This is a genomic window from Caulobacter sp. S45, from assembly GCF_009765965.1.
GTDB lineage: Bacteria > Pseudomonadota > Alphaproteobacteria > Caulobacterales > Caulobacteraceae > CAHJWH01.
In genome coordinates, this window is the sequence record NZ_LMUL01000005.1 from 20,561 (window position 1) to 112,748 (window position 92,188).

The window sequence follows — 92,188 nt, forward strand, 5'->3', positions numbered from 1 at the left end:
ACCAGCCGATGAAGAACTCGGTGCGACCTCCTGTTCTGGCAATCTCCGCGAACAGGGACGAACCCGCTGCGACTGTATCGAGGGCTGCCGCGAGCGCCGCACTCAAGTCCTTCTCAGCGGACGCGCCGTCCATAATTCGGGCCGTCCAAAAGCCGGTCTCATAAGTCCCCGGCAAGGGCGTGTCTTTCGGCGTACGTCGAGGCTGACCAACCTGCCAAACCACACGGGGCGTTATCCCCAGCACGTTCGTGATGGCCTTCAAATCCATTGTCGGGTGTCTGACCCGAAGGCTAACGCTGTATCGATATTCGGCCATGCCGGGACGCAGCCCAACGAGGTTAGCAAGCGGTTTGTCGGGTTACGGCACCTTCGGCATCGTCCGCTCTCCACCTTACCCGGTCCGTTTCTATGTCCGCTCTCCGGCGACCGGGCTGGAGAGGTCCTCCCCGCGGCTCCGCGCCCTTAGCGGTCCTCGGCCTTCCTCCAGGAACACGACATTGCGAGCACCGGCCAAGCTCGATATCCGCAGCGCCCTGATGTCAAAAGCTGGGGGTCAAGCGGACTCGCTTGGAGCCAGCCATTGGATTTTCAACGAGCGCCCAGATGTGGTGATTGCCGCTTTCCGTGAGATTGTCGGGGAAGCTCGTCAGCAGCCGACGGAGGCCTTAGCCAGATAACGAGCGCCTATGGGGGGCGCGAGGTCTGCTTTTCACCTTCCCCGGCCCATTTCTATGTCCGCTCTCCGGCGCGAGGGCTGGAGAAGCCTTCCCCGCGGCTTCGCGCCCAAAGCCGACCTCTCCCTTCTGCCGGAATCCGGACGCCAGAGTCGTCCCCAAACCGCCGCGTGGGCCGCCATCAATGGCAGTTAATGGGGGTTGTCCGGACGAAGTTACCCCCGCCGTGTTTCGGACATTACGCGTCTCCGACTTCGGACGGCGCCCGCTACTGATTTTCGGGCTGAAGGCCCCCCGCCGGTGGGCGACCATTTTTGGTTCTAGAAAGGTCCACTTGGAGGCTGACAACCTGACGTGAGGAAGGAGCGAAACTCCCCATGATTTTTCGCGTTCGGATTCGGCGGAATGGGGAGGGGCTCAGGTGCTGTGTTGGCGTCTCGCTCTCGCGGCTCGACCAATGAAGGCGCCCATTCCTGCCGCCGCCAAGTTAGGTATAACCAGAAGGGAAAAAAGAGCCAAAATGAAGAGCCAGCCCCATTTCACTCTGAAGAGAGATGGGGTGATTTTTGAGAAAACAGATTCGAGGTCGGGGTCGGTCAAGATAACCACGAATGCTGTCAGCACTGCCCGATCAGGACGGTAAACGCCGAGCGCGAGACAGGGGAGCGCAGTGATCAAGGCTCCCGCCAAGAGCACGCCCCCAAACAGGAGCGGAGACTGGAAGAAATCGGGTAGGTGCACGAGAGGCATCAAGGGGTAAGCAAGGTAGGGCGTGACTATGACCGCGAACGCCAGCGCAAACAGATAGACGGCGTCGGCGTGGATATTCCATAGTAGAGCGCTGGTGAAGCATCCGGCGGCCCAACTAAGAGCGGGGCCCTCGGCCTCAAGCGTTTCGAACTCACCTTGCATCGCTTGCAGCCAAGCGGCTCGGTTTGTCGGGGCGACGGTGGCTGCCCGACCCATGAGCCAATGGGCGAACACACGGGAAAGGCTCATCCGAGGGCTCCTTTTGCGAGGACATTGGCTGGCGTCGGTTGCATAGCCGCGCGCAGCGCCGCACGGCCTGCCCCGGTCATTCGATAGGTGTGACGCGGTGGCCGACCCGGTTTTTCCGGCTCCAGCCATCGGCTCTCCAGCAAGCCCCGCTCATCCAACCGCACCAAGATCGGATAAAGGCTGCCCGATTTCAGTCCCGTAGCGGCGGCGATCTCCAGGCCGTAGCGCCATTGATCCGAGGAGGCGGAAAGCGCCTCTAGGACGGCGACGGTTTGAGGAGAGAGACGGCGATGGGCGACCATGAGTCCATTCTATATATGTAGAGTTCCTCTTCAAGCTGAATCTCCTCCTTGTGAAGGCCGATTAGCTACAGCCCGACTTTGGGCGGGTCACTCCCGCAGAGGACAGAGTAGAACCTCGTATCCCCCGCCCCTCGACGGGAGCGCTTCCCCCCGACCCTCAGGCCAGCTGCCGGCCAGACCGCGCCCGTTGCGGACTCTGACCTTCCTCCGGAAACACGACATGCCGAGCGCCGGCTAGGCTCGATTTCCGCCACGTCCTGATGTCCGGAGCTGGAGGCGGAGCGGACCGCCCTCGGCGCGCGCGCAGCCCCAAATAACAGCATAGGCAATCATTCGTGCCTTAAACGCGTTCGGCGTTAGCGTGTGCATGGCCGAAGCGCCATTTACAAGGCGTAACAATAATAACTGTAATGCTCCACCGTCATCGTCCACGGTGAAATCCGAGCTTGAGTTCGCCTCACACTCCATGTAACTGCATATGCAATTAGTGTTGCAGCGCTGGCGTTTGGCTGGCCCTGCGAGGTCGCCCCGCACCGGCAGTGCGAGTTCGGCCGCACACCTCTTTGTGCGGCTCGGATCGGCTCTGGGAACGGCATGGAAGGCAGGTCGGCGCGTCATGTGGATCGTCAAGCTCGCGCTGTCGCGGCCCTACACGTTCATCGTCATGGCGCTGTTGCTGCTGATCCTGGGACCGTTGGCGGCGATGAAAACGCCCACCGACATCTTCCCGAACATCGGCCTGCCCGTGGTCAGCGTGATCTACAACTACAGCGGCCTGCCGCCCCAGGAGATGGCCGACCGCATCACCGGAAGCTTCGAACGGGTCGCGCTGGTGACGGTGAACAACATCGAGCACGTGGAGTCCCAGTCCCTGACCGGGGTCTCGGTGATCAAGTTCTACTTCCAACCGGGCACCAAGATCGACCTTCCGACCGCTCAGCTCACCGCGGTGGCGCAGGCCTGGCAGAAGCAGCTCCCGCCTGGCATCACCCCGCCGCTGATCATCGGCTACAACGCCTCCAGCGTCCCGATCCTGCAACTCGCCTTATCCAGCCGGACCATCCCCGACTCCGGATTGTATGACGCGGCCAACAATTTCGTGCGTACGCAGCTGGCAGGCGTAGCGGGCGCCTCCGTCCCCTTCCCGTACGGCGGCCGTCTGCGCCAGATCCAGATCGACCTGGACCAACGCCTGCTGCAGGAACGCGGCCTGTCGGCCCAGGACGTCGACGACGCCATCAATCGCCAGAACCTGATCATCCCGGCCGGGACCCAGAAGATCGGCGCTTTCGAGTACAATATCCGGTTGAACGGCAGCCCGCTCGACGTGAAAGAGATCAACGACCTGCCAATCAAGGCGGTGAACGGGACGGTGGTCTACATCCATGACGTCGCCCACGTCCGTGACGGCTCGCCGCCCCAGACCAACATCGTGCAGGTGGACGGTCGACACGCCTCGCTGATGACCATCCAGAAGACCGGCGACGCTTCCACCCTGTCCATCATCGACGCGGTGAAGCAGCGCCTGCCCCAGATCCGCGCCGCGTCGCCGCCGGGCCTCGACGTCACCCCGATCGGCGATCAGTCGGTGTTCGTGAAGGCGGCGATCTCGGGGGTGGTCCGCGAGGGCGTGATCTCCGCGGCGCTCACCGGGCTGATGATCCTGCTGTTCCTGGGCAGTTGGCGCAGCACCCTGATCATCACGATCTCCATTCCGCTCTCGATCCTGGTCTCGATCCTGGGGCTCTCGGCGCTGGGGCAGACCATCAACATCATGACGCTCGGCGGCCTGGCGCTGGCGGTCGGCATCCTGGTCGACGACGCGACGGTGGCGATCGAGAACATCAACGCGCACCTGGAGCGGGGCGAGGAGGTCAACGCCGCCATCCTGGCGGGCGCGCACGAGATCGCGGTCCCGGCCCTGGTCGCGACCCTGTCGATCTGCATCGTGTTCGTGCCGATGTTCTTCCTGGGCGGGGTGGCGCAGTTCCTGTTCGTGCCGCTGGCCGAGGCGATCTGCTTCGCCATGCTGGCCTCCTATATTCTGTCGCGGACCCTGGTGCCGACGCTGGCCATGTATTGGTTGAAGGCGCACGCGCCGCATGAGCACGGCCGGATATCCCGCAATCCTCTCGCCCGCTTTCAGGCCGCGTTCGAGCGCGGGTTCGAGCGGTTGCGCCGCGGCTATCGAGGCGTGCTGGAGCGCGCGCTGGGCGCCCAGCGGATATTCATCGCCGCCTTCCTGGCCTTCGCCCTGGGTTCGCTGCTGCTCTTGCCCTTCCTGGGCAGCAACTTCTTCCCCGAGGTCGACAGCGGCCAGATCAAGCTTCACGTCCGCGCCCATCCAGGCTTGCGGGTCGAGGAGACCGCGCGGCTCTGCGACCAGGTCGAGGCCGAGGTCCGCCGACTGATCCCGCGCGGCGAGATCGCCAACGTGGTCGACAACATCGGCCTGCCGGTAAGCGGCATCAACCTGTCCTACAGCAACTCCGCGCCGACCACCGAGGCGGACGCCGACCTGTTCATCACCTTGTCGGAGAAGCATCACCCCACCGCCGGCTATGTGCGCGAACTGCGCCAGTCATTGCCCAAGGCCTTTCCGGGCGTGGAGTTCTCGTTCCTGCCCGCCGACATCGTCACCCAGATCATCAACTTCGGCCTGCCGGCCCCGGTGGACGTGCAGATCCGCGGCTTCAAGCTGGCCGAGGACAACGTGGTCGGCCAGGAACTGCTGAAGAAAATCCGCGCCGTGCCTGGCATCGTCGACGCCCGCATCCAGCAGTCGTTCGACTATCCGGAGTTCAACGTGAAGGTCGACCGCGCGCGGGCTCAGGAACTTGGCCTCAGCCAGCGCGATGTGGCCAACGACCTGCTCTATTCCCTGTCGGGCAGCTTCCAGACCCAGCCCGCCTTCTGGCTCGACACCAAGACCGGCGTCGACTACCCGCTGGTGGCCCAGACCCCGCAAGACCAGCTCGGCACGCTCGATACGCTGCGCAACCTGCCCCTGACCGCCTCGGGCGTGAACAAGCCGCAGATCCTGGGCGGGATCAGCACCATCACCCGCGGTGTCGGTCCATCGGTGGTGTCCCACTACAACGTCGCGCCGACCATCGACATCTACGCGGCCGTGCAGGGCCGCGATCTGGGCGCGGTGTCCAGGGACCTCCAGAAAATCGTCGCCCAGGCCCAACATAAGTTGCCCAAGGGCTCGCAGATGACCGTGCGGGGCCAGGTGCAGACGATGAACACCTCGTTCGCGGCCCTGTTTGCCGGCCTCGCCTTCGCGATCCTGCTCGTCTACTTGTTGATCGTCGTCAACTTCCAGTCCTGGATCGACGCCTTCATCATCATCACCGCCCTGCCGGGCGCCCTGGCCGGCATCGTCTGGATGCTGTTCCTCACCCACACCCCGCTGAGTGTGCCGGCCCTGACCGGGGCGATCATGTGCGTGGGCGTAGCCACGGCCAACAGCATCCTGGTGGTCAGCTTCGCCCGCGACGGCCTGCGCGAAGGCGGGCTCGATCCGATCAAGGCGGCGCTGGAAGCCGGGTTCGGCCGCTTCCGGCCTGTGCTGATGACCGCGCTGGCGATGATCATCGGCATGATCCCCATGGCGCTGGGCCTGGGCGAGGGCGGCGAGCAGAACGCGCCGCTAGGCCGCGCCGTGATCGGCGGCTTGTGCCTCGCCACGGTGGCCACCCTGCTGTTCGTCCCCACCGTCTTCAGCCTGATCCACGGGCGGACCCGCCGTTCGCCCCCGTCCCCATCCCACCCGCACGGACCGCACACGCCGCCCGTGCCCATCCTGGAGGCTCACGCATGAGCGACGTCCACGCCGGCCAAGGCCGCCGCCGGCTCTTGCTCTGGGGCGGCGCAGCCGCGGTTCTCGTCCTGGTCCTGGCCGGAGGCGGGATCTGGTCGCGGCTGCACACCGAACAGGCGCTAGCGGCGGACACCCAGGCCAACACCGCCCCCTTCGTCACCGTCGCCAAGGTCCGCCAGAGCCCCGCGGTCGAGGAGATCGTTTTGCCTGGACAGGTGCGGGCCCGCTACGAGACCCCAATCTACGCCCGCACCAACGGCTACGTGAAGCGTTGGCTGACCGACATCGGGGCCCACGTGAAGGCGGGCCAACTGCTGGCGGAGATCGAGACGCCCGAGATGGATCAACAGCTCCGCCAATCCGAGGCGGACCTGAAGACCGCCCAGGCCAACGACGTGGTCGCCCAGGCCACCGCCAAGCGGGTGCGCGCCCTGCTGCCGACCCAGTCGGTCTCCAAGGAGCAAGACGACCAAGCCTCCAGCGACGCCGCCGCCCGTTCTTCGGCGGTGGTCTCCAACCAGGCCAATGTCGAGCGGCTGAAGCGGCTGGTCGGGTTCGAGCGCGTGGTGGCGCCCTATGATGGAGTGGTCACCGCGCGGTCCACCGACATAGGCAACCTGATCAACTCCGGCAGCGGCCAGGGTACGGAACTGTTCCGCCTCGCCGACGAGAAGACGCTGCGAATCTACGTCCAGGCCCCGCAGACCTACGCCGCCCTGATCCGCGCCGGGGCCGAGGTCTCGCTCCGGTTCCCGGAATATCCGGGCCGCGAGTTCAAGGCCACGCTGGTGCGCACGGCCACGGCCATCGATCCCTCCGACCAGACCCTGCTGGTCGAGCTGGAGGCGGACAACGCCAACGGCGAGCTGTTCCCCGGCGGTTATACCGAGGTCCACTTCAAGCTGCCCGTGGCGCGCCGGGCCAGCGTGATCTCCGCCAACGCCTTGCTGTTCCGCGCCGAGGGTATGCGGGTCGCCACTGTGGGCACGGACGGACGGGCGGTGCTGAAAGCCGTGCAGATCGGTCACGATCTGGGGACCGACGTGGAGATCGTCGATGGGCTCGGGCCTCAGGAGCAGGTGATCCTGAGCCCGCCCGCCTCGATCGAGACCGGCGACCGCGTGCGGATCGCCACCGCGACCCGGCAGGCGCCGCGATGATCGCCCGCCGACGCCTCCATATCCTCCTGACCTGTGCGGGGACCCTGGCGCTAACCGCCTGCAACCTTGCGCCGCCCTATATCCCTCCGACGGTCGACAAGCCCCCCGCCTTCAAGGAGACCGACGGATGGGCGCTCGCCCAGCCGCAGGACACAGCCCCCAGGGGCGCGTGGTGGACGGTGTTCGCCGATCCCGACCTGGACCGGCTGGAGGAACAGACCACCGCAGCCAACCAAGACCTGCAGGCCGCCGTCGCCAACTACGATTCAGCGCGCGCCCAGGCGCGCATCGCCAAGGCGGGGCTGTTCCCGACCCTGGACGCCGACGGCTCGGTCTCGCGGGTCAGGCTGTCGCGCGATGCGGCCAATCCGCTGCCGAACAAGGACTACGCCAATTACGGCCTGGGCCTCGACCTGCAGTATGAGGTCGACGTCTGGGGCCGGGTGCGCAATCAGGCGCGCGCCGGCCGCGCACGAGCCCAGGCCGCCGGCGGCGATCTGGCCGAGGTCGGCCTCAGCCTGCATGAGGAGGTGGCGGTCGACTACTTCACCCTGCGCGGCGACGACGCCCAGCAGCAGGTGCTCGACGATACCGTGAAGGCCTATGACAAGGCCTACGAGTTGACGCGGGCGCGCTTCGACGCGGGGTACGCCGGCGAGCCGGAAGTGGCCGCGGCCGAGGCGCAGTACAAGCTGGCCCAGACCCAGACCGAGGACATCCGGCTGCAGCGCGCCCAGCTGGAACACAGCCTGGCGATCCTGACCGGCCAGCCCCCCGCCAGGTTCAGCCTGGCGCCGCGGACAATCTCCGCGACGCCGCCTGAGGTGGCTGAAGTGCTTCCGGCGGCGCTGCTGCAGCGGCGTCCGGACATCGCGGCGGCCGAGCGACGGGTCGAGGCGGCCAACGCCGATATCGGCGTGGCGCGTGCGGCCTATTATCCGGCGTTTAACCTGAACGCTGTGCTTGGGCTGCAGGCGGCCGAGCCAAGCCGGGTGTTCAGCGCCCCGGCGCAGGCCTGGTCGGTCGGCCCTGAGGGACTGGTCAACCTTTTCGACGGCGGACGCCGCCGGGGCCTGAACCAGCAGGCCAGAGCCGCCTACGCCGCCACCGTCGCCGCCTACCGCCAGACTGTCCTGGACGCCTACGGCCAGGTGGAGGACAGCCTGGCCAGCGTTCGCCAGCTGCGCAAGGAGGCGGATAGCCAGGACGCCGGCGTGGCCGCGGCAGCCCGTTCGACCGGCCAGGCGAACCGGCTGTTCTCGGGTGGGCTCTCGACCTACTACGACGTCGTGACCGCTCAGAACGTCGAGCTGGCCGCCAAACTGACGGCGGTGCGGATCCACGCCCAGCGAATGGTCGCCGCGGTGCAACTGATCCGCGCGCTTGGCGGCGGCTGGGAAGCGGCATCCGCCCCGCCGCCTCCGGCGGGACGGTCCGGGGCCTGATTGCGCGGCCCAACATCGCCAACATATACAAACCTGTCCGGGGTCGCCGGACTCCGAGGGAGGCGTCCCGCAGAAGGGTGAAGCAGATGGTTCGGTCTGACAGGGAAACGGGTGCGGATGCGGCGGGCGGACCCGGGATCGATCCCAGCATCGGCCTTTGCCACTGCGGCGCACTTCGCAAAGCCTCGCGCAAGATCTCGCTGCTCTACGACGCGGCCCTTGCGCCGCACGGGATCAAGGTGACCCAGCGCTCGATCCTGAACCATATCGCCGGCGCGGGCGCGCCGGCCATCAACGAACTGGCCGCAGCCATGGTCATGGACGCCGGCGCCATGACCCGGTCGCTGCGGCCGCTGGAGCGTGAGGGTTGGGTGCAGAGCCTGGCCGACCCGAAGGACCGGCGCTTCCGCCACGTGGTGCTGACCGAGGCGGGCAAGCAGAAGCTGGCCGAAACCGCCGCCGCCTGGGCTCTGGCTCACGACTCGTTCCAGTACGCCTTCGGCGACGACGCCGACGCCGACGCGCTAAAGATGTTGCTGGCGCGGATCATCACTCGGGACTTCTCCGACGCCTTCACTAGCCACGCCCATTCGAGGCGCGCGGCCCGGGCCTGACGGGCTCAAGCGGTGGAGCTTAACCGATGGCTATGAATTTCAGCCTGCGGCGCCGCAAAAGACATGACATTGCGGAAGAGGATGACGGCCACCTCGCCCGCAGAGGCCTCAAACTCCCGCTGAACCGCTTCCCACAAAGACAGGCCCTCTTCGGTTTTGCTCAAGCCGGCAGGAGAGAGATGAAAGGTTACAGCCCTTCCCACCTTTTTCATCGCCCTCCACCAGGTGAGGCGGAATTCGAGACGCCACGGCAGTTTCGCGCCCTGTGTGGACGGCTCTCCGTTGGCAAGGGTTTCGTTGAGCTTCGTGCAGAGATGGTCGGTGCGGCCATGTGTACGGCCTGGTGATGCGGTGCTGAAGACCGCAGGCCATGATGCCATTCTCGCGGATCGAGCCCCAACCATTTGCACGCACTTGATGTGCTGGGCGCAAAAACGGGGTTTCTCAATCCGGCGGTTCTAACCGGCTTTCTGCGTCAGCTCAGTTCGCCCTTTCCAACCTCTTCAGCGCAGCCAGTGTGCGCCTAGCTTTAGGCGGCAAGCGGTTCGCGATAGCGCTCGCCGCTTGTCATTATCGCCCAGATTGTGCGTGCGGTCTTGTTGGCCAGAGCCACGGCAGCGACCTTCGGCCTACGCCGGGTCAGAAGCTGCGTCAGCCAAGGCCGCCGCTCAGCGGAGCGTGCGGCTTGCCTGACGACGGCCATGGCGCCGACCACGAGCATCTGGCGCAGGTAACGATGACCCGCCTTGCTGATCGAGCCGAGGCGCTCTTTCCCGCCGCTGGAGTTCTGGCGAGGAACCAAGCCGATCCACGCGGCGAGGTCGCGCCCGGATCTGAAGATGGCCGGGTCGGCGACCGCCGCCACCAAGGCGCTGGCCAGCACCGGCCCAACGCCGGGGATCCCCATCAACCTGCGCCCGAGTTCGGTGCGCCGCGCGTCGGCGATGACGCGCCGATCGTTCTCAAGGATCTGCTCCTTTACGACGGTGAGCTGGGCCGCCAGCATCTTCAGACAGGTGCGCGCGTCGTTTGGGACACGCCGGTCTTCGGTGCTCTCGATGACGCCGAGGAGCCGCTCCATGCCGAGACGCCCGATGGGGGCGACAATGCCAAACTCGGCCAGATGGGCGCGCATGGCGTTGGTCAGCTGAGTACGCTGCCGGCAGAGGACGAGCCTCACACGATGCAACATCATGGCGCTCTGCTGTTCAGGGGTCTTGATGGCCACAAAACGCATCGTTGGACGGGTGACTGCTTCGCAGATCGCCTCGGCATCCGCCGCGTCGTTCTTCCCGCGTTTGACGTAGGGCTTCACGTACTGTGCGGGCATGAGCTTCACTTGATGGCCAAGCGCCATCAGCTCGCGGGCCCAGTAATGCGATGAGGCGCACGCCTCCATGCCCACCAGACATGCCGGCTGCTTGGCGAAGAACGCCACCAACTGAGATCGTCGGATCTGCCGGCGGACCACCACGCCGCCCGCCGCATCCACTCCGTGCACCTGGAACACCGACTTCGCGAGGTCCAAACCAATCGTGACGACCTGACCCATAGCTCTCTCCTGTTCTGCAGAAGCCTATGCTCCCGCGGGGGTGGAGAGCCGTCCACCGCATCATTTGCGGACTCGAGCCTTCATCCGGGAACACGACATCACGAGCGGCGGACAGGCTCGATTTCTGCTGCGGCGCGACGTCCGGGAGCCGGAGGGTAAGCGGACTTGCCAAGGGGGCCTTTCAACAAATCTATTCGTCGGCGTAAAGCCACGCTTTCTAGCTTAGGATGTCTACGTCAGCGGACTGCCTGCGGTCGCCAGACGGCGAGCCGCCAGCGCCCCCACCAGCAGGATGGCGCCCAGGGCGATGAAGGAGGCGGCGCGGATAGCACCGGATAGATGTGCCATGTCGAACAGAAATACCTTGGCGGCAGTGAACAACAGCACTCCCAGCCCGACCCCAGTCACGGCGCCGATCCGTGTTCGAGCGCCTGCAACCAGCACGGCGAGCCCGTACAGCGCCCAGGCCGCGGAGAATGTCCAGGTCTCCAGGCTCAGCTCGTGCTGAGCCACGCGCATAGCGCCACCGTGGAATGCGAACCGGACTGCCAAGGTCAAGGCCGCGAACAGCTCCACCGCCGACACGGTCCAGGCCGCCGCCGCCAGCGGGCCCGATGTCCGACGCGCGGTTCCGACCGCCAATCCCACGCCGAGCCCATAGCCCAAAGCCAGCAGCAGAGGCGCGCGGAGTCTGCCCTCTACCGGCCCCCACCAAGGACTGGCGAAATAGCAGAGCAGCAGGCCACTTACAGCGAGCAGCCCCCAGGTCAGGGCGTCGATGATGGGATCGCTTGCTCCTTCGACCACAATGTCGAGCCGGCTCCGCAAGGCCTTCAGCCCCACCGCAAAGCCTATAGCCGCCGCGCCGTATGCAGCAATCTCGGCGTAGCTGAACCCGCCGCTCAGGTCCGCGCCATGGAATAGCCGTCGCAGCTCGCTCACCAGCCAGAGCGCCACGAAGAGAGCCCCCGCCCCTACCGAAACCCGCGCGGCCAGCCTCGACACCCGTATCAGCCCTCGCGCGGTCCAGATGAGCAGCAGCCCAGGCGCCAGCAGGCCCGGCAGGAGGTCGTCGGCCATCGGCGGCCCGCCTACGACGCCGCCCTCGCCCCACCAGGGATGCAACATCCCACCTTGCAGGACCAGGCCGTGGAGGAGTCCGACCCCGACCAGGACGGGTCCGCGCCACTGACCAAGCCGACCCGAGCCCCGCCGAGCGGACAGGGCTAGGCCCGAGGCAAGCAGGAGCAGGGTGCGCAGCGAAGCGTCCATGAAAGTGTCGATCGGGCCTGCGGACGCGCCGTGCGGGGCCGTTACGACCCGCAGCGCCAGGAAGCCGCCCAGCAGGGTCGTCAGCACCACCAGGGTCGAGGCCGTCTCGGCCACGTTGGACCCCGTCCTGGCGCGCCTCAGCATCGCCCAGGCTCCGAGTTGGACCAACGCCGCGCCGCCGCCGGTCCCGAGGATCGTCAGAAGGTGTCCGGAGCCGTCCAGCGCTGGACGCGCGATCTGCGGGTTCAGCAGGGCTGCGAAGCTGGCGAGGCCGGCGACGGCGGCCGCTTCGGCCAGGCCCCGCCACCGCAGGCGAGCGGCCAGCGCCGCCAGGGCGAGGCCCAGGCCCGCATAGGCCACCGGCGACCACTCCACGGGCGTGACCGCATGGATCGCGAGCGCTACGGTCTCCGCCGAAGCGCCGACCCAGGCTGCCACTCGCAGGTCGCTCTCCGCGGCCTTCGTCTGGCGAGCGAAGCCGGCCGCGCCGAGAGCGAGGACGAGGCCGACGGCGGCCTCCAGGGCCGCATGGCCTAGCGGCAGGGTGCGGGCGAGGGTCCGGTCGGCCAAGGTCAGGGCGACAGCCACGCTCGCGGCGGAGATCGTGGCGGAGACCAGCCCCCTGACGCCGCGCCCAGCCGCGAAGCCGGAACCCGCAACGGCGGCCAGCATGAGCGCGAACCAGAGGAACAGGCTAGGGGCGATGGTCCCATCGCCGCTGATGGCGACCGCAGCCAGCAGGACCACGCCGGCGGGCGCGACGAGCAGGTAGCGGGGCGGGTATCCGCGCCGCAGAGTGATCGCCGCCGTCCCACAGGCGGCCACCATGGCGAAGGCCGATAAGATGGGGCCATGGGACTCGGCCGCCGTCCACCCTAAAGCCAGCACCCACAGCACGATGGCGAACAGGCTCGTCAAGGCCACGGCTACCGTGGGAAGCCAGGCGACCAGGCCGCTCAACGTCCCGCGACGCTGGCTGAGGATCGCGGCGCTCAGGGCCAACATCGGCGTGGCGCATACCAGCACCCCTGCCCCGTCCACATCCGCCGCGTTCAGCCGCGCCACGATCCAGATCGAGGCGCCCGCCAGCGCCAGCATTCCGGTCCGCCCCCAGGCCCGTAGCGCGGCAACCCCGAGGCCGGTGGCCAGGATCAAGCCGGCGTAGCTGTCGACCACCCCGCCCCAAGCCCCCGCATCGGTGACCACGGGAACGGCATAGGCCGCAGCAACCGCCAGCAGGCCCAGCGCTTCGCCGTGCAGCACGGCCAGGGCCAGCAAGCCCAGAGAGACCGCTATCAGACCCACCGCCGCCGGCGCCGCTGGGATGAAGCCATAGAGGCTGTGCGCCGCCCAGAAGGCGCCATAGAGCGTCGCCGCCCCGGCGGCCGTGACCAGGGCCGAGACCAGGGCGGTATTGTCGCCCTCGCCGCGCGGGCGGCGGCGCAGCATCTCGCCGAGACCTAGCGCCCCCAGGCCCAGGGCGAAAGCCGCGGCGATCCGGAATGCCGGCGTGAAGAAGCCGCGCTCGGCCGCATAGGCCACCAGCAGCACGCCGCCTAGGGCCAGGGCCCCGCCGCCCAACCAGGCCAATCCGTTCTCGGTTAGCCAGTTCGTGGCCGAGCGGATGAGCTCCACGGGAGTCTGGGTTGCTATGTCGGGCGCCGGAAGCGGTCTCGCGGGGCTCGCGGCTGGCTGCTTTTCGGCTGGAGTTGTGGGGGATTGTTCCGGGCCCGCCAGGTGAGACCAGGCGAAATCAGGGATTCTGTCAGGTTGCCGCAGGAGCCCAGGTTCAGGCTCCGGGGCCGGCGTGGGTTCAGGCCGATGCTCCGACGGGACAGTCGCAGCCGTTCGACGTGCTTCAGCGGATTCCACAAGCTGAGCGACCTGACGGCTAAGCCCATCGATCCGCCGATGCTGCCAGAACACCGATAGGCCAAGCCCCAGAACGACAAGCCAGAGCATCGCCGCCGTCTCCCATCATGCCCGCCGGCTCGCCTCTCGGCCAGCATATTGAACATTGTTCAGTTTTCCGCTGCAGGTCAATGGCAAAACTGAGCACTGATCATTAACTGTTCGGCAAGCGGACCGGCGGAACTTTACGCATAGGCAATCGATGTCGGCGTCTAAATGCGCTCATAACGGACTCTAGCTTTCGGCCGGCAAGGCGACATTCGAAGCCGCGCGGAACGCGGTCTGGTCCACTGGTTCGGAACTGCACGTCATGCGCCAAACCGCGCGCGATAGGCCTGCGGGCCGACACCCTGTACGCGCAGGAAGCTGCGCCGCATCGTTTCTTCTGTGCCGAAGCCGCAGCGGTCGGCGATGCGCTTGTACGGCAGGCCGGTTTCCGTGAGGAGCTGGCGCGCCGCCTCCACCCTGAGCCGCTCGACAGCACGCCCTGGCGTCAGCCCCGTCGCTGCGCGATAGCGCCGCGCGAAGGTACGTTCGCTCATGCCCGCCTCCGACGCCAGCCGGGACAGCGTCAGCGGCGCGTCGAGGTGACCGGCGATCCAGGCGTGCAGGGGGGCGAAGCGGTCGTCGGCGGACTGTAGCGCCAGCGTCTCGCTGAACTGCGCCTGACCGCCAGGCCGTTTGAGGAACACCACCAAGTGGCGCGCCACGGCCAAGGCCAGAGTGCGGCCATGGTCTTCCTCCACCAGCGCTAACGCCAGGTCTATGCCGGCGGTCACACCCGCCGAGGTCCAGACTCCATCGTCCTGAACGAAGATCGGGTCGGGGTCGACGCGGGCGCGTGGATAGCACCGCTGCAGCTCGAGGCAGTACTCCCAATGCGTCACTGCCCGACGCTCGTCCAGCAGCCCCGCCGCACCAAGAAGGAAGGCGCCGGTGCAGACGGAGGCCACTCGCCGCGCGCGCCCCGCCCGCCTTCGCAGCCAGTCGACCAGCGCCGGATCCTCGGCCGCCCGCCGCACCCCCTGGCCGCCGGCGATCACCAGGGTGTCGACAGGCGTTTCGTACGGCGGCAGGGTTGCGGCCGAAAAGACCAGGCCGGCTGTGGCTCCCACCTGCGTCTCCGGCGCAATCACCTGGGCGTCGTATAGGAAAGGTCCTCCCTGTTCCGCCGACCGTTCATTGGCCGAACTGAAGACCTGCAGCGGTCCGGCGACGTCCAGGAGCTGGACAAAAGGAAAGGCCAGCACCTCCACCCTGCGCGGGGCATCTGGCGGGATCGGTGGGGTATTTGGCGACATCGCCATCCCTAGGCGTGCGACACCGGTTCTGTCGAGGGCGGATGCAACCTTCGTCGTCATGAGGAAACAGGCCGATGACCAGCAAGACCTTCGAGAACAAGCCGGCCCCGCAGTGGCTGTTGGATATGTGGAGGGAGATCGACGACAAGACGTTCGGCGCCGGCTTCGACTGCTTCGCCGAGGACGCCATCTGCAATCTCGGTGTCGCGGACTGGCATGGACGCGAAGCGATCAGAGCAAACCTGAAGGCATTCATCGATACGGGCTTCACCGCCCTGCACGAGGTGAGGGAGTATTGGGACGGCGGTGAGCTGAAGGTGTTCCGTGGGACGGTGACCATGACGCCGGACAATGGCGGCCCCATCGTGCGTCCGACCATGACGCACTTCTTCTACATGGACGAACGCGACCCTACCAAGGTCAAGCGCTGGTGCGGCGCGGTCGGCCCCGTGGCGTTCGGCTGAGGGCGCGCCATGACGTCGGAGCCACCTACCCTGAAGATCGGTTCGCTTCTCTACGAGGGCGTTGACCAGATTGATCTCACAGGACCCTTTGAGGTCCTGTCTCGTCTGCCCGACGCGTCACTGACGATCTACGGGGTGGAGCGCGGCACAGTGCGGGACGTAAACGGCCTGCGACTTGCGCCGGACGCGGTGCTGGAGGACGCCCCGCAACTCGACGTGCTGCACGTCCCGGGCGGCTCTGGGCAAGAGGCGCTGATGGGCGACGCCCGGGTGCTCGGCTGGCTACGACGGCAGGCGGAGGGCGCGCGCTGCATCTTTTCCGTCTGCACCGGGGCGCTGCTCCTCGGTGCGGCGGGGCTCCTCGAAGGGCGGCGCGCTACCACATACTGGGCGGTTCACCATCTCCTGCCGCTCTATGGAGCGGAGGCGGTGGACGCGCGCGTGGTAGCAGATGGCCGCTTCCTCTTCGCCGCGGGCGTCACGGCTGGGATCGACGGGGCGCTCCGCCTGGCCGCCGATCTCCGCGGCGTCGAGGCGGCCCAGCGCATCCAGCTGGAGATCGCCTATGCGCCTGAACCGCCCTTCCTGAGCGGTCGACCGGATCAGGCGCCGCCAGCGGTGCTCGAGAAGGTGAAGGCGTCCATCGCGGAGCGTACCGCCCGGCGAGCTGCGGCCGCTGAGCAGTACGCCGCTGCCAGGCCTCGTTGAAAGCGAAGCTCCCTTCTGGCGTTTCGGGTCCCCTGCGCCCATAGCCGCCATGCGCCTTCTGCCCGATTCCGGACATCTGAATCGCCGCGAGGCCTCGGCTTGAGCCGATCTCAATGGCAGATGTTGGGGGTAGTCCGGACCAGAATACCCCTTCCCTGCCTCGAACATTGCCGGAGGCGGCTTTCGGGTTGAGTCCAAAAGGCAAACGGCGACAACGGCTCAGAACGTGGGCTTGACGACCATGAGCCAGATTATTCCAACAACCGCAGCGAAGGCGGGAAACCCACTCACGAACCAAAGCTGCCACAGGCGGTGATAGTCGGCCCTAAGCGGTTCGCCCGCCCGAACCGCCTCGCGCGCCAAGTCTCGCATCCGCAGCTGCAGCCACACCACCGGTAGCCAGAACACCCCTGTCACCACGTAGAGCGCCAGGCTGAGGGCGATCCAGCCATGCAGGATCGGATAGCCTGCCATCATGGCGAGCAGGCCGCCTGTGATGGGCTGAAGGACCACGGCGGTGGCGGTGAACAGCGTGTCGGCGACCACGACCACGCCGGCTGTATGGGCGATGAGGCGCGGATCACCCGTGCGGTGCGCCATCAGCATGAAGAAGGCGATCCCGGCGCCCGTTCCGAACAGGACCGTCGCCCCGATCACATGCAAGACCTTGAGGATCAGGTAGGCCATCACCGCTCATCCATGATCGCGAGCACCAAGCAGACCAGGACCATGGCCGGCACGATCTTGAGAAAGGGGCCGAGTGGATCGGCCCATAGGTCTGGCCGCCATATCGTCGCGCCAAGCAGGTATGCCCCACAGACCAGCAACATCGCCCTCAGGGCGGTCGGCGCGAACCTACGGACGCAGACGGCTAGGCCAAGCAGGACGTCCACCAACCCACCGCCAACCACGCACGCCAACGCCGCGACATGGGGCAGTCCCGCGTTGACGAGCAGGTCGCTCGCGGCGTCGCGGCGTAGCAAACCGATCAGGCCAGACGCCGTCCAAAACAACACCAGGGCGCCCAACGCCAAAGGTTTGCAGAAATACATCCGGGCGAACCAGCGCTCCTGCACACCGGACGGCGCCTGCGCCAGGATCTCGTGCAGCGAACTCAGGCGCACACCGGGAAGATCGTGCGAAGTCGGGCCGCCGACGACACCCTGTCCGAGCTGTTCGACCGCGGTGGATCGCATCGGGCTGCGCCAGCCGAGCCAAGCCAGGCCGTCAGCCGCCTTGCCCGTCAGCCTAGCTAGCCCGACCGGAACGGCCACCACGGGCGCCGACTTCAATCCCAGCCATAGCCGCAACGCGACCAACAACTCCCCCAGCTGATGGACGCCCGGCGCGACCAGGTCGATCGTGACCCGGCAGGCGGTCTCCGGCGAAATCGCACAGACCACGGCCCGCCCGATGTCCCGGGCTGACACCACTTGGATCGCCGCGTTGGCGCGGATGGCTGGGATCGCAAAGGGAAACGCGGCGAGGCCTCGAAGCAGGGCGCTTCCTCCGAACGCCGCCGGCGCCAGAACCAGGCCGGGACGCAGGATGATCCAGTCCAGGCCCTCGTCCTTCAGGGCCTGCTCGCCCAGCGCCTTTGTGCGGGCGAACGCCTGTGCGGGTGCTGTCAGTCCAACGCGAACTTGTCTCCGCTTGGACGTAGCTCTCCCAAACCCGAGCTAGCTCTATCCCATGACTGCCCGCCACTCAGCCAAGGCGGCTGAGCGTCGGTCTTTGTAGGTCTGTCGGCTGACGAGGTGGCGCTCCTGATTGAAGTGGTTGTGGAAGGATGCATGGACCGAGGCGAACTGTTGGAGTGTCTTCATCCTCCTGAACCTGAGCATCGCCCGTTCTCGTCGTCGGAACGGCTGGTGGGAATTCTCCGCCCTGTTGTTGGCCCAACGGCCTACCTCCTGACGATCTTCAATGCTCAGCTCTTTCATAGCTGCTCGATAGGACCGTAAGCCGTCGGTGGTGATGGTCTTGGCGCAGCCGTGCCGCTTCATCAGCTTGCGCATGAACTTCAGCGCTGCGGCCTTGTCCCGATCCTTGGTGGCGAAGGATTCGAGCACTTCGCGCTCGTGATCCACCGCCCGCCAGAGGTAGTGCATCTCGCCGTTGATCTTCACGTAGACCTCGTCGAGGTGCCACTTCCAGTGGGTATGCTGGCGCATGGCTTCCACCCGTCGCTTGCGGATCTCGGAGGCGAACATCGGGCCAAAGCGGTCCACCCACTTGCGAACCGTCTCGTAGCAGATGTCGATTCCTCGCTCGTGCAGGAGATCTTCGACGTTTCTCAGCGAAAGCGGGTAGCGCACGTACATCAGCACCACCAACCGGATCACTTCCGGCGAGCTGTCGAACCAGCGAAACGGGTTGGGCGGGGGCTTAAGCTTGGCCATAGGTCTTTGCCTTAACCCCCTCCCCTGCCAGCCGTCAATTTGCGCTGACAAAGCCCTTGGCCATGGGCTTGGCCCTATCGCCCTTCCCCGCAGGTCGTCACTTTCTGCTGACAAAGCCCATCAAGACTCGCAACAGCGGGTGATGAGGAGACCCGACCTCAGGGCTTCGCGCGCCCATCGCCGCTAACCGCCACTTCGAGCGAGTCGTATCCTCGCAGATGGTAGATCAAAGCGGAAACCAGCCAGCTGGCGATGAAAAGCCCGATGATGCCGAAGCCGATGGTCCCAGCATCTCGGGTCAGGGCGCCGATGCTTTCCCACACCCGGCCTTTCAGCTCGAGCTTATCGACCGCCAGGCCGAGCACCTCCATCCCCCCGACCGCGACGGCGATGACGACCGACAGGAAGGTCATCGTCATGTTGTAATAGAGTTTCCGGATCGGCTTGATGAACGCCCAGCCGTAAGCGCCCAGCATGAGAATGCTGTCGGTGGTATCGACCAGAGACATGCCGGCGGTGAATAGGGCGGGATAGATCAGGATCGACCACATCGACGTGCCCTGAGACGCCTGGGTCGCCGAGATGCCGAGAAGCCCGATCTCGGTGGCGGTGTCGAAGCCCAAGCCGAACAGGAACCCCAGCGGGTACATGTGCCAGCTTCGTCGGATCAGGCCGAACAGCGGCCGCAGCAGTCTCACCAGCAAACCGCCGCCGGCCAGGGCCTCGTCCAGGGTCTCTTCCCGGTAGGGCCGGCCCTCCTTTACGCGCCAGAACGTCCGGCAAATCGTCGCGAGGATCACCAGGTTCATTGCGGCGACGGCCAGCAGGAACGAGGCCGACACGATCGTTCCAAAGGTGGCGCCGATCCGATGCAGGGCGTCGAGTTGCCTGTGCAGCAGAGAGCCCGCGAACGCCAAGGCCACGCAGGCCAGGACCACCACTGTGGAGTGGCCCAGCGAGAAGAACAGGCCAACGCCGGTTGGCCGCTGGCCCTCCTGCATGAGCTTGCGGGTCACGTTGTCGATGGCGGCGATATGATCGGCGTCCACGGCATGACGCAGGCCCAGGCTATAGGCGAGCAGAGCCGTCCCCAACATCAGCGGCTGATGCGGAAAGGCCATCGCCGCCCAGGTCCACGCGCCGAGGTTCAGGCCGATCAAGCCGATATAGATGGCGGCGATCCGTGGGGCGATGGGCCCGCTCATCTCTTATTCCAATCCGCAGACCGTCCGGCCGAGCACTCGTGGCGATAAACATCGCCTCGCCCGGCGGCGACATGACCTAGGTCAAGGCGGAGCCGAATCCGTCGTGGTCAATGCGCTGCGATGACGGAGCCGCTCAACCTCTCGCCCATGCCGGCGGACACGACAGATCGCGCGGGACCGCCATGACGCACATGTCGGTGCTTGCCTGGTGCGGCGTGATCCTCGTCCTTTGCGGGGAAAGTCTCGCGCTCGCCTCCGCCCGCGATTTCAAAAGAATGCTGTTCTTCTCGACCGCGGCCGAAGCCGGCTACGTCCTGATGGGTTGGGGCGTGCCCACGCCGCTTGGGCACACCGGCGCGGTCATGCACCTGATGTATCAGATCGTGATGCGGGCGCTGGTGTTCGTGACCGCATGGCGGCTGATGCGACGCGCCGGCTCCTCGCGGACGGACGACATGGTCGGGAGCTTCGCGGCCGCCCCGCTCACCTCCCTCATGTTCGGGTTCGCCATGTTCTCGGTCATGGGCCTTTCGCCGTTCAAAGGCTCGTTCTCGAAATTCGTCGTCCTCTATGCGGGCATCGAAAACGGAAGCTGGATCATCACGGCGGCCGGCACGGTCGGCAGCATCCTGGCGGCGGTCTACTTCCTGCGTTCGGTGCAGATGGTTTGCTTCCAGCAGCCGCGTCCCGACGAGCTGCCCCGCCTCACAGCGCAGCCGTTGCGCCTGGGCGTCGATGGCGTGGCGATGCTGTTGCTGGGCGCAGTGACCGTGCTGATGAGCCTCGATCCCAAGCCATTTCTGGATGCCTCCGCCCACCTCGTCCACGTCTCCGACACGGCCCGCTTCCCCGAGTTCGAAGCCCCCTGGAGCCTGCAAATCCTGCTGCCCAGCGTCGGCGCCTTCGCAGTCTTCGCTGCGGGTCGGATATCGGCGCGCCTGCGTGAAGTCGCCGCCGCCATCCTAGCGACCGCAACGTTCGCGCTGGTGGCGGCCACCCTGCATTCCGGCGACCTGGGCGATCTATTCGCCCTGCTCTTCGCGGGCGTGGGTCTGGCCGTGACCGTCTACTCGCTGAGCTACATGCGCCAAGGGCGTTCGCTCGGCCGCTACTACTTCTTTCTCTTCCAGATGATCGGCGCCCTGATCGGCGTCGCCACCTCGCGCCACCTCGGCAACTTCTATCTGTTCTGGGAGCTGATGACCTGGGCCTCCTACATCCTGGTCATCCACGACCAGAGCGAGGCCACGCTCAAGGCCGGCGCGCAATACTTCCTGATCTGCACCTCGGGCGCCTATGTCATGCACTTCGGCATCCTGATGCTGCATGCGCGACTTGGCAGCTTCGAAATCGGCGCCATAGCGGCAGGTGTCGGCCACCTTCCGCTGCCGGTCCTGATGCTGATCACGGCGACGTTCATGGTCGCCTTCCTCGCCAAGGCCGGCCTATTCCCCTTCTACACCTGGGTGCCCGAGGCGGAGCGCGTCGCGCCCTCGGGCATATCGGCGCCGATGTCGGCCATCTTGGCCGCCGCCGGCCTGCTGGGGATGATGAAGATCCTCTTCGCCGTCTTGGGTGCGCCGGCACTGGCGACGGTCGGTACGATCGGCGGCCTGAACGCACCGGGCGCGACGCTCGTGTTGCTGGGCGGCGTCACCCTGCTGATCGGCGAGATCGGGGCTTACCGGCAGACCGACATCAAGCGCATGCTCGCCTATTCGACCCTGGCCCAGATGGGCGAGGTGGCGATGGTGCTGGGCGTCGGCAGCACCTTGGCGCTGACCGGGGCGCTGATGCACACGGTCAACCACGCCCTGATGAAGTCGCTGCTGTTCTTCTGCGTCGGCGCATTCGCCTTGCGTACGGGCGCCCAGTCGCTGAAGGACCTGCGCGGGATCGGAAAGGCGATGCCCCGGACCGCCCTGGCCATGGCCATCGGCATCCTCGCCATCATGGCGGTTCCGCCGTTCGGCGGGTTCGTCAGCAAGTTCCTGATGATCTACGCCTGCGTTCAGGCCGGGCAGATCCCGGTGGCCGCGCTGATGCTCGTCGGCGGCGTGATCGCGGCCATGTACTACGCGCGCATCCTGCGCGTCGTGTTCTTCGAGCCCTATCGCGGGCCGCTGGTGGCCGAGGCGCCGCTCTCGATGCAGTTGGTGATGGGCGTGCTGGCCGTCCTGATCATCCTCAACGGCTTGTATCCAACCCTGCTGCTCCGCCTACTCGTTCCCGTCGTCGCGTCGCTGGCCGGACACAGCGCGCTCGCGCCCCTCGCCCTGCCGCCGGTGGTGATGCACTGGTCGATCGCCGCGCTGATCGCCGCCCTGGGATCGCTGGTGGTTTTCCGGCTCGGCCGAAAATCGGCGGCATGTGCGGGCGGCCTTGCGGTCCTGACCATGGCCCTGGCGCTGGGCGGCGTCCTGTTCGAAGCGGGGCGCTACGATCTCCTGTCGTTCTGGTTCGCCATCCTGATCGCCGGCGTCGCCGTGCTGAACCTCGCCTACTCCGTCGGCTATATGGCGCGCGGGCATTCGCCGAACCGATACTTCTTCCTATTCACGATGATGGTCGGCGGCCTGCTGGGCCTCGTCGCCAGCAAGGACCTGTTCAGCTTCTTCGCCTTCTGGGAGCTGATGAGCAGCTGGACACTGTATCTCGTCACCATCCACGAGGAGACGGAAGAGGCGCTCAACGAGGGCTACAAGTACTTCATCTTCAACTTCGTCGGCGCGAGTTTCCTCTTCCTAGGCGTGACCACGCTGGCGGCCCAGACCCACACCTTCCGCATCCCCGAGCTCGCACATGCGGCGAGCTCCGTCCCCGCGCTTGGTCTTTGGGGTTCGCTGGCGTTGATCCTGACCGGATTGCTCATGAAGGCGGCCCAGCTTCCGCTGCGAATCGACTATCAAATGCACCCTGTCCCCGCGCCCACGCCCGTCAGCGGCTACATCTCCGCGGTGCTGCTGAAGGCCGGCCCCTGGGGCGTGCTGAAACTGTTTGTCGCGGTGGGGGCCGCGGCCACCTTCGCCCGCGCTGCGCACGGCTCGCCCTGGACCCCGGAGCTCATGCACGTGGTGGCGCTGGTGGCGACGGCCACCCTGCTCTACGCCGGCGCGAAGGCCATGGTGGAGACGGGCATCAAGCGAGTGCTGATCTACAGCACCGTCAGCCAGCTGGGTTATGTCCTGCTGGGCCTCTCGCTCGGGACGCCGCTCGGGATCGCCGGCGGGCTGATGCATGCGGTTAACCACATGCTGCTCAAGAACACCCTGTTCCTGGTGGCGGGCTGCCTGATTTGCCAGGCGCCGGTCACGACCCTGGATGAGCTGGGCGGCCTGGGACGCCGCATGCCGGTGACTTTCGCCATCTTCTTCTTCGCCGGTCTTTCGGTGTCGGGGATACCGCCGCTGAACGGCTTTTCCTCCAAGTGGATGATCTATCAGGCGGCCTTCCAGAGCGGCCATTACCTGCTGGGCCTGGCTGCGATGCTGTCCAGTCTGTTCACCCTGGCGGCCATACTGAAGTTCGCCCACAGCGCCTTCATGGGACCGCCGTCGGCAGCGGCGCTGCTCATGACCGAACCGCCCCTGGTGATGCGCGTTCCCATGCTCATCCTGGTAGCCGCGAGCGTGGCCATCAGCGCCTTCCCCGGCCTGCTGCTGACGCCGATTTCCCACGTGCAGACTAGCCTCGGCCTACCGGCCGTGCCGGCCACCTGGCTGGGCGGCCTGCCAGGTCCGCTGCCGTGGCATCCGCTGGCCCTGGTGCTGGCCCTGGTCGCATCGGGCGGCCTGGGCTGGGCCTACCGGCACGCGTCCAACAGGCAGCGCGCGACAGGTCCGATCTACACCGGCGGCGCCGTCGCCATCGCCTCCGGCCGGATGGAGGTTCCCGCCTCATCGCTCTACGAGACGCCGGCGCGCCTGATCCGTCTGGCCCTGGGCGGCCCCACGCGCCCAGCGGAAGGCGGCCCGAAGTGATCGGCGAGTTTTTCCGAATCCTGTTCGCCGTCCTCGTCTTCCCGGGCGGCCTGTTCGCCATCGCGCTCGGGCTGTTGCTCAAGGGCGTGGAGCGGCGGTTGGTGGCCAGACTGCAGCGGCGGATCGGGGCGCCGCTGCTGCAGCCCTTCTACGATCTCGTAAAGCTGATGGGGAAGATCACCTTCGTCCCGGACCTGGCGGACACGAACGTCTTCCTCATGACGCCCCTGATCGGGGTCGCCAGCATGAGCCTCGCCATGGCCATGCTGCCCATCGCAGGGGTGTACGCGCCATCGCCCATGCTCGGCGATCTGCTAGTCCTGTTCTACGTGATCTCGCTGCCGGCATTGTCGCTGATGCTGGCGGGGTCGGCGTCCGGCTCGCCCTTCGGCGCCATCGGCTTCTCACGCGAGATGGCGCTGATGCTGGCCTATGAGGGGCCGATCCTGCTGGTCATCGTCAGCGTCGCCTTGCACGTGGGCGCCGCCTCGGGCCGCGGCCCGATGTTCAGCCTCGCCGAAATCGTCCAGTACCAGATCCGACACGGCCCCCTGATCCTTGACTGGCGGATGGTTCCCGCCGCCCTGGCCTACGCCGCCTTCATCCCGGCCAACCTCGGCATGCCGCCCTTCGACATCGCGGAGGCCGAGACCGAACTGCTGGAAGGGCCGTTGCTCGAATATACCGGCGCCTCGCTCGGGTTGCTCAAGCTCGCATCGGCGATCAAGACCGTGGCCATAGCGGGGCTGGGCGTCGCCCTCTTCTTTCCCAATGGGCCCGGCGGCGTCCTCGGCGTTGTGGCGTTTGCAGCCAAATGCCTGGTGATCGTGGGCTGCCTGTCGGTCCTGAAGGCCGCGGTGGGGCGCATGCGCATCGACCAGGCCGTGGTCTTCTATCTGAGGTGGCCCGTCCTCTTCGGTGTGCTCTCGCTCGCCATGGTGGCGATCCATGTTTAGCACAAGGGCACGGGCATGAACTTCATTTCCAAGGCTGCCAAGAAATCCCCGTGGATTTACCGGATCAACGCGGGGTCCTGTAACGGCTGCGACGTCGAGCTGGCCACCACCGCCTGTATTCCCCGTTACGACATCGAACGCCTGGGCTGCCAATACTGTGGCAGCCCCAGGCATGCCGACATCATTCTGATCACCGGGCCGATAACGGTCGGGGTGAAGGACAAGCTCCTGCGCGTGTATGAGCAGGTGCCGGACCCCAAGGTCACCGTTGCCGTTGGCATCTGCCCCATCTCCGGTGGCGTCTTCCGGGAGAGCTACGCCATCGCCGGCCCGCTCGATCAGTTCGTCCCCGTCGACGTCAACATCGCCGGCTGTCCGCCCCGCCCGCAAGCCATCATCGAGGGCCTGGCGATGGCGATCGACATCTGGGCGTCGCGGGCCTAGCCGTGAACTTCCTCCAGGTCCTGATCGACAATCTGCGCAAGGGGCCGGCGACCGAGCCCTTCCCGTTCGGCGACGCGTCCACGCCGGCCGCCTACCGCGGCCGCGTCGCGATCGACCAGGACGCCTGCGTCGGGTGCAGGATGTGCGAGCACGTCTGCGCCGGCGGCGCGATCCGCTTTGCGGAAGACAACGAGGCCCTGCACCTGGTGATCTGGCACAACACCTGCGTTTCGTGCGGACTGTGCGCTGTGTATTGCCCGACCAAGGCCATCACCCTGACCAACAACTGGCATGTCTCCCATCGGCAGGAAGACAAGTACAAACAGGTGGATCACGTGACGATCCCTTATTCGGCCTGCACGTCATGCGGGGTTGTCTTCCTCAAAGCCCAGGATCCACTGATGCAGCTGGCGTACAAGACCGTGGGCGCAAACGAGACGCGCCTGCGTGACCTTTGCCCCGATTGTCGGCGCGTCGAGAGTAGCCGAGGCGCACGGCCATGAGCGATGCGCCCTCCAGTTCGACCGAGCTGACGCCTGTGCTCAAAGGCATACGAGGCGAATTGACCTTCACGACCACCTCGCGGGGTCCGATGACCGCCTGGGTGACGCTCGTCGACAAGGCCGATCTAAGCGTCGCTGCGCGAGCGTTGAAGATGGTCGGCGCCCGGCTGAGCGTCATCACCGCCTTCGTGCGCGACGCTTCGGGCGCCAACCCGCTGGCCTATCTCTTCGACGTGGACGGCGCCAACGTGACCCTCAGGGTTCGGGTCGCGCCTGGGGATGCCGTCGAAACCCTCGTGCCGATGTTCCGGAACGCAGACTGGCTCGAGCGCGAGTTGATGGAGCTGTTCGACATCCAGGTCTCGGGCCGGGCCAACAGCCCTCGCCTGTTTTTGGACGAGAGCGTCGACGCCCATGTCATGGATCGGCTGGTCCCGCTCTCGGTACTGGCCAACGCCGCCAGCACGGAAGTGCTGTTCCAGCGTATCGCCGAGACTGGAGAGGGCTGATGACGCGCACCTTCGACATCCCCATAGGACCGCTCCACGTCGCGCTCGAAGAGCCGATGTATTTCAAGGTGGGCGTCGAGGGAGAAACCATCACGGCGCTGGATCTGTACGCCGGCCACGTGCACCGCGGCATCGAATATCTAACGGCCAAGCGGAACATCTACCAGAACATGGTGCTGCTGGAGCACGTCTGTTCGCTCTGCTCCAACAGCCACCCCGAAACCTTTGCCATGACGCTGGAGGCCATCGCCGGGATCGAAGTGCCGCCCCGCGCCCACTACCTCCGCATGATCGCCGACGAGATCAAGCGCACCGCCTCGCACATGTTCAACGTGGCCATACTGGCCCACATCATCGGCTTCGACTCTCTGTTCATGCATGTGATGCAGGCGCGCGAGATCATGCAGGACGTCAAGGAGACGATCTTCGGCAACCGCATGGATATCGCCGCCAACATCATCGGCGGCGTCCGCTACGACCTCGACGCGACGTCCATCGCCTTCCTGCTGAACCAGCTCGATCAATTGGAACCCGTGCTGCGCGACGAGATCATCCCGATCTACGCGACGAACCGAAGCGTCCTGTCCCGGACCAAGGGGATCGGTCACATCAGTCGGGCGGACTGCGTCGACTACGGCCTGATGGGGCCGACCGCGCGGGGATCGGGCTTGGCCTACGACGTGCGCCAGGTCGCACCCTATTCCGCCTATGGCGAGATCGAGTTCGAAGCCCAGAGCCTGCCCGACGGGGATGTCTGGTCGCGCGCCATGGTCCGCTTGAAGGAAGCGCTGAGCTCCATCGCCATTCTGCGCGAGTGCGTGCGGCGGCTGCCGCCGGGTCCGATCTCAGCGGGACCCCTGCCCCGGATTCCCGCCGGGGAGGCCATCGCCAAGACCGAAGCGCCCCGCGGCGAGCTCGTCTACTACGTCACCACCGACGGAACCGACGTGCCCGCCCGGGTGCGCTGCCGTGTGCCCAGCTACATGAACTGGGAGGCGCTCAAGGTGATGATGAAGGGCGGCCACGTGTCCGACATCCCGCTGATCGTCAATAGTATCGATCCCTGCGTCTCCTGCACCGAACGTTGATCGAGATCAAAGCCGCGTCCTGGAGGACCCGTTATCTAACCCTCAGTCGGGACGCACATATCGTGTGAGGCGCCCCTGTAGGAAGTTAGGAGCGGTCGCCATGCATGAAGTCGCGATCGCCTGCGCCCTGTTCGACACCGTAAGCGCCCAGGCGGCGCGGTTTCCGCGCGAGCGGGTGGTCGGCGTGACCCTCAGCATCGGCGGACTCCAGGCCCTGGAGCCGCACGCGATCCGCACCTGCTTCGCCCTGCTGGCGGAAGGCACCAACGTGGCGGGAGCGGAACTGGTCGTCGAACGTCAGGCAGTGAGGGTGTTTTGCCGATCGTGCGATGGCGAACATACCGCCGACACCCGCTTCCACTGCCGCGCCTGCGGAGGCGACCAGGTTCGATTGCTCCCATCCCGCGGCATGACCGTGGACAGGATCGTGATGCGGGAAGAAGCGACCACCATGGAGAAGGCGGCATGATCACCGAAACCACGCCCGTCCGAGAGAACCTGATCATCTATGCGGAGCCGGACCTCTGCATGGGCTGCCACTCCTGCGAACTGGCCTGCGCAGTCGCCCACGCCGATGGCCACGACCTGCTGAGCGCGATCTCCGCGCACCTGCCGCTGCAGCCCCGCAACCACGTCGTCAGCGTCGACGGCGCCACCATGCCGCTCCAGTGCCGCCAGTGCGAGGACGCGCCCTGCACCTCGGTATGCCCGACCGGCGCCTGCCGCCAAACGGACGGCCAAGTCGAGATCATCGAGCAGCACTGCATCGGCTGTAAGCTCTGCGCCATGGTGTGCCCCTTCGGCGCCATCACCGTGCGCTCGGAAGTCCCGGCGGAAGGCGCCGTCCTGACCAATCACGGGGTCGCCACCAAGTGCGACCTCTGCATCGACTGGCGGGCTGAAACGGGATCGACGGAGACCGCCTGCGTCCAGTCCTGTCCCACCAAGGCCATCAAGCTCGTCGACCTCGATGTCTATCGCACCGCGCTCCGCGAGGCGCGCGCGCGCGAACTCGTCGAAGCCACCCGCCACATCCGTCTTTAATCGCCACTCTGGAGATTCCAATGGCTTGCGCTACCTGCTCCAACGGCTCTGCGGACGCCTGCGCGACCCATATGCTGGACGTGGCCGAAGCCGACCACATCGAGACGGCCTTCAGCCGTTACGCCAAGCAGCAGCCCCAATGCGGCTTCGGCACCGCCGGCCTGTGTTGCCGCATCTGCCTGCAGGGACCCTGTCGGATCGACCCGTTTGGAAACGGCCCGCAATACGGGGTCTGTGGCGCGGACCGCGACACCATCGTCGCCCGCCACCTGGTGCGCATGATGGCGGCGGGGACCGCGGCCCACTCCGAGCATGGACGTCACATCGCCCTGGCGCTGCTGCATGTCGGCGACCACAAGCTGGTCGACTACGATGTGCATGACGACGAAAAGCTCCATGTCGTGGCGACGCGTATGGGCGTCGAGACCGAAGGGCGCGAGCAGTCGGCCATCGTCCATGACCTCGCTGAGCTTACGTTGGACGATTATCAGAACCAGGACTACGACAAGCCCTGCCACTGGCTGAGTGCGTCCCTGCCCCCCCCACGGCTAAAGAAGCTCAACGACCTGGGCCTGCTTCCGCACAATATCGACGCCACCATATCGCAGTCCATGTCGCGCACCCACATGGGCTGCGACGCGGATCCGGGCAATCTGATCCTGGGCGGCCTGCGTGTGGCCCTGGCGGACCTCAACGGCGAGATGCTCGCCACCGAACTTTCGGATGTGCTGTTCGGCACCCCCATGCCGGTCGCGAGCACGGCAAACCTCGGCGTTCTCAAGCGCAACGCGGTCAATGTCGCGGTGAACGGCCACAACCCGCTGCTCAGCGAGATCATCTGCAACGTGGCCGCCGACCTCCACGACGAGGCTGTCGCCGCCGGCGCCCCGGACGGCATCAATATCGTCGGCGTCTGCTGCACCGGCAACGAGTTGATGATGCGCCACGGCGTGCCGCTGGCGACCAACTACCTGTCCCAGGAGCTGCCGATCCTGACCGGGGCGCTGGAGGCGATGGTGGTGGACGTGCAATGCGTCATGCCTTCGCTGCCCCGGGTCGCGGCCTGCTTCCACACCAAGATCATCACCACCGACAAGCAGAACAAGATCACCGGCGCGACCCATATCGAGTTCGATGAATACCGGGCCAGCGAGATCGCGCACGAAATCTTGCGGGTCGCCATCTCCAACTTCAAGCGGCGCGACCAGAAGCGCATCGACATCCCCAACATCAAGCAGGAAGCTCTGGTCGGGTTCAGCACCGAGGGCATCATCTCGGCCCTGGCGAAGGTCAACCCGCAGGACCCGCTGCAGGCGCTGGTCGACAACATCGCCAACGGAAATATCCAGGGCATCGTCCTGTTCGCCGGCTGCAACAACGCCAAGATCAAGCAGGACGAAAACTATCTGGTCATGGCCAAATCGCTCGCCAAGCGCAACGTCCTGGTCATCGCCACCGGGTGCGCGTCGGGCGCCTTCGCCAAGGGCGGCATGATGACCAGCGCCGCGACGGCGCAGTATGCAGGCGAGGGCCTGGCCGGGGTGCTAACCGCCATCGGCGAGGCCGCCGGCCTGGGCGGGGCGCTCCCGCCGGTCCTGCACATGGGCGCCTGTGTCGACAACAGCCGCGGCGTGGCGCTCGCCACCGCGCTGGCGAACAAGCTGAAGGTCGACATCTCCGATCTTCCCCTCGTCGCCAGCGCGCCCGAAGCGATGTCGGAGAAGGCGATGGCCATCGGCACTTGGTCGGTAGCGCTGGGGATCCCGACCCATCTCGGCACCGTTCCGCCGGTGGTCGGCTCCGACACCGTGACCGATCTGATCACCAACGCGGCGAAGGCCCAGCTCGGCGGCTACTTCATCGTCGACACCGATCCCAAACGCGCCGCCGACAAGCTTTTCGCGGTCATTCAGGAGCGCCGCGCCGGGCTCGGGCTCTCGACCGTCGCACTGGCGCCCAAGCCGGCCACCTTCCAGTTGGCCCAACCGCGCACCGCTTCCGCATTGTTGGCGTCATGAAGATCGCAGTGACCGGCAAGGGCGGGGTCGGCAAATCCACCATCGTGGGTATGCTGGCGCGCGCCCTCAGCGAGCAAAGCTGGAAGGTGCTCGCCATCGACGCCGATCCGGACGCCAACCTGGCCTCGGCGATCGGCGTCCCCCCAGAGTTGCTCGCGGAGTTGCGGCCGATCTCGGCGATGAAGGATCTCGCCTTGGAGCGCACCGGGGCGACCCCGGGCTCCGGCGCCTTCTTCATCCTGAACCCCAGGGTCGACGACATCCCCGATCGCTTCTCGGTCGAACACGCGGGGGTGAAGCTCCTGGCGATGGGAACGATCGAGCATGCCGGCGGCGGATGCGTCTGTCCGGAGCACGCGCTCGTGCGGACCCTGCTGCGCCATATCCTGACCCGTCGCGACGAGAGCGTCCTGATCGACATGGAAGCCGGCATCGAGCATTTCGGGCGGGGGACCATCGAGTCGGTGGATCTGCTGATCATCGTCGTGGAGCCCGGAACCCGGAGCTTCCAGACCGGCCAACAGATCGAACGGCTCGCGCGCGAACTCGGCATCAAGCAGATCTGCTACGTCGCCAACAAGGTGGCGTCGGCCGAAGATCAAGCCTTCATCCTGGAGCACGCCGCCGGGCGCGATCTTCTGCTGTCGATGCCGTTCGACCGGGAAGTCCAGATCGCCGATCAGGCAGGCGTATCGTGTTACGACCAGAGCAAAGACTTTCGCGAGCGGGCCCACGCATTCGCCCAAGAAGTGACCCGCAGGGTCGTACACTAGAGTGGAGACGACTATGTGCATGGGAAAGGTCATCGTCATGGGATCGGGGACCGATCCGCGGGAAATCTCCGACGTCATCGACATCACGACGGATGGATCGACCGTGAAGATACTGACGCTGTTTGGCGAGGAGCACCGATTTTCGGACGTTGCGATCGACCACGTGGCGATGAACGCTGGCGTAGTCATCTCCCTGATCCCGGCGGCGCCCCAATGAGCCCCGCCGAAACCGACGAACGCGGGCGGCAAAGGTTCGCCGTGATGCTCGCCCATCTCATCGAGCACACAGAGAGCCATACCGCCGAACTGGCCTATGGGAGCGGCGCGCTGGCCACCGACGCCGTTGCGACCCGCCTGCTGGATACCGCCCTTGCCGACCTCGCCGTCGCTCACCAGTCACTCGGGCGCCTGTTGGAGCTGCTCAGCGGGGATCGGGGCGGGGCTGAGCCGCATATGCACGCGCATACGCACGCCCATTCCCACGCAACCTAGAGTTCGACGCACGGCGGGGCCGCGTTTGGCGACCCGCGGTTTGCAAGGTGGATGAACGACGATGTGTCTGGCCGTTCCAGCCGAGGTGATCGAACTGCTTGCCGGGGACATGGCGCGGGTCAGCGTCGGCGGCGTCGTCCAGGTCGCGAGCATGATTCTACTCGAAGATGTGCAGGTCGGCGACTACGTGCTTCTGCATGTCGGCTTCGCGCTGAGCCGTATCGATATCGCGGCGGCGCGGGCCACCATGGGCCTGCTCAGCGAACTCGGGATGGTGCGCCAAGGCGTGACCCCATGAGGTTCATGCACGAGTTTCGCGACGGCGAACTTGGCCGCGGGATCTGCACCACGATCGCCGAAGCCTGCCGCCCCGGCCGCAACTACGTCTTCATGGAAGTCTGCGGCGGCCACACCCATACCATTGCTCGCTATGGGCTGGAGGCGCTTCTGCCCGCCCAGGTCCGCCTGGTCCACGGGCCGGGCTGCCCGGTCTGCGTCCTGCCGACCGGGCGGATCGACGGCGCCATCGCGCTCGCCCGCGACCAAGGCGTGATCCTGTGCACCTACGGCGACATGATGCGGGTGCCCGGCTCCCATCGCACCTCTCTGATCCAGGCCAAGGCTGCTGGCGCCGACGTGCGCATGGTGCTGTCGACGCTCCGTGCGCTGGAGATCGCCAAGGAAAACCCGGATCGACAGGTGGTCTTCCTGGGCATCGGCTTCGAGACCACCAGCCCCGCCACCGCCATCGCGCTCAAGATGGCCAGGCGCGAGGCGTTGGCGAATTTCAGCGTCCTGTGCGACCACGTCCTGACCCCTCCGGCGATCCAGGCGGTGCTCGGTGAGGGCGGCGAGGCGCTGCAGGGGCTGATCGCGCCGGGCCACGTCTCGGCGGTGATCGGGACGCGGCCCTACCAGGCGTTCGCCGACCGCGGCCAGGCGGTCTACGTCGCTGGCTTCGAGCCGCTCGACATCCTGCAGGCCGTGCTGATGCTGATCCGGCAGGTGAACGAGGGCCGCCCTCGGGTCGAGAACGGCTACGCGCGGGCCTTGACGGAGGATGGCAACCTGCGGGCGCAAGCCGCCATCGCCGAGACGATGCCCGACCTGCGCTCATTCGAATGGCGCGGTCTGGGCGTGCTCCCGCAAAGCGCGCTGCAGATCGGCGAGGCGTTCGCCGACTTCGACGCCGAACGTCGCTTCGCTCTGACTTACGCCCCCGCCCCCGACGCCAAATCCTGCGCCTGCGCCGATGTGATCCGAGGCCGTCGGCGACCCGAAGAGTGCAAACTGTTCGGTAGCGTCTGCACGCCGGACGACCCGATCGGCTCCTGCATGGTGTCCAACGAGGGCGCATGCGCCGCGCACTGGCGCTATGGCCGCCATCGTCCGCAGCGTGGCGGCGAAGCTAGCGCCGCCCCCGCAGCGGCTTAGGCTTGGTCCCTTCTCCTGCGCTGAGCCTCGCGATTGATCTGGGTCAAGTCGGCTGATCGCGTTCGCGCCTACCCTGGCGCGGCTTCACCCTTGCGGCGTGTGGCTTTCCGACAGACGCCGCCCGATGAAGTTGGAGGACGGCGGATGTGCACGGTCTGTGGATGCGACGGGGCGACGATCGAGGTGGCGATCGCGGGACGCGCTCACGCCCATCCAACCCACGACGCCCCTCCTCACCACCATGACGCCGAGACCGGCGACATCGATTTCGGCGCGGGCGTCGCGGGCGTCCAAGTGCCCGGCATGAGCCAGGACCGGATCATCCGGCTCGAACGCGACCTTCTCTCCAGCAACAACACCTATGCCGCGATCAACCGGATGCGGCTGCACGCGGCGGGTGTCTTCGCGCTCAACCTCGTCGCCAGTCCGGGTTCGGGCAAGACCACCCTGCTGGTGCGCGCCATCGCCGACCTCAGGTCTCGGTTTCGAATCTCGGTGATCGAAGGCGACCAGCAGACCTCCAATGACGCCGACCGCATCCGCGCCACCGGCGCCCCCGCCATTCAGATCAATACCGGCAAGGGATGTCATCTGGACGCGCACATGGTCGGCCATGCGCTAGATAAGCTTTCGCTACCGACCGGCGCCCTGCTCTTCATCGAGAACGTCGGCAATCTTGTCTGTCCCGCCGCCTTCGATCTGGGCGAGGCGCACAAGGTCGTGGTGCTTTCGGTGACCGAGGGCGAGGACAAGCCGATCAAATATCCCGACATGTTCGCCAACGCCGACGTCATGCTGCTCAACAAGGCCGATCTACTGCCGTATCTGGATTTCGACGTCACCGCTTGCCTGAAATTCGCCCGGCGTGTGAACCCAAGGATCGAGATCTTCGTGGTCTCTGCGCGCACGGGAGAGGGCTTGGCTCCCTTCTACGACTGGATCGAAACCCACGCCCGGCCCCGAGCGGCGGCGGAATAGACCGCCGTGGCCGCCGCTCTCTCCATCGCCGCCGAGGCGCTCAGCGAGCGGCGCCGCCTGCGTGTGCGAGGCGCCGTCCAGGGCGTAGGCTTTCGTCCGTTCGTTCACCGACTGGCCTTGCGCTATGAACTCTCGGGGTTCGTATTGAACGACAGCGACGGCGTGTTGATCGAGGTCGAAGGCGTGCGGCTCGACGCCTTTATCGGCGCGCTCGAGCAGGAGCCCCCGCCCCTCGCCCGCATCGACAGCCTGGAGATCGCCACCGTCCCGTCCACGTGGCGCGGCGGTTTCGAGATCCGCGAGAGCATCGGTGGCCGCACACAGACACGGATTGTCCCGGACGCCGGCGTCTGCTCGGTCTGCCTGGAGGATCTGTTCGATCCTAGCAGCCGCTTTCATCTCTATCCCTTAGTCACCTGCACCGATTGCGGCCCGCGCTTCACCATCGTCCGCGCGCTTCCCTATGATCGGGCGCGAACCGCCATGGCGACCTTCCCGCCCTGCGAAGCGTGCGCCTGCGACTACGCCGATACGACCGGGCGGCGCTTCCATGCCGAGACCATCGCCTGCCCGGCCTGCGGGCCGAGCCTCAGCCACCCGATCGAAACGATCGCCGAAGCTTTGGCCAAGGGCCGCATCGTGGCGCTGAAGGGAATCGGGGGATTCCACCTGATGTGCGATGCGCGCAACGAGACCGCCGTGGCGGAGCTGCGACGGCGCAAGCGGCGCGACGCCAAGCCGTTTGCGGTCATGGTCGCCAACCCAGCCTCAGTCGACCAGATCGCCGTCCCCAGCGCCGCCGAGCACGCGCTCATGGCGCTCAGCGCAAGGCCCGTCGTGCTGCTGCGCCGCCGGGAGGGTCTCGCGCCCTCTGTCGCTCCCCGGCTGGACCGGCTCGGCGTAATGCTTCCCTACGCGCCCGTGCACCATCTGGTCTTCCACGCGATGGCGCGAGGCAGCGTCGAGCCGCTCTCGCATTCGGCGGCGCAGCCGACCGTCCTGGTCGCCACCAGCGCCAATCTCGGCGGCGAGCCCCTGATCATCGACGACGAGGACGCCAGGCGACAGCTTGCCGGCGTCGCCGATCTGACCGTCACCCATGACCGCCAGATCGTGGTCCGGACCGACGACTCCGTCATGGCGGTGATCGCCGGCGCGCCGGCCTACCTGCGGCGCGCCAGGGGCTTCGTCCCCGAACCCATCGAGCTGAAGGGGGACGGACCGCCCGCCCTCGGCGCCGGCGGATTGCTCAAGGCGACGGTCACGGTCGTGCGTGGCCGCGAGGCCTTTGTCTCCCAGCACATCGGCGATCTCCGAAACGCCGCAACGATCAGTTTTTACGAGGAGACCGCGCGACGCCTGCTCGAAACCCTCGACGTCCGGCCCGAAGCGATCGGCTGCGACCTGCATCCGGACTTCCCATCCACCCGCTTCGCCGCGCGACTGGCGCAAGGCCATGGCGCTCGGCTGGTCCAGGTTCAGCACCACGTCGCCCATATAGCCGCCGTGGCCGCCGAGCACCGGCTGACCGGCCCGGTCCTGGGCGTCGCGCTCGACGGTCATGGCCTGGGGGCGGATGGCGGCGCGTGGGGCGGCGAGCTCGTGCAGCTCGACGGCGCGGATTGGGTCCGGCTCGGCCATCTGGCGCCGCTCCCGCTGCCCGGCGGCGACCGCGCCGCGCGGGAGCCTTGGCGCATGGGTGTCGCGGCCCTGACCGCGCTCGGCCGAGCGGACGAGGCGGCGCGTTGGTTCGCCGACATCCCTCTAGCGGTGGATGTCGCGCACCTGTGTTTGACGCCCGCAGGCGTGTCGACAACCACCAGCATGGGCCGCCTGTTCGACGCTGCCGCAGCCCTGCTGGGCGTTTGCCCCTATCAGAGTTATGAGGCCCAGGCGGCGATGGAGCTCCAGGCCTTGGTGCGCACGCCGCGCGTCCTGCCGGACGGCTATCGGCTCGCGGCGGGCGTCTTGGATTTCCGGCCCTTGCTAGCGACCCTCCCGGAGCTTCGCAGCGACCCGGTTCTCGGCGCCGAACTGTTTCACGGCGTCGTGGTCCAAGGCCTCACCGCATGGATCGCCGAGGCCGCTTCACGCCGACATCTAAAGCAAGTAGCGCTGGGAGGCGGCTGTCTAATGAACGCGGTATTGGCCGAAGGGCTTTCGGCGGCGCTGCGTGACCGGGGTCTCGAGCCCTGGCTGCCGCGGGCGGCGCCGGCGAACGACGGAGGCCTCTCGCTCGGTCAAGCGGCGCTAGCCCGCATCCACGCCGGCCATGCCGTCGCCTCATGAACCGGGCGGGCTATGCACGCCGGTTGGACCTTCAGCATGGGCGGGTGGACATGTCGCACGGCTCGGGCGGACGGGCCATGGCGCAGCTAATTTCGGAAGTCTTCCACCCGGCCTTCGCCAATGAATGGCTGAGCCGGGGAAACGACCAGGCGGCCTTCGACGCCCCCGTGGGGCGAATGGTGATGTCGACCGACGCCTATGTCGTCTCGCCCCTGTTCTTTCCAGGCGGTGATATCGGCTCCCTCGCTGTCCACGGCACCATCAACGACGTGTCCATGGCCGGCGCGCGGCCACTCTATCTGTCGGCGAGCTTTATCCTCGAAGAAGGGTTTGCGCTGGCCGATCTCAAGCGCATCGCCGACAGCATGGGCGCCGCAGCCCGCGACGCTGGCGTACCGATCATCACCGGCGACACCAAGGTGGTGGAGCGGGGCAAGGCCGATGGCGTCTTCATCTCCACCACGGGGGTGGGCGTCGTGCAGGGAGGCCTGGACCTCTCGGCGGACAAGGCCCGGCCGGACGACCAGGTGCTCGTATCGGGTTTTATCGGCGACCATGGGGTCGCGATCATGTCCAAGCGCCAGAACACCGCCTTCGACACTGATCTGGTCTCCGACTCCGCCGCCCTGCATGGCCTGGTCGCCGACATGGTAGCGGCGGCAGGCCTGGGGCTTCGCGTGATGCGCGATCCCACCCGCGGCGGCGTCGCCGCGGTCTTAAACGAACTGGCCCAGCAGTCAGGCGTGGGCTTCCTCATCGAGGAGTCGGCCCTGCCAATACGACCACAGGTCGTCGCCGCCTGCGAGCTTCTCGGGCTCGATCCCCTCTGCGTCGCCAACGAGGGCAAGCTGATCGCCGTCGTCGCCCCGGAGTTCGCCCAATCGTTGATCGAGGCCATGCACGCCCATCCACTGGGCCGGGACGCGACGATCATCGGCAAGGTCGTGGAGGACGACCATCACTTCGTGCAGATGACCACCAGCTTCGGCGGGGACCGGATCATCGATTGGCTATCGGGCGAACAACTACCCCGCATCTGCTGAGAGACGGCGACCGCGCAACTCCATCGATGCGGGATTGGTCACGAGGCCGGAGGATGATGTTGTGCGCCTTTTCAGCCAACGGCGACCTCGTCGCCCCGCTGGAGGAGACCGATCCGGAGAAGCGCGCTGCTCCGAAAGCGGGTCTGTGAATAAGCGCACCGATGTATGCTTTCGAAATTTCGACGAACGCCGCCCTGTAAACCACCACGAAAAGCGCTCAGTTGGTCAGTCTGACAGCATGCCGCGCGATTTCCTCCTCCTCGTTCGCACGGAGCGCGCAGGCGTTGATGAAGGGGGTCGGATCGCCAACCACGAGGTGGGCACCGGCTTCCCTCACGCCTAACCAGGCGAGACCGCTACAGATATCCGTCCGGATCTGAGCGTCGTTTTGGCCGATGCCTCCTGTAAAGACCAGAAGGTCCAGCCCCTCAAGCGCGGCGCTCATGGCGGCGATCTGTTTGCGAACAGAATAGACGTACATGTCTATCGCCAGTCGTGCAGCGTCCCCGGTCGTGTCCCGGAGCGATCTGAGATCGCCGGAAGAACCCGACACGGCCTTCATCCCGCTTTCGCGATTGACCAAAGCTTCCAAACCGTCGGCGTCCAGACCGTGCTCGCGGAGTAGATAGATCAGGAGTCCTGGATCAAGATCGCCGGTCCGTGTCGCCATCATGACGCCGCCGGTCGGCGTCAGCCCCATGCTGGTGTCGATGGATTGGCCCGCCCTTACGGCGGTTATGCTCGACCCACCTCCAAGATGGGCGATGACAATGCGCCGAGGCGCGTCGCCGCCGAGCTGGCGCAAAATCGATTCGCAGGACAGCCCATGGAAGCCGTAGCGCTCGATTCCCACCTGCAGAAGGGATTCGGCCATCGGAAAGCGGCGAGCCACCTCGGGCAGGTTCCGGTGGAAAGCCGTGTCGAGACAGGCGACGTGGGGGCGCTCGCTAAACCTCTCCCTTGCTGCAGCAAGAACGGAAAGCGCGGCAGGTGCGTGAAGCGGCGCAAAGACCCGCGCCGCCTCCAGCGCCCGCAGGACACGAGCATCGACGACACAGTGCCCTCGCACATCTGGCCCGCCATGCACGATACGGTGCCCGATGACGCTTGGAACCGAGGCGCCGCGCTCATCCAATAGATCGAACAGCCGGGCTGCGGCCGCTTGGTGATCCGGAACGGAGCCGACCTCGGAGACGATCTCGTCCTGCTTGTCGCGCGCGGAAAATCGGCTTTGCGGCGTTCCGATCGCCTCCGCCTCGCCCTCGATTTGGACTTCGAAGACGTCGCCGGATCGGTTGAACAGCGTGAACTTAAACGAAGAAGATCCGCAGTTCAGACTGAGAACCACCTGATTTTCGGTCGAAGCCATGCGACTAGGTCGCCGACCATCGCCAGTCACGAACCTCGGGCATGTCGTCGCCATGTTCGCTCACATACAGTTTGTGACGCTGCATGGTCGTCCAATAGCGCTCCTGAGCGGCCTGCACCTGGTCGCTGAAGCGCGGCACGTATGAGATCGCGTCGAGCGCCAGTTGATAGCGGTCGAGATTGTTCTGCACGACCATATCGAAGGGCGTCGTCGTGGTTCCCTCCTCCCGATATCCGCGAACATGGAAATTGTCATGGTTGCGCCGATTATAGGTGAGCTGGTGGATAATGCCGGGATAACCATGGAAGGCGAAGATCACCGGACGGTCCACCGTAAACAGCGCATCGAAATCGGGATCGCCGAGGCCATGTGGATGCACGGTCTGGGGCTGCAGGCTCATCAGGTCGACGACATTGACCACGCGGACCTTGAGGTCCGGAGCGTAGTCTCGCAGCAACGTCACCGCCGCCAGGGTCTCCGTCGTGGGCACATCCCCACAGCAGGCCAACACCACGTCCGGATCATCGGCCCCCGAGCCGGCCCAATCCCAGGCGCCCGCGCCGTCAGCGCAATGGCGGGCGGCCGCCTCCACGTCGAGCCACTGCCATTGACTGGCTTTGCCGGCGACGATCAGGTTGATGTAGTTGCGGCTGCGCAGGCAGTGATCGGCGACCGACAGCAGGCAGTTGGCATCCGGCGGTAGATAGATCCGCACCACATCGGCCTTCTTCTTGGCCAGATGGTCGATGAAGCCTGGATCCTGGTGGGAAAACCCGTTGTGATCCTGCTGCCAAACGTGGGAGGTGAGCAGGTAGTTGAGCGAGGCGATCGGCTTGCGCCACTCGATCTGCCGCGTGCTCTTCAGCCATTTTGCGTGCTGGTTGACCATCGAATCCACGATGTGGATGAAGGCCTCGTAGCAGGAAAACAGGCCGTGGCGGCCGGTAAGGAGATAGCCCTCGAGCCAACCCTGGCAAAGGTGTTCGCTCAGCACCTCCATCACCCGCCCGTCGGCGGCGAGATTGACGTCGACGTCCTCCACTTCCGCCAGCCAGGTCTTGCCCGTCGCCTCGAACACGGCGTCGAGGCGGTTCGACGCCGTTTCGTCGGGGCCAAAGAGCCTGAAGTTCTTGGCTTGCGCATTTTGCCGGATCACGTCTCTCAGGAATCCGCCCAGCACCCGGGTCGCCTCGGCCGACACCGAGCCGGGCCCGTCCATCGCGACGCCGTAGTCGCGGAAGTGCGGCATCAGCAGCGGCGCCAGCAGCTCCCCGCCGTTGGCGTGGGGGTTGGCGCTCATCCGCCGGTGCCCCGTCGGCGCGATCGCCGCGAACGCGTCGCGAAACTTCCCCTGCTCATCGAACAGCTCGCGGGGGCGATAGCTCAGCATCCAATCCTGCAGTTGGGTCACGTGCTGCGGATTGTCGAAGCCGGTCAGGGGCACCTGGTGCGCCCGCCAAGTCCCTTCGACCGGTAGCCCGTCGACGACCTTGGGACCGGTCCAGCCCTTAGGCGTCTTGAGAACGATCATCGGCCAGCGCGGCAGCTCGACCGGCGCATCCTGCGGCGCTTTGCGTGCAGACGCCTGGATGGCGCGAATATCCCCAAGCACGGTGTCCAACGCTGCGGCGAGCATCTGGTGGACGACCGGCGGATCGTCGCCTTCGACGAAGTGCGGCTCATAGCCATATCCACGCAGCAGGCTGGTCAGGTCAGCTTGCGGGATTCTGGCCAGGACGGTGGGGTTGGCGATCTTGAAGCCGTTCAGGTGCAGGATCGGCAACACCGCCCCATCGCGACGCGGATTGAGAAATTTGTTGGAGTGCCAACTGGCCGCGAGCGGCCCCGTTTCCGCCTCGCCGTCGCCGATCACGCAGGCGACGATGAGATCGGGGTTGTCGAACGCCGCACCGTAGGCGTGAACCAGGGAATACCCCAGCTCACCGCCCTCATGGATCGAGCCGGGCGTCTCCGGCGCGACATGGCTTGGGATGCCGTAGGGCCAGGAAAACTGCCGAAACAGTCGCTGCAGGCCGTTTCGGCCTTGTTCGACGTTCGGGTAGCGCTCGGTGTAGGAGCCTTCGAGATAGCTTTGCGCAACCGGGCCCGGGCCGCCATGCCCAGGTCCCATGACATAGATCATGTCGAGATCGTGCTGGACGATCAAACGATTCAGATGGACGTAGATGAAGTTGAGACCCGTCGTCGTGCCCCAGTGGCCAAGAAGCCGCGGCTTGATGTGCTTTCGCTGCAGCGGCTCCTCGAGCAGGGGATTGTCCTGCAGATATATCTGCCCGACAGAAAGATAGTTGGACGCTCGCCAATAGGCGTCCATCAGTCCGAGCATCTCAGTGGATAAGGGACCGGTCATAACGGGAGCACCTGGGGGATGAACGCCTAACGCACAGCTCGTCCGTTCGATCACGGCGATCGGCGATTGCGCAGCGGCCAGAAAACGGCGTCGACAAGAAGCTATCCGGTGAACAGCGTCCGCCTGCCTGATGAATGGACGATAAAGGTCTTGGCCCGGTGCGCGCGACCCTCGTCATGCGGCCGCACGGGAAACGCCGGCGTCTACAAAGTCGAGCACGACACGGCCTTCGATTTCGCCGCGGCGCATGCGATCGAACACGTCGTTGATGTTGTCGAGCACATCGGTCTTCACCGTCGCCCGCACCTTGCCGGCGGCGGCGAAATCCAGAGCTTCCTGCAGATCGAGGCGCGTTCCCACGATCGAACCCCGCACTGTGACGCCGTTGAGCACAGTATCGAAGATCGACAGCGGGAAGTCGCCCGGCGGCAGACCGTTCAGGGAGACCGTGCCGCCGCGGCGCACCATCCCCATCGCCTGTTGAAAGGCCTTGGGCGAGACGGCGGTGACCAGGACGCCCTGCGCCCCGCCGATCTCCTTCTTGATGAAGGCGGCCGGGTCGGCGTCGCGTGCATTCACGGTGAGGTCCGCGCCCAGCGTTCGGGCGAGCGTGAGTTTGGCGTCGTCGATATCCACGGCGACGACATTTAGGCCCATCGCCTTGGCGTACTGCACGGCCATGTGTCCAAGACCGCCGATCCCGGAGATGGCCACCCAATCGCCAGGCTTGGTGTCGGTGACCTTCAGGCCCTTGTAGACCGTCACGCCTGCGCAGAGCACCGGAGAGATCTCCACGAATCCGATCTTGTCCGGCAGGAGCCCGACGTAGTTGGGATCGGCGAGGACATATTCGGCGAAGCTCCCGTTGACCGAATAGCCCGTGTTCTGCTGCGCCTCGCACAGCGTCTCCCAGCCGCCCAGGCAGTGCACGCAGTAGCCGCAAGCGGTGTAAAGCCAGGGCACGCCGACACGGTCGCCCTCCTTCACGTGCGTTACGCCGCCGCCGACCGCGACCACATGGCCGACGCCCTCGTGGCCGGGAATGAAGGGTGGCTTCGGTTTGACGGGCCAGTCGCCCTCCGCGGCATGGAGGTCGGTGTGGCACACACCCGTCGCGGCGACCTTGACCAGAATCTGGCCGAGCCCCGGTTTGGGAACCGTCACTTCCTCGATGACGAGCGGCTGGCCGAACGCACGAACGACGGCCGCCTTCATGGTCTTCTGCATCTGGGTTTCCTGTGGTCCGTGATCCGGGAATGACAGCGCGTCGACAGCGCTCAGAACGGCGCGTCGATATCGACGACGTCGATGAGCTTGTGGTTGACGAACTCCTTGATGCCGAGGCCGAGCAACTCGCGGCCATAGCCGGACCGGCGGACACCGCCGAACGGGAGGTCGGCCTTCACCATGGTGGGGTGGTTCACAAACACCATGCCGGTGGAGATCTTCTTGGCCACCTCGGCGCCGTGCTTGGCGTCGCCGGTGAACACCGAGCCGCCAAGGCCGAAGGGCGAGTCATTGGCGATGCGGACGGCGTCGTCCTCGTCCTTGGCCCGGAAAAGCATCGAGACGGGCCCGAAGAACTCCCAATGGCGCGCCGGATTGTCCTCTCCGACCTCGGTCAGGATCGTCGGCTGCACGAAGGCGCCCTGGTTCGGCACGCTCGGCCCGACCTCGGTGGCCGTCGCGCCATGCTCGACCGCCTTATGGATCATCGTCTTCAGCGCGTCGGCCGCGCCTTGGGAGGACAGGGGAGCAAGCGTCGTTTCCGCTGCGAAAGGATCGCCTGCGCGCAGTGCGGCGACACCCTTGATGTATCGCTCGAGGAACGCGTCGTAGACCGCGTCGACGATGATCATCCGCTTGGACGAGACGCAGACCTGTCCGCCGTTCCAGTGGCGACCGAACACCGCCCACCGGGTCGTCTTCTCCATGTCGGCGTCGGCCAGCACCACGAACGCGTCGGCGCCGCCCAGTTCCATGGTCGACTTCTTGAGCGCCTTGCCGGCCTGCGCCGCGACCACGGCGCCGGCCGCCTCGGAGCCCGTGAGCGCGACGCCCTGGACACGCGGATCGTTGATGATCAGTTCGACCTGGTCGTGGGCGGCGTAGAGGTTGATGAAGGCGCCGTCCGGCAACCCGGCCTCGCGCATCAACGCCTCGAACGCCGCAGCGCTCTGGGGCACGTTCGCGGCATGCTTGAGCAGCATCGTGTTGCCGGCGGAGAGCTGAGGCGCGATGATGCGGGCGATCTGATAGTAGGGGAAATTCCACGGTTCGATCGCGAGCAACACGCCGAGCGGCTCGCAGATCAAAGTCGCCTCCCCTTCGGCCGGATCTGCGACAGGAAGCTTTTCAGGCGCCAGCAGAGCCTCGGCGTTGCGGGCGTAATATTCGAAGATCGCCGCCGACAACTCGACCTCGGCCTTCGCCTCCGAAAACAGCTTGCCCATCTCCAGGGTAAGCAGTTTGGCGTAGGCGTCGATCTCCCTGCGTAGAATATTGGCGGCGGTCTGCATGATCTGCGTGCGCGCAGCGAAGGGGGTTTCGCGCCAGGACAGAAAGGCGTCATGCGCCTTCTCGATCGCCTGCCGGACCTCAGCGTCCGTGGCGCTCGGGAAGGTCTTCAGCAGCTCGCCCGTATAGGGATTGATGGTGGCGAATGTCATTGTCATCTTTCCTCATGAAGGCGTGGACGTCCGCGCACGGACGGCGCCCGACTGCCAGCAGCCTTTCGAAGGAGGCGCCTGCCGGCTTCCGACTCGACAAGGGATGGCGCAGGGAGCGCTCACCTCGGCGAACAGCCGGTCATGCGTCAATTTATGCCGCCGATCGCTCAAATGAATTGATGCAGATCAATCTGAGAAAAAGTCGCGATCAGCTTGACCTATGTCAAAGCTCACCTTGTACTATCTCGCTATGTCTGGCGCTTCTAGCGGAGGCAAAACAATGGACGTGCGGCTTTCTGAGGATCTATGGGCTACCAGCATGCTCCCCGAAGGCGTCCTGGTGCGATGGCGCCGTGGCGAAGGCGCCTTCGTCGCCAGCGGCGCTCCCTTGGCGGAGGTTCGTATCGAGGGGGGCCTGCACGAGATCATCTCCCCCTGCTGGGGCCGTCTCGACGCGCTAGCCCGGGAAAACGCCGTGGTGGAACCGGGGATGGTTATCGCGCGCGTCACGCCCGATCGTCCGGTCGCAACATGAGTTCTCTCGCGCCATTCCCGTCTTGGGCGCAGCGAAAACCTTGTGAACTTCCCTAATCGCAAAAGCCCCGCCGCGCCCGGCGGTCCAGATGAGTGGCGCGCGGGTCGGCGCGGCTCAGGCGGCTTCTGCGCTGGTTTCCAGATCGGCGCGGCGTAGAAACCGCACGCCGCCGTGCTCGAGAAGCTGGATTACCTGCTGGCGCTTGAGGCTGGAGATGACCCGGCTCACGGTTTCCGTGGTCAGGCCCAGGAAATCGCCCATATCCGCCCGTGTCATCGGCAGGAAGGCGAGGTCGGGCGCCCCGCCGACCTTCGCCTCACGGTCGGCGATGTAGAGGAGAAAGCTTGAGACGCGCTCCACAGCAGTCTTTCGACCGAGCAACGTCAGATGTTCGCGCGCGCTCATCAGCTCATCCGAAGCGCGGGAGAGCAGCTCTTCCTCCAGCCGAGGCGTCTCGAGCAGCAGTCTGCGGAACGGGACACGAGGAAAGCGGCAACTTTGAACACTAGTGAGCGCCTGAACGCCGAACTGATAATCGACACCGCCCGTCAAACCCAGGAAATCCCCCTTGAAAAGGAAACCGAGCACCTGACGCCGCCCATCGCCGAGCAGCTTGAACAGCATGACCATGCCTTCGGTAATGTTGAAAACGTGGTCGAATGTATCCCCCTCCCGGATGAGCAGATCGCCTGGGGCATAGGTCTTCACCGTGGCGCAATCGGCCAGCTGGCGCAGTTCCGGGTGCGGCAGCACGCTGCAGATGCTGGTGGTGCGCGCACCGCACTGGTTGCACATTTCGAGACAGGACACCGCCTCACGTTCAAGCGTAGCAACGTGCATGGCCTCGGCTCTCCTGAGGATTGACATCCTACGCTCGCCAGCGCTCCCGCACAGCCGCCTGGATATTGATATGCGCACACATATGCGTGGCTGAGGGCAAAATCCTTGATCTGGATCAAATCGCCTCCGTCAGCACGCTGAGCCGCTGCCGAATGGACCGCCGGATTTGATACAGGTCAACGCGCCTCGATCCGCTTCCCGCCTATTCTCCCAATCTGGCCCCGTCCTTGGGATTGGCGCCCGGAGGAGATGAAGATGGACGATAAGATCCTGCGTCGGCACGTCATCGACGAGCTGGACTTCGAACCTAGCGTCGACGCCGCCAACATCGGTGTAGCGGTCGACCAAGGCGTGGTGAGCTTGACCGGCCATGTGCCGAACTACGTCCAGAAGTCGCTGGCCGAGCAGGCCGTCATGCGCGTCAAAGGCGTGCGCGGTATCGCCGAGGCGCTGGAAGTGGGCGGCGACGGGACCACTCCCCATAGCGATGACGACATCGCCAGACGCGCCTTGACCCTGATCGATCTGAACGTGCTGATTCCGGCGGGCAAGATCCAGATCAAGGTCGAGCAAGGCTGGCTGACCCTCACCGGGGCGGTGGAGTGGGACTATCAGCGCACCGCCGCGAACAATGATCTGCGAAAGATGCGCGGGGTCATGGGCATTCGTAACAATATCACGGTCGCGCCCTACGCCAGTGCTGCAGACGTCGAGCGTCGTATCAAGGCTGCGCTCGAGCGCAGCGCTGAGATCGAGTCGAAAGGCGTCCGTGTCACGGTTCAGGACGGCCGGGTGAAGCTGGAAGGCCGCGTGAATAGCTGGGCCGACCGCGACACGCTGGAGCGCGCGGCCTGGTCGGCGCCCGGCGTCTGCATGGTCGAAGACGACGTGCAAATCGGCCGCTTAGCCTAGGCGCCGGCCTCTGGCCATCACCGTCACCCCATGGACTCGCTCATGTCGTTCAAGACCCTGCTCATTCACGTTCGATCCGACCTTGCGTCCGACGACGCCCTGCGCACCGCTGTGGCCTTCGCGCAGAGCCAAAATGCAAACCTGATCGGCCTGGGGGCGCGGGCGCGCATCCTCGTCGAAGACCCCGGCCTCGCCTACCTCGATGGGGCGACCCTTCAGGCGATCGTCGACCAGGAAGTCAGGGATGGAGCCGAAACCCATAAGCGCTTCTCAACCCTGACCCAGGCCTTGGGCGAGCGCGCCCACTGGCGGGCGAGGCGCGACTTTCCCACGACCGCCTTGATCGAGGAGGCCGCAGGCGCGGACATCATCTTGGCGGGTCTGGAGCGCGAGCCCTCCGACGTCGGGATCGACGTCCCCACGATCGTCTGTGAATCAGGACTTCCGGTCCTGGCCCTGCCGCCGGGCGGTGATGTGGTTCGTCTTCGATCGATCGTGGTCGCCTGGCGCAACACCCGCGAAGCCAGACGCGCCCTGTCCTGCGCCTTGCCGTTGCTGAAGCAGGCCGAGCAGGTCCATCTGCTTCAGATCGCACCGGTGAAGGACGCCGACGAGGCGTGGGGGAGCCTGAACGCCGCTGTCGCCGGCCTCGCGCGCCACGGCGTCAAAGCGTCGGCCGAGACCCGACCTTGCGCCGATGGCGCGGCCGAGGCTCTGATGGACGAGGGCCAGGCGCGTGCGGCCGATCTTCTGGTCCTGGGCGCCTATGGCCACTCCCGCGCGCGGGAGTGGGTGCTGGGCGGCGTCACCAAAGCGCTGCTCGCCGGCTCCTCCATTCCCCTGTTCCTGGCGCACTAAGCCCAGGCGCGGCGACGGACCAATCGGGGCCTCGCCGCTAAACAGGTCTGTCACGCCTCGCCGGGTTGATCAGCGGTTCAATTCGTTGCAGCTAGTAGTCCCTCCGGGGCCGGGCTCAAGAGAACGGTTGTGGCTTAATCCCGCCCCGCGAATGGCGTGTCGAGGGTGTGCTGTCCATCGCGCCAGCATCGCGCACGGCGCTCGAAAACGACCACAGCGAGGCTAAATTCTACACCTTATGCTTACGCCTTGAGATAGCTCAAAGCGTAATTATCCACCCTCTCTTATGCCTCTCATCAACGCCAATGTTGGCGGTAAATAGGGGCGCTAGCTATGCAGAGAAAATACGTCAATACATCTACCGTGTTCGCGCTCAGCGCAGGAGTTTTCCTTTTCGTCGGAAGCGCGGTGGCGCAGGATTACACCCCCCAAGGGCGCGGAAGCTTCATCATCGACCTTCGGGCCAGCGACGTCTCACCCGATACGTCTAGCCGCATCGTCACCGCATCCGGCGTCGACAGCGGCCTGCACGTGCACGTCGGCGATAGTGTCATGCCGACCCTCGGCTTCACCTATTTCTTGACCAATCAACTCGCCGTGGAAGCGATCCTCGGTACGACAGAGCATACCATCTCCGCTCAGGGAGCCGGGACGGACGTGAAAGTGCGCAGCACCTGGGTGCTGCCGCCGGTGTGTCCTTGCAATACCACCCGTGGCCCAAGGCTCGCCTTAGTCCCTACGTCGGCGCAGGCGTGAACGCCATGATCTACTATGGCGGTGACAACGCCAATGGCTTCAAGGTCCGCCTCAAGGACAATGTCGGCGAGGCGGTGCAGGGCGGCGCGGATCTGGCCTTGAAAGGGCCTTGGGCGCTGAATGTCGACGTGAAGAAGGTGTTCGTGGAGACCGACGCGGTAATCAACGACGGAGCGCTCCACTCCAATGTACATCTGGATCCCTGGGTGGTCTCCATGGGAGTGGGTCGCAGGTTCTGACCGATATCGGCGCGGTTCCCCAAGAGCCGCGCCCTCGCCGTCATACGGACCTACGCCGCGTGGCGCAGAGCGACGTCTTCATCCAGCTTCAATTCGCGGGCGCATAAACTCAGCGCAGCAGTGCGATGACTGACCAGGATCAGACCCTGGCGGGTGCGCTGCAGCCGGCGTTCCAGCCGCGCGATCACCAGGGCTTCGGTCGCGGCGTCAAGCCCTTCGGTGGGCTCGTCCAGCAGCAGCCATGCAGCAGGCCGGAGCAGTGCTCGCGCCAACGCCAGTCGCCGCCTCTCGCCTCCGGAAAGCCGCTCTCCCCCCTCCCCGATCGGGGTGTCGAGTCCCATCGGCAGCGCCCGCACGCGCACGTCCAGGCCCGCATCGAACAGGACCGCCCACAACGCCTCGTCCTCGGCCTGGGGATCGGCGAGCCAAAGGTTGTCCCGCACGCTGCCCGACAGCAGCATCGCCTCCTGTGGCGCGTAGGCGAAGACGCCACGGGCCGCGGCGGGTGCAAGCTCGGTCACGTCCACGCCGCTGATGCGCAGCTGTCCAGGCGCAATCTCACGCAGCTTGAGGAATTGCTCGATCAGGGTGGTCTTGCCGCAGCCGGAACGCCCCGTGATCGCCAATCGCTCCCCGAGCGCGAGCATCAGCGGTGGCGAACCGGAAAGGTTCATAGCAAGGGCGGCGCACGCCGGCGCCGCCAAGGACGGCGCGTCCGGTGCGGCCGTCGCGGAGTTCAGCACGGGGTCCAGCCGGCGCGCCGCCTCCTCCACCGCACCATCCTGCAGAAATCCACGGACCAGGCCAGATGCGCCGTCCACGGTCGCCGCCGCCGCCAACGCGGCGAGCGCGGCGAGCGGCAACGGTGCACCTTGTGCGAAGAGCAGCACAGCCACGGCGCAGATCGCGGTCATGATCGCGGACCAGCAAGCTTGCCACCCCTCGGCACGATGGGCCGCCAGCCGTGCGATGGCCAAGGCCTCCCCCTCGGCCGTGACCCGCGCCTCGGCCCAGTCCTGCAATCCGTAAGCGACGATCTCAGGCGCGGCGGCCAGCATGACAGCGCAGGCGTCCTTCAGACGACCCGCCGCCTGTTGCAGCGCCCCGCCTGAATAGCCCGCCGTCCGACGGGCCAGCGCCCAGGCTCCAAGCACGGTCAGCACGAACACCACTGCCGTGGCCACAGCGCAGCGCCAGCCTGCCAGGCCGGTCAACAGCACGCCCGCGGCCAGCGCAGCTGCGGCTCCCCAACGGCCAGAGATGCGCACGAACAGGGTCTCCACCGCGTTGACGTCCTGCACTAGCCGGGCGCAGGCCTCGCCCGTGGATAGGGCCAGCGCTTCGACCGGCGGCGCGGCGGCGAGGGCTGCAAACAGAGCCGGACGGATGCGGGCCAGGGCGCCGAGCGCCGCGCGATGGCCCTCCAGCCGCTCGCCGTAGCGGCAGGCGGTACGCACGATCGCAAACAGCCGGATCGCCGCGCTCGGCAACATGTAGTTGAAGGCCAGCGCCGTCCCGCTCGCACCGGCCAGGGCGGCGCCGGTGATGAACCAGCCCGACAGGCCGAGCAGCGCACTCGACGCCGCGCAGACGCCCACTGCCGCCGCGCAGGCGATCAGGAGCGAACCGCGCTGCCGGTGACGCTCGGTGGCGATCAGCTGGGCGAGGCTCACGGCAGGATCCTCAGGCGACCAGGCGGACGATGCGGTCGGCCAGGGCGGCGACCGCTTCGGAATGGGTGGCGATCAGGGTGGTGCGGCCCCTCGCAGCCCCAGCGATCACCGGTAGAAGTTCGGCCTCGGACACCGCGTCGAGATTGGCGGTGGGCTCGTCCAGCAGCAGCACCGGCGCATCTCGCAACATGGCCCGCGCCAGGGCCAGCCGCCGTCGCTCGCCGCCTGAGAGCCCGCCGCCCCGCTCGTCCAGCTGGCGCGACAGCCCACCCGCGATTGTCGTCAGCCCGGCCAGCTCGGCCGCGCGCGCCACCTGCTCAGCCGGCGCGTCGCGGCGCCCCAGCGCGATATTCTGCGCCAAAGTACCAGGAGTCACCACCGGCGCCTGTCCGGCCCAGGCGGCCGAGATCGCGCCATGGAGGACCGCGCCGTTGACCGTCACCTGTCCCGTCGCCGCCTCAGCCAAGCCCAGCAACAGGTTGAGCGCGGTGCTCTTGCCCGATCCCGTCGGTCCCATCAAGGCCACCATCTCTCCAGGGCGCAGCGCCAGATCGAAGCCGTCGAGCGCCGGCCGGTCATCGCCCGGATAGACCACACCCACATTCTCGAACCGGATTTCAGGTGCGACGGTCCCGCTCGCCGCCGCGTCGATGCTCCGGCGCGGCGCGGTGTCGGCGGCCATCAGTCCGTCCACGGCGGCTTCGGCGGCTTGGCGATCATGGTAGACGGCGGCCAGCCGCCGCATCGGCAGATAGGCTTCAGGCGCCAGCGCCAGCACGAAGACGGCGCGGCCAAGGTCGAGCTTTTCAGGCGCGGGAAACGGCAGCAGCCCCAGCAGGCTGAAGCCGCAATAGACCGCCACCAGCGCCACCGACAGGGCGGCGAAGAATTCCAGCGCCGCCGATGAAACGAAGGCGATACGCAACACCCGCAGGGTCCGCTCGGCGAAGCTTTCCGCGGCTTGACCGAGCACCTCCACGCTCCGCTGCTCCGCGCCGAACGCGAGCACCACGGGCAGCGCCCGAACACGATCGGCGAACAAGCCGGACAGCCGGCTCAAGGCGTCGAACTGGCGACGCGACTCCGCGCCCGCTGCGCCGCCCGCCAGCGCCATGATCAGGACGAACGGCGCAAAGGTGGCGAGCATGATCGCCGCCGAGACAGGACTGGCGAAAGCCATGGCGAGCGCAATGATTATCGGGGCCAGGCTTCCCGCCACACGCGCGGGAAGGAAGCGGGCGTAGTAGCCGTCGAGCGCCTCCACGCCCTCCACCACCAGCGTCATCGCTTCGCCAATGGGCGGCCTTGAACCCGGCCGTGCGTCCAGCGCGGCGCTCAGCACCCTAGCGCGAACCGTCGCCTTCACCTTCGCCGCGGCCCGGCCAGCGGTCCCGGCCGCGGCGCGCGACAGCATCCCCCGCACCACCCCTGCCAAGACGGCGAGCGTGGCGCCGGGCAAGGCGGCGGAGATCCCGTGAGGCAGCGAGGTGAGGGAGAGCGCTAGGCCGGCTGCAAAGGCCACCGCGGCCGTTGCATCGAGCAAGGTCAGCGCTGAGGCCGTACGCCCTTCGCGCGCCGCGAGTCGCCCGGTCGCACGCAACCATGCGCCCTTGCAACGGAGGGGTTCGGCATCGAGATTGGAGCCACGCATGACGCTTCATGCCCGTGCGAGGCCAAACTGGCGTTGATCCAGATCAACGCTCCCATAGCAGCCGACGCGTACTCCGAACACCGAAGCGCGGCCTCCGCAGCGCCCAGGAGCCTGCCGATGGACCTCGGAGTCGTCGATCTTTCCCGTCTGCAGTTCGCCCTGACGGCGCTTTACCACTTCCTGTTCGTGCCGCTGACCCTGGGCATGTCCATGATGCTGTTCATCATGGAAGGCGTCTATGTGATGAGCGGGCGCGAGATCTGGAAAACGATTACTAAGTTCTGGGCCACCATCTTCGGCATCAACTTCGTCCTGGGGGTCGCCACCGGCCTGACCATGGAATTCCAGTTCGGCACCAACTGGTCCTATTTCTCGCACTATGTCGGCGACATCTTCGGCGCGCCGCTGGCGATCGAGGGGCTGATGGCCTTCTTCCTGGAAGCGACCTTCGTCGGCCTGATGTTCTTCGGCTGGGAAAAGCTGTCCAAAGGCAAGCACCTGCTCGTCACCTTCCTGGTAGCGCTGGGGACCAACCTGTCGGCGCTGTGGATCCTGATCGCCAACGGCTGGATGCAACATCCTGTCGGCGCTGCGTTCAATCCTCAGACCATGCGCATGGAAGTCACCAACTTCGAGGCGGTGATCTTCAATCCGGTCGCCCAGGCCAAGTTCGTGCACACGGTCAGCGCCGGCTATCTGATCGCGTCGGCCTTCGTCTTCGGCATCTCCTCGATCTACATGCTGCGCCGCAAGTGGATGCCCGTCGCGCGTCGGTCCATGACCGTGGCCGCCGCCTTCGGCCTACTGGCGGCGCTCTCGACCGTCGTGCTTGGCGACGAGTCCGGCTACACGCTCACCGACAACCAGAAAATGAAGCTGGCGGCGATCGAGGCGGCCTGGACGCCAGAGCCGGCTCCGGCCAGCCTCACCCTGTTCGGCCTACCCGACGTGAAAAACCGCACCACCCACCTGGCGGTGCGCGTCCCCTGGGTGCTGGGGGTGATCGCCACGCGCAGCTTCGATAAACCGGTCGCCAGCATCTACCAACTCGTCGCCGTGGCCCAGACCCGGATCACGTCAGGCGTTCAAGCCTATGACGCCGTCGAACATCTCAAGCGCAATCCCGACGACCCGGCCGCGCGCGCCGTGTTCGCCGAACACGGCCGCGACCTCGGTTATGGGCTGCTGCTCAAGAAATATGTCGCCGACCCGCGCCGGGCCGACGCCGCCCTGATCGAGAAGACCGCCTGGGACACAGTGCCAAACGTCCCGCTGATGTTCTGGAGCTTCCGGATCATGGCCTTCACTGGGTTCTTCTTCATCTTCCTGTTCGGCGCAGCCTTCCTACTCACCTCGCTGCGGCGACACGACACCCGTTGGCTGCAATGGCTGGGCGTGATCGCTATCCCGCTGCCGTGGATCGCCATCGAACTTGGGTGGATCCTGGCCGAGATCGGCCGCCAACCCTGGGCCATCGACGGCGTCCTGCCCACCGCGCTCGGAGCCTCAAGCCTGACGCGGCCGGAGCTGTGGACCACCATCGTCGGCTTCACGGCGATCTATGGCGCCCTGGCGGTGGTCGAGGTGGGGCTGATCATCCGCACGGTGAAGAAGGGACCCTACACAGCGGATCCCGAGCCCGATCGTCCGCCGCTGTACCCTAATCCGGACGCCGGCCCGCGGCGTGGCTTCGCCACCCCTTCCGCCCTTCCAGCCGAGTGACGGGAGATCCTCATGCACATACCTCTCGACTATGAAATCCTACGCGTGATCTGGTGGGGTCTGCTGGGCGTGCTGCTGATCGGATTCACCCTTACCGACGGCTTCGATCTGGGCGTCGCCACCCTGCTACCCTTCGTGGCGCGCACGGACGACGAGCGCCGCATGGTGATCAACACCATCGGCGCCACCTGGGAAGGCAACCAGGCCTGGTTCATCCTCGGCGGCGGGGCGATCTTCGCCGCGTGGCCCTTCGTCTATGCGATCGCCTTCTCCAGCTTCTACCTCGCCATGTTCCTCATCCTCGCGGCGCTGATTCTGCGGCCGGTCGGCTTCAAGTACCGCTCCAAGCGTGAATCGAAAGGCTGGCGCACGACCTGGGACTGGGCGTTGTTCGTCGGCGGCTTCGTACCGGCGCTGGTGTTCGGAGTCGCGGTGGGCAATGTGCTGCAAGGCATCCCCTTCAGGCTCGACGACGACCTGCGCAGCTTCTACCTCGGCTCATTCCTGGGCCTGTTCACCCCGTTCACCCTGCTTTGCGGCCTGCTGTCGGTCGCGATGGTGGTGCTGCACGGCGCCGCCTGGCTGGCGATCAAGGCGGAAAAAGGCGTGGTGCGCGAGCGCGCCTGCCGCATCGGGACGCTCGCCGGCGGCGCGGGCATCGCACTCTTCGCCGCGGGCTGGGCGTTCGTCCGTTTCGGGGGTCTGGGCTACAAGATCGTCGGGGCCGTAATGCCCTTCGCTCCGTCCAACCCGTTGCACACGCTGGTGGCCAAGACGCCCGGCGCCTGGCTGGACAACTTCATCGCCCATCCCTGGATGTTGATCGCGCCGGTGCTCGGCTTTGCCGGCGCAGCCGCCGCCGTACTCGGTATCCGCGCGCGCAGAGAGTTCGCGGCGATAGCCGGGTCCTCGGCCTCCGCGCTGGGCATCATCGCCACGGTGGGATTGTCGATGTTCCCCATCATCCTGCCGAGCTCACTCGATGAGCACTCCAGTCTGACGGTCTGGAACGCCTCATCCAGCCACATGACCCTGTTCATCATGCTGATCGCCACGATCCTGCTGCTGCCGGTCGTGCTCGGCTACACCTTCTGGGTGTTCAAGGTCCTGTGGGGTCGCGTAGACACCCGCACGATCTTGGCCAGCCACGACTACTACTGAGCAAGGAGATCCGATCATGTGGTATTTCACCTGGGTTCTCGGTCTTGGCCTTGCGCTGGCCTTCGCCATCCTCAATGGGCTGTGGCACGAAATGCGTCTGCCGCGGGACGATGGGGCGGAAGACGCCCCCCTCTCCCCGGTCCGGCCTGCGACCGAAATCTGATGGGACGATTGCAGCGAAGCGGCGCAACGTCGAATGTCTTGAACATGCAGGGTTGAGACTAGAGTCGCTGGAGAGCTAATGACCGACGCCTCGCCGGCAGCCGCGCCCAACCCACCGGATGCAGTCAAGCAACCCGTGCGTCCACCCCTGCTCTCGGTGCTGGGGCCCGGGCTCATCACCGGCGCCTCCGACGACGACCCCAGCGGCATCGCCACCTATTCCCAGACCGGCGCGCAGTTCGGCTACGACCTCGGCTGGACCCTACTGTTCAGCTGGCCGCTGATGTGCGCGATCCAGGAAATCAGCGCCCGGATCGGACGCGTCACCGGTCGGGGCGTCGCCGGCAATCTGTTGAAGCACTACCCGCGCTGGGTACTCTACAGCATCGTCTCCCTGCTGCTGCTCGCCAACACCATCAACCTCGGGGCCGATCTCGGCGCCATGGCGGCCGCGCTGAAGCTGGTCATCGGCGGGCCGGAGCTGCTCTATGTCGGCCTGTTCGCCTTGGTCTCGGTGCTGCTCGAGGTGTTCGTCCGCTATGCGCGCTATGTCTCGATCCTGAAGTGGCTGACGGTGGTGCTGTTCGCCTATGTCGGGGTCGCCTTCGTGGTGCACATGCCGTGGCTGGACGTCGCGCATCATCTGCTGATCCCCAAGCTTTCATTCAAGGCCGATTACCTGACCGTGGTGGTGGCGATCCTGGGCACCACCATCAGCCCCTACCTGTTCTTCTGGCAGGCGGAAGAGGAGGTAGAGGAGGTCAAGGAGCGAGACGGCGCCAAACCGCTGGAGCGCGCACCGGACCAGGCGCCGGCAGAGTTCGCGCGCATCCGCTGGGACACCTATCTCGGCATGGGTCTGTCAAACTTGGTCGCCCTGTTCATCGTGCTAACCACCGCAGCGACCCTGCACACCCACGGCGTCACCAACATCCAGACCTCGTCCCAGGCCGCCGAGGCCCTGCGGCCGATCGCGGGTCCAGCGGTGTTCCTGATCTTCGCCTTGGGTATCATTGGCACCGGCCTGCTGGCCGTGCCCGTGCTCGCCAGTTCGGCCGCCTATGCCGTGGGGGAAAGTTTCGGGTGGCATGTAGGGCTGACCCGAAAGCTCGGTCGCGCACCGCGATTCTACGGGGTGGTGGCGCTGGCCACCCTGATCGGCGCGATCATGAACTTCACCCCGCTGGACCCGATCAAGGCCCTGTTCTGGAGCGCTGTGGTCAATGGCGTGGTGGCCGTTCCGGTGATGGTGATGATGATGCTCCTGGCCCGTCGACATGACGTCATGGGCCGCTTCACGCTGCCCCCGCTCCTACGCGGGATCGGCTGGCTGGCGACCGCAGTGATGGCGGCGGCGGCGATCGGGATGTTCGCGACCATGGGCCACGGTTGAAGACGCGGTCGCCATTGCGTCGTTCGAAGACTAGCGTGAGCGCCCTCAGAGGATCCCGCAACCAGTGACTCCGAGCCGCCTTCTCGCCGACCGTCCGATCATTTCGAGATCGCCATCGGGCGCCGCCCCATGCTGATCAGCCAGGGCGACGCACGCAGCGTCGATGCGGACCGGCGGCTCGCCTGCACGCTGGCGGCGGTCGCCGGCGCGCTCAACGCGGCGGCGTTTCAGGCGGTCGGGTTCTTTTCCGCCAACATGACCGGAAACGTATCGGCCTTATCGGCCCATTTGGCCGTCAACGACCTGCTGACGGCCGCCTTCTACCTGTCGATCGTGGCCGCCTTCATCGGCGGCGCCCTGGTCTCGACGCTGCTGATCAACCTCGGCAGACGCCGCCGCGTCCACGCCATCTATGCGTTCAGCATCCTGGTCGAAGCGGTCCTGCTGGCTCTACTCGGCTGCGCGGACCTGTGGTTGTCCGCCAGTTTGCGCGGCCCGGTGCTGATCGTCGGGCTCAGCTTTCTGATGGGCCTGCAGAATGCGACGGTGACCCGGATCTCCGACGCGCGCGTCCGCACCACCCACGTGTCCGGGATGGTCACCGACATTGGTATCGAACTCGGCATGCTGGTCGACATCGCCCGGGGACGCGAGCGCGCGGACGCGCCGTATCACACGAGGCTTCGCCTGCATGGCCAGACCGTCTTGGCGTTCTTGGCCGGCGGCGTCGTCGGTGTATTCGTCTATCGCATGGTAGGCGGCTTTCTGCTCATCGGCGCCGCAGGGCTCCTGCTCGCCCTCGCCTCGACAGCGATCCTCCGCGTCCACAGAACGCCGAACGCCGCAGCGTCTCCATCCCCACACGGGGCTGACTGACCCCACCACCGTGAGTCGGGCCGCCAGCTCGTCAGAATTCAACATCCTCGACATTTTTACTTCAATCTGAGCATCATCTATGATGTTTTTTATGTCACATATGATGTATTGACGGCCTTCATTCAGGCTTTATACGATCTGACGGTCATGAGGCCGCCACACCCGTTTCGGCGCGCGTGACGGAGCAGCTTGGCTTTTTGAGTGGAACCGCGGTGATGAAGGTGCTGGCCCACCGCAGTGAGAACGGCCGAAGCGTTCGCGTCGTCGAGTACAGGTTCGACGGGTCACGGCTCTATTTCGAAGGCCCCTCCCTCTACACGCACGTCGACGCGAACGGGACCAATCAGCTCGACTACATCGCCGCGATGGGACAGGCGATGGCCGGCAAGCCGAGCGTCCTGCTACTCGGCACCGCGGGCGGCGCTCTGGCGACCCAACTCAGCCGCGCGGGCGCATCGGTCACAGCCGTCGACGATTGTTCGGCTGGGTGCTGTCAGTCCAACGCTAACTCGTCTCCGCTTGGACGTAGCTCCCCCAAACCCGAACTAGCTCTACCCAACGACCTGCCGCCACTCAGCCAGGGCGGCTGAGCGTCGGTCTTTGTAGGTTGTGCGGCTGACGAGGTGGCGCTCCTGGCTAAAATGATTGTGCACGGTCCCGTGCACAGAGGCGAAGGTCTGGAGTGTTTTCATCCTCCGAAACCTCAACATGGCCCGTTCTCGTCGTCGGAAGGGCTGATGGGAGTTCTCAGCCCGGTTGTTGATCCAACGGCCAACCTCCTGACGTTCGGTCCCGCCGATCTCCTTGAGTGCGGCGCCGTAGGACCGGAGCCCGTCAGTGGCGATCGCTCTCGGTTTGCCGTGACGCTTCATGGCCTTTTTGATGAATTTCAGCGCGGCCGCCTTGTCCCGCTCCTTGGTGACAAAGGATTCCAGCACCTCGCCCTCGTGGTCGACGGCTCGCCAGAGGTAGCGCATCTCGCCATTGATCTTCACGTAGACCTCGTCGAGGTGCCAGCGCCAATGGGTGTGCTGGCGCATCGCCTCCACCCGCCTCTTACGAATCTCCGAGGCGAACATCGGACCGAAGCGGGTCCACCACAGCCGCACCGTCTCGTGGCAAATGTCGATGCCCCGCTCGTGCAGGAGATCCTCCACGTTCCTCAGCGACAGAGGGTATTTGACGTAGAGCATCACCACCAGACGGATCACCTCTGGCGATGAGTCAAACCAGCGAAACGGATTGGGTGGTGGCTTCCGGCGGGGCATGCCCTTCCCTACCCTCGACCGCGCTCATCGCAAGGTACATTTCACCTGACAGAGCCCCTTTCGGCGGGGCATGCCCCTTCCCTACCTCCGGCCGCGATCACCGCAAGGTACATTTCACCTGACAGAGCCCCGGGGACGACTGAATGACAACTCGGGTACGGACCTGGCTTAATTGTGCGAACCAACGGAGCGGTTATGTTGATCGCTCGGGCGCAAACGAGCCGAATCCATCTCCAATATATCAATATATCTTAGCGTATGCTCATCATCCGCATCTGTTATCATGCGAGCAATCGTAGCTGCCGACTCTGACGTCGCGAAGTCCTCCGAGAAGATTAGCGGCAAGATCATGGCTTGATACATTCTGGAAGAGAATGCTATAGATAGCGCGCCAAGGATGTATACCTGCTCTTGAGCGCTCACTCGACCGTCGCGACTGAGAAGAAAATCCCGAGCCTTAACTCCATGGCCGATGGCCAAGGCTAGATACAAGTAGTTTCTAACCCCCATCGCTCCTTCCCGTTCGATCCATATGATCATTGAGCGACAATCGAGCGAAGGGTGTTTAACGCAGCTTTGGGCGGCTATCTCGCGAACATCCTCGTCACTATTTTCACTTAAACGAAGCACTACTCGCGCTCGTTCAGCGACTGGCACATGCTCAGCTTGAACGACACGGAGGTCTGCGACAGAGGCATCACTTATCATTTCAAGTCACCGAGCATACAGCTTGCTTTGGGTCGGTCCTGCACAAAATTTCTATGTCAACGGTCGGCGGCAAAATGAAAAGGGGCTCCATTCTAAATTTTCCAAGACCGCGAAGCTTATTAATGTTGCGCGCACCGGCAATTTTTAGCTGTTTGATAATACGCTTTACAAGCTGAGTGTCACCAGCCTTCTTCGCCGCATCCAGCATTTCTTGAAGCTCCTCCACATCGCGAGGAAGCCCGCTATCCCACTCATTTCCGATTAAGATGATGCCCGGCGGGGGCTGTATTCGCTTCGCCGTCACCGTAATGCCTGGCACCTGCGTTGACCGAGATGTGCCATCCAATGCTTGCTGCTGTTGTGCATTTTGAACGTTTTGCAGATTTGATAGATTATTAGCGTCAATTTGGTTAAGTATGTCGTTGGGGCTCGTTACAGTTACCCCCGGAAGCTCGGTGGGGGTGGGCGTGCCGCCTCCCTCAACAGCCGGCTGCGTATCGTCGCCGCTGCTTCCATCCAGGCCCATCGGATCGGCCATGTTGACCGGGTCCCCGTGGACGTAATTGTACCAGTTCATCCCGTCGCCGTAGCCGATGGGGTCGGTCTGCATGAACCGGCCGAGGGTGGGCGAGTAGGATCGGGCCATGTTGTCGTACAGCCCGGCCTCGGGTATCCACGGCCGTCCCGCGAACCCGAACCGTCCGAGGTTCGACGGCCCCGGCATGCCATAATCGTCGTAGGTGTTGATCGCCAACGCCGTCCCCGTGCTGCTCCCCACCGCGATCACCGAGCCGATCTGGTCTTTGAGTAGCCAGCGCCGGTCCGACGTGCCCGCCCCCTCATACCATACCAGCGGCGTCCCATCCGGCCCAGGCACGTAGCGGCGGAGCAGGTTGTTGTTCCCGTCGCGCTCCTCGGCGATGGCGGCGCCATTATAGGTGAACCGCGTGGTGGCGCTGCCTGAGGTCTGCACCAGCCGACTCAGCCCGTCATAGGTCAGGCTCGCGGTGTTGACGGTGGTCAGCTTGTTGTCCACCGAATACCCGTAGCCGTTTAGCCCATCGGAAGTAAGGTTTCCCTTGCCGTCGTAGCCGAACGTGTAGGGCGACGCGGACGTGATGCGGTTCAATCCATCGATGCCGTAACCCTGCGCCCCGTTCGTGTAATCGCCAAATTCATAGATGTCGTTGGTGAGACTGCGCACGTTAATCTGGCCGGCGGCGTTGTAGCTGAGGTTGCCCGACACGTTCTGGCCCGCGTCGCCGCTGAAGCTATGCCCCCAGGCGGCTAAACGGGACAGGCCGTCGTATGCGAAGCCGTCGACCAGCAGGCCTGAGCCGTAGCTGGCTTGAGTTGGCCGACCGAGGCTATCGTAGCTGTAGGTGGCCAAGACGCCGGGTCCAGAGGTCGCGCCCTGCTCGGCGATCTGCGTGACATGGCCCACCGCATCGAGCTGATAGTTGACCGCGAAACCGTCTTCCCAGACCAAGCGGTTCAGCTGGCCGGTCGCTGCGTATCCCAAGTACACCGCGCCGTTGAAATTGTTGGATTCCTCAGCCTTCCGCCCCAGGGCGTCGTAGATCATGGTCGACCCAAATCCGTTGGCGATAGCCGTGGTTATTCTGCCCTTGTTGTCATAGGTGTAGGTGTGCACGCCATCGTTCAATAGGTTGCCTAGATTGTCGTAACTAAAGGTTCGGCTAGCGCCGTCGCGCGTTCTGAGCCCTGTCAGATTTCCATCGGCGTCGTAGGCATAGCTGGCATAGTCGTTGGGGTTCCCCGACCCTGGCGAGTTGGGCGATGGATAGATAGTTGTGATCAACCGGTCGAAACCATCGCGGCTATAGGTCGTCGCGTTGCCGGCGCCATCCTGAACGATAAAGGGCTGTCCATTCTTAGTATATGACACCACCTGCATATCGTCACGCTGACTGGGCGTGCCGACGCCGGAGGTCACCGCTGTCACCTCGTCAGCGGCGTCGTAGGTGTACTGGGTGATGCGGTCCGGGCCGTCGCCACCGGCCTGTCCCGCGGCGCAGGCGCCCGCCACGGTGAAGAAGGCGAGCGCATTCATGCGGACGGCCTTGCAGGTGAGCCGATTGGCGGCGTCATAGGCGTATTGGTGTTCGTTTTGTGCGCCCGCGCCCGTCTGCTGGTCGTAGTCGACCACTTTGCGGCCCGCGCCGTCATAGCCGTTGGTATGTTCGATCTGCGAGCTGAAGTTCGCCCAGTCGGCGTCGGATGAACTGTTGACCGTGCCCGCCTCGACCATGGTCACCCGACCGTCGGCGTTATAGGTGAACCGCGTGGCGGCCGGCGTTAGCGGGCCGCTTCCATCCGGATCGGGCGTGACCATCCCGAGAAGCTCACGATCCGCGTCGTAGCGAAGGCTGGTGACGGCTCCTAGAGCGTCGACCTTGCTGGTGACGTTGCCGAAGACGTCGTAGCCGAAGCTTTGGGTGGTGCTGACCGAGTTGTCCCCGGCGGCCGTGGTGACAGCGATGGGCGCGAGGTTCTGATTGGGATCGTAGGTGATGGCGACCCGCGTCTCATCGGCGGTTCCGACACATGAGGCCGTCGCGTTGCAGCTGGAGACGCCGGTCAGTAGATAGATGGGCGACCCGGCCTGGAATGTGCCGACGATGTTGTAGTAGTTGGCCGACATCGGCGTGTAGCTGTAACGGGTCTGGGGCCGCACGCCGTTGGCGCCCGCCGGCTTGGTCACGGTGAGCGCTACGCCGGTGGTGTTGTCGTAGGTGTAGTCGGTCTCGTTCCCGTTGGCGTCCTTGGTCCATTCCGGCTTGTTGCACCAGACCGTATAGGTGCAGCCGGCGTCATAGCCCGCCGTGGTGACGATGTCGGCCAGGGGGGAGCCGGGGTAGGGAAAACGGTCGGTCTGGGTGATGTTGCCCCGGCCGTCGTAGGTGTAGCGGACCCCGTTTCCCTCGGGATAGGTGATGGTGGTCACGCGACCGAAGCCGTCATAGGCGTAGCTGGTGGTGCGGTTCAGTCCGTCGGCGCTGGAGGTGATGACGCCCAGGGTCTTGTCCGACACGATGGTGTTGGTGTGCCCGAGGGGATCGGTCACCGTCGTCGTGCGCGTCGAGCCGCTATCGGAATAGCCATAGGTCCAAGTCCCGGCGGCGGTGGCGTACGAGGTCACCTTGAGGGGCGCCACGGACGTGTCGTAGGTCACGGTATAGCTGTTGCCCGAGGGTGATGTCGTCGTGCGGGAGAGATTGGGTGCAGGGTTTGCCGTTGCGCCGAACGTCGTCTGCCTGCCGAGCGGATCGACAAACGTATCTCCCGCAGTGGTGAGATTGGGACTCGTATAGGACACCGCATCCCAATTTTGCGAATAAGTGCAGCCTATGGGCGAATAGCAGGGGTCGTAACGGTTGTTTACCGCCACAACCTTCAGGTCGACGCCTGTATAATTGGTTGGCGAAGGCGGCGCCGCGGAATTATATGAGCTGAGCTGATATTGAATCGAATATCCACGATTGCTGTAAACGCCAGTTAAATATACGAGTCCGGTCGAGTTTGCTCCCGAGTAGGTTTGATAATTGTAAATCAGGCTTTCGCCTGTTGGCTTCGTCAGCAGTTCGATGCGCGCGACGTAGTTGGGGCTATTGTTGAAGTTTCCGAATGTGGCGACCGTCCCGTCTCGCATCGTGTAGGTGAAGCTGTATTGGCTGGGGCTGGCGGCGTTGCCAGTGGTCGGATCGCGGTGCGGAAGCACACCCGTCAGGGTGGACCCGCTGCCTTGATTGTTGGTGAAAACCGGCGCAGCGGCGGTGCCGGAGAAGGTGAAGGATTCCGAGGCCGTAGCCATGTTGACCGTATAGATCGAGCCGTTGACGGTGATCTCGCCGTAGAAGTTGTCGCTGCCCTGCGCGCCCATATAGGAACGCGACAGAGCGCCAGCGCCTTGGCCGACCGACACCTGAGCGCTTGACGCCAGAAACTGCCCCGTGATCAGGTCGACGCCGTTCCCATCGACCGCAGGATGCACGGGCGGAATCGGGGCCACGATCACTTGAGCCGTCGCTGCGCTGCCAATGAGCAGCGCACACCCGAGCGCGCTCAGGCTCACACCCCATCGCCACATACCGCCCCCAAAATGTGCGCGCCCTAAGTTCGCGCCATCCGCGCCCCCCGGCCGCATGCAATCTAGCTTGACAGTTTCGGGAGGCAAGGCCAAAACTGCGTCGCGGTTGAGTATTTGGAGTAGTCTGGGCACTATGCACTTAGCGTGATGAAGATAAAACCATATACCTACTGTGAATTTTACGTAAATCGCAGTGTTTAGCATCGACAATCTAATATTAGCCCACAAAAGGCGGAGTTATTTCTATGATTGTCGCTACACTCTTAGCGGCCATCGCAGCCGTTAGCTCCGCGACGCCGTCGTCAGCTCTGCCGATGTTGAAATTCGTGTGCACGGGGACGCAGACCTCATCGCGCAGCGACGTTGCAGGCAAAATCCAGATGCCCTGGAAGCGAAGCTATCGCATCAATCAAAAGACGCTCATGGCCTGCACGGCCGTCTGTCGTGGAACCCATGTTGAGCTTTCCGCTCAGAAAGTTGTCTTCCGGAGCCTGGACGACGGGCGCCTCTCACAGCCGCTCACCCTGGACCGCGCCTCGATGAATGTCGTTGGTCATCAAGTGACCCCGCTCGGCCTAAAGGTCACCCTCACCGTCGACACAACTGGTCAGTGCGCGCCAGCCGCCTAGGCCGCCGAAGTTGCGATGGGGAGATCGTCATTCGCAGACCGCGTCTACCTGCCTTAAGCCTGACGATAGGGATTGGACGTCGAGCGAAGCGTTGGCGCCGTCCCGCCGGTCGCGTCGGGGCTGCCGGCGCGGCGATTACACTGCACGGGCTCCTGTTGTTGGTGCTTCTGCAGGCGGCGAGGGGCGCCTTGATGACCGGCGGGGTGGCCGGTGATGATCGTGGTGTGCTCGCCGTCAGCATGATCCGCGATCTGCCTGGAGATCGGCCCGACGCCGCCGGCCGCTCGACACTCAGTTCCACGCCGCGGGACACCGGCGCTACAGATGCCAACACCTCCGATCAACCGGCGCCAGACACCTCCAGCGAGACGGCCGCTCAGAAGGACTCTGCAGCCGGCGCCCGGCAGGCCTTGGCCGACGCCCACGCCTTGACCGACGGCCCGGAGAAACCGGCGCTCGATCAACCCAATCCATGGTCCCAGGCCTCTTTCCTGGCCCAACACGATCAATATGCCTCGTCGCTCTGGCGGGACGTCGCGCCCTGCTGGAAGGCCGCGACCCATTCAGGCGGGATCAGTGTTCGTGTAGTGTTGGATCAAGACGGCAATCTCATGCGCGCCGACCTGCTACGCGACCACAGCGTCTCCGGACCGGCCCTGGACGAAGAGGCGCTCGACAGCGCGATTGACGCGCTTCAGGCCTGCGGACCCTACAAGCGATACAGCGGAGCGTCTCGCACCTATGACGTCCGATTCCCTGGCTGAGCGCGGAAGATCGCCGTCGTCCTAGGTTCCCGTGTTCCACACGGCGGCGTTGCTGGCCGAGTAGACAACCAGATTTCCGTCCGTCTGGAGAGCGAGGTAGGCGCCTGCGTTTCCAGACGTCTGAGAGCTCCAAAGCGCTTTGGATTGGACATCGTAGAGAACCAGATTGCCGTCGCCCTGCATCACCAGATAGGCGGCCTGCGTCCCGGACGTGGCGCTGCTCCAGAGGGCTCCGGACGGCCCATAAAGCACCAGGTTCCCATCGCCCTGTAGGACAAGCTCGTAGCGACCATCTTGCGACCACATGGTTTGATTGCGCAGCAACCCTTGGCCAGCGTTCATCAGGTACAGCGCCGCAGGTGCAGGGAGCGATGCATGCGAAAGGGCGTTTCGGTTGTCGGCGTTGTCACTGAAGTACGCGCCGACCTGCGAAGCCGTGGTGGACGTCGCCCCGGTCACCCGCCCCTGCGCGTCGTAGAAGTAGTTGGTGGTGCCCGCGCTCACGGGGACAGGCAGCGCCGAAGCGGCCATCAAGCCGAGCGCGACACAGAGCGTTCTCACCTGCATGGCCCCCTCCAATCGATCCCTCTTTATGGCTCAGGTTGCAACCTACGCGCAAGGCTAGCTTGGCTGAGGGTGCGCCATCTTTGGATCGCCCCTGCTCTGGAAGAGTGAAATCGGACTGATTTTGCGATCTGTCGGGTTGCGGTCATCGGTCCAGCCTAAACCGTCAGAATGAGGGGCCCCTTGGGACCCGATCACCCGCTAAGAGGGTTCGTTTCCACGGCTATCCACAGCCCGACAGTTCCTCACGAAGCCTTGTGTAGCCTAACTGGAACCGACGTGTGGGACGGAGTTCCACTTTTCGTGTCTGCTGGCGAAACGGCTCAACTGGGACCGCTAGCCCTCTCCACCTTCCCAACCGAGGACGTCGCCAATGCCAGACCGCGCGCACCTGGAGGCCCTGGCCACCCAGCTAGAGGCCTCTGGCGACTACCGCGTGCTACGCAAGCTGCGCCAACGCGACCAGTTGCCCTCTCCGCCCCCAGGGGCGCGCCTTGGCCTGGTGCTCGACGTCGAGACCACCGGCGCCGATCTACGCGGCGACGAGGTGATCGAACTGGCCATGGTGCGCTTCGTCTACAGCCCGGAAGGCGAAGTGCTCGGCATACAGGAGATCTTCCAGGGCTATCACCAGCCCTCCAAACCGATCTCAGCGGAGATCACCGCCTTGACCGGCATCGACGCCGCAACGGTCGCCGGCCACAAACTTGATCTAGACCGGGTGGGGGCGTTCGTCGCGCCATCGGCGATCGTGGTGGCTCACAACGCGGCTTTCGACCGGCGGTTCGCCGAGCGCCTGCCCCCCTATTTCTCCACCAAGGCATGGGGCTGCTCGATGTCCGAGCCGCCCTGGCGCGAGGAGGGCTTCGAAGGGCTCAAACTCAGCCATCTCGCCGCTCAGTGCGGTTTCTTCTACGACAAGCACCAGGCGCTGCAGGACTGCCTGGCGACGCTGGAGATCCTGGCCCGTCCCCTGCCCTCCGGACGGACGGCCTTGGCCGCGCTTTTGGAGCGCGCACGCCGCCCCAGTTGGCGGCTTTGGGCGGAAAACGCTCCGTTCGAACACAAGGACGTTCTCAAGGCGCGGGGGTATCGCTGGAGCGGTGGCGACGACGGTCGCCCACGCGCTTGGTGGACTGACGTAGATCAGGACATGGTCGAGGCGGAACTCGATTGGCTCAGATCCAACGTCTATGGCTACGAGGCGGAGGTGCCGCAGCGACGGCTCACCGCCTTTGATCGCTATTCGGAGCGCGCCTAAAGCCAGGGCCCGACGCGAACCGTCTGAACGGCCGCGCCCACGCTTTACCCCGCCTGTCGCTTTGGGCATTCAGGTCGGCGATATCAACGAAAGTTCACCCACAGTGGCCGATGGTTCATCTCGAGCGGGACCGGATCCGATCGACATTGAGGTTGGACTAACAATCCGGCGACTGCGCACCTCCCAGGGTAAGAGCCAGGCGACGTTGGGGAGTGCAATCGGCCTCACCTTCCAGCAGGTCCAGAAGTACGAGCGCGGCGCCAATCGCATCAGCGCTTCCATGCTGGTGAGAGTGGCCAAGGCGCTCGACGTCCAGCCCGCCGACCTCCTTCCCACGACCGATGCGCCCCGCCTTCCGCCGGCCATTCGCCATTTCGCCTGGGTGCACGGGACCGACGAGCTGGTGGCGGGCTATGCCGCGATCAAATCCATCCGTCACCGCCGCGCGGTCCTCGTGCTGGTGCGCAATTTGATGGACGAAGGTCCCCAAGAAGACCGTGAGCCCCAGGCCTAGCGCCTCCGTCGCCTCCCGAAACCTGTGCATGTTCGAACTCGGCGGCTCGACTCTCGGCCGCCCCCGTGTTCTCTATCCGTTCTGGGGATGGAGGTGGGGTTGGACAGCGGAATTGTCGAATGGGGAGGCGTGCGCTTCCTGGCGCTGCATCACCATGACGGTCACTTCTTCCGTCAGCCCGGGCTGTTCGGCCTGGTCCAGCGCATGGGCGATCAACGCGCCCTGCTCTACATCGGCCACACCGACAACATCGCGCTGGGCTGCAAGCCGTATGGGGTCTGGGAGGACGCCCTGCGGCTTGGAATGAACGAGCTCCACGTCGCCTTGCACGTGGTCGAGCGGATCGACCGGCTCGTCCTTTGCGGTCACATCGTCAAACGATGCGAACCGCTGCTCAATCTGATTGGCGAAACCGCCCCCGCGCTGGAGCCGGCGGTCCTAAAGCGCGCGGGAACCGGCTAGCTCTGACCTAGCCCCTCAAACCAATAGGGGCGGCCTTGCGGCCGCCCCTGCGTCTTAGCGCCGATGGTGAGTGTAGTGGTTGCCGGTGCGGCGGTTCACGTAATGGCCGCCCCGGTGGGACGAGCCGTGTCCGCCGCGATAGTGGCCGCCCATGGAACCGTAGTGGCCATGCCCGCGGGCTTGGGCGGCGCCTGCAACCATCAGGACCATGGCCACGCCGATCAGCATCGTTTTCATCTTACTTCCCCCAGGGCGGCGACGCCGCCCTGTGACTTCGGTGCGCCCGAACTTTGAGCCCAAGCCTCAGCCAGCCCACAATAGCCTCCCCACGCGCCGCTCGATCGTATACCAGATACAGAAACATGAATTTCTGTTTCCGCCCCCTCTGGGACTTCGGATACGGCGTTCGCGCGGTGGGGATTGCCGATGTGCAGGGCCAAAGTGATGTCTGCCTCCTCGGCAATCGCGCGATGCGCGATACGATGGTCGCTCGCGGCCTGCATCGTGGGTCTTGGCCTGCAGACCGACGCCGCGCAGGCAGCGGACCAGCCCATTCCGGCCCTCTCTCCGACAGCCTCCACGCCGGCCCCTCGCGCCAGGCTGATCGCCAGCTTCGATGGCCTGGGCCGCAGTTTCACCGGGCCCCAGGGGCAGGCTTTCGGACGCAATCCGTCGGACAATTCGCTGGCGGTCGGTCCGAACCACATCGTCCAGGTCGTCAACACCCGCATGGCGGTGTTCACCAAGGCCGGCGAGATGTTCGGCGAGACCGGCCGCGCGCTCTACGGGCCGATTGAGACGCGCAACGTGTTCCGCGGCTTCGGCGGTCCGTGCGAGGCGATCAACAACGGCGATGCGGTGGTCCGTTACGATCAGCTCGCCAACCGGTGGCTGATCGTCATGCCGATCTTCACTCGCACCCCTCGACGCGGGCCCGAGCCCCCTGCGCTCAAGGCCGGCCAGCCCGCGGCGCTTAGCCAACCCGGCCGCCCCGACCAGCCCGGCCCCGCCCGGCCGCTGTTTCAGCCCGCCGCCGCACCGCTGGACGTGGCGGTGGAGGGCCGCGCGCCCGAGCGGCCCAAGGGGCCGGACACCGGTTCCTATGCGATGTGCTACGCGGTCAGCGCGACGCCGGACCCGCTCGGCGCCTATTACCGCTACGAGTTCGTGCGCCCGCTGTTTCCCGACTATCCCCGGCCGGCGCTCTGGCCCGACGGCTACTACGTTCCCAGCAGCACCGGCGACCAGGTGATCCAGAAGCAGGCCTGCGTGGCGGAGCGGACCAAGATGCTGCGCGGCGAGCCCGCCCGCGAGCTCTGCGTAATCGTCGATGGGGTCAACTTCCTCAACAACGCCGACCTGGATGGCAAAATTTTGCCGCCGAAGGGCGCGCCCAATCTCGTGATCGCGGCGGGCGGGTCGCAGCTTCTCGGCAAGACGGGCGACGACGCGCTCTATTTCTGGAAATTCCATGTCGACTGGGATCATCCGGCGCGCACGACGCTGAGCGGGCCGCTCCGCCTGCCGGTGGCGCCCTATCGCTACCTGTGCGGCGGCCAACTGACCAAATGCACGCCCCAGCCGCGCGTGGAGATGAAGCTCGACTCCCAGGGCGACAAGATCACCCAGCGCTTCGCCTATCGCCGTTTGCCGGCCGGAGAGGCGCTGGTCGCCACCCACTCGGTGGCGGACGAGGCCGGCGGCGGCGCGGTGCGGTGGTACGAGCTGCGGCTCGACCACAACCGCGACCCGGTGCTGCGCCAACAGGGCACGCTCGCGCCCGACGCCAGCTTCCGCTGGATGCCCAGCCCGGCGATGGACCGGTTCGGCGACATCGGCGTGGGCTATTCCTTCGGCGACGCCAGCACCTATGTGGGCCAGCGCTTCGCCGGCCGCCTCGCCGACGATCCGCCGGGCGCGATGGGCGCGGAGACGGTGCTGGTCCACGGCCAGGCCGCCCAGGCCGACACCTTGCGCTGGGAAGACTACGCCGAGACGGTGGTCGATCCCGTCGACGACTGCACCCTATGGTACGTCGGCGATTACTTGCGGGCGGGCGACGCTGCCTATTCCACCCGGATCGGGGCGTTCCAGCTCGGCGCCTGCGGGCGGTAGCAACCTGGCGTTCGCTCCGGCGGAGCGCACTGACGGGGTCAGTCTGGTCCGCTCGCGCCGGTGTTTGCGCCGGGCCTAGCACCTGTCCGCCTCGACGCGCAGGGCCGCCCAATTCCCCAGGGTCGCATCGAGCGCCCGGCTGACCTGGGCGTAACCGCTCTCCGTATCCAGGGCGGGCGGCCCCGTCGGCGCCGTCCACCGCCTGCGCGAGCGCGTCCAAGGCCGTCAGGTCCGTCGTTCAAGCGCCCAAACCGGACATGAGCTTCCCTCCAGAAATGCGACATGACCAGCGCTGGCTAGGCTCGATCCCCGCCCAGCCTTCATGTCTGGAGGTGGGGTACAGCGGACTCGACGTTCGCCGAGAAGCGGACATGCCCGAAGGGCGACTTTCTGGAACACGGCGCGTGGCAGAGGGCGACCCATGGTGGCCAGGCATTGTCAAGCATGAGCGTGTTGGCGACATGGGAGCAGTAAGTGCGCGTGAAGGGTTTCTCGCGCTCAGCCCGCCCCTCGGTGTGCGCCGATCGCCTTGCCCCACAGATCGCAGTGATACTCTTTGGCGTACGGCGCCAGCAGATGAGGCTGGCCGATATCGAGCGAAAGAATGGCGTCGCGATCACGCGAATAGGCAATCCAGGGGGCGCCCAAGCGGCCCGTGCGCGCGAAGCTGGTCCATGCCGCGATCATGCGGCGCGACAGCGCCTGCTCGGCGGGGACGAGGGAATGGGCGCTGCCCTGGCCGCCATGGAAGCCCGGGAACAGGAACTGCAGCTCGGCGGTGTGGTAGGCGCCCATGGGATAGCTGACCGATCCGAAGTAGGATGGAGCTGTGCGGTCGTCGAACTGGTAGGCGTAGACCGGCACGCGGCGGCTCCACATCCGGTCCAGGGTGCGGGCCATGCAGGCCTTGTAGCCCTCGGCGGCGGCGATCTCGGCCAGGCTGGGGCTGGCATAGGCGGTCAGGGGATAGGCGGCCTGCAGCGCCGGCGCATCCTCCGCCCCGAAGCTTTGCAGGTAATGGGCGAAGCCTTCGGCGGTCAGGGGCGAGGCCCCGTTCAGCTCGTCCAGGAAGAAAGCCTGCTCGTCGCCGACCAGGCCGGTCAGGATCGGGACCCGGTTGAACCGGCCCGAGCCGAAGGCCTCGAACGGGGATGCGGTGATCACCGTCCCGTCCGCCGTGGGGAACCCAGCCGCTACCAGCGGGATCATCGGCCCTTGGGCCTTCAGCACCTGCTCCACGCTCAGGGCGCGCAGGCAGGATGCATCCTGTCCCGCGCAGCCGGCCTTGGCGGCGAAGGTCCGGCCCGCCTCCAGCGCCTTGGCGGGCGGGATCTGCTCCACATGGGTGCCGCTCTGGTTGATCGCGCGCTGGAACAGGCCCGCCGCCGTGGGCGAGACGAGTTGCGCCATCACGCTGGTGCCGCCGCCGGACTGGCCGAAGATGGTGACGTTGCCGGGATCGCCCCTGAAGGCCGCTATGTTGCGCCGGACCCACTTCAGGGCTGCCTGCTGGTCCATGATCCCGTAGTTGGCGAACGGATGGCCCTCCGCATCCAGGGCCGGATGGGACAGGAAGCCTAGGGCGCCGATGCGGTAGTTTAGCGTCACTACCACCACGCCGGCACGCGCCAAGGCCGAGCCGTCGTAGTCGTCGCTCTCGCCGGAAAACAGGCCCCCGCCATAGAACCACACCATCACCGGCAGCCGCCGCTTCACTACGTCGGCAGGGGCGTAGACGTTCAGATACAGGCAGTCCTCGCTCACGCTGGGGCTGGCGAAGACGCCGCGCGGCGACTGGGGACAGGTCCCGCCGAAGCGCTCGGCCTTGCGCACCCCCACCCATGGCTTGACCGGCTCGGGCGGCCGCCAGCGCAATTCGCCCACGGGCGCCGCCGCATAAGGCACGCCCAGGAAGCGATCCACGCCCTCCATCCGTACGCCCGAGACCGCGCCGCCGTCCGTGCGCGCCTCGGGCAAGCCGGTCGGCTGCGCTCGCGCCAGGCCCGAAAGGCAGGCGAGGCCTAATGCGACGGCAACGCCCCGCAACACCGATCCGGCCCTGGTCATCCACATCCTCTCACCACCGTCCAGGCTCGACCCTTAGAGGGGATTTTGCGGACCGAGGGATATACGAATAGCAGATTGATATTTGATTTTATGATCACCTGAATACTGTATTTTACTTGCAGTAACGCAGGCCGGATGGTTCTTCCCAAGACAGGGTCGGCTCGCTCCTTTCTCGCCGGCCTCACCTCTAGGGGGAGGGTTCGCCCTCCCCCGTTTGCAGTTCCCGATCATCCCGGCCGCGAGGGCCGACGCTCATCCAGCGCCGCGGCCAGCCTGCGCGCCAGGCGCCTGAAGTTGTCAGCGAGGTGCTCGGCCAGGGGCGTCAGCGGCGCCCCGGCCTTCTTAATCAGGGCCAGCGACGTTACCGGCAGGGGCTCGGCGATCGGGATCGGGGCCATAACCGAGGCCACATGCTCGTTGGCCAGCAGGTTGTCCGGGAAGAAGGCGACCAGGTCGGTCTGGGGGATCAGTTCCAGCAGCGCAGGAAAGGATTCGCACGTCACCGCGATCCTCGGCTGGGGCGCGGACAGCTTTAGGAAGTGCGACGAGATGATCTCCACGAAGCTGGGGTCGTCGCTGGTCAGCATCAGCTCCGCCTCGGCCAGCTCCGCCAGGGTGCGCGCCTTGGCCAGCGGATGGCCGTTGCGGACCCAGGGGACGATCTGATTGCGCATCAAGATCTCGACCTCCACGTCGGCGGCGATGGTGGCGATGGGCATGCCGCCGACCGCGAAGTCGAAACGGCCCTGGCGCAGGCCCGACAGGGCGTAGTCGAACACGCCGCCGCCGATCTTCAGCTTGGCCGCCGGAAAGCTCTTGCGGAACCGGCCGACCGCTTCCGCCGCCATGACCATGGAGGCGACCGGCGACAGGCCCACCGCGACCGAGCCCGCCCCGCCCCCGCTCATCTGGCTGACCTCCTCGCGTGCGCGGCGCAGTTCGAGGTCGATCCACTTGGCGCGCTCGAAGAAGGCCTGCCCCGCCTTGGTGGGCGCACTGCCGGTGGCGGTGCGGGTGATCAGCATGGCGCCGAGCTGCGCCTCCAAGTCCTGCAGCGCCTTGGTCAGCGCCGGCTGCGAGACGCCCAGCTTAAGCGACGCGCCCCGGATGCTGCCGGTCTCGACGATGGCCAGAAACGCCCGGATGTAGCGAAGCTTCATAGCATCCCGCGACGCAAGCAGACCTGGAGTACGCGACATGAGCTGGGCCTGGAATGGTTCATCCACGGAGATACTATTTTTGCAGCCATATCGGAATTGGTTATCGCCAAGGTGGGTTGGCGCGTGTTCGCGGCATATGTAGATGTTCGGTCTATTCCTATAATTATCGATATTTTTCAATGTACTGGCTCAACGCCGAACCCGAATATTTTCCGGAGTTCACGGCGCCACCGCCCTTGACGCTCGCTTCGACGCACGCCGTTGACCTTGTACGATTGTCAGACCAAAATTCGAAACAATTTGGAATTGGAACGATGATCTGCAGAATACCACGCGAGATGATCGCCAAAATCTAGAAGCGGCGCATCCGGCATAACCACCGCATCACGATATGCTTGCTGATCGTACGCAACTAATGCGCCGATTGCTGTGAGCACTAAAAAAAATAATCTCGGGGGAGGAATGACGGGATCTTTGGAGATTTCAAGACGCGGACTGGTTGCGGGCGGCGCGCTGCTGGCGGCGTCGGGCGCGGCGGCCGCCGGCGTCCCGGGCTCAAGCCCGCGCACCTATGTGCTGGTGCATGGCTCCTGGCACGGCGGCTGGTGCTGGCGGGCGGTGGCCGCCGAGTTGCAGGCCCACGGCCACCGCGTGTTCACGCCCACCCTGCCCGGCATGGCCGAGAACGCCTTCATGAATTCGGCGGCGATCGATCTGAACACCCACATCAAATACCTGGTCGACTACTTCGCGTGGAACGACCTGAACGACGTGACCCTGATGGCCCATTCCTTCGCGGGCTGGTCGGTCTCCGGGGCGATGGAGCAGGTGAGCGGGCGCGTCTCCTCCCTGACCTTCCTGGAAGCCTTCATGCCCCTGGACGGCCAGAGCGGGGTCGAGGTGCAGACGCCGCAGAACGCCGCGGCCATGCGCGCCGCCCAGGCGCGTGGCGATGTCGGCTGGCCGCCGATTCCGGTCGCCGCCTTCGGCGTGCGCGATCCCGAGCAGGCGCGCTGGGTGGCGTCCAAGCTGACGCCCACCCCCATGGGCTGCTACTTCACCCGCCTGCACATCACCGATGGCCGCGAGCGGCCGGCGCGCAAGTTCTTCGTGCGCGCCTCGCGCTCGCCCATGCCGCTGTTCGACACCTACCTGGCCGCGGCGAAGACCAGGCCCGGCTGGCGAGGCCTCACCATCGAGAGCGGCCATGACGTGATGGTCGACAACCCGCAGGCGCTCAGCCGCTTCCTGCTCCAGACAGCCTAAGCCGGCCCGATCCGGCGCGGCCCAGGCCGCCCGCACCTTCACCAGCGCCTTCACCACCCTCGCGCGGCTCCGTCGCTGGAGACGGCCAGCTCGCGCCCATCGCCAACACAGTCCGAACAGCAACAGCCCGCAACGGGCGGCAAATACATCTCGGGGGAAGTTAGACATGAACAAGCTGAAGCAACGGCTTCTGGTCCAGACGGCGGGCGGTACGCTGTTCGCCCTGCTCCTGGCGGCGATGGCGGCGCCGGCCCTGGCGCAGGATCAAACCGTTCCGGCCGCGCCTACTCCGTCATCGAACGAGACGGCGCCGCTGACAGTGACCAGCCCTCGCCCCGGCCTCTCCACGCGCCCGGACGCCACCACGCCGGACCAGCAGGTGCTGTCTGGCAACAATCCATCCTCCCCGCCCCGGGTCGGAGAAACGCCGGCGCCCGTCGCCAACGGCTTCATCGCCGCGGGCGAGACCCCCGGCTACCTGTTCAACCTGGCGACCTTCGGCGAGGGGCCGGGCAACACCCTGGCCAAGTACGGCGTCTATCTGCACGGCGCGACCCAGATGTCGACCATCTCGCCGATCAGCGGCGGCCACAAGCAGGTCACCGACTATCAGGATCTCGGCTATTACGGCTTTGACGTCGACCTGCAGAAGGCGATCGGCATTCCCGAGGCCTTGTTCGACGTCACGGTCAGCGCCCAGTTCGGCAATACGGCGGGCAGCACCAGCAGCATCGGCTCCTTCACCTTCATGCCCTACGCCAATACGCCCGACGTGCGGCTGATGAACTTCTATTACGACCAGGGCTTCTTCGACCACAAGATCGAGATCACGCTCGGCCGGATGATGACCGGCTATACCGGCACGCCCTATCTGTCGCCCGGCATCCACGCCACGGCCTGGGCCTGCTCGTTCATCTCGACCTCGTGCGGCACCACGTTCGCCTACGCCCTGAACTCCAATAAGACGCCCTACTATGTGGGCGAGTGGGCCGGCACCATCACCCTGCATCCCGCGCCGCACTGGTATCTGAAGGGCGGCGTCTACGAGAACGAACCGATCGAGGCGACCACGCCCGATCATGACGGCTTCCCGGGGCGCGACTGGAGCATCAACCGGGCCAACGGGGCCATCTTCCCGGTCCAGCTCGGCTACATCACCTCGCCAGTCGATTCCGCCTATCCCACCAACTTCCACATCGGCGGCTATTATGACAGCGCCACCTTCCCCGACGACGTGCTCAACGCCAAGGGGCTGTCCATAGCGCTGCACCCCGGCGCGCCCCTGATCGACCAGGGGGTCTACGGCATCTATACGGCCCTGCAGCAGACCGTCTGGCGGTTCAGCCCGGACCGGCGCAGCAACCGGGGGTTGGCCCTGTTCGCAACCGGGGACTGGGATGTCACCGGCATCAAGACCATGCAGCAGCAGTACGACTTCGGCTTCATCCTCACCGGGCCGTTGGCCAGCCGCGCCGCCGACACCGTGAACTTCCTGTTCGAGACCCAGGTGATCGACAACCGCGAGCGCGAGGCGCGGGACCTGCTGGCCCTGGCCCACAACATCGCCGGCTACCACATGGGCGACCAGACCGGGTTCGAGCTCAACTACGCCGTGGCGCTGGCCCCGGGGTTCAACTTCGCGCCCTACATCCAGTACGTCAAAAATCCCGATCAGCTCGACCTGGTCCTGCCGGACCCGAAGGACACCCACGCCCTGTCCTTGGGCATGCGGGCCACCATCCGCCTGGACGTCCTATTCGGCCTCCCCCAGCCCAGGTAGGGCGCCACTATGGAGTCGACCAGCGACTGCTTCGCGCCCATAGCCGCCACTCGAGTTCTGCCGGAAAGCCGACCTCCCGGCCAGCTGTGGGAGCGGCTCCGACGCTACATGAAGGTCTGAAGCTGGAGGTGGAATGGACTCACGGCTGCCACCACGTAGCGATCGCTCCACAGCGAGATCCTGGGAGCGCGCGAATACAGGCTGTAATGCAAGTGGTTAGCTCTGCTATCGTTCGGCGATTAGCAAGCTGGTCACCGCGCTGAAGGAGGCTGACCCGCCGATGCCGCATCGAGACGACATCAATCCGACCTTCGCACGCGGATGAATTTCGCGGGTCGGCCCTATGCCCAGCTCGGCATCGCCGAATTGGAGCGCTTGGTGCAGGATGCGCCCGATCGGCGCTCGACAAACGAAGCGATCCTCGCCGAGTTGAGGTATCGCAAGGTCGCTCGCGCCCAGGCGTTGCAGAAGCGGCTGGAAGAGATGCTCGCGTCGGCAGACGCAGTCGTGACGCCGCCGGTATCGGCGCCATCCAATTCTTTCGGGCCGTCGCCCACAATTCCCCTACCGATCTCGCGACCTGCCGCGCCGCTGCCCGAGCGCGAGACAATCGCCAACGATCCTCAGGATATCCTGCGCGCCTGGACCGTGCTGGAGGTGCTTTCCCCAGCGACGTTCAGGAAGCCTGCCGATCTTGCCGGCGGCGACGTGCGGCGCATCGCCCGCTTCGACCGCGGCCTTCCGTGGGCGGATGGGACCGCGAAGGGACCGCCGGGCGCACGCCTCTATTTTCAGATCGTGCTCGGCTCGGTCGTCATGCAGCCCGCGATCGACGGCTTGCTCCAGCGCTTCGCCGACAACCGTCCCGAGCGACCGCAGGCACGAGGCGAAACGCCGCTGGCCGTCATCATCGTTGATCGCGAGGGAAGACCGATTCCCGATGCCTGCGCGGTCGTCTCAAGCTTCGGCTGGGGGCTGCCGCAGGCGCTGGCCGGCGATCCGGCCTCGCTCGGCCGCTGGTCAGAGGAAGAAGACCGGATCCAGACCGCGCTTCACGAGCTGTTGTATCGCGAGAGCGAGGACGGCAAGGCGCTCCCGCTTGACGAAACCGCGATCACGTCCGCCTGGCGTTGGCTGGTCGGCACGTTCGGACTCGACGACGCCATGCTGAAGCCTTCGTCCTTCGCGGTGCGCAGCACGGTGCCGTTCAAGTCCAGCGAGCCGCCCGAGCCGCTGCTGCTCAACAGCTTCTTTCTCAAGGATATCGGCAAGGCGATCGCGTTGTTCGCGAAGAACGAGGCGCCCAACACGCTGAAGCGCTTCCTCGGCGCGATGCCGCCCGAAACGCGGCGCGATCTCCTACATGACGAGGAGGCGATCGAGACCGTCGTCGCACCCGCGCGTTTCCCGTCAGGGCGATGGCCCGGGCCGGGGCGCCATCCGCTAGTGCTGATGCAGCAGGCCGCGGTGAACCTCGCCACGGCGCAGCGGCCCGGCGAAATCCTTGCGGTCAATGGGCCACCCGGCACCGGAAAAACGACGCTGCTGCGCGATGTCGTCGCCGCGCTCGTGACCACGCGCGCCGGGGTTATGGCGGCCTTCGACGATCCGGAGAAGGCGTTCGCCGCATCGGGCGCCAAGCTCAACCTTGGCGGGGCATGGATCCACCTCTACCGGCTCGACCCGCGCCTGAAGGGCTTCGAGATGCTGGTGGCCTCGTCGAATAACAAGGCGGTCGAGAATGTCAGCGGCGAGCTGCCCGCGATCGGGGCAGTCGCCGACGACGCGCCGGGGTTGCGCTACTTCAAACCAATGGCGGACGGCCTGCTCGGACAGGAAAGCTGGGGCGCCATCGCCGCGGTGCTTGGCAATGCCGGCAACCGCAGCGCCTTCAAGGACCGCTTCTGGTGGACCGAGGACACCGGCCTCTTCAGCTACTTCAAAGCGATCGACGGACGCAAACCCGAGATCAGCCTGCCTGACGGGAGCAAGCGCCCCCCGCGCATCGTCAGCGACCTCGACCCACCCCTCGATCATCGCGCCGCGCTGCGGCGTTGGCAGGCGGCGCGGACACGGTTCCTGGCATTGGAGAAACAGGTTGCCGCCACGCGCGAGCGCGTCGAGCTGTTCCGCCAGCGGTATCGCTATCTTCCGGCACTTGAACGGGTGTTCGAAGCAGTGCGCGCGCATGGTGCGGAACGACCCGGCCTGATCCAGCGCCTTCTTGGACTGCGTCGATATCGAGCCTGGAAGAGAGAGCACGACCCGTTGTCGTCAGCACTCGCGAGCGTTGGCACGCAGGCGGCTGATGCGAAGCTGTTGCCGTCCGGTCTGCCGCAACGGCTGACACGATCCCCCTGGCTTGGCTTCCATGCCGAGGTTCACGCAGCGGAGATCGATGCGCTGCTGGCGCCCATGCTCGTGGATTGGCGGCGCGAACGGGAGGCCCGACAGGCGACCGCGATCGACGATGCGTTCTTCGAAACCGGTGCGGAGCGCATCCAGCCATCCGCACCGTGGTTCACGGCGGGGGAGCACCGCGAGCGCGATGCGCTGTTCGAGGCGGCGCTCGATCTGCACCGCGCCTTCGTCGACGCCGCCGCCAAGCCATTGCGGCAGAACCTTGGCGCCGCCCTTCAGGTGCTCGACGGCAAGGGTCTGGGCGAGCCAACGAAGGATGCGCTGATCCCCGACCTCTGGTCCAGTCTGTTCCTCGTCGTGCCGGCGATGTCGACGACCTTCGCCTCGGTCGGCACAATGCTTGGCCGCCTGTCGCCAGCCTCGCTCGGCTGGCTGCTCGTCGACGAGGCCGGGCAGGCGTCGCCGCAACAGGCGGTCGGCGCCATCATGCGCGCCGGCCGCGCAATCGTTGTCGGCGATCCAATCCAGGTCCCGCCAGTGGTCATGCTCCCCGATCGGCTGACGAACGCCATTTGCCGAACCTTCGGCGTCGATCCCGGACGCTTCTCGGCGCCTGCCGCCTCGGTGCAGACCCTGGCCGACGACGCCACCGCCTGGTTCGCCGAATTTCCGGCGCGCATGGGCAGCCGGACAGTCGGCGTACCACTGCTCGTCCACCGCCGCTGCTCTGAGCCAATGTTCAGCATAGCCAACCGGGTCGCTTACGAGAACCTGATGGTCCAGGCCAAGGTGGCGAAACCGTCGCCAATCCGCGATCTGCTCGGACCGTCTTGCTGGATCGATGTCATTGGATCGGGCGCCGACAAATGGTGCGCCGAGGAAGGGCGCGAGGCGGTCGATATGATCGAGCGTGTCGTCGCCGCCGGCCTCAAGCCGGACCTATATGTGGTGACGCCGTTCGTGCAGGTCGCGGACGGCTTGCGCCGCATGATCAGGGAAAGCCCGGTCCTCGGCTCCGCCATTCCCGATCTTGATCGATGGAGGTACGAGCGGGTTGGCACGATCCACACTGTCCAGGGCCGGGAGGCGGAGGTGGTGATCTTCGTGCTCGGCGCGCCAAACGCCGACCAGACCGGCGCGCGAGCCTGGGCCGGCAAGGAACCCAACCTACTCAACGTCGCAGTGACGCGAGCGAAGGAGACGGTGTATGTCGTCGGCAACCGTGGGCTCTGGCGCTCGGCCGGCGTCTTCGCTCAGCTTGATGCCGCGTTGGAATAGCTACGCGCAGGCGATCGATGAACCTCAACCGCTCGCTCCTTCGACACTACGATTGTGCCTTTTGATTAGTGCTGGCAGTCCAACGTTAGAGCAAATTTCGACCACCAAGCATCGTAATCTGCAGTGATGCAGCAGTCTTTGTACCTGGATGGGGTGAAGGCACCTAGGAAAAGCTGCGAATCATAGGAAATATGCTTCAAGCCCCTGTGCCGGGAGCGGCTTGGGCCAGGAGCGCGGCCGTGATTTCAATCGATTATCACCGCCACTGCTCCCCACCGATGTGGTCCTCTATGCGCCCTTAGGCGACATGCCCGTTGCTCCAGCTTTGCGACATTTAGGGCGGCTACGGTCGGGCCGATCGGCGGCCGAAGTTGGGGGTGAAGCGGACGCCTCTCTCTCGCCGGAGAGCGGACATGACCGGAAGTTGAGTTTCTGGAGCAGAGTCCATACGTGCTGGCGACCCAAAAGCTGCCGTTAGTTGGTGCCCAAAGCCAGTGGGTGCTCCAGATAACGAGCCCCATCCCAAGGAGCTAACCTATTACCTTCGACCGCCACCGTCGATCTAACAAATCACCGACAAGACACGCTTCCGCCCCTATGTGAGCATTGCGTCCAATTAAATGGAACATACACCCATCGACCTGAAGCCGCTGAGCCATCAGGCAATTTCGGGCTCATTCTGAATTTAGTCATCACTTGTAACGTTGCTGCACCAAAGCCGTATCCGCTTGGTTCCTCTTCTTGTACTCGGCAGGTGTCCAATTTTCCATTGATCGTCACTTGGCAGAGCGCAACAACGTGAGCACCCACGCCCTTATCTAAGGCTTGGTCAGGATAAGCGAAGGCCATATCATCGCCAGATGGCAGGGACACCCACTTCGGCTTTTTAATCACATCTGAGTCGGCGGGATTTGGCAGCGCTGACCCATCTTGATGCTCAACCGTCTGCGCTCTGACTTGCACGCCTGCCGAGATCAACAAAGCGGCGGTGGAGATAATCAACACTCGGCGCATCAAGAGCCTTTCGCAGGGTCGCCACATTCGCGGCGGGTTAGTCGATTTTCGCTGCTAACGTAGGCGGTACGCAACCCCCCTTCTTCTGACACGGGCAGTCGGCATCGTCCAAAGGCTACACCCTGGCTTCGCGCCCTGTGTGGACCTCGGGTAATCGCGGTCGGGCATTGATTTGCCGATAGTGCCGTGATCCGGGCGAGGCCCGGTTGCCAGCACCATCGGAGAGATCAAGATGCCATTATACGTGGGATTGGACGTTTCGCAGAAGACGACCGCGGTTTGCGTGGTGGATCAGCAGGGCAGACGTCATTGGCGCGGTGCCTGTGCGACGGATCCATCGGCCATCGCGTCGCTGGTGCGCCGGCGTGCCGGCGTCGATGCGAAGGTCGGCGTTGAGACAGGATCGATGACCCCCTGGCTCGTCCATGGCCTGCGGGACGCCGGCTTAGTCGTAGTGTGTCTTGACGCCAGGCGCGTGAAGGCCGCTCTGCAGATGCGGCTCAACAAGACCGATCAGAACGACGCCGAGGGGTTGGCCCAGGTGGTGCGGACCGGTTGGTACCGAGCTGTCCACGTCAAGTCTCTGGACTCCCACCGAGCCCGATCTCTTCTCGGCGCCCGGGCTCAACTCGTCGGCATGAGAACGCGCCTGATCAACATGATCCGCGGTGTGCTGAAGACCTTCGGCATGCTGCCGGGATCCGGCCGAGGCCGGCAGTTTGAGCGCCACGTCGAGTCCCTGCTCCAAGAAGAGCCCCAGGTTACGACGATCGTGCGTCCGTTGCTGAATGTCTTGCGACAGCTCGAGGAGCAGATCACAACGTTCGACAAGGCTGTTCAACGACAGGTTCGAGCTGATCCGACCTGTCGATTGCTGATGACGGCGCCCGGGATCGGGGCCCTCTCTTCACTCGTCTACGTCAGCACGGTCGAAGATCCCCAACGCTTCTCCCGCTCGCGTTCAGTGGGAGCCCATCTTGGCCTGACGCCCCGCCGTTATCAGTCTGGCGAGATTGACCGCAGCGGGCGCATCTCACGGTGCGGCGACGGTCTGGCGCGCACGCTGATGTACGAAGCCGCCATAGTTATCCTGCACCGGGTCAAGCGAGCCTCGCATTTGCGTGACTGGGCGCTGGCGATTGCGCAGCGGGCCGGCCCAGGCAAGGCGCGCGTGGCCTTGGCTCGCAAGCTGTCTGTGATCCTTCACAGCGTCTGGAGATCTGGAGAGCCATTCCGCTGGTCAACTCAAACGCAGGAGGCTTAGCCACACCCAATCGTCCGCTATCACCGGACGGACGTGTCGCCCTCGGGCGAAGGTGTGGGTGACTGCGTGGCTAGGGCCGTTGGGCCCGCTACTGGGCGTGAGCCCGTTGTGGACCTTGCAGCTCCTGCGCTTCCGACCGGACCAGATGTTGCGGCGGCAGTCGCCGACCGCGGAGAGAACCATGACCCGGGCGGGCGGTACAACATTCGGCTTGACGACGGAGCTGCGATTAGAGAACGGCTCCCCGTTGGCAAGGGTGTTAGTGAGCGTTCTGCAGAGATGGTCGGTACGGCCATGTGTTCGGCCTCGTGATGCGGTGCTAAAGACCGCGGGCCATGACGCCTTCCTCGCGCGTATCGAGCCCCAACCAATTGCACGCACTCGAGGTGCTGGGCGCAAGAACGGGGTTTCTCGATCCGGCGGTTCTAACCGGCTTTCTGCATCAGCTCCTGTTCGCCCTTTCCAACTCGTCAGCGCAGCCGGGCTGCACTTAGCTCTACGTGGCGAGCGGCTCGCGATACCGCTCACCGCTCGTCATCATCGCCCAAACCATGCGGGCGGTCTTGTTGGCCAGCGCCACGGCGGCAACCTTCGGCTTACGCCGGGCGAGGAGCTGCATCAGCCAGGCCCGCTGCTCCGCGGATCGCCCGGCGTGTCTGATGACTGCCATGGCGCCGACCACGAGCATCTGGCGCAAGTAGCGATGACCCGCCTTGGAGATGGAGCCTAGCCGCTCCTTGCCGCCGCTAGAATTCTGTCGAGGTACCAAGCCGATCCAGGCGGCGAGGTCGCGCCCAGACCTGAAGATGGCCGGGTCGGCGACGGCTGCGACCAGGGCGCTGGCGAGCACCGGTCCGATGCCCGGCACCTCCATCAATCTGCGCCCGACTTCGGTGCGTCGAGCGTCGGCGATGATGCGCCGATCGTTCTCTAAGATCTGCTCTTTCAAGGTTTTGAGTTGAACGGCCAGCATCTTCAAACAGGTGCGCGCGTCGGCGGGGATGCGGCGATCCGTGGGGTCTTCGATGACGCCAAGCAGCCGCTCCATGCCGAGCCGCCCAATCGGAGCGACGATGCCGAACTCGGCGAGGTGGGCGCGCATGGCGTTGGTGAGCTGAGTTCGTTGCCGGCAAAGGACGAGCCGCACACGGTGCAGCATCATAGCGCTCTGCTGCTCCGGGGATTTGATCGCTACAAAGCGCATCGTCGGGCGGGTGACCGCTTCGCAAATCGCCTCCGCATCGGCCGCATCGTTTTTGCCCCGCTTAACGTAGGGCTTCACGTACTGCGCTGGCATGAGCTTCACCTGGTGGCCAAGCGCCATCAGCTCACGCGCCCAGTGATGGGATGGGGCGCACGCCTCCATGCCGACAAGGCAAGCTGGTTGCTTGGCGAAGAACGCAACTAACTGAGGCCGCCTAATCTGCCGGCGGACGACAATACCCCCCGCCGCGTCGACGCCGTGCACCTGAAACACCGACTTCGCCAGATCCAGACCTATTGTGACTACCTGACTCATGGCTCTCTCCTGTTCTGTAGAAGCTCTATGCTCCCGCAGGGGTGGAGAGCCGTCCACCGCATCAATTGCCGACATCAGTTCGGCTCCAGAAGCCGGACATTTGGGTGGATGTCCGCAAAGGTCGGTGCAGAGGTCGGTGAAAGGCGAAGCCCGTCCGCCAGCAAGGACCCGATCCGGTTTCGACAGCAGTGAGCCCGAACCTGCCGCTTACCAGCACCACAGCCTGGGTAGACAGGCTTGACTGGGGCGCCCAAGCTCGTCCGTGGACGGCTTAGCGACAGGACGCAGTGAAGTGAAACTCCCGAAGCTGTTCGAAGGCGTTCGCCCAATAACCCGGGAGACAGTGGCGCGCGACGGGCTGGCCGGCGTGACCATCGCCGCCATGAGTATTCCCCAGGTGCTGGGCTACGCCCGCATCGCGGGCATGCCGCTGGTCAGTGGGCTCTATACAGCTCTGCTCGCGCCGGTCGCCTTCGCCGTGTTCGGGTCGTCGCGCCATCTGGTGGTCGCGGCCGACTCGGCCACGGCGGCGATCCTCGCGGGTTCAGTGTCGACGATGGCGGCGCCGGGCAGTCCAGCCTACCTGTCGTTAATCACAGCCGTGGCGCTTCTGACCGGCGGCTTTCTGCTCCTGGCCCGGATTCTGAAGCTGGGTTTTCTGGCCGATTTCCTGTCACGCACCGTGCTGGTCGGCTTCCTGGCGGGCGTGGGGGTGCAGGTCGGGGCGGCCATGGTCGGCGACATGATCGGGGTGCAGACGCCCGCACGCCACACCCTGGTCCAGGTCTGGCAGATCGGCTCCGGCGTCCAACGCCTCAGCGTCTCCACGCTCGCCCTCTCCGTCCTGGTCGTCTCGGGCATCCTCCTCGGCAAGCGGTTCGCGCCGCGAGCGCCGCTGGCCCTGGCGTTCGTGGTCGGGACGATCCTCGTCAGCCACGCCCTGAACCTGGCGGCGCTGGGCGTGGCCATGCTCGGCCCGTTGCAGACGGGCTTGCCGAGCTTCGCCCTACCCAGGGTGAGTTGGAGCGAGGCGATCGCGCTGCTTCCGGTCTCCGCGTCTTGCGTCGTCGTCATCCTGGCCCAGAGTTCGGCCACATCGCGCGCCTTTGGCGAGCGCTACGGCGAACGGGTGGACGAGGACGCCGACATCCTGGGCCTGGCCGCGGCCAACGCCGTGGCGGCGATCGGCGGCGCCTTCGTCGTTAACGGCAGTCCCACCCAGACGGCCATGGCCGAGCGCGCCGGAAGCCGCAGCCAGTTCGCGCAGCTGGTGTTCTCCCTCAGCGTGCTCGTCGCCCTCCTAACCGTCGTTGGGCTGCTGAAGGACCTGCCCCGATGCGTGCTGGCGGCGATCATCTTCACGATCGGGATCGGCCTCGTGGATATTCAGACGCTCCGCGCCATGCGGCGGGAGAGCCCCGGAGAGTTCATGCTGGCGCTCACAACAGCCGCCGCCGTGGCCGGGCTCGGGGTCGAGCAGGGGGTGTTGCTGGCGGTCTTGCTGTCGCTGCTGCGGCACGTGCGCCATAGCTACAAGCCCCATACCGCGGTCTTGCAGCACACCCTCGAGGCCGGATGGCAGGAAGAACCGGCGACGCCGGGGGTCGAAAGCGCGCCGGGCCTGATCGTCTACCGCTTCAACGCCGACCTGTTCTACGCCAACGCTTTCCGTTTCACGGACGAGGTTCGGCGGCTGGTGCAGGCGGCGCCGGCGCCTACCCGCTGGCTCGTGGTCGAAGCCGACGCGATCACTAATCTCGACTACTCGGCGGCGCGCACGCTGGAAACCCTGTTGGAGGACCTGAAGAAGCGCGGAGTCGAGATCATCTTCGCGCGGGTGGGCCCTACCCTACGCGCTGACATGGACCGCCATGGTGTAACGGCTGCAGTCGGAGCGGAGCGAATCTTTACAACCCGGCACGAGGCGCTGAGGCTGGCGCACGACGGCTAGGATGCGCCCAAAGCGGCCACCAACCTTCTGCCAGAAAGACGACATCCGCGGGCCTAAAGAGAGGCCCCCGAGGTCCGACGGGATGTCCGAAGCTGAAGGTCAGCTGGACTCGCGGCCGCAGCCACGTAGCGGACGTGGGAGAGCGCGAGTTTCTAGAGCCACGCTTACACGTGCTGGTGACCCACTGCCGCCCTGGTCGAAAGCGGTCTTTCAGACCATGCTGGGGCGTGCCGTGCGCGGGGGAACTATCGTGAAGTGGCTGACCGGACTAGCAGCGCTTCTATCTTCGCTCGCCACTCCTGTTGGCCTACTCGCGGCGGACGCCACTCAACCGCCTTCCGTTGACGCTTACATTCACCCGCAGACGCGCGTCCGCCTGCCTGATGGCAGGAACTTCAATCTCGTGTGCGAAGGCAAAGGGACGCCCACTGCCATACTCGACGGAAGCTTAAGCCAGTGGAGCTTCGAATGGCGAGCTATACAGCCGGCATTCTCGCAAATAACGCGAACGTGCGCCGTGGACAGAGCGGGTTTCGGCTTCAGCGATCCAGGGCCTCTGCCGCGTGATGCGGCTGCCGAAGTCAGCGACTTACAGGACGCTCTGCGGGCGGCTAAGATCGGCGGCCCTTATGTGCTCGTCGGCCATTCTCTCGGCGGCCAGGAAATGCGCCTCCTGGCCTATCGATGGCCTAAATTAGTTGCCGCTATTCTTTTAATCGACCCTGGTATCGAGCACGTGAGCAAGCGTCTTTCATACCCTCCGGGGTATCTGAAGGCAGATTTCCCATTCTACACATACTGCTTTCAGCAGGCAGTAAGCGGGAAAATCGTGCCCGGAGCGAAGCGGGCGCCCGACGAAGACGCCTGCGCTGATCAACCTAACCCTGCAAGACCCATTGCGGATCAGAAAGGGATCGTCGCAATCGAGACCCGGCCATCAATCTTTTCAACCATCATGGCCGAGATCGATAGCCAGGACACAAGCTCTTCGGCCGAGATCGATGCGGCCCGACACCCTCTCGGCTCGATACCCTTGGTGATCCTCTCCTCCGACAAGGTGCATTTTACGGCGGATACACCCGCAGGCGTCGATTCGGACGCCTTCTACAAGGCATGGATCGCTGCCCACGTTGATCAGGCAAGGGATTCGTCGCAAGGCGAGAACCGGATCGTTGATGGAGCCAGCCATTGGATTTTCAATGAGCGTCCAGATGTGGTGATAGCCGCTTTCCGTGAGGTTGTCGGGGAAGCTCGTCATCAGCTAACGCAGGCCCTCGCCAGATAGCGCGTGGTTCTCGCTTAGCCGAGGGCGCGAGGTCCGCTCGCCCCCCTCCCGTCAGCGGCCCGACCCCAATTTTTCCTCATGCTCCGGCTGCGTTTTTATCCTTTGCCGTTGGGCATGGAGCAGGCGACCGTTGCGCCGACACATCATGGGGAGGTCGTCATATGAACGAATTCATAGGCCGCAGCCGATGGGTGCGCGCAGGGTGCTGTCAGTCGAACGCGAACTTGTCTCCGGTCAGGCATAGCTCGCCCAAACCCGAGCGAGCTCTACCCAACGACCTGCCGCCACTCAGCCAGGGCGGCTGAGCGTCGGTCCTTGTAGGTTGTGCGGCTGACGAGGTGGCGCTCCTGGCTGAAGTGATTGTGCACGGTCCCGTGCACCGAGGCGAAGGTCTGGAGTGTTTTCATCCTCCGAAACCGCAGCATCGCCCGTTCTCGTCGTCGAAAAGGCTGGTGTGAATTCTCAGCCCGGTTGTTCACCCAACGGCCAATCTCCTGGCGCTCCGTGCCGCCGATCTCCTTCAAGGCCGCGCCGTAGGAACGCAGGCCGTCGGTGACGATGGCCTTGGGACGGCCATGGCGCTTCATAGCCTTCTTGATGAATTTCAGCGCCGCCGCCTTGTCCCGCTCCTTGGTGACAAAGGATTCCAGCACCTCGCCCTCGTGGTCGACAGCCCGCCAGAGGTAGCGCATCTCGCCGTTGATGCGGACGTAGACCTCGTCCAGGTGCCACCGCCAGTGGGTATGCTGGCGCATCGCCTCGACCCGCTTCTTGCGGATCTCGTTGGCGAACATCGGCCCGAAGCGGGTCCACCACAGCCTCACCGTTTCGTGGCAAATGTCGATCCCCCGCTCATGCAGAAGGTCCTCCACGTTGCGCAGCGACAGCGGATATTTGACGTAAAGCATCACCACCAGGCGGATCACCTCTGGCGATGAGTCAAACCAGCGGAACGGGTTGGGCGGGGGCTTCCGGCGGGGCATGCCCTTCCCTACTCGGGACCACGCTCGCCGCAAGGTACATTTCAGCTGACAGTGCCTATGCCCTTTATCGGGCCCGAGATCGTCAGCCAACGCTGTTCCGAAGAAGACGGCCGAGGCGAATACCCTTCTGGCACTGCTGTGGATCGCGTGATTCAGCAGCTATTGCAGCCATCCCCCGTAATTACTGAAATCATAGGTCACCCTGGAGAAACATGGGCGCGCATAAGTGCGTGCCCATTCGCTTATCCAGTTGGCACGGGGATTCGCTGGCACACGGATCGGATCTATTCCGGCGCCTTCGTCTACTACGCCAATATGGAGTGGCGGCCGAATTGGGGAGGCGAGCTGTTGGTCGGCGGCGTCGTCGTCGAAGGGCCGGGGGTTTCGCCGGCTCATCGCCGGGGGCTATTTGGGGACGAGCACCTGCAATGGGGCGACAAAGGCGGCGCGGGCGTCTTTATTGCGCCGCTTCCGAACCGGCTCGTCCTTATCAGGGGAGGAACGCCGCATATGGTCAAACGCGTGGAGCCCGCTGCGGGGGATCGGCCGCGGGTGTCGGTAGCCGGCTTCTTTACGCCATGAGTCGGCGTGGCGTCGAAATGTGCGCGAGGTGACAAGGTGAGCAGCATCCTCCGCACGCACGTTCACGTCGGAGGCGGGCGGGCGCGTAAAATTCGTCCGGCCCGATTGGCATGCCTGCTGGGCGTTAGCCTCCTTGTTCACCTGGGCCTGCTGTCGTTGCTCGTTCTGCAGCCCCCGGCGAGGTTCAGGTTCCGGCAGGACCAGGACACCTCCTCGATGACGGCGGCGCTTGTACATCTGAGCGATCTGGCACCGCGGCAGGCTGACCGATCAAAGGACGCCGCCCCCGCCAATGACGCCGCCATTTCCGCCCATCGTGTTGCAGCACCCATTGCGCGCCCGAAAGCGCAAGACAAGACGCGCGCGCCGCCGCCAGCCATACCTCCCCCCTCGCCGCTCCGGGTGCCGCAACAGCAAGCACCGGCCGCGCAAGGCGGTCCGCCTAGCGCTCCAGGCACCGACGCCAGTTCCGGTGCCGAGGGACCGGGCGGCGCCGCTCCGACAAGGGGAGCAGTCAGTCATGCCCTGCAAGCGATGTTCCGCTGCCAATCGGGCAATCTTAGCAATCTTTCCCCGGAAGACCGCGCCAGCTGCGAACAACGCATTGGACGCGAAGCCAACAATGCCGGCCCGCCGGTCGACACCGTTCCGCCCGAAAAGCGCAAATACTACGATGCTATACAGCAGGCTTATCAAAGCTTGCATGATATCAGACCTCAATTCAACTTGGCAGGGCAGCGGGTTCTCGCTGGGCACCCGCCGGCCGTTGGCTGCAAATTCGGGAAAGGTTATGGAATTAAATGCCGCTTCATCCCGCCGCAGGGATTCTTGACGGAGGAAGCAGGCATTCCAAAACCTAAATGAGTGACTTTGGCTGTGGATAGGCGTGGAAAAAGGGCTCTGACGCATATTTGGTGGTGAAGATCATGGGACGCCGATGACGCGCGCCTGCAGGAGATCGATCTTGCCGCGACCGTACATCTGATGCTTCACGAGCTTGAGCTTGGTGATCGGTGCTGTCATCTGTAGACGGCCCCTGCTCTGCAAGAGTGAAGTTGGGCTGACTTTGCGATCTGTCGGGTTGCGGTCATCTGTCCGGCCTGTTGGCGCGGCGCTTGTGGCCGCTGGCCCTGATGGTGGTCCGCTGGCCAAGTCCCTCTCAGTCCAACGAGCTCGATAGCTCCGACAGCACCTCGGGTTGTCCTGGCCCTACGGCCGCGTTCAGATCGTCTCCATCATCCCTCATGCACCCGTACAGCTTGGAGCGGCGCGACGGCCGCGTGTTCGATCAGGCCGCCATCGGCCGGTAAACCTCTTCTCGCGTTAGCACCGCCCAGGCGATGCGCGCGGTCTTGTTGGCCTGGGCCACGGTGACCACGCGGGCGGGACGGCGCTCCAGCAGGTCTTTCAGCCAGGCCGAGGATGCGGCGTCGCTCGTGCGCGCCCGGCGGATCACCGAGGTGGCGCCCACCACCAGCAGCTTGCGCAGATAGCCGTCGCCCATCTTGGAGATGCGTCCCAACCGCGCCTTGCCGCCCGACGAGTTCTGCCGCGGAACCAGGCCCAGGAAGGCGGCGAGCTCGCGGCCGGAGCGGAAGACGCTCGGGTCGGTGATGGTGGCCGAAAGCGCGGTGGCGGTGATGATCCCCACGCCTGGAATGGTCGCAAGCCTCAGGCTGGCCCGGTCCTGGCGATGCCAGGCCAGCAGCCGTCGTTCCAGGTCGTGGATCTGGGCGCCAAGGGCGTCGAGCTGCCAGGCCATCGACAGCAGGGCCGATCTGGCGAGATCGGGCAGCGTATCGATCTCGGCCTGGCGCGCCTGTTCGATCAGGTCGTCGGCGTGGCGAGCGCCTTGCGGCGCGATCAGGCCGAACTCCGCGCAGTGACCACGGATGGCGTTGATCAGCATGGTGCGCTGCGAAAGGGACAGTTACGTCACCTCCGACCTCAACCCGTCCGAGATGTTTCTTGGCGACGAGCTCGAGTTCAACGCCGTGACCAAATACTTTTATATTGACCGAGCGCTGCCCAAGAAACGGCTATCCGAGGATGAGATGCTGGAGGTCAACAATATCTACCGCTCCATCGCCCAGAGCGACCAGGCGATGGGCCGCTGGTGGGTCACCGTTGGTGGCCTCGTCGCGCTCGGCTTCTGCCTCGCGGCCGCCCCTCTCCTCGTCTTTCGCAGGCGCGTCGAGGAGATCGGGCAACCGGGGTGAGCGATGGCAAGCGCTAGCCCAGCCATCTGGACGTCATTTTGCGCCCAAAGGCGACATACGGCCTCCGCCAGCAACACGACATTCAGCGGGCCCGATCGGCCGCCTCGTTGATGCCAGAGGTGTCATGAGTTGAGGGTAAAGCGGACATCGCCCTCAGGCCACTTAGCGGACATGGAGAAATGGCGAGTTCCTGGACGGGAGCCAGCCCGCACTGTCGACCCAAGGCCGACCCGGCGCGCTCACGAGCCGAGCCGCTTCTCCATGCGGTAGTTGTGGATTAGGACGCCCTTGAGCACGAAATCGCGCCGTTGAACGACAAGGAAGCCTCGCTTTTTGAAGAAACTACGCGCAAGTTCGCTGGCGTTCGTCGAGAGCAGGCTGATATTCCGTTGTTTGGCAGCTTGCTCAAGCTGCAAGTACAACGCTTTAACAATGCCCGTTCTTGTCGCCTCTGGTTCGCAATATAGATATTCGATATGACCAACTGGTGTGAGGTCGCCGTAAGCTATTGGCCTATCATGCTCATTGACGGCGACTAGGAAGACGCGACCGTCATTGGCTCGCTGAAGGTAGGCCTCCTCGGATGGTACGGCGGGCGCCCAAACTTCAACCTGAGACGGCGAATAGCGGGCAGACCCGACCTCGTGCACGGACCTGTATTCCACTCGCCCGAGATCGGCTGCGTCACGCGGCTGAAATGGGCGGACGAGCATGCCTTCAGCCTACCTGCGCTGCTGGGTCAGGGGCAACGGCTGACTCCCCCCCCTCGGACCAGCAAACCGACCGCTTCTAGGCCGCGCCCTCTCGCTAGTTGGCGAGGCAAGTATCGGGCCGATGCTTGCGGCCATTTTCGAACGAGGGCGTCGAGCTTCATCTGTCGTTGATGAAAACCGCCACCTTCACGCTCACGACGGAGTCCGGAGAGACGTAGGGGGCCCCGCCGTTGTCCCGTGCAACCACCGTCACGAGGCGGGCCGGTTCGAGCTCATACTGGTAGCAAACCGTGTGGTCGCTTTCTCCGGTGCAGGAGCTGATGCGGTCGAGGTCTCGGAGCTTTGCAGCCTTCATCGTGGACAGCCCGTCGCACTTCATGCTGTCTGGCAGACAAGGTGTGAGCGTTCCCGCCCTCGCCCCGGTCAAGGTTGCGTCGAGTATGTTCACGGCTCGCGCGGCTTCCAAATCGTTGGGCGCATCGAACCAATGGGCGGTCGCGTCGACACCCAGGCGTTCGCAATCCTCCTCCCGCACCCGTGTATATTCTGGACCGCTCCAGGCCAAAGGCGGTGCGCGGCGCAGGGCGAACTGCGCATCGGCTTCGATGCTGTACGGTCGGAGCGGCCGGTCCGCGTACGAACCGTCGTGAGTCGCCACCGTGTATCGAAGCCGCACTACATCGCGTCGACAGAGCCCTTCGTACCCTGTCCTGAAGGCACGCGTTGGCAACCCGACGTCCCGCAGCCAGAGCCCACGGCCCTGGCGGATCGGATCGACGGATTGGAGAACCGAGAGGAGATCGTCTCTGACGATCCTGTCGGCTTCGTTGAGCGACAATGCCTTCATCTGCTGCGTCGTGAGTTGGTGCGGTTCGGCTCCAGGTGCAGAGCCGGCGACGAACGCTGCAATTGCCGCCACAGCCCAAAACGCAATCTTGCGGGCTTCCCGCCGAAACGTACGCATGGCTCCTCTCGCATTCTGCCGACGGCGGCTGCAACCATAAGCCTGCAAGGGTAAGTAGAAAAAGGGCGAAGGTCTCTTTTCCACCCCCTCCGGCTGTCTACCACGTCCGCTTCGTGGCGGCCGGGCCCACGGGCTAGGACACGGTGCCTGGCCAAGGCTACGCGCCCATCGCTGACATGCCAGTTGCTCCAGCTAGACGACATTCAGATGGGTCACCGGCGGCCTAACCGGGGGCGTTGAATGGCCGAATGTGCGGAGGAGTGGACATGCGAGGATTTCCGCTTAGCGGACTCGCCCCCGCGACCGCTTTCCGGCGAGGCAGCGCTGAGCGACCTCAACCCTCAACTGCCGCCCGGCATGCCCGGCCGCCCGCTTAGAGTTAGCGTGCGAGCAACCGAAGCGTGTGACACTCCGGCAGTCGCACAACTTTCCGGTCCCTAAATATGCTGACATTCTTTGCCATGCTCGCTGCCGTAACCTCTAGCCCCAGCTTCGACTGTCGTAAAACGACCACAAGCGTTGATCGAACAATATGCGCCTCTCCCGAACTTGCCGCTCTCGACGCGAGGCTTGCGATCGCGTTTAGCGGCCTGCAAGCCAAGGCAGAATACAACTCGGGGAACGCGGAGCTGATGGAGCAACGGCTCTGGCTCCGACGGCGGACAGAGCGCTGCCCAGACGGAGTTGCCCTGCCTGCTTGCCTTATCAAGCTCTACCAGATGCGGCTTGGGGAGCTGGAAGCGGCGCCAAAAGCCATGGCAGACGGACTAGACGGGCCGTTTGACCCGAACGCGCCCAGGTCTGACCCAAGTT

At 65.3% G+C, this 92,188-nt stretch carries 77 protein-coding genes and 2 pseudogenes; 49 read left to right on the forward strand and 30 right to left on the reverse strand.

The window, feature by feature from the left end; genetic code table 11:
• The 3 genes from GSQ87_RS22390 to GSQ87_RS03190 all read right to left on the reverse strand — a co-directional run.
• On the reverse strand, positions 1-268 hold a 268-nt coding region (locus GSQ87_RS22390), incomplete at its 3' end, for a hypothetical protein (protein ID WP_216838944.1).
• Positions 269-1,091: 823 nt separating this feature from the next.
• Positions 1,092-1,673, reverse strand: coding sequence for a hypothetical protein (locus GSQ87_RS03185; RefSeq protein WP_158913141.1), 582 nt, complete (start codon positions 1,671-1,673; stop codon positions 1,092-1,094).
• Complete coding sequence (locus GSQ87_RS03190) at positions 1,670-1,975, reverse strand: PadR family transcriptional regulator (protein ID WP_158913142.1); 306 nt, start codon at positions 1,973-1,975, stop codon at positions 1,670-1,672. The genes GSQ87_RS03185 and GSQ87_RS03190 overlap by 4 nt, the downstream gene beginning before the upstream one ends.
• A 616-nt stretch (positions 1,976-2,591) precedes the next feature.
• On the opposite strand from GSQ87_RS03190, the gene GSQ87_RS03195 reads away from it, so the two are divergent.
• From GSQ87_RS03195 to GSQ87_RS03210, 4 genes are all read left to right on the forward strand, one after another.
• Positions 2,592-5,801 carry an efflux RND transporter permease subunit gene (locus GSQ87_RS03195; RefSeq protein WP_158913143.1) on the forward strand — a complete coding sequence of 1,070 codons (3,210 nt, stop codon included), beginning with the start codon at positions 2,592-2,594 and terminating at the stop codon, positions 5,799-5,801.
• Positions 5,798-6,961, forward strand: a complete 1,164-nt coding sequence (locus GSQ87_RS03200; protein ID WP_158913144.1) for an efflux RND transporter periplasmic adaptor subunit — start codon at positions 5,798-5,800, stop codon at positions 6,959-6,961. The genes GSQ87_RS03195 and GSQ87_RS03200 overlap by 4 nt, the downstream gene beginning before the upstream one ends.
• Positions 6,958-8,406: an efflux transporter outer membrane subunit gene (locus GSQ87_RS03205; protein ID WP_158913145.1), complete on the forward strand. Its 1,449-nt coding sequence runs from the start codon at positions 6,958-6,960 to the stop codon at positions 8,404-8,406. Before GSQ87_RS03200 ends, GSQ87_RS03205 begins: the two co-directional genes overlap by 4 nt.
• 86 nt (positions 8,407-8,492) lie before the next feature.
• Entirely contained in the window at positions 8,493-9,020 is a 528-nt protein-coding gene (locus GSQ87_RS03210) for a MarR family winged helix-turn-helix transcriptional regulator (RefSeq protein WP_158913147.1), read from the forward strand.
• A 5-nt stretch (positions 9,021-9,025) separates the two neighbouring features.
• Here GSQ87_RS03210 and GSQ87_RS03215 read toward each other — a convergent pair whose 3' ends face one another.
• The 4 genes from GSQ87_RS03215 to GSQ87_RS03230 all read right to left on the reverse strand — a co-directional run bounded on the left by GSQ87_RS03215 (position 9,026) and on the right by GSQ87_RS03230 (position 15,116).
• Positions 9,026-9,400: a hypothetical protein gene (locus tag GSQ87_RS03215; protein ID WP_158913149.1), complete on the reverse strand. Its 375-nt coding sequence runs from the start codon at positions 9,398-9,400 to the stop codon at positions 9,026-9,028.
• Between the two features lie 149 nt (positions 9,401-9,549).
• Positions 9,550-10,572, reverse strand: coding sequence for an IS110 family transposase (locus GSQ87_RS03220; protein ID WP_158913151.1), 1,023 nt, complete (start codon positions 10,570-10,572; stop codon positions 9,550-9,552).
• Positions 10,573-10,803: 231 nt separating this feature from the next.
• On the reverse strand, positions 10,804-13,434 hold the full coding sequence (locus tag GSQ87_RS03225) for a DUF2339 domain-containing protein (RefSeq protein ID WP_216838945.1): 2,631 nt from the start codon (positions 13,432-13,434) through the stop codon (positions 10,804-10,806).
• A gap of 629 nt (positions 13,435-14,063) precedes the next feature.
• Positions 14,064-15,116, reverse strand: a complete 1,053-nt coding sequence (locus GSQ87_RS03230; protein ID WP_158913155.1) for a GlxA family transcriptional regulator — start codon at positions 15,114-15,116, stop codon at positions 14,064-14,066.
• A gap of 14 nt (positions 15,117-15,130) precedes the next feature.
• Here GSQ87_RS03230 and GSQ87_RS03235 point away from each other — a divergent pair, with 14 nt between their 5' ends.
• Both GSQ87_RS03235 and GSQ87_RS03240 read left to right on the forward strand, forming a co-directional pair.
• Positions 15,131-15,520, forward strand: coding sequence for a nuclear transport factor 2 family protein (locus GSQ87_RS03235; RefSeq protein WP_158913157.1), 390 nt, complete (start codon positions 15,131-15,133; stop codon positions 15,518-15,520).
• A gap of 9 nt (positions 15,521-15,529) precedes the next feature.
• A complete protein-coding gene (locus GSQ87_RS03240) occupies positions 15,530-16,228 on the forward strand; it encodes a DJ-1/PfpI family protein (RefSeq protein ID WP_158913159.1) in 699 nt (232 codons plus the stop codon).
• 219 nt (positions 16,229-16,447) lie between these two features.
• On the opposite strand, the gene GSQ87_RS03245 is transcribed toward GSQ87_RS03240, so the two are convergent.
• The 4 genes from GSQ87_RS03245 to GSQ87_RS03260 form a co-directional block, all read right to left on the reverse strand.
• Positions 16,448-16,915 (reverse strand): DUF2269 domain-containing protein, encoded by a 468-nt coding sequence (locus GSQ87_RS03245; RefSeq protein WP_158913161.1) that lies wholly within the window; start codon positions 16,913-16,915, stop codon positions 16,448-16,450.
• Positions 16,915-17,661 (reverse strand): SDR family oxidoreductase, encoded by a 747-nt coding sequence (locus GSQ87_RS03250; RefSeq protein WP_158913163.1) that lies wholly within the window; start codon positions 17,659-17,661, stop codon positions 16,915-16,917. Before GSQ87_RS03250 ends, GSQ87_RS03245 begins: the two co-directional genes overlap by 1 nt.
• A 252-nt stretch (positions 17,662-17,913) precedes the next feature.
• Complete coding sequence (locus GSQ87_RS03255; RefSeq protein ID WP_158913165.1) at positions 17,914-18,630, reverse strand: IS6 family transposase; 717 nt, start codon at positions 18,628-18,630, stop codon at positions 17,914-17,916.
• 158 nt (positions 18,631-18,788) lie between these two features.
• A complete protein-coding gene (locus tag GSQ87_RS03260; protein WP_158913167.1) occupies positions 18,789-19,835 on the reverse strand; it encodes a HoxN/HupN/NixA family nickel/cobalt transporter in 1,047 nt (348 codons plus the stop codon).
• 182 nt (positions 19,836-20,017) lie between these two features.
• On the opposite strand from GSQ87_RS03260, the gene GSQ87_RS03265 reads away from it, so the two are divergent.
• The 17 genes from GSQ87_RS03265 (at position 20,018) to hypE (ending at position 37,386) form a co-directional block, all read left to right on the forward strand.
• Positions 20,018-23,815 (forward strand): proton-conducting transporter membrane subunit, encoded by a 3,798-nt coding sequence (locus GSQ87_RS03265; RefSeq protein WP_158913169.1) that lies wholly within the window; start codon positions 20,018-20,020, stop codon positions 23,813-23,815.
• Positions 23,812-24,771 carry a respiratory chain complex I subunit 1 family protein gene (locus GSQ87_RS03270; protein ID WP_216838947.1) on the forward strand — a complete coding sequence of 320 codons (960 nt, stop codon included), beginning with the start codon at positions 23,812-23,814 and terminating at the stop codon, positions 24,769-24,771. Before GSQ87_RS03265 ends, GSQ87_RS03270 begins: the two co-directional genes overlap by 4 nt.
• 15 nt (positions 24,772-24,786) lie before the next feature.
• Positions 24,787-25,215 carry an NADH-quinone oxidoreductase subunit B family protein gene (locus tag GSQ87_RS03275; protein ID WP_158913171.1) on the forward strand — a complete coding sequence of 143 codons (429 nt, stop codon included), beginning with the start codon at positions 24,787-24,789 and terminating at the stop codon, positions 25,213-25,215.
• A 2-nt stretch (positions 25,216-25,217) separates the two neighbouring features.
• Entirely contained in the window at positions 25,218-25,718 is a 501-nt protein-coding gene (locus tag GSQ87_RS03280) for a 4Fe-4S dicluster domain-containing protein (RefSeq protein ID WP_158913173.1), read from the forward strand.
• Entirely contained in the window at positions 25,715-26,227 is a 513-nt protein-coding gene (locus GSQ87_RS03285) for an NADH-quinone oxidoreductase subunit C (protein WP_158913175.1), read from the forward strand. Before GSQ87_RS03280 ends, GSQ87_RS03285 begins: the two co-directional genes overlap by 4 nt.
• Positions 26,227-27,315 (forward strand): carbon monoxide-induced hydrogenase, encoded by a 1,089-nt coding sequence (locus GSQ87_RS03290; protein WP_158913177.1) that lies wholly within the window; start codon positions 26,227-26,229, stop codon positions 27,313-27,315. The genes GSQ87_RS03285 and GSQ87_RS03290 overlap by 1 nt, the downstream gene beginning before the upstream one ends.
• A gap of 100 nt (positions 27,316-27,415) precedes the next feature.
• On the forward strand, positions 27,416-27,784 hold the full coding sequence (locus GSQ87_RS03295; protein ID WP_158913179.1) for a hydrogenase maturation nickel metallochaperone HypA: 369 nt from the start codon (positions 27,416-27,418) through the stop codon (positions 27,782-27,784).
• On the forward strand, positions 27,781-28,359 hold the full coding sequence (locus GSQ87_RS03300) for a 4Fe-4S dicluster domain-containing protein (protein WP_158913181.1): 579 nt from the start codon (positions 27,781-27,783) through the stop codon (positions 28,357-28,359). Before GSQ87_RS03295 ends, GSQ87_RS03300 begins: the two co-directional genes overlap by 4 nt.
• Before the next feature lie 20 nt (positions 28,360-28,379).
• Positions 28,380-30,377, forward strand: a complete 1,998-nt coding sequence (cooS, locus tag GSQ87_RS03305; protein WP_158913183.1) for an anaerobic carbon-monoxide dehydrogenase catalytic subunit — start codon at positions 28,380-28,382, stop codon at positions 30,375-30,377.
• A complete protein-coding gene (locus GSQ87_RS03310; RefSeq protein WP_158913185.1) occupies positions 30,374-31,150 on the forward strand; it encodes an AAA family ATPase in 777 nt (258 codons plus the stop codon). Before cooS ends, GSQ87_RS03310 begins: the two co-directional genes overlap by 4 nt.
• 19 nt (positions 31,151-31,169) lie before the next feature.
• Positions 31,170-31,367, forward strand: coding sequence for a CooT family nickel-binding protein (locus GSQ87_RS03315; protein ID WP_158913187.1), 198 nt, complete (start codon positions 31,170-31,172; stop codon positions 31,365-31,367).
• Entirely contained in the window at positions 31,364-31,642 is a 279-nt protein-coding gene (locus tag GSQ87_RS03320) for a hypothetical protein (RefSeq protein ID WP_158913189.1), read from the forward strand. The genes GSQ87_RS03315 and GSQ87_RS03320 overlap by 4 nt, the downstream gene beginning before the upstream one ends.
• A 61-nt stretch (positions 31,643-31,703) precedes the next feature.
• Entirely contained in the window at positions 31,704-31,940 is a 237-nt protein-coding gene (locus tag GSQ87_RS03325; protein WP_158913191.1) for a HypC/HybG/HupF family hydrogenase formation chaperone, read from the forward strand.
• Positions 31,937-33,076 carry a hydrogenase formation protein HypD gene (hypD, locus tag GSQ87_RS03330; protein WP_158913193.1) on the forward strand — a complete coding sequence of 380 codons (1,140 nt, stop codon included), beginning with the start codon at positions 31,937-31,939 and terminating at the stop codon, positions 33,074-33,076. The genes GSQ87_RS03325 and hypD overlap by 4 nt, the downstream gene beginning before the upstream one ends.
• Before the next feature lie 144 nt (positions 33,077-33,220).
• Entirely contained in the window at positions 33,221-34,054 is an 834-nt protein-coding gene (gene hypB / locus GSQ87_RS03335; RefSeq protein WP_158913195.1) for a hydrogenase nickel incorporation protein HypB, read from the forward strand.
• A gap of 6 nt (positions 34,055-34,060) precedes the next feature.
• On the forward strand, positions 34,061-36,343 hold the full coding sequence (gene hypF / locus GSQ87_RS03340) for a carbamoyltransferase HypF (protein ID WP_158913197.1): 2,283 nt from the start codon (positions 34,061-34,063) through the stop codon (positions 36,341-36,343).
• The gene (gene hypE, locus GSQ87_RS03345; protein ID WP_158913199.1) at positions 36,340-37,386 is read left to right on the forward strand and encodes a hydrogenase expression/formation protein HypE; all 1,047 of its coding nucleotides are present in this window, start codon (positions 36,340-36,342) and stop codon (positions 37,384-37,386) included. The genes hypF and hypE overlap by 4 nt, the downstream gene beginning before the upstream one ends.
• Positions 37,387-37,603: 217 nt before the next feature.
• Here the strand turns inward: hypE and GSQ87_RS03350 are convergent, their stop codons facing one another.
• The 4 genes from GSQ87_RS03350 to GSQ87_RS03365 form a co-directional block, all read right to left on the reverse strand.
• Positions 37,604-38,755 (reverse strand): acetate/propionate family kinase, encoded by a 1,152-nt coding sequence (locus GSQ87_RS03350; protein WP_158913201.1) that lies wholly within the window; start codon positions 38,753-38,755, stop codon positions 37,604-37,606.
• 4 nt (positions 38,756-38,759) lie between these two features.
• Positions 38,760-41,126, reverse strand: coding sequence for a phosphoketolase (locus tag GSQ87_RS03355; protein ID WP_158913203.1), 2,367 nt, complete (start codon positions 41,124-41,126; stop codon positions 38,760-38,762).
• Between the two features lie 174 nt (positions 41,127-41,300).
• On the reverse strand, positions 41,301-42,353 hold the full coding sequence (adhP, locus tag GSQ87_RS03360; RefSeq protein ID WP_158913206.1) for an alcohol dehydrogenase AdhP: 1,053 nt from the start codon (positions 42,351-42,353) through the stop codon (positions 41,301-41,303).
• Positions 42,354-42,403: 50 nt separating this feature from the next.
• Positions 42,404-43,795, reverse strand: a complete 1,392-nt coding sequence (locus GSQ87_RS03365) for an NAD-dependent succinate-semialdehyde dehydrogenase (protein ID WP_158913208.1) — start codon at positions 43,793-43,795, stop codon at positions 42,404-42,406.
• A gap of 280 nt (positions 43,796-44,075) precedes the next feature.
• Between GSQ87_RS03365 and GSQ87_RS03370 the strand changes: the two genes are divergently transcribed.
• On the forward strand, positions 44,076-44,330 hold the full coding sequence (locus GSQ87_RS03370; RefSeq protein WP_158913210.1) for a lipoyl domain-containing protein: 255 nt from the start codon (positions 44,076-44,078) through the stop codon (positions 44,328-44,330).
• A gap of 114 nt (positions 44,331-44,444) precedes the next feature.
• Here the strand turns inward: GSQ87_RS03370 and GSQ87_RS03375 are convergent, their stop codons facing one another.
• Positions 44,445-45,170, reverse strand: a complete 726-nt coding sequence (locus tag GSQ87_RS03375) for a Crp/Fnr family transcriptional regulator (RefSeq protein WP_158913212.1) — start codon at positions 45,168-45,170, stop codon at positions 44,445-44,447.
• A gap of 255 nt (positions 45,171-45,425) precedes the next feature.
• Here GSQ87_RS03375 and GSQ87_RS03380 point away from each other — a divergent pair, with 255 nt between their 5' ends.
• The 3 genes and pseudogenes from GSQ87_RS03380 to GSQ87_RS03390 all read left to right on the forward strand — a co-directional run bounded on the left by GSQ87_RS03380 (position 45,426) and on the right by GSQ87_RS03390 (position 47,935).
• A complete protein-coding gene (locus GSQ87_RS03380) occupies positions 45,426-46,082 on the forward strand; it encodes a BON domain-containing protein (protein ID WP_158913214.1) in 657 nt (218 codons plus the stop codon).
• A 42-nt stretch (positions 46,083-46,124) separates the two neighbouring features.
• Positions 46,125-46,940, forward strand: coding sequence for a universal stress protein (locus GSQ87_RS03385; protein WP_158913216.1), 816 nt, complete (start codon positions 46,125-46,127; stop codon positions 46,938-46,940).
• A 333-nt stretch (positions 46,941-47,273) separates the two neighbouring features.
• Positions 47,274-47,935: pseudogene (locus GSQ87_RS03390) on the forward strand (OmpW family protein).
• Positions 47,936-47,985: 50 nt separating this feature from the next.
• Here GSQ87_RS03390 and GSQ87_RS03395 read toward each other — a convergent pair.
• On the reverse strand, positions 47,986-49,608 hold the full coding sequence (locus GSQ87_RS03395; protein WP_158913218.1) for an amino acid ABC transporter ATP-binding/permease protein: 1,623 nt from the start codon (positions 49,606-49,608) through the stop codon (positions 47,986-47,988).
• Positions 49,609-49,618: 10 nt separating this feature from the next.
• Positions 49,619-51,259, reverse strand: a complete 1,641-nt coding sequence (gene cydD / locus GSQ87_RS03400; protein WP_158913221.1) for a thiol reductant ABC exporter subunit CydD — start codon at positions 51,257-51,259, stop codon at positions 49,619-49,621.
• Positions 51,260-51,376: 117 nt separating this feature from the next.
• On the opposite strand from cydD, the gene GSQ87_RS03405 reads away from it, so the two are divergent.
• The 6 genes from GSQ87_RS03405 to GSQ87_RS03430 all read left to right on the forward strand — a co-directional run bounded on the left by GSQ87_RS03405 (position 51,377) and on the right by GSQ87_RS03430 (position 57,163).
• Positions 51,377-52,981 carry a cytochrome ubiquinol oxidase subunit I gene (locus tag GSQ87_RS03405; protein ID WP_158913223.1) on the forward strand — a complete coding sequence of 535 codons (1,605 nt, stop codon included), beginning with the start codon at positions 51,377-51,379 and terminating at the stop codon, positions 52,979-52,981.
• A gap of 12 nt (positions 52,982-52,993) precedes the next feature.
• Positions 52,994-54,142 carry a cytochrome d ubiquinol oxidase subunit II gene (gene cydB, locus GSQ87_RS03410; RefSeq protein ID WP_158913225.1) on the forward strand — a complete coding sequence of 383 codons (1,149 nt, stop codon included), beginning with the start codon at positions 52,994-52,996 and terminating at the stop codon, positions 54,140-54,142.
• 16 nt (positions 54,143-54,158) lie between these two features.
• Complete coding sequence (gene cydX, locus GSQ87_RS03415) at positions 54,159-54,305, forward strand: cytochrome bd-I oxidase subunit CydX (protein WP_158913227.1); 147 nt, start codon at positions 54,159-54,161, stop codon at positions 54,303-54,305.
• Between the two features lie 78 nt (positions 54,306-54,383).
• A complete protein-coding gene (locus GSQ87_RS03420) occupies positions 54,384-55,697 on the forward strand; it encodes an NRAMP family divalent metal transporter (RefSeq protein ID WP_158913229.1) in 1,314 nt (437 codons plus the stop codon).
• Between the two features lie 129 nt (positions 55,698-55,826).
• Positions 55,827-56,573 carry a YoaK family protein gene (locus tag GSQ87_RS03425; RefSeq protein WP_158913231.1) on the forward strand — a complete coding sequence of 249 codons (747 nt, stop codon included), beginning with the start codon at positions 55,827-55,829 and terminating at the stop codon, positions 56,571-56,573.
• Positions 56,574-56,770: 197 nt separating this feature from the next.
• Complete coding sequence (locus tag GSQ87_RS03430) at positions 56,771-57,163, forward strand: hypothetical protein (protein ID WP_158913233.1); 393 nt, start codon at positions 56,771-56,773, stop codon at positions 57,161-57,163.
• Here GSQ87_RS03430 and GSQ87_RS03435 read toward each other — a convergent pair.
• Both GSQ87_RS03435 and GSQ87_RS03440 read right to left on the reverse strand, forming a co-directional pair.
• Entirely contained in the window at positions 57,125-57,841 is a 717-nt protein-coding gene (locus GSQ87_RS03435; RefSeq protein ID WP_158913235.1) for an IS6 family transposase, read from the reverse strand. The two genes, GSQ87_RS03430 and GSQ87_RS03435, sit on opposite strands and share 39 nt — an antisense overlap.
• A 709-nt stretch (positions 57,842-58,550) precedes the next feature.
• Entirely contained in the window at positions 58,551-62,645 is a 4,095-nt protein-coding gene (locus GSQ87_RS03440) for an RHS repeat domain-containing protein (protein ID WP_158913237.1), read from the reverse strand.
• 260 nt (positions 62,646-62,905) lie between these two features.
• On the opposite strand from GSQ87_RS03440, the gene GSQ87_RS03445 reads away from it, so the two are divergent.
• Positions 62,906-63,289 (forward strand): hypothetical protein, encoded by a 384-nt coding sequence (locus GSQ87_RS03445; protein WP_158913239.1) that lies wholly within the window; start codon positions 62,906-62,908, stop codon positions 63,287-63,289.
• 155 nt (positions 63,290-63,444) lie between these two features.
• Positions 63,445-64,053, forward strand: a complete 609-nt coding sequence (locus GSQ87_RS03450) for a hypothetical protein (protein WP_158913241.1) — start codon at positions 63,445-63,447, stop codon at positions 64,051-64,053.
• A gap of 21 nt (positions 64,054-64,074) precedes the next feature.
• Here the strand turns inward: GSQ87_RS03450 and GSQ87_RS22395 are convergent, their stop codons facing one another.
• Complete coding sequence (locus tag GSQ87_RS22395) at positions 64,075-64,620, reverse strand: hypothetical protein (protein ID WP_216838948.1); 546 nt, start codon at positions 64,618-64,620, stop codon at positions 64,075-64,077.
• Positions 64,621-64,990: 370 nt separating this feature from the next.
• Here GSQ87_RS22395 and GSQ87_RS03460 point away from each other — a divergent pair, with 370 nt between their 5' ends.
• The 3 genes from GSQ87_RS03460 to GSQ87_RS03470 all read left to right on the forward strand — a co-directional run bounded on the left by GSQ87_RS03460 (position 64,991) and on the right by GSQ87_RS03470 (position 66,854).
• Positions 64,991-65,878 (forward strand): 3'-5' exonuclease, encoded by an 888-nt coding sequence (locus tag GSQ87_RS03460; protein WP_158913243.1) that lies wholly within the window; start codon positions 64,991-64,993, stop codon positions 65,876-65,878.
• Between the two features lie 61 nt (positions 65,879-65,939).
• Positions 65,940-66,392 (forward strand): helix-turn-helix domain-containing protein, encoded by a 453-nt coding sequence (locus GSQ87_RS03465; protein ID WP_254062724.1) that lies wholly within the window; start codon positions 65,940-65,942, stop codon positions 66,390-66,392.
• Between the two features lie 99 nt (positions 66,393-66,491).
• On the forward strand, positions 66,492-66,854 hold the full coding sequence (locus tag GSQ87_RS03470) for a hypothetical protein (RefSeq protein ID WP_158913247.1): 363 nt from the start codon (positions 66,492-66,494) through the stop codon (positions 66,852-66,854).
• Positions 66,855-66,908: 54 nt separating this feature from the next.
• On the opposite strand, the gene GSQ87_RS03475 is transcribed toward GSQ87_RS03470, so the two are convergent.
• Positions 66,909-67,091 (reverse strand): hypothetical protein, encoded by a 183-nt coding sequence (locus tag GSQ87_RS03475; RefSeq protein WP_158913249.1) that lies wholly within the window; start codon positions 67,089-67,091, stop codon positions 66,909-66,911.
• A gap of 267 nt (positions 67,092-67,358) precedes the next feature.
• Here GSQ87_RS03475 and GSQ87_RS03480 point away from each other — a divergent pair, with 267 nt between their 5' ends.
• The gene (locus GSQ87_RS03480; protein WP_158913251.1) at positions 67,359-68,969 is read left to right on the forward strand and encodes a hypothetical protein; all 1,611 of its coding nucleotides are present in this window, start codon (positions 67,359-67,361) and stop codon (positions 68,967-68,969) included.
• A 498-nt stretch (positions 68,970-69,467) separates the two neighbouring features.
• On the opposite strand, the gene GSQ87_RS03485 is transcribed toward GSQ87_RS03480, so the two are convergent.
• Both GSQ87_RS03485 and GSQ87_RS03490 read right to left on the reverse strand, forming a co-directional pair.
• Positions 69,468-71,036: a carboxylesterase/lipase family protein gene (locus GSQ87_RS03485; protein ID WP_158913253.1), complete on the reverse strand. Its 1,569-nt coding sequence runs from the start codon at positions 71,034-71,036 to the stop codon at positions 69,468-69,470.
• Between the two features lie 227 nt (positions 71,037-71,263).
• Complete coding sequence (locus tag GSQ87_RS03490; RefSeq protein ID WP_158913255.1) at positions 71,264-72,196, reverse strand: LysR substrate-binding domain-containing protein; 933 nt, start codon at positions 72,194-72,196, stop codon at positions 71,264-71,266.
• A gap of 462 nt (positions 72,197-72,658) precedes the next feature.
• Here GSQ87_RS03490 and GSQ87_RS03495 point away from each other — a divergent pair, with 462 nt between their 5' ends.
• The 3 genes from GSQ87_RS03495 to GSQ87_RS03505 all read left to right on the forward strand — a co-directional run bounded on the left by GSQ87_RS03495 (position 72,659) and on the right by GSQ87_RS03505 (position 78,881).
• Positions 72,659-73,462 (forward strand): alpha/beta fold hydrolase, encoded by an 804-nt coding sequence (locus GSQ87_RS03495; RefSeq protein WP_158913256.1) that lies wholly within the window; start codon positions 72,659-72,661, stop codon positions 73,460-73,462.
• A gap of 166 nt (positions 73,463-73,628) precedes the next feature.
• Positions 73,629-75,242 (forward strand): carbohydrate porin, encoded by a 1,614-nt coding sequence (locus GSQ87_RS03500; protein ID WP_158913258.1) that lies wholly within the window; start codon positions 73,629-73,631, stop codon positions 75,240-75,242.
• A 321-nt stretch (positions 75,243-75,563) separates the two neighbouring features.
• Entirely contained in the window at positions 75,564-78,881 is a 3,318-nt protein-coding gene (locus GSQ87_RS03505) for a DEAD/DEAH box helicase (protein ID WP_158913266.1), read from the forward strand.
• A gap of 570 nt (positions 78,882-79,451) precedes the next feature.
• Here GSQ87_RS03505 and GSQ87_RS03510 read toward each other — a convergent pair.
• Positions 79,452-79,886 carry a TonB family protein gene (locus GSQ87_RS03510; protein ID WP_158913268.1) on the reverse strand — a complete coding sequence of 145 codons (435 nt, stop codon included), beginning with the start codon at positions 79,884-79,886 and terminating at the stop codon, positions 79,452-79,454.
• A gap of 241 nt (positions 79,887-80,127) precedes the next feature.
• Between GSQ87_RS03510 and GSQ87_RS03515 the strand changes: the two genes are divergently transcribed.
• Complete coding sequence (locus tag GSQ87_RS03515) at positions 80,128-81,159, forward strand: IS110 family transposase (RefSeq protein WP_158913270.1); 1,032 nt, start codon at positions 80,128-80,130, stop codon at positions 81,157-81,159.
• 496 nt (positions 81,160-81,655) lie between these two features.
• On the opposite strand, the gene GSQ87_RS03520 is transcribed toward GSQ87_RS03515, so the two are convergent.
• Positions 81,656-82,678 (reverse strand): IS110 family transposase, encoded by a 1,023-nt coding sequence (locus tag GSQ87_RS03520; protein ID WP_158913272.1) that lies wholly within the window; start codon positions 82,676-82,678, stop codon positions 81,656-81,658.
• A 292-nt stretch (positions 82,679-82,970) separates the two neighbouring features.
• On the opposite strand from GSQ87_RS03520, the gene GSQ87_RS03525 reads away from it, so the two are divergent.
• The gene (locus GSQ87_RS03525; RefSeq protein WP_216838949.1) at positions 82,971-84,629 is read left to right on the forward strand and encodes a SulP family inorganic anion transporter; all 1,659 of its coding nucleotides are present in this window, start codon (positions 82,971-82,973) and stop codon (positions 84,627-84,629) included.
• A 250-nt stretch (positions 84,630-84,879) separates the two neighbouring features.
• Complete coding sequence (locus tag GSQ87_RS03530; RefSeq protein WP_158913274.1) at positions 84,880-85,914, forward strand: alpha/beta fold hydrolase; 1,035 nt, start codon at positions 84,880-84,882, stop codon at positions 85,912-85,914.
• Positions 85,915-86,180: 266 nt separating this feature from the next.
• Here GSQ87_RS03530 and GSQ87_RS03535 read toward each other — a convergent pair whose 3' ends face one another.
• Complete coding sequence (locus GSQ87_RS03535; protein ID WP_158913276.1) at positions 86,181-86,897, reverse strand: IS6 family transposase; 717 nt, start codon at positions 86,895-86,897, stop codon at positions 86,181-86,183.
• 57 nt (positions 86,898-86,954) lie between these two features.
• Between GSQ87_RS03535 and GSQ87_RS23035 the strand changes: the two genes are divergently transcribed.
• Positions 86,955-87,479: a 2OG-Fe(II) oxygenase gene (locus GSQ87_RS23035; RefSeq protein WP_158913278.1), complete on the forward strand. Its 525-nt coding sequence runs from the start codon at positions 86,955-86,957 to the stop codon at positions 87,477-87,479.
• 36 nt (positions 87,480-87,515) lie between these two features.
• Positions 87,516-88,343 (forward strand): hypothetical protein, encoded by an 828-nt coding sequence (locus tag GSQ87_RS03545; RefSeq protein WP_158913280.1) that lies wholly within the window; start codon positions 87,516-87,518, stop codon positions 88,341-88,343.
• Between the two features lie 424 nt (positions 88,344-88,767).
• On the opposite strand, the pseudogene GSQ87_RS03550 reads toward GSQ87_RS03545, so the two are convergent.
• A pseudogene (locus GSQ87_RS03550) lies at positions 88,768-89,409 on the reverse strand (IS110 family transposase); the annotation flags it as partial.
• Here GSQ87_RS03550 and GSQ87_RS03555 point away from each other — a divergent pair.
• Entirely contained in the window at positions 89,372-89,698 is a 327-nt protein-coding gene (locus GSQ87_RS03555) for a hypothetical protein (RefSeq protein ID WP_158913283.1), read from the forward strand. The pseudogene GSQ87_RS03550 and the gene GSQ87_RS03555 sit on opposite strands and share 38 nt — an antisense overlap.
• A 239-nt stretch (positions 89,699-89,937) precedes the next feature.
• Here the strand turns inward: GSQ87_RS03555 and GSQ87_RS03560 are convergent, their stop codons facing one another.
• Complete coding sequence (locus tag GSQ87_RS03560; RefSeq protein ID WP_158913285.1) at positions 89,938-90,348, reverse strand: GNAT family N-acetyltransferase; 411 nt, start codon at positions 90,346-90,348, stop codon at positions 89,938-89,940.
• Positions 90,349-90,568: 220 nt separating this feature from the next.
• Positions 90,569-91,375 carry a hypothetical protein gene (locus GSQ87_RS03565; RefSeq protein WP_158913287.1) on the reverse strand — a complete coding sequence of 269 codons (807 nt, stop codon included), beginning with the start codon at positions 91,373-91,375 and terminating at the stop codon, positions 90,569-90,571.
• 461 nt (positions 91,376-91,836) lie between these two features.
• Here GSQ87_RS03565 and GSQ87_RS23040 point away from each other — a divergent pair.
• Positions 91,837-92,188: lysozyme inhibitor LprI family protein (locus GSQ87_RS23040; RefSeq protein ID WP_371416642.1), on the forward strand; the 352-nt coding region annotated here is incomplete at its 3' end.

What these genes read in the sequence shown, in the direction of transcription:
- GSQ87_RS03185 (WP_158913141.1), bottom strand. Translation starts at nt 1,673, where the DNA reads ATGAGCCTTTCCCGTGTGTTCGCCCATTGGCTCATGGGTCGGGCAGCC.
- GSQ87_RS03190 (WP_158913142.1), bottom strand. Translation starts at nt 1,975, where the DNA reads ATGGTCGCCCATCGCCGTCTCTCTCCTCAAACCGTCGCCGTCCTAGAG.
- GSQ87_RS03195 (WP_158913143.1), top strand. Translation starts at nt 2,592, where the DNA reads ATGTGGATCGTCAAGCTCGCGCTGTCGCGGCCCTACACGTTCATCGTC.
- GSQ87_RS03200 (WP_158913144.1), top strand. Translation starts at nt 5,798, where the DNA reads ATGAGCGACGTCCACGCCGGCCAAGGCCGCCGCCGGCTCTTGCTCTGG.
- GSQ87_RS03205 (WP_158913145.1), top strand. Translation starts at nt 6,958, where the DNA reads ATGATCGCCCGCCGACGCCTCCATATCCTCCTGACCTGTGCGGGGACC.
- GSQ87_RS03210 (WP_158913147.1), top strand. Translation starts at nt 8,493, where the DNA reads ATGGTTCGGTCTGACAGGGAAACGGGTGCGGATGCGGCGGGCGGACCC.
- GSQ87_RS03215 (WP_158913149.1), bottom strand. Translation starts at nt 9,400, where the DNA reads ATGGCATCATGGCCTGCGGTCTTCAGCACCGCATCACCAGGCCGTACA.
- GSQ87_RS03220 (WP_158913151.1), bottom strand. Translation starts at nt 10,572, where the DNA reads ATGGGTCAGGTCGTCACGATTGGTTTGGACCTCGCGAAGTCGGTGTTC.
- GSQ87_RS03230 (WP_158913155.1), bottom strand. Translation starts at nt 15,116, where the DNA reads ATGACGACGAAGGTTGCATCCGCCCTCGACAGAACCGGTGTCGCACGC.
- GSQ87_RS03235 (WP_158913157.1), top strand. Translation starts at nt 15,131, where the DNA reads ATGACCAGCAAGACCTTCGAGAACAAGCCGGCCCCGCAGTGGCTGTTG.
- GSQ87_RS03240 (WP_158913159.1), top strand. Translation starts at nt 15,530, where the DNA reads ATGACGTCGGAGCCACCTACCCTGAAGATCGGTTCGCTTCTCTACGAG.
- GSQ87_RS03245 (WP_158913161.1), bottom strand. Translation starts at nt 16,915, where the DNA reads ATGGCCTACCTGATCCTCAAGGTCTTGCATGTGATCGGGGCGACGGTC.
- GSQ87_RS03255 (WP_158913165.1), bottom strand. Translation starts at nt 18,630, where the DNA reads ATGGCCAAGCTTAAGCCCCCGCCCAACCCGTTTCGCTGGTTCGACAGC.
- GSQ87_RS03260 (WP_158913167.1), bottom strand. Translation starts at nt 19,835, where the DNA reads ATGAGCGGGCCCATCGCCCCACGGATCGCCGCCATCTATATCGGCTTG.
- GSQ87_RS03265 (WP_158913169.1), top strand. Translation starts at nt 20,018, where the DNA reads ATGACGCACATGTCGGTGCTTGCCTGGTGCGGCGTGATCCTCGTCCTT.
- GSQ87_RS03275 (WP_158913171.1), top strand. Translation starts at nt 24,787, where the DNA reads ATGAACTTCATTTCCAAGGCTGCCAAGAAATCCCCGTGGATTTACCGG.
- GSQ87_RS03285 (WP_158913175.1), top strand. Translation starts at nt 25,715, where the DNA reads ATGAGCGATGCGCCCTCCAGTTCGACCGAGCTGACGCCTGTGCTCAAA.
- GSQ87_RS03290 (WP_158913177.1), top strand. Translation starts at nt 26,227, where the DNA reads ATGACGCGCACCTTCGACATCCCCATAGGACCGCTCCACGTCGCGCTC.
- GSQ87_RS03295 (WP_158913179.1), top strand. Translation starts at nt 27,416, where the DNA reads ATGCATGAAGTCGCGATCGCCTGCGCCCTGTTCGACACCGTAAGCGCC.
- GSQ87_RS03300 (WP_158913181.1), top strand. Translation starts at nt 27,781, where the DNA reads ATGATCACCGAAACCACGCCCGTCCGAGAGAACCTGATCATCTATGCG.
- cooS (WP_158913183.1), top strand. Translation starts at nt 28,380, where the DNA reads ATGGCTTGCGCTACCTGCTCCAACGGCTCTGCGGACGCCTGCGCGACC.
- GSQ87_RS03310 (WP_158913185.1), top strand. Translation starts at nt 30,374, where the DNA reads ATGAAGATCGCAGTGACCGGCAAGGGCGGGGTCGGCAAATCCACCATC.
- GSQ87_RS03315 (WP_158913187.1), top strand. Translation starts at nt 31,170, where the DNA reads ATGGGAAAGGTCATCGTCATGGGATCGGGGACCGATCCGCGGGAAATC.
- GSQ87_RS03320 (WP_158913189.1), top strand. Translation starts at nt 31,364, where the DNA reads ATGAGCCCCGCCGAAACCGACGAACGCGGGCGGCAAAGGTTCGCCGTG.
- GSQ87_RS03325 (WP_158913191.1), top strand. Translation starts at nt 31,704, where the DNA reads ATGTGTCTGGCCGTTCCAGCCGAGGTGATCGAACTGCTTGCCGGGGAC.
- hypD (WP_158913193.1), top strand. Translation starts at nt 31,937, where the DNA reads ATGAGGTTCATGCACGAGTTTCGCGACGGCGAACTTGGCCGCGGGATC.
- hypB (WP_158913195.1), top strand. Translation starts at nt 33,221, where the DNA reads ATGTGCACGGTCTGTGGATGCGACGGGGCGACGATCGAGGTGGCGATC.
- hypE (WP_158913199.1), top strand. Translation starts at nt 36,340, where the DNA reads ATGAACCGGGCGGGCTATGCACGCCGGTTGGACCTTCAGCATGGGCGG.
- GSQ87_RS03350 (WP_158913201.1), bottom strand. Translation starts at nt 38,755, where the DNA reads ATGGCTTCGACCGAAAATCAGGTGGTTCTCAGTCTGAACTGCGGATCT.
- GSQ87_RS03355 (WP_158913203.1), bottom strand. Translation starts at nt 41,126, where the DNA reads ATGACCGGTCCCTTATCCACTGAGATGCTCGGACTGATGGACGCCTAT.
- adhP (WP_158913206.1), bottom strand. Translation starts at nt 42,353, where the DNA reads ATGCAGAAGACCATGAAGGCGGCCGTCGTTCGTGCGTTCGGCCAGCCG.
- GSQ87_RS03365 (WP_158913208.1), bottom strand. Translation starts at nt 43,795, where the DNA reads ATGACATTCGCCACCATCAATCCCTATACGGGCGAGCTGCTGAAGACC.
- GSQ87_RS03370 (WP_158913210.1), top strand. Translation starts at nt 44,076, where the DNA reads ATGGACGTGCGGCTTTCTGAGGATCTATGGGCTACCAGCATGCTCCCC.
- GSQ87_RS03375 (WP_158913212.1), bottom strand. Translation starts at nt 45,170, where the DNA reads ATGCACGTTGCTACGCTTGAACGTGAGGCGGTGTCCTGTCTCGAAATG.
- GSQ87_RS03380 (WP_158913214.1), top strand. Translation starts at nt 45,426, where the DNA reads ATGGACGATAAGATCCTGCGTCGGCACGTCATCGACGAGCTGGACTTC.
- GSQ87_RS03385 (WP_158913216.1), top strand. Translation starts at nt 46,125, where the DNA reads ATGTCGTTCAAGACCCTGCTCATTCACGTTCGATCCGACCTTGCGTCC.
- cydD (WP_158913221.1), bottom strand. Translation starts at nt 51,259, where the DNA reads ATGCGTGGCTCCAATCTCGATGCCGAACCCCTCCGTTGCAAGGGCGCA.
- GSQ87_RS03405 (WP_158913223.1), top strand. Translation starts at nt 51,377, where the DNA reads ATGGACCTCGGAGTCGTCGATCTTTCCCGTCTGCAGTTCGCCCTGACG.
- cydB (WP_158913225.1), top strand. Translation starts at nt 52,994, where the DNA reads ATGCACATACCTCTCGACTATGAAATCCTACGCGTGATCTGGTGGGGT.
- cydX (WP_158913227.1), top strand. Translation starts at nt 54,159, where the DNA reads ATGTGGTATTTCACCTGGGTTCTCGGTCTTGGCCTTGCGCTGGCCTTC.
- GSQ87_RS03420 (WP_158913229.1), top strand. Translation starts at nt 54,384, where the DNA reads ATGACCGACGCCTCGCCGGCAGCCGCGCCCAACCCACCGGATGCAGTC.
- GSQ87_RS03425 (WP_158913231.1), top strand. Translation starts at nt 55,827, where the DNA reads ATGCTGATCAGCCAGGGCGACGCACGCAGCGTCGATGCGGACCGGCGG.
- GSQ87_RS03435 (WP_158913235.1), bottom strand. Translation starts at nt 57,841, where the DNA reads ATGCCCCGCCGGAAGCCACCACCCAATCCGTTTCGCTGGTTTGACTCA.
- GSQ87_RS03445 (WP_158913239.1), top strand. Translation starts at nt 62,906, where the DNA reads ATGATTGTCGCTACACTCTTAGCGGCCATCGCAGCCGTTAGCTCCGCG.
- GSQ87_RS22395 (WP_216838948.1), bottom strand. Translation starts at nt 64,620, where the DNA reads ATGCAGGTGAGAACGCTCTGTGTCGCGCTCGGCTTGATGGCCGCTTCG.
- GSQ87_RS03460 (WP_158913243.1), top strand. Translation starts at nt 64,991, where the DNA reads ATGCCAGACCGCGCGCACCTGGAGGCCCTGGCCACCCAGCTAGAGGCC.
- GSQ87_RS03475 (WP_158913249.1), bottom strand. Translation starts at nt 67,091, where the DNA reads ATGAAAACGATGCTGATCGGCGTGGCCATGGTCCTGATGGTTGCAGGC.
- GSQ87_RS03485 (WP_158913253.1), bottom strand. Translation starts at nt 71,036, where the DNA reads ATGACCAGGGCCGGATCGGTGTTGCGGGGCGTTGCCGTCGCATTAGGC.
- GSQ87_RS03490 (WP_158913255.1), bottom strand. Translation starts at nt 72,196, where the DNA reads ATGAAGCTTCGCTACATCCGGGCGTTTCTGGCCATCGTCGAGACCGGC.
- GSQ87_RS03495 (WP_158913256.1), top strand. Translation starts at nt 72,659, where the DNA reads ATGACGGGATCTTTGGAGATTTCAAGACGCGGACTGGTTGCGGGCGGC.
- GSQ87_RS03500 (WP_158913258.1), top strand. Translation starts at nt 73,629, where the DNA reads ATGAACAAGCTGAAGCAACGGCTTCTGGTCCAGACGGCGGGCGGTACG.
- GSQ87_RS03505 (WP_158913266.1), top strand. Translation starts at nt 75,564, where the DNA reads ATGAATTTCGCGGGTCGGCCCTATGCCCAGCTCGGCATCGCCGAATTG.
- GSQ87_RS03515 (WP_158913270.1), top strand. Translation starts at nt 80,128, where the DNA reads ATGCCATTATACGTGGGATTGGACGTTTCGCAGAAGACGACCGCGGTT.
- GSQ87_RS03520 (WP_158913272.1), bottom strand. Translation starts at nt 82,678, where the DNA reads ATGAGTCAGGTAGTCACAATAGGTCTGGATCTGGCGAAGTCGGTGTTT.
- GSQ87_RS03535 (WP_158913276.1), bottom strand. Translation starts at nt 86,897, where the DNA reads ATGCCCCGCCGGAAGCCCCCGCCCAACCCGTTCCGCTGGTTTGACTCA.
- GSQ87_RS23035 (WP_158913278.1), top strand. Translation starts at nt 86,955, where the DNA reads ATGCCCTTTATCGGGCCCGAGATCGTCAGCCAACGCTGTTCCGAAGAA.
- GSQ87_RS03555 (WP_158913283.1), top strand. Translation starts at nt 89,372, where the DNA reads ATGGCGTTGATCAGCATGGTGCGCTGCGAAAGGGACAGTTACGTCACC.
- GSQ87_RS03565 (WP_158913287.1), bottom strand. Translation starts at nt 91,375, where the DNA reads ATGCGTACGTTTCGGCGGGAAGCCCGCAAGATTGCGTTTTGGGCTGTG.